Consider the following 98,760-nt stretch of genomic DNA (forward strand, 5'->3'; position numbering starts at 1 on the left):
CCTGAGCCCATTCCCGGATTTCTGCCACCCAAACATCATCGCTCACCCGTCATGATTAACAGGATCCTGGGCCGAAGTCCGATTAAAACGCCGACAGCACTGAAAATAAACGCGACTGTAATACTAGGGGCCGGCAGCCCCGCCGAAGTGGCGCTCATCACCTTCAAATGGAGAAACCCCTTGTCAACGGGGCCGCCATCCCATAGGTTCGATCTAGCTGCGCTGGAGTGGGTGGGCGGTCTCACCAGTCCTCACCAGTATCTAAGCGTCAACGGCCGTAGAGCCACGCCCGGATGCAATGACCAGCCGTTTACGGCCAGGGGCTTTGCGTTACCAGGCGTGGCTCTATTGCGTCCGCCCGCCAGCGGCCTGCGCCTCCTCCGCCAAGCGGGTGGTGGTTTGCCGGTAGATTAGTACCCAGACTAATTGCCCGGCTGTCCTTCCCGGCAGCCATTCCCCCAGAAACGGATACCCGCCCGTGGTCACACGACTGTCCCAGCTTTTCCTGCGCACACTCCGAGAAGATCCCGTCGACGCCGAAGTGGCCAGCCACCGGCTCCTGGTCCGGGCCGGCTACATCCGGCGCGCGGCGCCGGGCATCTACACCTGGCTTCCGCTCGGGCTCAGCGTGCTGCGCAAGGTTGAAGCGGTCATCCGTGAGGAGATGGCCGCGATCGGCGCCCAGGAAGTGCACTTTCCGGCCCTTTTGCCCCGGGAACCCTACGAGGCCACCAACCGCTGGACGGAATACGGCGAAGGCCTGTTCCGGCTCCAGGACCGCAAGGGTGCCGACTACCTGCTGGCGCCCACCCACGAGGAAATGTTCACCCTCCTGGTCAAGGACCTGTACTCCTCCTACAAGGACCTGCCGCTGAGCCTGTACCAGATCCAGAACAAGTACCGCGATGAGGCACGGCCGCGCGCAGGCCTGCTGCGCGGCCGCGAATTCATCATGAAGGACTCCTACTCCTTCGACATTGACGACGCCGGCCTGGACGCCAGCTACGCGGCCCACCGCGCCGCCTACATCCGCATCTTCGAGCGGCTGGGCCTTGAAGTCATCCCCGTGGCGGCCACCGCCGGCGCCATGGGCGGTTCCAAGAGCGAGGAATTCCTGCACCCCACCGAGGTGGGCGAGGACACCTTCGTTCGCTCCGCCGGCGGCTACGCTGCCAACGTTGAGGCCGTCACCACCGTGGTGCCCTCGGACATCGACTACAGCGGCGCCCCCGCCGCCGAGGTCTTGGACACCCCGGACACGCCCACCATCGACACCCTGGTGGCGTCCGCCAACCAGATCGCTCCCCGCTCCGAGGCCGACGGCGGCGCCTGGACCGGCGCCGACACGCTCAAGAACGTGGTCCTCGCCGTCACCCTGCCCACCGGGGAACGCCAGCTGGTCGTCATCGGCCTGCCGGGCGACCGGGGCGTGGACCTCAAGCGCGTGGAAGCCAACATCGGTTCCTTCCTGCCCATCGCCGGCGAGATCGGACTGGAAGCGGCCAACGACGAGGACCTCAAGAAGCAGCCGCTCATCGTCAAGGGCTACCTCGGCCCCGGCCTGACGCTCGACGAACCCCTGCTGGGCACCGAAAGCTCCACCAAGCTCCTGTACCTCGTGGATCCCCGTGTGGTCAGCGGCAGCGCCTGGATCACCGGCGCCAACGAGGCCGGCAAGCACGTATTCGGCCTCGTGGCCGGCCGCGACTTCGGCTGGGACGGCGTGATTGAGTGCACCGACGTCCGCGAAGGCGACCCGGCTCCGGACGGCTCCGGCCCGCTGGAACTGGCCCGCGGCATCGAAATGGGCCACATCTTCCAGCTCGGCCGCAAGTACGCCGAAGCCCTCGAGCTCAAGGTCCTGGACCAGAACGGCAAGCAGGTGGTGGTCACCATGGGCTCCTACGGCGTTGGCGTGACCCGCGCCGTTGCGGCCCTTGCTGAGTCCAACCACGACGACAAGGGCCTGACCTGGCCGCGTGCCGTCGCCCCCGCCGATGTCCATGTGGTGGCGGTGGGCCGCGGCGAGGAAATCTTCGCCGCCGCCGAGAAGCTGGCGCTGGACCTGGAAGCCGCCGGCCTGGACGTCATCTATGACGACCGCCCCAAGGTTTCCCCAGGCGTCAAGTTCGGCGATGCCGAACTGGTGGGTGTCCCCACCATCCTGGCCGTCGGCCGGGGCCTGGTGGACGGCGTCGTCGAAATCAAGGACCGTCGGAGCGGCCAGGCGGAGAACATTGCCGTGGACAAGGCTGTGGACTACGTGGTCACTGCCGTCCGCAGCTGATCCGCAGCTGATTTCGCACGGTGATATCCGGTTTCGAGTCGATCCAGCTCACCACGATCATCCTGATTGTGGTGGCTGGATTTGCTGCCGGCTGGGTGGACGCGGTGGTGGGCGGCGGCGGCCTGCTGCAGCTGCCTGCCCTGCTGCTGGTTCCCGGAATCACCCCGGTCCAGGCCCTCGCCACCAACAAGATGGGGTCGATTTTCGGGACTACCACCAGCGCGGTCACCTACTACCGCCGGGTTAAACCGGACCTTCGGACCGCCATCCCCATGGCGCTGATCGCCCTGGCCGGCAGCTTCGGCGGTGCCGTGCTGGCGGCCACCTTGCCGGCCAGTGTCTTCAAGCCGATCATCGTGGCCGCGCTGGTCGCCGTCGCGCTTTTTACCGCGCTGAAGCCCAGCGTCGGCGACATCACTGTGCTGCGCCATGACGGCCACAAGCATTACCTCGTGGCCTGCCTGATCGGTGCCGTGATCGGTTTCTACGATGGCCTGATCGGTCCGGGCACCGGCTCGTTCCTCATCATCGCGCTGGTATCGGCCATGGGGTATGCCTTCCTGGAAGCCAGCGCGAAAGCCAAGATCGTGAACATGGCCACCAACGCCGGCGCCCTGATCTTCTTCCTGCCCCACGGCTCGCTCCTCTGGGGTGTTGGCCTGGTGCTGGGCCTGTCCAACATGGCAGGCGGCTATTTGGGGGCCAGGACTGCCGTGAAGCAGGGGAGCAGGTTCATCCGGGTGGTGTTCCTCCTGGTGGTGGGCGCCCTGATCATCAAACTCGGTATCGACGTCTGGCAGGAAAACTTCGCCCAAGCGGGGTAGGGGGAATCCTCGCAGGCCGTCCCTGCCCCGGCGTACCATGCAGGTATGTCCGCAGGCGGGGAACCCTATTCGGAAGCATTGTCAGCCGCTGCCCGGCGGGCCGCCGCCTGGCTGGCGAGCCTGCAGGACCGTCACGTCGGGCCCACTCGAAGCGCCCACGACCTCGCGGCGGACTTCAACGGACCTCTCCCTGCCCAGGGCATGCCCGCCGCAGCGGTTGTGGAGTATCTCGCGGACAAGGCCGAGCCCGGGCTGATGGCCATGCCCTCCGGCCGCTTCTTCGGCTGGGTGATCGGCGGCACGCTGCCCGCCGCACTGGCTGCCGACTGGCTGGTGAGCGCCTGGGACCAGAACTCGGGCCTGCGCTACGCCACCCCTGCAATGGCCGCCATCGAAGAGGCAGCCGGTCACTGGCTGCTGGACCTCCTTGGCCTTCCCGCGGAGTCAGACGTGGGTTTCACCACCGGAGCGACCATGGCCAACTTCACCGGCCTGGCCGCTGCCCGGTGGCGGCTGATGGCCGATGCTGGCTGGGATCTCGACGGCGAGGGGCTTGCAGGTGCCCCGCGGATCCGGTGCTTCGTGGGCCAGGAACGTCACGAGACCATTGACCTCGGCCTGCGCTACCTCGGCCTGGGCCGGCCCGCTGCAGTACCGGCAGACGACCAGGGACGGTTGATCCCCGCGGAGCTGGACCGGCTGCTGTCCGAGGGGTCCGGGCCCGCGCTCGTCTGCCTCCAGGCCGGAAATCTCCACTCCGGCGCCTTCGACCCTTTCGAGGCTGCCATCGGGGTTGCCCGTCGGCACGGTGCCTGGGTCCACGTGGACGGCGCGTTTGGGCTGTGGGCCTCGGCGGTCCCCGAGCTCGCGCACCTTACGCAGGGCATGGCGCTGGCCGATTCGTGGGGGACCGATGCCCACAAAACCCTCAACGTTCCGTACGACTGCGGGATCGCCGTGGTCAGGGACAGCACCGCGCTGCGCAACGCCATGGGCCTGCACACCAGCTACCTGGTCCACGATGCCGAAGGCCCCGGCGACCCGTTCCAGAAGGTACCGGAACTGTCCCGCAGGGGCCGGGGCGTGCCTGTCTGGGCGGCACTCCGGTCGCTGGGGCGGGACGGTGTGGCGGGGCAGGTGCGCGGGCTTGCGGAGGCGGCTGCAAGCATCGGCCGCCGCCTTTCAGACGTGGACGGCGTCGAGGTGCTGAACAACGTGGACTATACCCAGGTTTCGCTGGCCTTCGGCGATGACGCCACCACCCGCGCGGTGACGGCCCGGGTGATCGAGGACGGAAAAGTGTGGATGTCGGGGTCACACTGGCAGGGCAGGGACGTGCTGCGCGTCTCGGTCAGTAACTGGAGCACAAACGCGGACGACGTCGGTACTGCCGTCGAGGCGGTCAGCTCGGCTCTTGCGGCGGTCCGGGCCGGTTGAAGTCGCTGGGTAAGGGGTCCCCGGGCGTCCGGCTTTGCGGCGGACCCTTTCGAGGGCGAGCGGCGAGCGGTGCACGGTGCGAGCGCTGCAGGGTGCACTGCGGTCAGGTCCCCGGTTCGGGCAGTTCGTGGGCGCCGGGAAGACCTTCGAGGGTATCTCCTGCGAGGGTACTGGCCACCCACAGCGACCTCGCCAGATCACCCTGATGGTCTGGGCTCGCGGCGTACCAAAGCGCATTGTCCACTTCACGCACCACCGCCCACTGGCGTGCCGCTTCGGCATCAAGGCCCGCCGCGGCAGTGAAATCCCGGCAACGCTTCAGCAGCCCGGCGGCCGGATTCTCCCGCGGCAGGTCGCCCAGGCGGTTCCACAACAGCGGGGCCACCGCGAATTCGGGTTCACCGATCATGGGCTGCGGGTCGATGGCGACGAAGATCCGTCCGCCGGCGCCCAGAATGCCGCCGGCCACAAGGTCACCCATAACCCCGCCGCCCCCAACACCGCCCTCCGCAACAGCGCCACCCGCAACACTGCCATCTGCAAGAGCGCCGTCTGCAACAGCTTCACCTGCAACACCGGTGGTTTCGGGCCGGGCCAGGATGTTCAAGAAATGGAAGTCGGTGTGCACCAGGACGTCCCGGCCCGAGCGCCTGCCCACGGCACCGCGGACCTGGCAGACTTCCAGCGCAGCTTCGAGCAGCCACCGGGGAAAGGGCCGGCCTTGTTGTTCCCAGTCGGCGGGAAGATCATCACTCCACTGTTCTGCCCTGGCCGCAATGTGGTCGAATTCCTGCCAGCCAGGTGTCTCCTCCGGTGCCAGGCTCAACTGCCCCATCAGCCCGCCCCAGACAACCGCGGCTTCCGCCAGGGGGACGCCCTGAAGGGAGCAGCCCGGATCAAGGCGCTCCAGGAGCATGGCGCAAGTGCCGGCGTCGGCCTCGAGCAGTCGGACGGCGCCCGCTCCGCCCCACAGTTCAAGCGCATGCCGCTCCGCACGTGCTTCGTCGTGGGGAAAGGCGATCTTGAGGGCGGCAGGCATCCGGTCCTTCCTGCGGACCGGAACCACCATGCCGCCGTGCCCGTGCCAGGGCAGCGCTCCCGCCGCCAGGTCCACCGACAGCTCCCAATGCTCCAGCCGTCCGTGCACCAGACCCGGGAGAGCGGAGAGCCAGGCCCGTCCGGCGCTGCTGTTTCCGTAGCGCGCGCTGAGGGCCGGCGGGACAGCTACTTCTGTCCGAAGGCTCACACCACGCCGCTAGCCCCGAGCAGGTTGCCGATCAGGAACGTGGCCACGAGGGCCAGCGCGCCGCCCACCACCACACGCACCGCTGCACGCATCTTCGATCCGCCACCGATCCAGGCTCCCAACGCGCCGGTGGCCGCAAGCGCCACCAGCACGGCAACGAAGGTCAGCGGGATTCTGACATCCGCGGGCGGCAGGAGGATCGCCAGCATGGGCAGGATCGCGCCGATCAGGAAGGCGACCGCTGAAGCGAAGGCGGCGTGCCAGGGGCTGACGATGTCCGTTTCATTAATGTTCAGTTCCGCGGACAGGTGGGCGCCCAGGGCGTCGTGGGCTGTGAGTTCGCGGGCCACTGTGCCGGCGGTTTCAGCACTGAGTCCCTTGGCCTGGTAGATCGCGGCAAGTTCGGCCAGCTCCTCCTCCGGCTCTTCGAGGAGTTCCCGGCGCTCCTTTTCAATCAGGGCCTGCTGGCTGTCCTTCTGGCTGCTGACGGAGACGTATTCGCCCAGGGCCATCGAGATCGCGCCGCCAACCACGCCTGCAGCGCCGGCCACCAGGATCGGGCCAGGTTCGTTGGTTACTCCCGCGACGCCAACCACGATGGCTGCCACGGATACGATTCCGTCGTTGGCGCCCAGCACACCGGCACGGAGCCAGTTGAGGCGGTGGGCGATGTCGTTGTGGTGCGGCTCGTTGTCGTGAAGAGCAGCTGCAGGTGCGTTGTCCATGACTTCAGCAAACCATCCGGGGCCGGGGACTGGCCAGTGTGCTGAGGCTACGCTAAGGCGTTCCGGGGGCCGGGGTGCCGCCGGGGGAAGGCCGTCGGTCCGCGGCGGGAAGCTGGGGCAGGGCGGATTCGTCCAGGATCACGCCGGCAACCGGCCCGGGGGATGCACCCCAGAAGGCCGTTCTCCGCGCCGCTGTTTGAAGGGCGGCGAGCGCCCAGCCGCGCCCAGCTCCGGCGCTGAGGGCCACGAGGTCACCGTACGCGGGGAGCGCTCCGGCTTCCAGCACCCCCAGTGCAGCGGCCGGATCTGCCAGGAAAGCCGTATCCAGGGCATAACCGGCGGGCGTTGGAGGCAAGACGGCGCACTGGGCGGCCGCCGCGTCCCGGGCAGCGTGGCGCAGGTCCTCATGCTGCGTGAGGAAGTCCGACGCCGGAGCCAGGGATGCCGGTGGAAGCCGGGTCAGTGCCGCCTGGTAGGCGTAGACGAGTTCCTGCTCCGCGCCTACTACCGACGTCAGGGACGATGCCAGGTCAGCCCCGCCCTGAGTCCGCGTCGTGGTGCAGCTGGCCACCGGTGATCCGGTGCCGGGGCCGGCAGAAGAAGACGCCGCGGGGGAAGGCGGGACGGAGGAGGAGGAGAACCCCGGGAAGGCCCCGGGCAACGTGGTGCCCGGAAGCGTGGCCAGCGGGGTACCCGTCGCCGCCGCAAGCTCCTCGGCCGCCAGGACCTGGGTAATGCCGGTGCCGCCGAGGAGGCGGGCCATGCCGCCGTCGGCCTTTTCAGCGTCAGCGAGCCGCCGGGCGCCACTCTCGTGGAGAGCAGCGGCCAGCTCAGCGGCCGGGGACGGCGCCGGGGGCGGGGCGGACGACGAAGGAACCGCCGAAGAGGAAGCCGTGGCCGGGCTCGCCGAATTTGACGCGCCGGGTGGCGTCGGCGATGCTGCAGGGAGTGCCTCAGCCGGCAGCATCAACGCCCGCGCCTGCATAGTCAGCAAAGTCACAGCGCGCTGCGATGCGGCAGCCGCCGGTCCCTGCCCGGCCCGCCCGGCGGCATCGCCGGCGGCCAGCGCAAGTGCCCTCAGGCGTACGGTGTCCGCGAACGCCGCGGCCCTGGCCTGCTCCGATATCGGCGGCGGGGCGGGGGCCTCCGGCTCCCGGGGGATCAGGACAAAGCCGAGGCTGAGCACCACCGCTGCCGCCAGGGCAAAAACGGCGTACCGGAAATAGCTTCTGCGGGGGCCGGATCCGGTGGTGTCGTCGTTCACAACAGACCATGTTGTCACGGCCAGGGGGCGCCGTGGTGCACCACTGCGGCCGGAAAATCGCTAGTCTAGTAGTCACAACATCATCTATTGGAAGGCGGCCGGCATCGTGAGCAATGCAGAAGCCACGGCTTCATCAGACCCTACCGGATCGGGTACGGCTGAAGCTGCGCCCGCCTACAATCCGGAAGCTGCACGACTCCGTGCCCTGCTCGAACCGGCGGTCCAGGCCAACCGCCTCTACCTCGAAGACGTGTCCATCATTCCCGGCTCCCACCGGGTGGTCCACGTGGTGGTGGACCTGCCGCAGGAGGAAACCGGCGGCGTGAACCTCGATGTCATTGCCGATATTTCCAGGGTCCTTTCGGATGTCCTGGACAATGATCCCGCGGATGACGGCCGGCCCTACGACCTCGAAGTGTCCTCACCCGGCGTCGGGCGTCCGCTGACCGAACCGAGGCACTGGCACAGGGCCAAGGGCCGGATGGTCAAGGTCAACGTCATCCAGGGCGAAAACGTCACCGGCAGGGTCCAGTCCGTGGACGAAACCGGCGTGACGATCATCCCGGAGATCGCCGTCAAGAAGGGCATGAAGCCCAAGCAGGGCGAGCCCCAAACACTTCCTTTCGACAGGATCCGTAACGGAAAAGTCGAGATCGAATTCAGCCACCTTGAAGAAGCTGGTCTGGAACCTGAGCACAATGGACCTTCTGAGGAGGCCTGATGGATATTGACATGAGCGCACTGAGGCTTCTGGAACGTGAGCGCGAAATCCCGCTGGACCTCCTGATCCCCACCATCGAGCAGGCGCTCCTGGTGGCCTACCACAAGTCGCCCGGAGCCTTTGAGAAGGCCCGCGCCGAACTGGACCGCAAGAGCGGACACGTGACCATCTGGGCCGTGGAAATTGACGACGACGGCGCCCCCATCGGCGAGTTCGAGGACACCCCGGCCGGTTTCGGCCGGATCGCGGCAAGCACCGCCCGCCAGATCATCCTGCAGCGCCTGCGCGACGTCGAGGACGACAACATCCTCGGCGAGTTCAAGGGCCGCGAGGGCGAACTGGTGGCCGGCCTGATCCAGCAGGGCAACAACCCGCACATGATCCAGGTCAACCTGGGCACGGTGGAGGCCCTGCTGCCGCCGCCCGAACAGGTGCCGGGGGAGAAGTACACCCACGGCAACCGGCTCCGCGCCCTGGTCATCGATGTGCACCGCGGGACCAAGGGCCCGTCCGTCACGCTGTCCCGGTCACACCCGGGCCTGGTACGGAAGCTGTTCGAGCTGGAGGTCCCGGAAATCGCGGACCGTTCCGTGGAAATCGTCGCCCTCGCCCGGGAAGCCGGTCACCGGACCAAGATCGCCGTCAAGGCCAACGCCGCCGGCATCAACGCCAAAGGTGCCTGCATCGGTGAAATGGGGTCGCGGGTCCGTGCGGTCATGACGGAACTGAACGACGAAAAGATCGACATCGTCGATTTCAGCGAGGACCCCGCCACGTTCATCGCCAGCGCCCTGTCCCCCTCACGGGTGAATTCGGTCACCATCATCGATGAAGCGACACGCTCCGCCCGCGTGGTGGTTCCCGACTACCAGCTCTCCCTGGCCATCGGCAAAGAGGGCCAGAATGCCCGCCTCGCAGCCAAGCTCACCGGGTGGCGGATCGACATCGTCTCGGACGCCGTCGCACCAACCCAAAGCTAGGCCGTCCAAACTCGTCCGCCGGCCCGGGATCAGCCCGGGGCGGCGGACCCGTTTCGGGCAGAACGCCCCGGAGGGGCTAGAATAGACAATGACCGCGCCTAAGGGCCGGTATTCGTGTGCCCTGAGTGTTTCCGCTCCTCCGATTGGTGGAGCGAACCCCGGGGCCGGCAGATATGAACGTCAGGAAGATGCTCACCGTGGCAGAAGTGCTTCACAGCGCGAAACAGCACAGCGAGGATCAACCGCAGCGTACCTGCATCGGATGCCGGAAGAAGGCTCCGCGGTCTGAGTTACTCCGGCTCGTCGCCGAAGGCAGCGGTTCCACCGCGGTGCTGGTAGACGAACGACGCCGGATGGCTGGCAGGGGTGCATGGCTGCACCCCAGCGAATCGTGCCTGGCCCTGGCGGTCAAACGGCGAGCATTCGGAAGGGCCCTTAACGGCGCAACCGGGTCTGCCGCCGTCGAACGCTGGATGATGGCACGTCAGCAAACCGCCGGCCGGCTGCAGGAGTCAGAGCACATGCCTCTGGCAGATGCGGCAACAACCGTCCAACCTGAAAGCGGGTCAGAAAACTGATGGAAACCCGATGAGTTCCCAGCGATGAGTGCGCAACGATGACAACTTTGTTGCGCTCTGCAATGGGCCTTTCAGCTGCAACCGCGGCTGGGGCCCGCAGTAAGAAGTAGACGGTTCGTGCCTGGCTCGGTGCGGACCGAGACAGGAGAAATGTGGCCAAGGTCCGCGTACACGAGCTCGCTAAAGAGCTCGGTATTACTTCCAAAGATGCAGTGACAAAACTGCAGGAACTGGGCGAATTCGTTCGCTCCGCCTCGTCAACGATTGAGGCCCCGGTGGTGCGGAAGCTCCGCAACGCCTACCCCGACGCCGCGGCAAAGGCTGCGGCCCCCGCAGCAGCGCCCAAGGCAGCTGCACCGTCGGCAGAATCACGTCCCGCAGCACCCGCTCCGGGTCCCGCAGCTCCCAAGGCTCCGGCAGCCCCTGCTGCTCCGGCGCCCGCTGCCGCCGCTCCCTCAGCACCGGCCGCCCCTGCTGCCGCAGCTCCCGCGGCGCCCGCAGCACCCGCTGCAGCAGCCCCGGCCGCAAGTGCCCCGTCCACCGGCGCCAAGCCCGGCGCCCGGCCCGCACCCAAGGCCGAAACCCCGGCCGCGCCCGCCCGTCAGGGTGGATCGGGCTCGCAGGGCGGCTCCGCTCCGCGTCCCGGCGGCCCCCGTCCGGGCAACAACCCGTTCGCCACGTCCCAGGGCATGCCCCGCGGCCGCGGCGGCGACGGAGAGCGTGCTCCGCGTCCGGGTAACAACCCCTTCGCTCCCTCGCAGGGCATGCCCCGCGCTGGTGGCCGTCCCGACGGCGACCGTCCCGGTGGTCCGCGTCCCGCAGCCGGTGCAGGTGGCCCCCGTCCGGGTGGCGCTGGTGGTGCGCGTACCGCGCCTGGTGCAGGCGGGCCCCGTCCCGCTGCTGGCGCAGGTGGACCCCGCCCGGGTGCACCGCGTCCCGCGGGTGCCGGTGGAAACCGTCCTACTCCGGGCATGATGCCCAACCGCACTGAGCGTCCCGCACCCGCTGGTGCGGGACGTCCCGGCGGCGGAGCCCGTGGACCCGGACGTCCCGGTGGCGCTCCAGGCACCGGCGGCGCTCCCGGCACCGGTGGCGGCGCTCCCGCCGGCGGTGGCTTCGGCAAGGGCGGCCGCGGTCGCGGCGGCACCCAGGGTGCCTTCGGCAAGGGCGGCGCAGGCCGTGGCAAGCAGCGCAAGTCGAAGCGTGCCAAGCGCCAGGAACTCGAGCAGATGAGTGCTCCGTCGCTGGGTGGCGTGAGCGTACCCCGCGGCGACGGCAACACTGTTGTCCGGCTGCGCCGCGGTTCGTCCATCACGGACTTTGCCGACAAGATCGAGGCAAACCCCGCAGCACTGGTGACCGTGCTCTTCCACCTCGGCGAAATGGCTACGGCCACCCAGTCGCTGGATGAAGAAACGTTCGCACTGCTCGGTGAGGAGCTTGGCTACAAGCTCCAGGTTGTGTCCCCCGAGGACGAGGAGCGCGAGCTGCTCTCCGGGTTCGACATCGACTTCGACGCCGAACTGGAAGCCGAAGGCGACGAAGACCTCGAAGCCCGTCCTCCGGTTGTCACCGTCATGGGCCACGTTGACCACGGTAAAACCCGCCTGCTCGACGCCATCCGCAAGTCCGACGTTGTTGCGGGCGAACACGGCGGCATCACGCAGCACATCGGTGCTTACCAGGTCACCCACACCCACGAAGGCGAAGATCGCAAGATCACCTTCATCGATACTCCGGGCCACGAGGCGTTCACCGCCATGCGTGCCCGTGGTGCCAAGGTCACCGACATCGCCATCCTGGTGGTCGCAGCGGACGACGGCGTTATGCCGCAGACCGTTGAAGCCCTCAACCACGCACAGGCAGCCAATGTGCCGATCGTGGTTGCAGTGAACAAGATCGACAAGGAAGGCGCCAACCCGGACAAGGTCCGCGGCCAGCTGACCGAGTACGGCCTGGTTCCCGAGGAATACGGTGGCGACACCATGTTCGTGGAGGTCTCTGCCCGCCAGAACCTCAACATCGACGCCCTGCTCGAGGCCGTCCTGCTCACCGCAGACGCCGCCCTGGACATGCGCGCCAACCCGAACAAGGACGCCCGCGGTATTGCGATTGAAGCGAACCTGGACAAGGGCCGCGGTGCAGTTGCCACCGTCCTGGTGCAGTCCGGAACCTTGCGTGTCGGCGACACGATCGTGGCAGGCACGGCTCACGGCCGCGTCCGCGCCATGTTCGACGACGACGGCAGTGCACTGACCGAGGCCGGCCCGTCCCGCCCCGTGCAGGTGCTGGGTCTGTCCAACGTGCCGCGCGCCGGTGACACCTTCTTTGTGACCGCTGACGAGCGCACCGCCCGCCAGATCGCCGAGAAGCGTGAAGCAGCCGACCGTAACGCCGCCCTGGCCAAGCGCCGCAAGCGCATCAGCCTCGAAGACTTCGACCAGGCCGTGGCCGATGGCAAGATCGACACCCTCAACCTCATCCTCAAGGGTGACGTTTCCGGTGCCGTGGAAGCCCTCGAAGACGCCCTGCTCAAGATCGACGTTGGCGAAGGCGTGCAGCTGCGCGTCATCCACCGCGGTGTGGGTGCCATCACGCAGAATGACGTCAACCTGGCGACGGTCGACAGTGCCGTCATCATCGGCTTCAACGTCAAGCCTGCCGAGCGGGTTGCCGAACTGGCAGACCGTGAAGGCGTGGACATGCGCTTCTACTCCGTCATCTACGGCGCAATCGATGACATCGAGATGGCCCTCAAGGGCATGCTCAAGCCGGAGTACGAAGAGGTCCAGCTGGGCACCGCCGAGGTCCGCGAAGTGTTCCGTTCCTCCAAGTTCGGCAACATTGCAGGCTCCATCGTTCGCTCGGGCATCATCCGACGCAACACGAAGGCCCGCGTCAGCCGCGACGGCAAGGTCATCGGTGACAACCTCACCGTTGAGACGCTCAAGCGCTTCAAGGACGACGCCACCGAGGTCCGCACGGACTTCGAGTGTGGTATCGGTCTTGGTTCGTACAACGACATCAACGAAGGCGACATCATCGAGACCTTCGAGATGCGCGAAAAGCCGCGCGTCTAGTCGTTCTGGTTCAAAAGGTGCGGGGCTGCTGGATTTTTTCCGGCGGCCCCGCCCCTTCGCTGGGCGGCCTCCGTCTTACGACGTCGGCCGCCCAGCTTCGGCAGGCCCGATGCCACTCCCTGGCCGCCGGAAAAAATCCAACGGGAGTCCATCGTTGACTCGCCGTAGTGCGTGGCAGAAAACTGAAACGTACGACGCAGCCCGTCAGGCGCCGTCGTACATCCCAAATTTTTAGGAGTGGAAATGGCTGATCCCGCACGGGCTGCCAAGTTGGCGCAGCGGATCAAGGTTGTTGTTGCGGAGGCTCTGGGCCGGAAGGTTAAGGACCCCCGGCTGGAGGGCATTACCGTTACTGATGCCCGGGTGACCAATGATCTGCAGCATGCCACGATCTACTACACCGTCTTTGGTGACCAGGCTGTGCAGTCGGACGCTGCCAAGGGGCTGGAGAAAGCCAAGGGTGTCCTCCGGCAGGAAGTGGGCCGGAACGTTACCGTCCGGTTGACGCCCACCCTGGAATTCGTGGCCGACCAGATCCCTGTTGTTGCCTCCAACCTCGAGGAACTCCTGCGGGAAGCCAAGAAGCGTGACGCCGAGGTGGCCGCGTTGGCCGAGAACGCCAAGCACGCCGGCGACGCCGATCCCTACAAGAGCGATACACCTGCCGACGTAGAGATCGACGAGGACGACTTCGACGAAGAGGACCTTGACCTCACCGACGACGAACGCCTCGACGAAGACGGCAACAAGTAGATCCTGACGCATGAGGGCCCGGCCTGCAGCAACTGCAGACCGGGCCCTCCCGCGTATCCAGGCACCTGGGTGCCTAGTCGATGCTGACCTTTAGGACCGTGCCGGCAGGTGCCCCCGGGCCGAAACCGGCCGTGGCGTAGAGGGTGTCTCCGCTCAGTTCCACTGCTGCGGGGCCGTTGACGGCCAGGAACTGCGTCGCCTCGCGGCTCCGCGCATCGATTTTGACGATCTCATTGCCGAATATCGACGCCGCATAAACGTCGCCGTTGTCGGCCACCGCAATCCCCGTGGGGCTTAGGATGTCATCTGCCCACAGGCGGGTGGCGCCGGTCCAGGGATTGACCTTGAAGATCGCACCCCTGGCTCCGAAGGACGGGTCCTCGGGGCCGCCAGGGAGTGTGGAAACGTACAGCCAGCCGTCGGGGCCGATCTCGACGTCCGTTGGCACCGGTTCAAACGCATACTCGTGGCCAACAACGCAAGCAGGAGCCTCAACCGTCCCGCCCGCCATGTCGATCGGGATCCTGGCGCCGGCGGTGATGACGGCCGGCCGCGGCGGCAGCACGGCGAGGGTGGAGATGTCACCGGTCGCCGCATCGACTTCCAGGATGGCGTTGGCACCGGCGTCGGCGATGTAGAGGGTGTCACCCTCAACCGCCGTGGCATAGGGATGCGAGTCAACCACGCCTTCATACCGGGCCGGCGGGAAGGCGGGCCACCCCTTCAGGCAATCGGCGGAAACATCGTCACCGAACCCGTAGTGCTGATCGCCGTCCGGGTTGTTGGCACGTTCAAAGCCGGCGAGGTCGGCAATGGTTCGTACTTTGCCCGCCTGGTCGACGGACTTCACGTAGCCCTTGAGCGCAGCCGGGTTTCCGCCGCCGGCCCCCACGCTCTCCAGGAAGTAGGTGGTTCCGCCCCGGGTTTCGACGCCGGCTACGTCCCACTGCGCCTTGGTGTAAAGGTTGGTGAGCCCGCCGCCGTCCCTGACCCGGTCCAAGCGGCCGGCAAAATTCTGCGTGACGAGGACCGAATCGTTCTTGTCCACCGCAAGGCTCAATGGAGCAAGCAACCCGTGGGCGAGGGTTGCCGGCTCTGATGGCGTTCCAGCCACGGCCGGTGCCAAGGGAATAACTAACGCAGCCGCGATCAGGCACGCGGCGAGGGGAAACTTCTTCTTCACAGCATCCTCCGGATTGAGGCGCGCCACCCTGCAGACGGGGCGGGGCAATGAGACCAAAGTTGATGTGGACTTATATAACCCCCGGGCGCAAGAATAGTCCGCCGGGGCAGCGCCGTCGACTGAATTTCCCCCTCCGGTGCCCCCTCTTTTGCCCCCGGAGAGCCGCGTCATGGCTAGGATCGAGCTATGAGCCAGGCGAGCGAGAACCACGATGCCACCCCGTACCTCCAACAGGCCATTCAGCTGGCCATCCGGAACGTCGAGGACGGGGGCGGTCCTTTCGGCGCACTGGTGGTGACACTGGACGGCAGCATCCATGAAGGCGTTAACCGGGTCACCCGCGACAACGACCCCACCGCCCATGCAGAAGTCGTGGCCATCCGGACCGCTGCCAGCTCCACGGCAACCTTCGATCTCAGCGGCGCGGTCCTTTACACCAGCTGCGAGCCCTGCCCGCTCTGCCTGTCGGCCGCGCTCTGGGCGCGGATTGACCGGGTTTACTTTGCGGCGGACCGCCATGGTGCAGCGGCAGCAGGTTTCGATGATGCGCTCTTCTACGACTATTTTGCGGGCACCCGGCCGGAACTGATGCCTGTGGCACACGAGGCCGTTCCGACGTCGGACGCCCCTTTCGAAGCGTGGCGCGCCAATGCGCAACGGACCGAATACTGAACCCGGAGGCACCCGTGGAACCTGCACTGATCAAATGTCCAAGTTGCGGAAAGACCAACCGGGTCCCGGCGGTTGCGTCCGGCCGCCCGCGTTGCGGAAACTGCAAGCAGGGGCTGCCCTGGATCACCACGGCGGGCGATGATGATTTCGCCGTCGTCGCAGAACAGTCCCCGGTCCCGGTGCTCGTGGACTTCTGGGCCGCCTGGTGCGGGCCCTGCCGGATGGTGAGCCCTGTCCTGGACCAGCTGGCCACGGAACGTGCCGGCGGCATCAAGCTCGTCAAGGTCGACGTTGACCGGGCGCCGCAGCTCTCCAGCCGGTTCGATGTCCAGGCCATCCCCACCCTGATGGTCATGGCCGGGGGCAAAGTGCTGGCGAAACAGGCCGGCGCGGCACCGGCTGCCACCATGCGCTCGTGGCTGGATTCGGCGCTGGCCGGCCAGTCCTGAGCGCAGCGGAGCTCCTCACCGGGAGCGCCGAATCAGTGGACTATCCGCCGGCAGGCAGCCGGGCCAGTCCGTCAACGAGGTCCTGCCGGCTGCCGCACAGCGCAATCCGGACCCAGCCCTCGCCGATGCTGCCAAAGGCGGTGCCGGGTGCCAGTGCCACGCCGGAGTCAGCCAGGAATCGGTGCGTCCAGGCCCTGACGTCCCCGCCACTTGCGTGGGAGACATCAGCCCAAAGGTAAAAAGCGCCCTGCGCGCCCAGGTAGCGGATGCCTTTTGCCGCCAGCACAGCGGAGGCGGCGTCCCGATTGGCGCGGTAGTGCGCGTGGGCTGTGTCCACGTAGTCCTGCGGGCCGGTCAGGGCGGCAAGCGCTGCGTACTGGGAGGGCGAGGCCACGCAGGAGACGATCGCTTCCATCACGTTGTTCATGGTCCGTTCCAAACCGGGCGGACAGATCAGCGCCCCGATCCTCAACCCCGTCAGCCCGTACGTCTTGGACAGGGTCAGGGAAGTGAAGACGCGCGCCTCGCCCGGGACGTCGCTGTCGAACCGTGCGGGGCTGACATGCGGAACGTCATAGGTGAAGGCCTCATAACACTCGTCAGAAATGATCCAGAGGTCATGCCTGCGCGCCAGTTCCACGAGTTGCCGGGTGAGGTCCTCGCCCAGGACCGCTCCCAACGGGTTGGACGGCGAGTTCAGGATCAGCACGCGCGTCCGGTCGGTGATGAGCTCCTCAAGATCCTGGATCCTGGGCTGGAAGTCGTGGTCCGGATACAGCGGGTAGCCCACCGGGACGGCATTCAGCAGCCCGGCAGTCATGGCGAAAGTGGGGTAGCCCGGATTAGGGATGAGCACTTCGTCGCCGGGGGAGAGGAGAAGACTCATGGCAAAGTGCAGGCCCTGTTGGGCGCCGTCCACGACGTAGACCCGCTCGGCTCCGAGGGAACCCTGGTCCAGCCCGGCGCGTTCCCGGAACCTGACCGCGAAGGCTTCGCGCAGAGCCGGGATGCCGGCATTCGGTGTGTAGTTGGTCTCATCCCGGTCCAGGCAGGCCATGCCGGCCTCCAGCACATGCCGGGGGAGCGGAAAACCGGGTTCGCCGATGCTGAGCACCATTGCTCCGGGTGTCCGCCACGCGGCCTCGGTGATTTCGCGGATCTGGTTAACGGGTACGTCTCGGGCGTGCACGGCAAGCTCAGGCATGCCTGCCATCCTAACCGGCGCTTCCCGGCACGCCCGGCGCGCCCCGTATCCTGACCCTCACCCGACCCCGAGGCGGGGTTCGACCCGTGGCCGGGGGCTGATGCCGGCGCCGATATACTGGGGAGCGTGCTTTCTGGACTGGTGATAGTGGACAAACCGCAGGGATGGACCAGCCACGATGTGGTTGGTCGGATGCGGCGCATCGCCGGAACCCGGAAAGTGGGCCACGCCGGGACCCTGGACCCCATGGCAACGGGCGTGCTGGTAGTCGGGATCAACAAGGCCACGCGCCTGCTCACCTACATTGTGGGCACCTCCAAGACCTATACGGCCACCATCCGCCTCGGCGAGTCCACCATCACGGATGACGCCGAAGGCGACGTTGTTGCCACCGTCAGTGCCGCCGTCGTCACCGATGAGGCAATTCACGACGGCGTGGCCGCGCTCACGGGCGAAATCCAGCAGGTGCCCAGCAGCGTCAGCGCCATCAAAGTGAACGGCGAACGCGCCTACGCCAGGGTCCGGTCCGGCGAAGAAGTAAAGCTCGCGGCCCGTCCGGTCACCATCCACCGTTTCGATGTCCATGGCATCCGGCGGGAGCGGGGCGGGGAGGTCCTTGACATCGACGTCACCGTCGAATGCTCCTCCGGCACGTACATTCGGGCGCTTGCCCGTGACCTCGGCAACGGGCTGGGCGTAGGAGGACACCTCACGGCCCTCCGCCGGACCCACGTTGGCCCCTATTCACTGGACCAGGCCCGCACCCTCGAACAGCTGGCCGAAGAACTGACGGTCCTGGAAATGTCCCAGGCCGCCCGGGCCCTGATGCCCAACCGCGAACTGACTGTTGAGGAAACCACCGAGATATCCTTCGGCCGCCGGATCGCCGCCGGGGCGCCCGCAGGAAGTCCAGAGGCGGCGTCGGTAGAGCGTCCCGCGGCTGCTTTTGCACCGGACGGGAGCCTGGTGGCGCTGCTGGCCGATTCGGGTACTTATGCCAAACCGGTGCTCGTGTTCGCGCCAGGCAACGCCGCGTCCGCGGCGGTCACTGGCGGGGACGCCTAGGAATGGACGCATTTTTCTACATCATTCTTGTGGTTGGCCTGCTCTCAAGTGGAACCTGCCTGGTGGCCGGCATCCTCAAGAAGGCACCCAACGACATCACCATTCTGTCGGTCGCGGCCGTGGAACTCGCCCTCGTGGTCTACCTCGTGGGCTCCATCGTAAGGGTGATCGCAGGCGAACCGATCGCCGGGGAAGCCTGGGAATTCTGGGGCTACCTGGCCACCGCCATGCTCCTGCCGCCGGCCGCCGTGTATTGGTCCATCCTTGAACGGACCCGCTGGAGCAATTTTGTCCTGGCCGCCGTCGGCGTCACCGCACTGGTGATGGCCGCCCGAATGAACCAGATCTGGTACTGACATGGAAGAAGCCCGCCACGTGAAAGCTCCTCATCCCGACGCGACGCCGAACCACGAATCGGCCAGGACCGATACCCGCAGTACCCGAAACACCGGGCCGGGCCGGCTTTTGATTGCTGTCTATGCCGTGTTTGCCATCTCAGCCACCGCGCGGGCCGGCTACCAGATCCTGACCAAGTTCTCGGATGCCCCGCTGGCCTACCTGCTGTCCGCTTTCGCCGCGGTGGTGTACCTCGTGGCCACCGTCTCCCTTGCCAAGGCAGGCACCACCTGGTTCAAGGTCTCGCTGGCCGCCGTGCTGGTGGAACTCATCGGAGTTCTTGTGGTGGGCGCCCTGAGTGTCTTCGATCCTGTCGCCTTCCCGCACGAAACGGTCTGGTCGCTCTTCGGCCGTGGCTACGCGTTCATTCCGCTGCTTCTCCCGATCCTTGGGCTTATCTGGCTGTACCGTCGCCGCCCGGGCAGGGGCGAAACGGTCGCGGGGGACTAGCTTCTCCTCCTGGGTGAGATGCCTATCTCTTGCCGAAAAGGCCGCCCAGCCCGCCCAGGACGCTGTCCAACACCGAACCCTGCCCCGCCCCGGCGCTTCCGCCTGCCCCTGCCCCCGCGCCAAGGATTCCGCCCAAAATGCCGCCCAGGTCGATGCCGCCGGCCTGTCCTCCTCCGGCCCCCGTCCCGCCGGTTTGGGCAGCCTGACCGCTGCCGCCCTGCCCGAAGATCTTCTTGGCGAGGTAGGACATCACGATCGGTGCCAGGATCGGCAAGGCCTTCCGGATAAGGTCACCGCCCACACCGCCCAGCCCGGCAGTGCCCGCCAGCTGCGCGGCCACCTGGTCCTGCTGGCCGCCAAACACGTGGCCAACAATCTTTTCGCCGTCGGACGCATCAACCTGGCTGACGTCAACGCCGCCGTCCAGCAGGCCGTCCTGGTGCTGGCCGAGAGCCGATTGAAGCGAGGCGGCGCCGTCGGGAGCCTGCGCATTGTGGTGCATGCCTGCCAGCAGGGTGGGCAGCGCCGCTTCCACGGCGGTCTGTGCGGAGGCCGGATCGGTCCCCAGCACGGACGCCACTTGATTGACGTCAATCTGGTTCAGGAGCTCTTGAATCTCGGTCATGAGGTACCCCTTCAGCGCCGCGACGGTTCGCGGACATGGTTATTTGTGGCACGCGCGGTGTGGAATAGGAGGATTGCCCTTGCATCGTAGTCCCGGCGCCCGGCCTGCCACTAGGGGACGGCCGCGTGAAATAGCGGCTGCCGGCCGGCCCAGGGCCGCGTCAGGAGGGCATGCTGAATGCGGGTAATCTTAGAGAGTTCCGGCGCCGGCGCGTTCGGATAGATGTCAGTGCAGGCAGTAAAAGGCGAGGGTGATGGTCTACATCTGGAACGATCCGTCCGAGGTCCCGGCGGACTTTGGTTCTTCAGTGGTCACTTTCGGCAACTTCGACGGCGTCCACCGGGGCCACCAACAGGTGCTCTCCGAGCTCATCCGGTCCGCGCGCCTCCACGGGACCAAAGCCGTGGCCGTCACCTTTGATCCGCACCCGGCCCTGATCCACCGGCCGGAGACTGCACCCGAGATGATCATGGGCCTGGAGGACAAACTGGTGGCCATGGGCGAGCTGGGCCTGGACGGCATTCTGGTGATGAAGTACTCACTGAACCTGGCGAGCCTGACCCCGGAGGAATTTGTGGGCCAGGTCCTGGTGGACACCCTCCACGCCAGCCACGTGGTCATTGGCCACGACGCGCGGTTTGGCCGGGGAAACTCCGGCGACCTCGACACCATGAAGCAGCTCGGCGAAAAGTTCAACTTCGACGTTCAGGTGATCAGCGAGTTCGGCTCCGAAGGGTACCCGCTGCATAACGACGGCGGCACAGACCGCCGTTGTTCCTCCACGTGGGTGCGGGAGGCCTTGCAGGAGGGCGATGTCGCCACCGCTGCAGAAGTATTGGGACGCCCCCACCGGATGCGTGGGGAAGTGGTGCACGGCGCTGCCCGCGGACGTGCCCTGGGATTCCCGACGGCCAACCTCTCCCACGAGGCAAGCGGGTTTGTGCCGGCGGATGGAATCTACGCAGGCTGGCTGGTGGACCAGGCGGGAAAGCGCTGGCCGGCCGCAATCTCGGTGGGCTCCAACCCCACGTTCGACGGGGTGAGCCGCCAGGTCGAGGCCCATGTGATTGACCGTCCGAATGAAGACGTGGAGGACTTCGATCTGTACGGCCAGACAGTAGTGGTCGAATTTGTGGCGCGGCTGCGGGGCATGGTGGCTTACCGTGGGCCTGAGGCCCTCGTTGACCAAATGCGGCTGGACGTCATCCAGGCCCACGAACTCCTGGCAAAGCGCTGACCCGGGGCCGCCATCACGGATGGCGGCGCAGCAACAGGCAGGCCGTAGCAGGGAGAAAGGCAGCGCAGTGACGATAGAGAAGAACACCCGCAAGCTGGACAAAGGAATTGTCCGCGATTTCAGTTCCCGGATGAGCTACGCCTCTTACCTCCAGCTGCCCACGCTTCTCAGCGCCCAGCAGCCTGTCAGCGAGCCTGAGCACCACGACGAAATGCTGTTTATCATCCAGCACCAGACCACGGAGCTGTGGCTGAAGCTGGTGCTGCACGAGCTCCGCAGTGCCGCTGCCCGGCTCCGCGCCGATGATCTTGGTTCCGCGCTCAAGGGCATCGCCCGGGTGAAACACATCCAGAAGACGCTCACCGAACAGTGGTCAGTACTCGCCACGCTGACGCCCACGGAATACTCCCAGTTCCGAAGCTTCCTGGGGAATTCTTCCGGCTTCCAGTCCAGCCAGTACCGCGCCGTGGAGTTTGTCCTCGGCAACAAGAACCGCAAGATGCTGCCGGTGTTCGAATCGGATCCGGCTGCCCACTCCATGCTGACGGAACTGCTCAACGCACCCAGCATCTACGACGAGTTCCTCTCGTACCTCGACCGGCAGGGCTACAGCGTGCCCCAAACCGTGTTGGCGCGGGATGTCACCAAGGCCCACGAATTCTGCCCCGAACTGGTGCCGCTCTTCAAACACATCTACGAGAACGCCGCAGAGAACTGGGGCGCTTACGAGGCCTGCGAGGAACTTGTCGACCTTGAAGACAACTTCCAGCTGTGGCGTTTCCGGCACCTGCGTACGGTTCAGCGGACCATCGGCATGAAATCCGGAACCGGCGGATCCAGTGGCGCCGCGTTCCTGCAAAAAGCCTTGGAGCTCACCTTTTTCCCGGAACTTTTCGCCGTACGGACGGAGATCGGCCAATGAGCAGCACTACGGATGCGCGGATGGAAAATCACGACGCCGCGGCCCTGCTGGCCCGGGCTGAACACCTTGACGGCATGGACCCGCTGGCCCGCTGCCGCGACCTGTTCATCGGCACGGACACGGACCTGTCCTACCTCGATGGCAACTCCCTTGGCCGCCCCCTGAAAAGGACGGTTAACGACATCGGCACCTTCATCCAGGACGGGTGGGGCGGGCGGCTGATCCGCGGCTGGGACGAGGAATGGCTGGACCTGCCGCAGGCCATCGGCGACCAACTGGGACGGACAGTGCTCGGCGCCGCGCCGGGCCAGACCATTATCGCCGACTCCACCACCGTGGTGCTCTACAAGCTGATCCGTGCCGCCCTGGCTGTCGTGACGGACCCTGCCCGGACCGAGATCGTCCTGGACACCGAGAACTTCCCCACTGACCGCTACCTCGTTGAGGGCATCGCCCGCGAGGAAGGACTGAGCCTCCGGTGGATCGAAGCCGATCCGGCGGCAGGGGTGACCCCGGACCAGGTGCGGGACGCAACCGGAGCGGCCACCGCCGTCGTACTTTTGAGCCATGTGGCGTACCGCTCCGGGTTCCTGGCCGATCTGCCGGCCATCACGGAGATCGCGCACAGCGCGGGGGCCCTTGTGGTCTGGGACCTTTGCCATTCCGCCGGCTCCGTGGAACTGGACCTCGATGGCGCGGGTGTGGATTTTGCTGCCGGGTGCACCTACAAGTACCTCAACGGAGGACCGGGTTCGCCGGCCTTTGCGTATGTCAACGCGCGTCACCTGCCCGGTCTCCGTCAGCCGATCTGGGGCTGGATGGGGCGCAAGGACGCGTTCGAGATGGCTGCAGGCTACGAGCCCGCACCCGGCATCCGGGGTTTCCTCAGCGGCACACCGGCCATTTTCGGAATGCTGGCCATGCGCGGAAGCCTGGATCTCATCGAGGAAACCGGCATGGCGGCCATCAGGCGGAAATCGCTGCAACTGACCGCGTTCGCCGTGGAGCTTTTCGACGCGTGGCTCAAACCGCTGGGGGTGGAACTGGCGACACCGCGGGAACCGGAGCGGCGGGGGAGCCACGTCACCCTGGACCATCCGGCCTTCCGGAACGTGACCGCTGCGCTGTGGGAACGCGATGTCATCCCGGATTTCCGGGCACCCCACGGCATCCGGATTGGACTGTCGCCGCTGAGCACCAGCTTCGCCGAGGTGCACCGGGGAATGGCCGCCGTGCGGGATCTCCTGCAGCCGTAACTGTCCGCCGCGGGGTCCGTACGTTCCGCCGCACTTTCTGCGCCGGAGCGGCGGTTTCGACAAGTCTGTGGCCCTGCCGGTAAACTGAACGTTGGATCTGGCTGCAGTCCGTGGCGGCTGGTTCCTGCCATGCGTGGAAAAATCCTGATTTACAGGGAGTTCCTGCGCGGGCAGACCCGGCAGTGAGTTACTGATTCGGGCCTCACGGCACATCTCTAGGAGTTATTGTGGCACTTGACGTCGCTGTAAAGCAGTCCATCATCAAGGATTTCGCAACGTCTGAGGGCGATACCGGTTCACCGGAGGTCCAGGTTGCAGTCCTGACCCAGCGGATCAAGGATCTGACTGAGCACATGAAGGAGCACAAGCACGATTACCACACCCAGCGCGGTCTGCTGGCCATGGTTGGTCGTCGCAAGCGCATGCTTTCTTACCTCAAGAAGACTGACATCACCCGCTACCGTGCGCTCATCGAGCGCCTCGGCCTGCGTCGCTAGTCAGGTATTAGGGGCGGCCCTTTCCTTACGGATCGGGCCGCCTTCTTCAGAAGAAAACTAAACAGGAGGATCAACCGCATCACGCATTCGCGGTCCTCGGTAGTGATCTCCGGGAACGGCTTCCACGAGGGAAGCCCCGGCCCGTGGGTCTCGATCGATGACCGGGTGCAGTGCAGGCCAGTAGACAGATGCTGGCCTGGGTTGATGCGGCTGGGCTCCGTTAATCAGGAAACGGAGGTGACTCTCTTGGAGGGTCCCGAAATCCAGTTCTCAGAAGCAGTCATTGACAATGGCCGCTTTGGCAAGCGTGTAATCCGCTTTGAAACCGGCCGACTTGCCAAGCAGGCAGCCGGCGCAGCAATGGTGTACATCGACGAAGACACCGCGCTGCTGTCCGCCACCACCGCCGGCAAGCACCCGCGCGAAGGCTTCGACTTCTTCCCGCTCACGGTTGACGTCGAAGAGCGCATGTACGCCGCCGGCCGCATCCCGGGCTCGTTCTTCCGCCGTGAAGGCCGTCCGTCCACCGAAGCCATCCTGGCTTGCCGCCTCATGGACCGCCCGCTGCGTCCGGCCTTCGTCAAGGGCCTGCGCAACGAGGTCCAGATCGTGGTGACCGTCCTGGCCATCAACCCCGACGAGCTCTACGACGTGGTGGCCATCAACGCCTCCTCCATGTCCACCCAGCTCTCCGGCCTTCCGTTCTCCGGCCCCATCGGCGGCGTCCGCGTTGCCCTCGTTGCCGACGAGAACGGCTCGCAGTGGGTTGCCTTCCCCAAGCACTCCCAGCTTGAGAAGTCCGTGTTCAACATGGTTGTAGCCGGCCGTACTGTGTCCGGTCCGGACGGGGACGACGTCGCCATCATGATGGTCGAAGCCGAAGCGACCGACAACTCCTGGAACCTCATCAAGGAACAGGGCGCCACGGCCCCCACCGAAGAGGTTGTCTCCGAGGGCCTCGAGGCTGCCAAGCCGTTCATCAAGGCGCTGTGCGACGCACAGGCTGACCTGGCTGCTCGCGCTGCCAAGCCCACCGTGGAGTTCCCGGTCTTCCTGGACTACCAGGACGACGTCTACTCAGCTGTTGAGGCCGCCGCCGCCGAGAAGCTGGCCGCTGTCTTCCAGATCGCGGACAAGCAGGACCGCGATGTCGCATCGGACGAACTGAAGGACGAGGTCACCTCTTCCCTCGCCGGCCAGTTCGAGGGCCGCGAGAAGGAGCTGTCCGCAGCATTCCGCTCGGTCACCAAGCAGGTTGTGCGCCAGCGCATCCTCAAGGACCAGATCCGCATCGACGGCCGTGGCCTGACGGACATCCGCCAGCTCACTGCCGAGGTTGAGGTTCTGCCCCGCGTGCACGGTTCGGCGATCTTCGAGCGTGGTGAAACCCAGATCCTGGGCGTCACCACGCTGAACATGCTGAAGATGGAACAGCAGATCGACTCGCTGTCACCCGTCACGCGCAAGCGCTACATGCACAACTACAACTTCCCGCCGTACTCCACCGGTGAGACCGGCCGCGTGGGCTCACCCAAGCGCCGCGAAATCGGCCACGGTGCCCTGGCAGAACGCGCCCTCGTGCCCGTGCTGCCGTCCCGCGAGGAGTTCCCGTACGCCATCCGCCAGGTGTCTGAGGCTCTCAGCTCCAACGGTTCGACGTCGATGGGTTCAGTCTGTGCCTCCACGCTATCCATGCTCAACGCTGGTGTGCCGCTGAAGGCAGCTGTTGCAGGTATCGCCATGGGCCTGGTCTCCGACCAGGTTGACGGCCAGACCCGCTACGCAGCCCTCACTGACATCCTGGGCGCCGAAGATGCTTTCGGCGACATGGACTTCAAGGTTGCCGGCACGTCCGAGTTCGTCACGGCCATCCAGCTGGACACCAAGCTGGACGGCATCCCCGCTTCCGTACTGGCAGCAGCACTGAAGCAGGCCCGTGAAGCCCGCCTGCACATCCTGGATGTCATCAACTCCGCGATCGACACCCCGGATGAGCTCTCCGAGTTCGCGCCGCGCGTCATCGCGGTCAAGATCCCGGTTGACAAGATCGGCGAGGTCATTGGGCCCAAGGGCAAGATGATCAACCAGATCCAGGAAGACACCGGCGCTGACATCTCCATCGAGGATGACGGCACGGTCTACATTGGCGCCACCAACGGTCCGTCTGCAGATGCAGCACGCTCCGCGATCAACGCCATTGCCAACCCGCAGATCCCGGAAATCGGCGAGCGTTACCTGGGTACGGTCGTCAAGACCACCACCTTCGGTGCCTTCATCTCCCTGACCCCGGGCAAGGACGGCCTCCTGCACATCTCCGAACTGCGCAAGCTCGCCAACGGCAAGCGCGTGGACAACGTGGATGACGTGGTTTCCGTCGGCCAGAAGATTCAGGTGGAAATCACCAAGATCGACGACCGTGGCAAGCTGTCGCTTTCTCCCGTAGTGGCTGAAGAGGAAGGCGCTGGCGACAGCGTTGACGCTTCCGTTGCCGAGGCTGTCGAAGCGGAGTAGCCCACTGACGCCGAGTAACATGCTCCGGCGTCTCAGCATGAATCGGCGGGGCCGGTGGATGATCCACCGGCCCCGCCGCTGTTACGATGGCAGCCAGATCCGGCTGCCGCTCCTGAAAGGCTTCAATTGACTGTTGTACCCCTGCCGCTTGAGCAGAACCAGCCCGGCGATACCCTGGTCCACGGCTCCGACGGCGGCTCTGTTGTCCGGCGTTCGGTGTTGCCCGGTGGCGTGCGGGTACTCACCGAAGCGATGCCGGGCCAGCGCTCGGCAACCATCGGGTTTTGGGTAGGGGTAGGCTCACGCGACGAGGCGCCGGGCCAGCACGGCTCCACGCACTTCCTGGAGCACCTCCTGTTCAAGGGCACCAAGCGCCGGACCGCCCTGGAAATCGCCTCGGCGTTCGACGAGGTGGGCGGAGAGTCCAATGCCGCCACGGCCAAGGAGAGCACCTGCTACTTCGCCCGGGTGCTGGACACCGACCTGCCGATGGCCATTGACGTGATCGCGGACATGATCACCGGGGCCGTTCTTGACCCGGCCGAGATGGAGCAGGAACGCGACGTCATCCTCGAAGAGATCGCCATGGACAGCGACGACCCCACAGATGTGGCGCACGAAAACTTTGTTGCCGCCGTGCTCGGCACGCACCCCCTGGGCCGGCCCATCGGTGGCACCCCGGACGCGATCCGGGCTGTCGCCCGTGACTCGGTCTGGGATCATTACCGGCGCTACTACCGCCCGGACGAGCTGGTGATCACCGCCGCGGGCGGCCTGGAGCACGACGTCGTCTGCAACCTCGTGGTGGATGCGCTCCACAGCGCAGGGTGGTCCCTTGAGTCCACGGCAGCACCCGTGGAGCGGCGTTCCACCGAGCGTGCCGAGATCGTTGGCACTGCCGGGCTGCACGTGGTCAAGCGTGCCGTGGAGCAGGCCAACATCATCATGGGGTGTCCCACCATCGTGGCCACCGATGATCGCCGTTATGTCATGAGTGTCCTCAACGCTGTCCTGGGCGGCGGGATGTCCTCACGGCTGTTCCAGGAAATCCGCGAGAAGCGCGGGCTTGTCTACTCCACCTACTCGTTCGCCTCGTCCTACGCAGACGCCGGCTACTTCGGGATGTACGCCGGGTGCACCCCGTCCAAGGTCCGCCAGGTGCTGGATCTGCTGGGGCGGGAGCTGGACAAGCTCGCCGAAGGCGGGATCTCCGATGACGAACTCCGCAAAGCCGTCGGCCAGCTCTGCGGCGGCATCGTCCTGGCCCTCGAGGACACCGGTTCCCGCATGTCCCGCCTGGGCCGTGCCGAGCTCGTCTCCGGTGAGTACCAGGACATTGACGAAACCCTCCGGCTCATCAAGTCAGTCACCGTTCAGGAGGTCCAGGACCTGGCCCGGGAACTGGCGGCCGCGCCACGCACTGTCACTGTCGTGGGGCCGTTCGAGGAAACCGAGACTTTCGGCCTCTGACAAGGAGCGCTGCGCGGCTAACGGGAACGGTGGCGGCCCGCCATAATGTAGCCATGACGCATCCTCAGCCCGGCACTGTGCACGCCGTGCTTGAAGACTTTCTGGGGCGCTGGCGGGGCACCACGCGGATTGCAGCTTCCGCGTGGGCTCCTGAACATACGGCGTCGGCTGAGGTGAATTACACCCGCGCCGCCGGCGGCTACGCCGTGGTGCAGAGCTACCGGCATACCGAACCTGACGGCAGCCACTTTGAAGGCCACGGCGTGTTTACTGTCGACCCTGACCATAACGACGTTCTCTGGTACTACGTGGACAGCCTCGGCCAAACGCCCGCGGCGCCCTCGCGGTGCATGTGGCAGGACGGTGTTCTCCGGGTGGAGCGCCGCAGCGACCGGGGAACGGCCCGCCATACTTTTCGTGTGGACGACGGAGTGCTGACCCACACCGCCGAGCTGCGGTTCGGCGATAGTGCCGGCTTCATCCCGTTCATGACCTCAGAGTGCCGCCGCGCCTGAGACGCTGCCGACCCGGCTCGCTTGTTCGGGCAGACTCAGTGTTGCCCTGCCGGTGCCCTCCCACGCTGGCTGCCGCCTCAGCCCACGGTTTCCAGGATCCGGGTCTGCGGGGCCCCGTGCAAAGCAGGAGAAGCGGCGGATGAGTTCCATACCTTGGTTTGAAGATTCGACAGCACTTCCTCGGCCTGGTTGAGGTTAGCGAAGTCAAGCTCCACCACGACGTAGTGGGAGTCGTCCACCGGCCGGGAAATCCTGTGGCGGACCACCCCGGAGGCTGCCCGGTCCAACGGGTCCCGGTCGAAGGCCTGTTTCCACAGGCCGAAGTCCCTGATCCCGTGCTCTATGTGAAGGGTGTACATAACAGACTCTCCTTAGGTGTGCGGCAGCGTTCCCGGGCCCCTGCAGTTACCGGTGTATTCCTCGAGGGGTTTTCTCACCGTAGATGTCCGTCACACAGGGATCCATCCCAGAAATCTGGGGGTCTGGCCGGGAAGCGGCAGCGAGGTTCCACGTCGGCACTGTTCCCGCGGAGAGTGCTGTCCTGGCTGCATACTGAGTGAATGATGACCGGAGCGTCCCGGAAGCGGAGCCTGGAACGGATCAGCCTCCTTGGTGACTTGATTCCGGACCATCACGCGCTGCGTGCCGGTGTGCTGTCCGAGCTGGGCCGCGTCATTCCTTTCAGCGCCTTCGTCTGGCCACTTTCAGACCCTGCCACGGGAACGGGAATTTCCCCCATGGCCCGGATTCCATGCCCGGAGGATCTGCCGCTGCTGATCCGGCTGAAGTATCTGACGACGGTAGGACGCTGGACCACTCTTGCGGGCAGGGGATCGCCGGTGACAACGCTGTTGAGTGAAACTGGCGGCAATCCCTCGCAGAGCCTTGTCTGGGATATTTTGCTGAACCGCTACGGGGTGGTGGACGTTTTGTATGCGGGCTTCGCCGACAAATATGGCTACTGGGGCTGGCTCGATTTGTGGCGGACGGCTGAGCAAGGCGCTTTCACTGCCGACGAGGTTCGATATGTGGCGGCAGCAGTCAGCAGAGTGACTCCGGCACTTCGCCGGTCAGTTTCCAGACAGTTTTTCAGAGCGGGGCCAGTTCCCCCACCCGCAGACGCACCCGACGACAGCCGTCCGCGAGGGAGCGGCCCTTCGGACGTTGGCGGAACCCCGGGTGTTGGCGGAACCCCGGATGTTGGCAGAACCCCGGATGTTGGCGGAACCCGGAAAGTGGACCTGCCCCAACAGGGCGTCCTGACCCTCAGCGAGGACATGGCGGTGCTGGGCGGCACGGTTTCCATTGACGAATGGCTCGGACTGCTCCAGCCTGGGCCCGAGCCCTACCAACATGTTCCGGCCGAGGTTTTGAACGTCGCCGCCCAACTACTGGCTCTGGAGGCGGGAGTGGATCGCCACCCTGCGTGGTCCCGGGTGTATTTGGGGGCGGGTCGATGGGCCATGCTGAGGGCCAGCCGGATGGGCCCCGCCGCTCCAGCAACTTCGCATCGGGAGGCGACGCCTCCGCTGGCGGTCACGATCCAGGCGTGTCCTCCTGAGGAACGGCTGGATATTTTCGCCCGTAGCTTTGGTCTGACACCACGGCAAAGGCAGTTGCTGGAGTTGGCCGCGGGCGGCAGGGACACCGTTGCAATGGCTAAAACCTTGGGAATCAGCACCTACACCGTACAAGATCAGTTCAAACAGATATTTGATGCCTGTGCAGTGCATACCCGGGCGGCCCTACTGGCCATGGCACTGGGCACAGCCCTATGAACAGGGGCGAGGCAAACTGGGGCAACCACAGCTCCTCAGGGCGTCCAGGCAGACGTCTGCCGGGGCCTTTAGCGATCGTCCGGGAAGTCGCGGCCGTCCGGTTGCCCCGGCTGGTGGGCAGGGTCGCCGCAGTCCAGGAGATCGGACTCGACACCATTGGACAGGAGTTCTGGCTGCTTTTCTGGCCAGTGGGGTGGTTCCCAGTCCGGGTGTTCGCTTTGGTAGTGGCGTCCGGCCGGTGAGTTCCAGCCGGGTGGTTCGTTCTGCGTGGGCTGGGTGGGTGTCCAGGCGGAGGTATGCCGGAGCCGGTGATGACGCCGGCAAGGATGACCCAAATTGCTGATCCCGGTGGTGCCGCCGTCGGCCCAGGCCAGGACGTGGTCCGCGTCGTTGTCCAGGGACTGGTTGCTGCAGCCGGGGAACGGGCACTTCGCATCCCGAAGCCGGAGCCATTGGCGAAGGGCCTTGGTGATCCGGTAGCTGGTCCGGCCGATCTCCAGGGGCGCTCCGTCCCGGGGGTCGATCAGGACGCGGTGGAACGACTCAGCACCGTCGGCAATCAGCCGGCGGGCCATGGACGGCGGGATGGGCCCGTACCCGTCGAGGGTGGCGGGCTCCTCGGTGAGGCCCATCAGCGCGAACACGGGCACCGTCACCAGAACCTGGGCCTTCGGTGACGGAACCCGGCCAGCACACCCCGCTCCGGCGCCGGCCAACTCACCTGCCCCATCCGTGGTCCCGTCCGTGTGAAGGTCGGCGGCGAGGAGTAAGCCGGCGAGGACGTCGGCGCGTAGCTGGCTGAGGGTCCGGATCTCGGTAGGGCCCTGGAGGGCGCGGGCGTCCGCGGTGGTTCGCGCCCAGATCCCGGAGGCCTGATCGGCGGGCAGGTAGGCAGAGATCCAGGCCATCCCGTCCCGGTCCGGGCAGTACTCCACCCGCCGGTCCGCAACGCCCTTGGTGTGGCGTTGTTCGATGCTGTCCGGGTGGTGGCGTTCGCGCCAGGTCCGGGCTTTGGCGCGGAACCGGCCGGGGGTCATCTCCCCGGCCGGGCAACCGCGGGCGGGGTTGGGGTCGTCCGGGTCCAGGAAGTGTGCCTCCAGCGCAGCCGCGGCGGCCGGGTCCAGGTTGAGGGTTTCGTCCACCACGACCCGGGCGTGCTGCCACGAAATCGCGCCTAGTTCAAGCGCTGCCAGGGTCAGCGGCAGAACAGAACGCAAGCGGTGTGCTTCGCCCAGGAGCGCGCTGCCGTTGCGTTCGCTCACCGTCAGGGCACAGGACACCTCGGCCACGATACTCATCTCTTGGGCGGTGTGCTCCTCCGGCGACACAGGAGGTCCCAACAAGGCCTCCGCTGCGCCGACGTACCGTCCAGCCAGATGGATTCGCACGGCGGCCACTTGGGCATCAATCCGGCTGACCTGAGCGAGCCCGTCCAGGAAATCATCCGCTGACTGCCGCAGCGGATCCGCCGTACCGGAGCCGGGCGATTCTTCAGCCCGCAATGAGGCAACCAGCGCGGAGGCAGAGGCCGCTAATGCCTCTGCCGCCTTCACCGCCGCTCCGCGCTCCATACCTCAAGCATCACAGACAGGTCCGACAAAAACCGCGGAGCTAAGCGGCTATGTGGATAACCTGAAGAGTCGCTTATCCGCCGGCGAACGGCGGTAACACGTCCACGACGTCGCCCGGGTTCAACACTGTGGAGCGGTCCCTCACGGCCACTTCGTTCAGGAGGAAACTGCTCCGGCCCAGGAGACGTTCCAGGGGCGGGGTGCCAACAGGCGGTTCGGCGCGTTCCACGGCCAGGACAGCCTGCAGCAAGTCAGCGACGGTCGCCCCCGGGGCCAGGTTGAAACCCTCTTCTTCCACACCGGCGGCGGCGCGCGCGGCAGCGAAGTAACGTACGTTCACGAAAGTCAGCCTCCGATGGCGCTCATGCTGCGGTCCGGCTGGACGAAGTCCGCCGCACCGAGACCCGTATGGTCCATTCCGTGCGCCTTGGGCTTGACCCACATGGCGTCCTGCCAGCGTTCGGCCAAGGCTTCATCGCCGGCCCCCTGGCGAAGAAGACCAAGCAAATCGAACTCTTCCCGCGAGAACAGGCAACTCATGATCTTGCCCTCGGCGGTGATCCGGGTACGCCGGCAGTCCGCGCAGAACGGCTCGGTAACTGAGGCGATGATCCCCACGGTACCCAGCACCGGACCCTCAGCGCCAAGCTGCTCCGAACCAGAATCAACCGGACCCGCAACACCAGCCACCCGGCGTCGTACTTCAAACCGCTCGGCGGGGGCGCCGTCCCGGGCGCGCGGGTCCGGGCTCAGGACGTAGTCCACGGACAGCAGCGAACGGATTTCAGCCGCCGTGATCATGTTCCGGCGGGTCCAGCCATGGTCGGCGTCCAGTGGCATCTGTTCGATAAAGCGCAGCTCATAGCCGCGGTCCAGCGCCCAGGCGAGCAGGGCCGGGGATTCCGCATCGTTGATGCCGCGCATCAGGACGGCGTTGAGCTTGACGGGGCCCAGCCCCGCTGCCCACGCGGCGTCCACTCCGGCGAGCACGCGGTCCAGGAACGGGCGGCGGGTGAGTTTGGTGAACGTCTCTTCATGGAGCGAGTCCAGGGACACGTTGATGCGGGTGAGGCCCGCAGCCTTAAGCGCCGCGGCTTTCTTATCCAGCCCCACCCCGTTGGTGGTCATGGAGATCGGCAGGTCCGGATGGTTGCTCCGGAGCGCGGCGATGATATCCACCAGGTCCGCCCTGACCAACGGCTCCCCGCCCGTCAGCCGAAGTTCCCGGACACCTAGCAGCTCCACGCCGATCCGGACAATCCGTACGATCTCGTCGGCGGTCATCACAGCCTGCTTGGCGAGCCACTCAAGACCTTCGGCCGGCATGCAGTAGGTACAGCGCAGATTGCACTTGTCCGTCAGCGATAACCGCATATCGGTGGCGCGGCGGCCAAACCGGTCAGCGAGCCCCGCCGGCGCGTCCGCCGGCCGGGCGGGCGGCAGGCCGGGGCCAGTACCGTCCCGGGGTTCTGGCATGCCTAGCTGAACGCTCATGAATTCAGGCTACGCCACCGGAGGCCCGAGCATCACGTCCGTGTCGCCGGCGCTCGATTGCGGCGTCGGGAACGCGGCCGCCACCCCTGCTCCGATATGCAGCAGACTCCGGTGCCGCACGGCCGCCGCGAACCTATGCTGGAGGAGTGAAGAGGTCACAGCCACCGCAGGAAACGGCCGACGACGGCGTGAACTTCGGAATGCGGCCCGGCAGCCCCCGTTCCGCTCGAGGCAGCCGGCGCCGGGCAGGTGCGGCGGGCCTGGTATCCGCGGTGGCGGCCGTGGTGGCCGGCGAGCTGCTCGCCGGAGCGCTGAGCCCCTCCCTGTCACCGCTGACGGCAGTGGGCGGGGCTTTGATCGACGCCCTTCCGCCGGGGGTGAAGGAGTGGGCCGTCAGTCTGTTTGGCACGTCCGACAAAGCCGTCTTCGTCACGGGCATGCTGATCGTCATCTCGACCGTCGGCGCTGTCGCAGGAGTCCTGGAGCAACGCAAACGATTTGCCGGGGCAGCCGTGATTGCCGTCTTTGGGCTGGTGGGGCTCGCCGCCGTCCTGTCCCGCGCACAGCTGACTCCCGGTGCCGTGCCGGTGCCGCTGGCCGCAGCGGCTGCCGGCGTACTCCTGTTGCGATTCCTTATCCGCAGGCTTCACGAGGACTCTTCAGCTGACAGTCTGGCCCCGGAGGAAGCGCGCGGCACCGGGCGACGCACGTTCCTGCAGGCCCTGGCCGCCACGGCAGCGGTGACATCCGTCGGCGGGCTCGTTGCCGGCGTTTGGCGTGGCGCGGCCGCGGGCATCAGCACCGCCCGGGAGAAGCTGAAACTGCCCGCTCCGGCTTCTGCAGCGCCGGCGATTCCGGCGGGTGCTCAGGTGGGTCTGGGCGGCATGGTTCCACTGGTGACGCCAAGCAGGGATTTCTACCGCATCGACACCGCCCTGATCGTCCCGGTCATTGACCCCTCGACGTGGACCCTGCGCGTCACGGGGATGGTAGACCAGGAGATCGAACTCAACCTGGCCGGCCTGCTGGCCAAACCATTGATTGAACGGCATGTCACCATCGCCTGCGTGTCCAACGAAGTGGGCGGGGACCTGATCGGCAACGCCCGCTGGCTTGGGTGGCCGGTGCGGGAACTGCTCGCCATGGCACGCCCGCAACCCGGTGCGGACATGGTGCTGTCCCGAAGTTCCGACGGCTGGACGGCCGGCACCCCGCTGGAAGTCCTCACCGATGACAGGGACGCCATGCTCGCAGTGGGAATGAACGGCGAGCCACTGCCGCTGGAACACGGTTTCCCGGTGCGGATGATGGTGCCCGGCCTCTACGGCTATGTCTCGGCCACCAAATGGCTTACGGAACTCAAAGTAACCAGGTTCGCCAACGACGAAGGCTATTGGACACCCCGCGGCTGGTCCGAACGCGGCCCGATCAAGACAGCATCCCGGATCGATGTACCGCGCAGCGGCAGGGGAGTGCGGGCGGGCCGGGTGATGTTCGGGGGTGTGGCCTGGGCGCAGCACAGGGGCATCGCCAAAGTGGAGCTGCGTGTCAACCGCGGCCCGTGGCAGCAGGCCGACCTCGCCCCTGGCATCTCCCTGGATACCTGGTACCAGTGGCAGCTGGGCATCGACCTGACTCCCGGCCAGTACGAGGTCCAGGTCCGCGCCACGGATAACAACGGTGACCCGCAGGCTGAGGAACCCCGGCCGGTTGTGCCGGACGGGGCCACCGGCTTCCACACCATTAGAGTTGACGTGAATCCATGACGGCGTCCACCGAAGGCAGGATCATGCACAGCCCCCCGCACCCGCACGGCGGTGCCCCAAACGGCGGCGCCCCGCACCAGGCACGGTCCGTTGCCCGGCACCGCGACGCGGTCACCGAACTGCTTGCGCCGCTGCTGGCCGAGGGCAAGACCGAGTCCTTGCCGCTCCGTGACGCGCTGGGCAGGGGGCTCGCCCAGGACCTGGCCGCGCCCCTGAGCCTCCCGCCGTTCGCGAACTCCCAAATGGACGGCTTCGCCATCAACAGCGCAGACCTGCCCGACGGCGGGGCGGAGCTCAGGGTGGTTGACCCCGTTCCGGCTGGTGCCACACCCGCAGCCCTTGACCGCGGCTGCGCCGCCCCCATCATGACCGGTGCCGTGATCCCTTCCGGGGCCGACGCCGTCGTGCCCGTGGAACGTGCGGCTCCGGACCGGTTCCCGGCTCCCGGGGTGAGGAGCACGGTGTGGTTGCCCGCGACGGCGGAGGGAACCTTCGTGCGCGCCGCAGGCAGCGACATTGCGGCGGGGGAGCGTGCGCTGGCGGCCGGAACGTTCCTGGGGCCGGCGCAGCTGGGACTGCTCGCGGCCCTCGGCATTGGGGAAGTGACGGTACACCGGACACTCACGGTTCTGCTGGCCACCACCGGGGACGAAGTGGTTGAGCCAGGGCGTCCCCTGCCGGCAGGGAAGATCTACGACTCCAACGGCACCCTCCTCGAAAGCGCCATGCGCCAGGCCGGGCTGACCGTGGTGCGTACGGCCATCTCCTCCGACCGGCCGGAAGAACTCCGGGCCCTGCTGCGCAGCCACATCGGAGCCGTGGACCTGATCGTCACCACCGGCGGGGTCAGCAAGGGAGCCTACGAAGTGGTCCGGCAGGCGATGGACGGGCAGCCGGCCGAGTTTGTGCACGTGGCCATGCAGCCCGGCGGTCCGCAGGGCATTGGCCAATTCGAGGGCGTCCCCTTCCTGGGATTCCCCGGAAACCCGGTGAGCTGCCTGGTGTCCTTTGAAATGTTCCTGCGGCCGGTGCTGTCCGACATGTTTGGCTCACCCACCCGCCGGATCTCGCTTCCGGCGCGGCTGGCGCACGGCCTCACGTCACCGGAACACAAACACCAGGTCCGGCGGGGAAGCTTCCGCAGTGACGGCACCGTCCGTCTGGAGGGTGGGGACAGCTCCCACCTCATGCATGCCCTGGCGGGCTCCAATGCGCTCGTTCATGTCCCGGTGGGAGTCTCGGCGCTCGCAGAGGGCGACGAGGTGGAAGTATGGATGTCGTGAATCCAGAACAAAGCCCGTCGGCACTGACCCATCTTCGCCAGGACGGCAGCGCCCAGATGGTGGACGTGTCCAACAAGGCCGAAACCACCCGGGAAGCCACCGCCACGGCCACCGTCCGCACCACCCGTGAAGTGCTGGGCCTGCTCGGCTCCGGCGGCCTGCCCAAGGGTGACGCCCTCGCCGTGGCACGGGTAGCCGGGATCATGGCCGCCAAGAAGACCCCGGAACTCGTTCCGCTCTGCCACCCGCTGCCCCTCTCCAAGGTCACCGTCGACTTCGAGCTCGGCCCGGAATCCGTGGGCATCCTTGCCACGGTCAAGACCCGCGGTGTCACGGGAGTCGAAATGGAGGCGCTGACGGCGGCGTCCGTCGCCGCGCTCAGTGTTTACGACATGATCAAGGCCGTGGACAAGCATGCAGTACTGACAGACATCAAAGTGCTGGCGAAAAGCGGCGGCAAGAGCGGGGACTGGACACTATGAACGCAAGCACCGGTAGCACCGAAAACACCGATGGCACCCTCGTGACGGAGCCGCAGGCACCTGAGCCGCATCCGCACGCGAACCACACTCACGGCGACGTGCAGGGCCGGAGGGCCGGGGTTGTCATCGCCTCCACCCGGGCCGCGGCCGGCCTGTACGAGGATGAGACCGGCCCGGTGATCATTGACTGGCTGACGGAACACGGCTTCGAGGCCTACCCCGCCATGGTGGTGCCGGATGGTGAGCCCGTAGGCGCGGCCATCCGGGCGCTCCTCACCCAGCACCCCGCCGTCGTTATTACCAGCGGCGGCACCGGGCTCAGCCCCGATGACCGGACGCCGGACATGACCCTGCCCCTGCTGGACCGGGAGATCCCGGGCATCATGGAGGCCATCAGGCGGGCGGGGGCGGCCAAAACGCCGCTTGCCGCGCTGAGCCGCGGTTATGCGGGCGCTGCCGGCGGCACGTTCATCGTCAACCTGCCAGGTTCGCCCAAGGGCGTGATGGACGGGCTTTCCGTCCTGGATCCCGTGATCGGGCACCTGTGTGACCAGTTGGAGGGCCGCAATGGGCACTGAATCAGTTTTCGAAGTGGTCCACGCCGTATTGAGTGCGGAGCCGATCTCCGTGGACCAGGCCATCGCCGCCGTCGAGTCGGACACCGCCGGGGCTGTTGTCAGCTTCAGCGGAGTGGTCAGGAATCACGACGGCGGCCGGCCCGTTGAGCGCTTAAGTTACAGCGCGCACCCCACGGCGCACCAGGTGATGGCCGACGTCGTCGCCCGGCTGGTTGCCGAGCACTCCGCAGGCGAACCCGGCACGCAGCCCGTCCGGATCTGGGCCGCGCACCGCATCGGCATGCTGGAAATTGGTGACCCTGCGCTGGTCTGTGCCGTCTCAGCCGCCCACCGCGGCCAGGCGTTTGCCGTGTGCTCCGAACTGGTGGACCGGATCAAGGACCAGGTTCCCATTTGGAAGGAACAGTTCTTCACGGACGGCACCGTCGAGTGGGTGGGCGCGGGCGGCTGACTCTGCCGCTTGCGTAGGGCGGTTGCCTAGGGCCGGCTGCCTCGGGGCGGCATTGATTCTGTCCCGTACCCGGCCCGACGGTAGGGTTAACGGCATGACCGAACAACATTCCGCTCCCGGCCGGGTGGCTGTCCTTGGCGCCAACGGGCGCATGGGCGCCGAAGCCGTCAAGGCCGTCGAAGCCGCCACCGATCTGACCCTCGTAGCCGCCCTGGGGCGTGGCGATTCGCTGGATCAGCTGGCCGCTGCCGGAGCCGAATACGTCGTGGACCTCACCGTTCCTGAAAGCACCGAAGCGAACGTGCGTTACGCCGTCGAGCACGGCATGCACGCGGTGGTGGGAACCACGGGATGGGATGCCGCCCGGCTCGCCGCCCTCGAAGCCCTCCTCGCGGAGCACCCGGAAACCGGCGTACTGATCGCGCCCAACTTTGCCCTCGGGTCAGTACTCGCCTCGGCATTCGCCGCGAAAGCCGCCCGCTACTTTGAATCCGTGGAAATCGTCGAACTGCACCATCCCGAGAAAGTGGATGCACCCTCCGGAACCGCCGTCCGCACCGCACAACTTATTGCCGCGGAACGAACAGCGGCTAACGTGCCCGCCAGCCCGGACGCAACCACCAGCGAACTCGCCGGCGCGCGCGGCTGCGACGTCGACGGAGTGCGCGTCCACAGCGTCAGGCTGCGCGGGCTCGTGGCCCACCAGGAGGTCCTGCTCGGCGGCCCGGGAGAGCAGCTGACCATCCGGCACGACTCCTTTGACCGTGCCTCTTTTATGCCCGGCGTGCTGCTGGGAGTCCGCAACGTCGCGGCACATCCGGGCCTGACGGTGGGCCTGGACGGCTACCTGGACCTGGGACTCTAGGCCGTGGGCGCTTTCCTCGCTGCATTCCGGACGAACCGCACCAAGATCTGGGTGGGGGCCGTTACGCTCCTTTTGGTCTTCTACCTTGTGGTTTCGTTCCAGCGCTCCATCCTGCTGCTTACGGACAACAACCTCGCCGCCAAAGCAATCGGAGCCGCGTATCTGGTGCTGCCAATCGTCGGCGCCTGGGCGCTGATCCGGGAGCTCATGTTCGGGGCCCGCACCGAGAAGATGGCCCGCATCCTGGAAGCCGAGGGCGGGCTGCCCGTGGACGACCTTCCCCGGACTCCCGCGGGCCGTATTATCCGGGCGGCCGCTGACCAGGAATTCGAGAAGTACAAGGCCGAAGCCGAAGCCGCACCCGACGACTGGCGCTCCTGGTTCCGCCTCAGCTGCGCCTACGACGCCGCCGGGGACCGGAAACGCGCCCGCGCCTCCATGCGGGACGCCGGCCGCCTCTTCCGCGGCAACGTTCCGGCCTAGACGGCACCTATCCGTCCGTTGTGGCCAAGCTGGTTGGCCGCGTGGCCCGCGTATTCCAGCGGCCCCCGCCACTTCAGGAGGACAAAAGCCGTTCCCACCATGATGGCCAGCGCGGCGTGCGCAAAGAACATACCGTCCTGGGTCCAGCCGGCCGGCAGCGGCTTCAGGTAAGACGCCGACACCACCCAGATGTGCACCGAGTAGAGCGTCAGGGTCATGGCGCCCGCTCCCCGCAGTGGCAGCAGGAGGTCCAGGTCCAGCCACTCCGCCAGTCTGCCGAGGAGGAGGCACGCGCCCACCACCGCCGCAGCCACCCCTGAGGTGTGTGCCAGGTCCAGGGGTGTGGCGGAATGCGGTGCAGCGGAGGCCAGCCACCACCACGATCCTTCCTGCCGGATTCCCGTGAGGTTGACCTGGAGCACGCTGTCCAGCGGGTAGCCGGGGGAGTTCAGCACCTGCTCCAGCGCGGCCCGGCCGCCCCAGTTCTCCATGGCCGCCGTCCCCAGCCCCTTGGCCAGGGCGGCCACGGCTGTGCCGCCGGTCAGCAACAGGATCTGCACTATGGCCTTGGTCAGTGCCAGCCGGCCAATCACCAGGCCGACCAGCAGATAGGCCAACCATTGGAAGACGGGGTAATAGCCGGTCAGGAACAGCTCACCCAGGAGCGGGAGCGGGGTGGACAGGTCCTCCCAGGACGGGTTGCGGCCCAGGTGAAGGGGCGGTTCAGCCGCCATCAGCCAGGGGCGGAGCAGGTAGGCGAGCACGGGTGAGAGCACCAGCCAGCCCGCCGCCCAGGCACAGAGTGCTTTCAGTTTCAGTCCCAGGAACGGCAGGACGCACAGAAACAGCAGCGCGTAGTGGACCAGGATGATGGCAACGTTGACTTCCAGTCCGCCGAGGGAGAGTCCGACGGCGGCAATCAGCAGCGCGCGCAGGGTTACGCCGCGGCGGGCAGCGTTGAGGGCGGTAGCCTCCGGCGGCACCTGCCTGCCGGTGGAGAGTGCCAGTCCGATGCCCGCGAGTACGGCGAAAAGAGCGGCCGCACGGCCGGAGAACGTCAGGCCGATCCAGGTGGGCGTGAGGTCTGCGTTGGGCTCGAACGTGGGCAACAGATGCGTGGCCATCATGCCGAGGAGCGCAAGGCCCCGGGCAGCGTCGATTCCCCGGAGCCGGCTGGCAGGGGAGGAGGGCCGTCGCGCCCGAGAGGGTCTTGCTGTGGCTCGGGACGTCATCAGGCGATGTTCTCACATCGAACCTTCCGCCCCCAGTCAACAGGCCACCAACGGGCCCGGCCGGGACAAAAACGGCCCGGCAGGCACTTGTATTCGAATATATGTTCGAATAACATGGGCGCTATGCACACTCCATTTGAGCCGCAGCAGTTCCCGGAACCTCCAGCTTGTGGCGGCCACCCGGTACCCGGATCTGACGCGGGCGCGGCTCCGCCGACGGGGCTGATGAAGGCCATGAGCCCGGGGGTGGTGGACTTCCTCTTCCGCCAACTCGTGGCAGGACGTTCTGCGGAAGACATCCAGTGGCAGGAGGAAGGCATTTCCCTGACCGCACAGCCACCGGGAGCCGAGCTGGCACGCCGGTTGGGCGAAACCGACCTTGATGCGCTCACGCCCACGGAGCTGTTTCACTATGTCCGGTCCGCTCAGCGGCTGGCGGCCTGGGCCGAAGGGCTGCGCGAGGCTGCGGTGGAGAGGTATTGCCAGCCTGGCGGGCGCGGGAGGTCAACGCTGCCTGATGCGCGCCTGCAGGGCGGTTGCCTAGGATGAAGGGGTGACCGACGCACTGACCATTTCCGCCATCCAGTACCAGGCCCTGGCTGGCGGCATCGCGCCGAATGTTGAGGAACATGTCCGGCTGATCGAAGATGCCGAATCGCACGGCGCGAGGCTGGTGGTCTTTCCGGAACTGTCCCTCACCGGCTACAACCTGGCGTTGCTGTCCGCCGACGAAGCCTGGCTCCGGCCCGATGATGCCCGGCTGGGTGATCTCCGTGAAATCTGCCGAAGGACAGGGATCACTGCGGTGGCCGGGGCTGCGTACCGCGAACCTGACGGCACGCCCCGGCTGGCGGGCCTTGCCATCCACCCGGGCGGTTCCATCGATTTCGGGTTTAAGACGCACCTGCAGGGGCCGGAAAAGGACCTCTTTACCGAAGGCGACGGTGCCCTCCTCATCGAAGTGGATGGCTGGACGGCTGCGCTGGCCATTGGGGCCGACCTTTCAGTCCCGGCGCACTCCACCGAGGCGGCGCTGGCCGGGGCCGACGTCTATGCGGTCTCTGCCGTCTACACCACGGAGGACGACAAGCGGCTTCCCCTGCACCTGGGCGCCAGGGCCATGGAGCACCGGATGTTCGGCGTTCTGGCGAACCTGGGCGGAGACACTCCGTTAGGGCGTTCCTGCGGGCTGAGCGGGTTCTGGGGGCCCGACGGGCACCGGATGGAACATGCGGTGGGGGTCGGAACAGAGGTAGTCACTGCGGTTCTGCAGCGCGGGGCTTTACGCAGATTGCGCTGATGCCGGCAGCTATTTGACGCGTATCACCCCTGCGTCATTGTCCTAACCGGCGGCTGACAGGGTAACGTTTTTTCCATGCCTCACAAATCCGCCACCATCCCTGCCCTTGGTACGCTCCTCACCGCCATGGTCACGCCCTTCACCAAGGACGGCACCGTGGACTATCGGCAGGCGGCGGAGCTGGCCACCAAGCTTGTGGACGACGGCTGCGACGGCCTCGTCGTCACCGGCACCACCGGGGAAACCTCCACCCTGTCGGATGAGGAAAACCTTGGCATGTTCCGCGCCGTCATGGAGGCCGTAGGGGATCGGGCCGCCATTATTGCCGGTACCGGTACCAACGACACCGCGCACTCGGTGCACCTCTCCCAACAGGCGGCCGCGCTTGGCGTCGACGGTCTGCTGCTCGTCACGCCTTACTACAACAAGCCCAGCCAGGCCGGCGTCCGGGCACACTTTGAAACGGTCGCATCGTCCACGGACGTGCCGGTCATGCTCTATGACATTCCCGGGCGGTCCTCCATCCCCATCGAGCCCGAAACCATGATCCGGCTGGCGCAGCACCCGAACATCGTCGCGGTCAAGGATGCCAAAGCGGATTTCATGGCGGCCAGCCGCGTCATGGCAGAAACGGATCTGGACTTCTACTCGGGAGATGACGGACTCATCCTGCCCTGGATGGCCCTGGGCGCCGTCGGACTGGTGGGTGTGACAACGCATGTTGCCACCCGGCGCTTCCGTGATCTGATCGACGCTGTCAACGCGAACGACATGGAAACCGCCCGCAAGATCAACTTCGAGCTGCTGCCCGTGGTCCGGGCCACGATGACCCGCGTCCAAGGCGCCGTCGCAGCCAAACAAATTCTTAAATGGCAGGGAGTCCTGCCCAACTCGATTGTCCGTTTGCCCCTCGTGGAGCCGGACGAAGCCGAGATCGAAACCATCCGCGAGGACTTGGCGGAAGCGGGGCTGGTCTTTTCCTGAGGGCTAAGACCAGCACCCTTCCGCCTGGAAAGTAGTGCACTATGACCCAAACCGCCCTTCCCGGCCTTGTCACGCCCCCACGCCTGCCGCAAGGCACCCTTCGCATTGTCCCGCTTGGCGGGCTGGGGGAGATCGGCCGGAACATGGCCGTCTTCGAGATCGACGGGAAGCTGCTCATCGTCGACTGCGGTGTCCTCTTCCCTGAGGAGACCCAGCCTGGCGTCGACCTGATCCTGCCCGATTTCTCCTACATCGAGGACCGGCTGGACGATATCGCGGCCGTGATCCTGACCCACGGTCACGAGGACCATATCGGCGCTGTTCCCTACCTCCTGCGGCTCCGTGCCGACATCCCGCTGGTGGGTTCGCAGCTGACGCTTGCCCTGATCGAGGCCAAGCTGCAGGAACACCGGATCCGTCCGTACACCCTGACCGTTGAAGAGGGCCAGGTTGAAAAGTTCGGCCCCTTCGAGTGCGAATTCGTCGCCGTCAACCACTCCATCCCCGACGCCCTGGCAGTCTTCATCCGCACCGCCGCCGGCACTGTCCTGCATACGGGCGACTTCAAGATGGACCAGTTGCCCCTTGACGGCCGGATCACCGACCTCCGCCACTTTGCCAAGCTGGGCGAAGAGGGCGTGGACCTCTTTATGTCGGATTCGACCAACGCTGACGTGCCCGGCTTCACCACTGCCGAAAAGGAGATCGGGCCCACCCTGGAACGGCTCTTCGGCCAGGCCACCAAGCGGATCATCGTCGCTTCCTTCTCCTCGCACGTCCACCGCGTCCAGCAGGTCCTCGACGCCGCCGGCAAGCACAACCGGAAGGTGGCATTCGTTGGCCGCTCCATGGTGCGCAACATGGCCATCGCGGAAAAGCTCGGCTACCTCGACGTGCCCCCCGGCCTCGTCGTGGACATCAAGAACATCGACAACCTTCCGGACAACCGCGTGGTGCTCATGTCCACTGGCTCGCAGGGCGAGCCGATGGCTGCGCTCTCCCGCATGGCCAACGGCGACCATCGCGTGGTGGTCGGCGACGGCGACACCGTGATCCTTGCCTCCAGCCTGATTCCGGGCAACGAGAACGCGGTGTTCCGGATCATCAACGGCCTGCTGAAGCTCGGCGCGGACGTCATCCACAAGGGCAACGCCAAGGTGCACGTCTCCGGCCACGCAGCTGCCGGTGAGCTGCTGTACTGCTACAACATCCTTGAGCCGCTCAATGCCATGCCCGTTCACGGCGAGACCCGCCACCTGATCGCCAACGGCAAGATCGCCATCGAGTCCGGTGTGCCGGAAGCCAGCGTGATCCTTGCGGACAACGGCACCGTCATCGACCTCAGGGATCACCGCGCCGACGTGGTGGGCCAGGTCGAAGTGGGCTTCGTCTACGTGGACGGCTCCAGCGTCGGCGAGGTCACCGAAGCTGACCTCAAGGACCGCCAGACGCTCGGGGACGAGGGATTCATTTCCATCATCACGGTCATCCATCGCGCCACCGGCAAGGTGGTCTCGGGACCGGAAATCCACGCCCGCGGCGTAGCCGAGGACGATTCAGTCTTTGACGAAATCATTCCCAAGATCAACGCCGCGCTGGAGGAAGCCGTGCTCAACCGCACGGACCACACCACGCACCAGCTCCAGCAGGTTGTCCGGCGCGTAGTGGGCACGTGGGTCAACCGCAAGCTGCGCCGCAAGCCGATGATCATCCCGGTGGTCCTCGAGGCGTAGTAGCGCCACGACCCACGGCGGACGCGAAAGGCCCGGTTCTTCGGAACCGGGCCTTTCACGTTTCAAAGTAGGGTGGCGCAGGCGGCGGCAGGCAACATGGAAGCCCCCTGGCAGGCGGAAATCCGCGGAATAACGGACCGGTTCCGGTACCGTGGCACGTATGGCCACACGTACTACTCCCGCGCCCAAAGGCACCGCCCGAGGCGCGAACACCGCCAAATCCGGGAGCTCCGCGGGCCGCGGCGCAGGATCGTCGGGCTCCAAAGCCGGCGCCGGCGGAAGGACGGGATCCTCCACCGGTGCTGCCCGCACGCGCCAGCTTCCCGCCGTCGAACAGCGGCAGCCGTGGCTCCTGCGCGTGGTGGGCGGCGCATGGCTGGCCATCGGACACCTCGTGGGCGGAGGAGTCCGCCGGATCGGTTCCGACGTCAGCGACCTGCCGGCGGAGGACCGCCGCGACGGAGCTGCCCTGTTTAATCTCGCGCTCGGAACCTTCATCGCCACCTTCGCCTGGTGGGGCCTCACGGGCTGGTTCCCCGACGCCGTGTACAGCGTGGTCAACGGAACCTTCGGCTGGGTGTCGCTGGTCTTGCCGCTGATGCTTTTTGCCTGCGCCTTCCGGCTCTTCCGGCAGCCCGATGACGGCCGCGGAAACAACCGGGTGGGCATCGGCTTCCTCATCATGACGTTCGCGGGCTGCGGGCTCGCGCACGTGCTGGGCGGCCAGCCCACGGTCGCCGAAGGCTTCGATGGCCTCCGCCAGGCCGGCGGCATGCTTGGCTTCCTGGCGGCGTCCCCGCTGGCAGCCATCCACCCTGCGGTGCCCGTTGTCCTGTATGGCGTTCTGGCCTTCATCTCCTTGCTGATCATCACGGCCACACCCTTCGGCGCCATTCCCCGCCGGCTCCGGGCAGCCTACGAACACCTCATGGGCCTTGACCTGCAGGAACCCGGCGAGGCAGCCGACCGCCACGACCGCAGCTATCTTGAGCAGACGCGCGCCGCCGTGGCCCCGCGCAAGAAGAAGCGCCGTTTCTTCGGCAGGAATGAAGACTCCGACGCCGGGCTGGAAGGCTATGTGGGTGACGAGGCCTTTGAGCACGCGGTCATCGATGACGAGGACGCCGAGGCCGACAAATCAGGCCGCGGACCCCGTCCTGCGCCCGGTGTGCGGCGCCCCACGCAGGCTGAGATGGCCGTCGAAAAGATCAAGGCGGCCCAGGGCCTGGGGGCAGCAGGAAACAGTCCGGCGGAGAACGCCACCGAGGCCATTCCGCTCGTCACCCCGGGCATGGTGGCCGCCGGCTCGCTCAACCCGGCTGCCGGCGCCATCCCTCAGGTGCCGGCCAAACCCGTCACTCCGGTGCCGCTGCCCACGCCCATCCCGCAACGGACCGAACAGCTCTCCCTGGCGGGCGACGTCACCTATACCCTGCCGTCGTCCGACGTGCTGACTCCGGGCTCCATCCCCAAGGAGCGCACTGAGGCCAATGACGCCGTCGTCGCCGCCCTCACGGACACCCTCCAGCAGTTCAACGTGGATGCCACGGTGACCGGCTTCAGCCGCGGCCCCACCGTGACCCGCTACGAAATTGAACTGGCCTCCGGAACCAAGGTGGAACGGGTCACCGCCCTGTCCAAGAACATTTCCTACGCCGTGGCCTCCAGCGACGTCCGCATCCTGAGCCCGATTCCGGGTAAGTCCGCCATCGGCATTGAAATCCCCAACACTGACCGCGAAACCGTTTCGCTCGGCGACGTCCTCCGCAGCCAGAACGCACGCCGGACCGAACACCCGATGGTGATGGGTGTGGGCAAAGACGTCGAAGGCGGCTACGTCGTGGCGAACCTGGCCAAGATGCCCCACCTGCTGGTGGCGGGAGCCACGGGCGCTGGTAAGTCATCGTTCGTGAACTCCATGATCACCTCCATCCTGATGCGAGCCACCCCGGACGAGGTCCGCATGGTCATGGTGGACCCCAAACGCGTGGAACTGACCGCCTACGAAGGTGTGCCGCACCTCATCACACCCATCATCACCAATCCGAAGAAGGCCGCCGAGGCCCTGCAGTGGGTGGTCCGGGAAATGGACGCCCGGTACGATGACCTGGCCAACTACGGGTTCAAACACATCGACGACTTCAACAAGGCGGTCCGGGCCGGCAAGGTGATCCCGCCCGAGGGTTCCAAGCGGGTCATCCGTCCGTACCCGTACCTGCTGGTGATCGTTGACGAGCTGGCCGACCTCATGATGGTGGCTCCGCGCGACGTGGAGGATTCGATTGTCCGCATCACGCAGCTCGCGCGTGCGGCCGGCATCCACCTGGTCCTGGCAACGCAGCGGCCCTCCGTGGATGTGGTGACCGGTCTGATCAAGGCCAATGTCCCCTCCCGCATGGCGTTTGCCACGTCTTCGGTCACGGACTCACGCGTGGTCCTCGACCAGCCCGGTGCGGAGAAACTCATTGGCCAGGGCGATGCCCTGTTCCTGCCGATGGGCGCCTCCAAAGCCATGCGCGTCCAGGGCGCCTGGGTCACTGAATCCGAAATCCACAAGGTTGTCGAGCACGTCAAGGGCCAGCTGAAGGCCGTGTACCGTGACGACGTCGCCCCTGAGGCGCAGAAGAAGCAGATCGACGACGACATCGGGGACGACCTCGAAGTCCTGCTGCAGGCCACGGAACTGGTGGTCACCACCCAGTTCGGCTCAACCTCCATGCTCCAGCGCAAACTCCGCGTCGGATTCGCCAAGGCCGGACGGCTCATGGACCTCCTGGAGTCGCGGGGAGTGGTAGGCCCGTCAGAAGGTTCCAAAGCACGCGACGTCCTGGTCAAGCCGGACGATCTCGCCGCCGTGCTTGCCGCCATGAAGGGTCAGGACGCGCCCGCGGTTGCCGATTCCCAGACCGCCGCCCTCAGTGAGAACGCCAACGCCAACATCGCCCAGGGCGGCTACGCGGAAGACCTGGTCCAGGCGGACCTGGACCAGCGCAGCCAGAGCGTCGAATACTTCGACGGCGCAGATACGAGCTCCGGTGACGATGATGAAGACGGGTCCGAAGACGCCTGGTCGCTCACCGGACGGTAGCCTAGGAGGGTGACTAGCACCGAAGCAACTGCCGCAGGCTCCAGCAGCCGCGGGATTTGGAATCTCCCCAACATCCTGACCATGCTGCGTATTGCGCTCGTGCCGTTCTTCGTCTGGTTCCTCCTCCTCGATGCCCCCGGGCTGCGCAGCGAGTCCGGCCCGTGGCGCTGGGCGGCGGTACTGGGATTCGCCGTCGCCATCTACACGGACAAGCTCGACGGCGACATCGCCAGGAGCCGCGGGCTCGTCACCAATTTCGGCAAGATCGCCGATCCCATCGCCGATAAGCTCCTGATCGGCTCCGCGCTGGTCATGTTGTGCGTCCTCGGTGAGCTGCCGTGGTGGGTCACCATCGTGATCCTCATTCGGGAGTGGGGCATCACCGCTCTTCGCTTCTTTGTCATCCGCTATGGCGTCATTCCGGCCTCGCGCGGCGGCAAGCTCAAGACCGTGGTGCAGACGGCGGCCATCTTCCTGTACCTTCTGCCGTTGGGCGCGCTGGCACCCTGGCTGGTGTGGGTGGCCTTCGCGGTCATGATGGTGGCGGTACTCATCACCGTGTGGACCGGCGTCGAATACGTGGTGGAAGCCCTTCGCCTCCGGGCACGGGGAAAGCGGTCCCGGAACCCAGAACCAGACCCCCAGGAGCAGCCATGACAAATCTTCACCATCTGGCCGAACAGGCAGTCCGTAATGCCCTGGACGCGGGCCGCACCGTTGCCGCCGCTGAATCCCTGACGGCCGGGATGGTCACCGCTGTCCTGGCAGATACCGCCGGCGCCTCGGGGATGCTTCAGGGCGGCGTGGTGGCTTACCAGAACTCCGTGAAAGTTGACATCCTGGGCGTTTCAGCCGAGCTCCTGGCCGCCGTCGGCTCGGTGGATGGCGACGTCGCCGCCGCGATGGCAAGGGGTGTCCGGTCGGCACTGGGTGCGGACATCGGCGTTGCCACCACCGGTGTTGCCGGACCGGAGGAACACGACGGCAAAGCCGTGGGCACCGTCTTCATTGGAATTGCCACTGCCGAAGGCGCCTCGGCTTTCCCCTACAGCTTCACCGGGAACCGCGCCGATATCCGCGGGCAGGCGTGCGGTGCGGCGCTGGAACGGCTGCTCACGGTCCTGCCTTCCTGAGGGCCTATGCCTTTGAAGCTACCGGGCGTAAAGTTGCCGGGAACAAATCCCCGAACGTATTAGTTATTACATTGTGTCGCTTTGGCAGAGCCGGGGCGCCTAGGATAAATATCAACTTCGGTTTCATATGGACCGGACTTATGAAGGAGCAAGGCGATACAGATGGTAAAGCAGCCCGTATCCGTAAACGGCGTTGTCCGCTGGAAGGATGTGGGCCTCGCCGATCAGGCTAAGAGCGAACAGAAGGAGCGCAAAATGGTAGTACTTCGCCACGAAATCGGTGATGTCCTGCGCGATGTCCGCCAGCGCCAGGGTCGTACGCTCCGCGAAGTTTCGCACAGTGCCCGTGTATCCCTCGGCTACCTCAGCGAAGTGGAACGGGGTCAGAAGGAAGCCTCGTCAGAGCTCCTGTCGTCGATCTGCTCCGCCTTGGACGTGCCGTTGTCCAGCATGCTCCGTGAAGTCAGCGACCGCGTAGCCGTCGCCGAAGGCGTTGCCGTTCCAGACACCGTTCCGCAGGAATTCTCCCAGCGCTACGGCCGCGACCTTGACCGCGAAATCAACAACGAACTTTCCACCGGCCTGCTTTCCGGCGCACGGTAAGCAAGCCTGCACTACTCATAACGAAGCCTCCGGTCATTGGCCGGAGGCTTCGTTGCGCTTGGTCCCCGCTTTGTCTACCTGGAAGCGTTGCCCGCCCGGTGCGTTGCCGCCGCGTCTTTGCCGATGACGTCAAGATCAAAGATGGAGTTGAGCTTGGCCATGTATTCGGCCAGCGTCTGCAGTTCCTCCACCGGCCATTCCCCCAACCGCTCCCGGAAGTCCTGCCGGCGCGCATCCTGGACCTGGTGCATCTTCTCCTCACCCTTTTCGGTGAGACGGATCGACTGCGCCCGCCCGTCGAGCGGATCGGCCTCTTTGGAGACCAAACCGATGCTTTCAAGGAAGGCGATCTGGCGGCTCACCGACGGCTTGCCCACGCCAATGTTCTGCGCAAGGTCCGTCAGGCGGATGGGACCCTCACGCCGAATAACCGCCAACAGGCCGTAGGCCGATGGCTCCATGTCCGGATGGACCTGGCGCGAAAGCTGCTGGGAAATGGAACGCGAACGGCGCCAAAAAAGGCTGATTTGATGTTCCACCGTGTTGAGCGTTTCGTCGAGGCTGTCCCCGCTTGAAACGGAATCCGGCGCGCCTGCGTCAGCACGTGCTCCCCGCTGGCGGCCATCGGCTGGATTGCTCATGCCAACAATTCTAGGGTCCCGGAACATGAGAGACTCTATTGGTGCGGATCAGTGACTATTGGCGGCTTATGGACGACGAATTCGGGGCAGGCTACTCAAGGGTCCTCAGCAGCACCCTGGTCCTGGCAGGCGTTGGGGGACGCACCGCGGACGAAGCACTCAAGGCCGGCGTGAGCCCTCGAAGCGTATGGCTCGCCATGTGTGAGGTGCAGGACGTTCCGCCCGAGCGGCGCCTGGGCCGTGACGTGAAGCCCCGGGACTAACGGGCACGCTCCTTCCTTCCGGCTGACACGCCGTCGAATCTGTTCGAATATCTGTTCGGGTAAAGCTATGATTTTTCCAGTGGGTTATCCACATACGCGATGTCGCCCGGCTTGAATGTCAGAGGGTGCCATTAGCGTCAGAGATGACCAATAACGGCCGCTGAGGCCACTCCAAAGCGAGAAAGCATTAGAGGTGTGAACCATGGCGGCAGCCCCGGATCGTGAAAAAGCGCTGGAAGCAGCGCTGGCCCAGATTGACAAGCAGTTCGGCAAGGGATCGGTCATGCGGCTGGGGGATGAAGTCCGTGCCCCCATCGAAGTCATTCCCACCGGCTCCATCGCCCTGGACGTCGCCCTGGGCATTGGCGGTTTGCCCCGCGGCCGCGTTGTGGAGATCTACGGCCCGGAATCCTCGGGTAAAACCACGGTGGCCCTGCACGCGGTCGCAAACGCTCAGCGTCTGGGCGGCATTGCTGCCTTCATCGACGCCGAGCACGCCCTGGACCCGGAATACGCTGCCAAGCTGGGCGTCGATACCGACGCCCTCCTGGTCTCCCAGCCGGACACCGGCGAGCAGGCACTGGAAATCATGGACATGCTGATCGGGTCCGGTTCCCTGGACGTCATCGTCATCGACTCCGTGGCAGCCCTGGTGCCGCGTGCGGAAATCGAAGGCGACATGGGAGACAGCCACGTTGGCCTGCAGGCCCGCCTGATGAGCCAGGCGCTGCGTAAGATCACCGGCCGCCTGAGCCAGACCAAGACCACTGCCATCTTCATCAACCAGCTCCGTGAAAAGATCGGCGTGTTCTTCGGCTCCCCGGAGACCACCACCGGTGGTAAGGCCCTGAAGTTCTACGCCTCCATCCGCATCGACGTCCGCCGGATCCAGACGTTGAAGGAAGGCGCGGACTCGGTCGGTAACCGCACCAAAGCCAAGATCGTCAAGAACAAAATGGCGCCGCCCTTCAAGATCGCCGAGTTTGACATCATCTACGGCCAGGGCATTTCCCGTGAGGGCGGCATCATCGACATGGGTGTTGAACACGGCCTCATCAAGAAGTCCGGTTCATGGTTCACGTACGACGGCGACCAGCTGGGCCAGGGCATGGAGAACTCCCGCCGTTTCCTGCGCGACAACCCCGAACTGGCCGCCGAGCTGGAGCGCCTCATCAAGGAGAAGCTGGGGGTGGGTGTTAAGCCCGCCGCCGACGAGTCCAAGGATTCGCCCAAGCTGAAGGCCGTTGACGGCTTCTAGGTTGACGGGCCATTGGGCCGCATGTCCTGCCGAGCGTTTGAGGGGCCGGGAAATTATGGGTGAATGGGAGTCCGGGGGAGGACCCGGGCGGCGTAAGGGTGCCGGCAGCCGGCGCAGGTCAGGCTGGGCCGGCAGTGCGGGCCAGGACGGGCCCGACCCTGAGTCGTCCGTCGCCTCGGACCCCGAACCCGACCCCGCCTCGGTTGCCCGCGCCATAGTCCTGCGGCAGCTGACCAGTTCGGCGAAAAGCCGATTGCAGCTGTCCCGCAAGCTCGCGGAACGGAACATCCCCGAGGACGTGGCCGAAGACGTCCTGGACCGGTTCCAGGAAGTCCGCCTGATCGACGACGCCGAGTTTGCCGACATGTGGGTGCGCAGCCGGTCCCAGTCGCGGAAGCTGGCGAAGGGGGCCCTCCGGCGCGAGTTGTCGGACAAGGGCATTGACGCCGATACTGCCGGCGCCGCACTGGAGCAACTCTCCGACGCCGATGAAGAAGCTGCCGCCCGGGTACTGGTGGAACGCAAGCTGCGTTCCGGTGCGGACCTCTCCGACAGGGCCGAACGGGACAAGACCACCCGACGCCTCGCCTCCATGCTCGCCCGGAAGGGCTACCAGCCTGCCCAGGCCTTCAGGGTGGTGGGCGAGGTCATTGATGCCCGGCTGGGCGGCGAGGCAGGCGGCTACGGGCCCGGCCACGACAGCTACGGCCCCGGCCTGTAGGCCGCCGGGGCGGAGCCTCCGCTGAGCCGGTACCCTTAACAGGTGAGTTTGACCATTCCTTCCCCCGCATCCGGCACCGTCCCTTCCGCAGCCTCCGGCGCGCCGCACGAAACAGGCGCAATGCCCGTTGCAGGCGCTCCGCAGCCGCGTACCTATCAGGTGCGCACCTTTGGCTGCCAGATGAACGTCCATGATTCGGAGCGGATGGCCGGCATGCTCGAGGCGGCAGGCTACGTCGCCGCCCAAGGTGAGCAGGCCGACGTCGTCGTCTTCAACACCTGCGCGGTGCGTGAGAACGCGGACAACAAGCTCTACGGCAACCTGGGCATGCTGGCGCCGGTGAAGGCCGCCAACCCGGGAATGCAGATCGCCGTCGGCGGCTGCCTGGCGCAGAAGGACCGCGAAGCCATCCTCAGGAAGGCTCCCTGGGTGGACGCCGTGTTCGGAACCCACAATGTGGGCGCGTTGCCGGCGCTGCTGGACCGGGCCCGGCATAACAACGAAGCCCAGTTGGAGATCCTCGAATCCCTGGACGTTTTCCCCTCCACCCTGCCCACCAAGCGGGACTCGGTCTACTCGGGATGGGTCTCCATCTCTGTGGGCTGCAACAACACCTGCACGTTCTGCATCGTTCCCGCCCTTCGCGGCAAGGAGAAGGACCGCCGCCCCGGCGACATCCTCGCTGAAATCCAGGCGCTCGTGGACGATGGTGCGATCGAAGTCACCCTCCTCGGGCAAAACGTGAACTCCTATGGCGTGGAATTCGGCGACCGGCAGGCTTTCTCCAAACTCCTGCGCGCCTGCGGCGAAATCGAGGGCCTCGAGCGGGTCCGGTTCACCAGTCCGCACCCGGCTGCGTTCACCGACGACGTCATTGATGCCATGGCCGAGACCCCAAACGTTATGCCGCAGCTGCACATGCCGCTGCAGTCCGGATCGGACAAGGTCCTGAAAGACATGAAGCGGTCCTACCGGTCCACCAAGTTCCTTGGCATCCTGGACAAGGTGCGGGAGAAGATTCCGCACGCCGCCATCTCCACCGACATCATTGTGGGCTTCCCGGGGGAGACGGAGGAGGACTTCCAGGCCACCCTGGATGTGGTGGAGAAATCGCGTTTCGCCACTGCTTTCACATTCCAGTACTCCAAGCGGCCGGGCACCCCCGCGGCAGAGCTGCCCGATCAGCTGCCCAAGGCCGTGGTGCAGGAGCGCTTTGAACGACTGACCGCCCTGCAGGACAGGATTGCCGCAGAAGAAAATGCCAAGCAGCTGGGCCGGCGGGTGGAAGTCATGGTTACCGCCCAGTCCGGCCGGAAGTCTGAAGAGACGCACCGGCTCTCGGGCAGGTCCCGGGACCAGCGGCTGGTGCACTTCTCGGTTCCCGCTGGCGCCGAATCACCCCGCCCCGGTGACCTGGTCACCGTCACCATCACCGAGGCCGCCGCCTTCCACCTCGTCGCGGACACGGCACTGGAGGACTACAGCCTGCGGCGGTCCCGAGCCGGCGATGCCTGGGACCGGTCGCAAGCGGACTCCTGCGGCGCTCCCGTCCCGGGCGCCGGAGCCGGCGCGGGCGGTGCCCGGACCGGCGTCCTGCTGGGCATGCCGACCCTGCCGGTCCGGAGCCGCTGACCGGTGGCCCGGCCTCCGGTCATCGCCGTCGTCGGTCCCACCGGCTCAGGCAAGTCCGATCTTGCGGTCAGCCTTGCACTCGAACTGGGTGGCGAGGTGATCAATGCCGACGCCATGCAGTTCTACCGCGGCATGGACATCGGCACGGCCAAGATCACCCTGGCCGAACGGCGCGGCGTGCCCCATCACCTGCTGGACACCCTGGACGTCACCGAGGAAGCCAGCGTTTCCGATTTCCAGCAGCAGGCACGGGAGGTCATCCGCGGCATTCACGCCCGCGGTAAGCGCGCCATCGTGGCGGGCGGGTCCGGCCTCTACGTGCGGGCTGTCCTGGACGTCCTTGAGTTCCCGGGGACCGACCCGGCAGTGCGCCGCACCCTGGAAGCCGAGCTCGAACAATCCGGACCCGAAGCCCTCCTTGCCCGGCTCCGGGACGTGGATCCCGTCTCCGCAGGCAGGGTCAGCGATGCCCGTCGCATCGTCAGGGCACTGGAGGTGCACCAGCTCACCGGCCGGCCCTTCAGCTCCTTTATGCCCCAGCGCGAGTACTTCCAGCCGGCCGTGCAGATCGGGCTGGCCGTGGACCGCGAAGCCCTCCGGGAACGGCTGGGCCTGCGGGTACACAGGATGGTTGACAACGGCCTGCTTGCGGAAGTGCGCCGACTCGATGCGGCCGGACTGCGCAGCGGCAAAACCGCGCCCCGGGCACTGGGCTATGCCCAGTTTTTAAAGGTGCTCGACGGCGCCGCAACCGTCGCCGAGGCAACTGAGGACACCATCGTGGCCACCCGGCAATTCGCCCGGCGCCAGCTCACCTGGTTCCGGGCGGATCCCCGCATCAGCTGGCTGGACTGGCATGCCCCGCACCTTGTGGCCCAGGCCGCCGCCCTGGCCGGCTCACCGCCGCCCTGGCCGGCTCACAGCCGGCCAGCTGACGCCGGCCCAGGACCGGCCACCTGACGCCGGCACGCCTCCCGCCGTCGTCGGACGTTTTAGCCGATCCAGGCCGGGCCGGTAACCTTGGATCATGGACGCAACCCCCGCAGAGACCACCGAGCCCGCCTACCGTCCGCTGGGCGGTCTTCGCTTCTCCAAGGGCCACGGTACGGGAAATGACTTTGTGCTCATCGCCGACCCTGACGGCGTCCACACCATTGACGCCGCGCAGGTTGCCGCGCTGTGCGACCGGCACCGCGGCATCGGCGGGGATGGCCTGATCAGGGCTGTTCCGTCCCGCTACCTGTCCGAGGGCCGCGAGTTGCTGCAAACCAGTCCCGAGGCGGAATGGTTCATGGACTACCGCAACGGAGACGGGTCCCTTTCAGAAATGTGTGGAAACGGCGTCCGCGTTTTTGTCCATTTCCTGCGCGCTGAAGGCCTGGTCAACCTGCCCGACGGCGGGTCGCTGACCGTTGGAACGCGCGGCGGGCCCAAGACCGTAGTCCGCACCGGCGACACGTACGCCGTGGATATGGGGCCGTGGGAGTTCATCTTCCCCGGGGAGGCGACCGCCAAAGCCATGGACTCCCTCGTGACGGCGGACGGGCTCGAAGTTCCCCGCCCGGCCCTGTCCGTCAGCATGGGCAATCCCCACACCGTGGTGGCCCTGGCGGAACTGTCCGAGCTTGAAGCCACCAGGCTCTTCACCGCACCGGTGGTGGATCCGCTGCCGGCCAACGGCACCAACGTCGAATTTGTGGTGCCCGCCGAGCCGCTGGTCCACGACGGGGTTGGCACTGTCACCATGCGTGTCCATGAACGGGGCGTCGGCGAAACGCAGTCCTGCGGCACCGGCGCCTGCGCCGCAGCGGTGGCCACCAGGCACTGGGCAGGGGCCGAGGCGCCGGACTCCTGGCTGGTCAACGTGCCCGGCGGCGTCGTCGGCGTGAAGTTCTTCTCAGGCGCGGCAGGCCACGAGCACGTCGAACTCAGCGGCCCGGCAGTGATCGTGGCTAGCGGGACGCTTTCCTGACCCGCAGGATCCGGAAGGATTTTGCCGTGCTTTCACGCGTGACGGTGAAGGTCTCGTCCAGCTCCGCGGACAGCCAGCGCTGGAGCGAGTCAGAGCCGAGGTTCTTCTGCACCACCAGCCACGCTGAGCCGCCGGGGGCCAGCCGGGGGAGCCACAGCCTGAGCAGGCCGTGCAGTTCATCTTTGCCGATCCGGATGGGCGGGTTGGACCAGATGGTGTCGAAGCGCAGGCCGGGATCCACCGCGTCCGGGGTGCTTGCCACGACATTGTCCAGGCCCAGCAGGGCAGCGTTTTCATTGGTCAGGGTGATGCAGCGCTCGTTGACATCCACGGCGTAAACCCGGGCATGGGGAGCCCGCAGGGCAAGCGTCAGCGCAATGGGTCCCCACCCGCAGCCGATGTCCAGCAGGTTCCCTGTGGGCGACGGCGCAGGAGCTTCAGCCAGGAGGACCGCCGTTCCCTTGTCAATCCCGTCCGGGCTGAAAATTCCTGCCGAGGTCTGCAGCGTGCGCTTTGCCCCGGCCAACTCCACCGTGAGGGGCTTGCGGGTGAACGGCCCGGCGGGCGATGCGCTGAAATAGTGTGCGGACTCCATAACTGGCCAGATTAGTGGGCGATGCTGGACAAAGCGAAACGTACCGGGGAAAATCGCGGCCACCCCTTCTGCTAATCTTGAACCCATGTTCCTGATCTTCGAGTAGCCGGCACGGGTCTGCGCTGTCCATAGCCGCCCGTCCCCAAGCCAGTGCCCCACAGCGACGCAGGTATCAGCCTTCCGTTTGTGCGCCACAGGGCAGGTCTTCCGTACCTGCCCTGCCGCAGGGCCAGACTCGAGTGATCAGCCCCGTGCCGGTCCCTGTTCTGACATTGCCTGCGCCACTTCCCTCACCCGTGCATCAGCAATGATGTGACCACCTCCGCGACGCCGCTTCAACCAGGCCGTGGAGCAGACCAGGAGGCCAGGATGACTGCAAGCCGTCAGCCCAGCGCGAATACTTCACCAGAGACCAACAAACGGCACTATTCTGAAATTGCCGACCCTTCAAAGGAGAACATGACCAGCCAGCCCAACACCGGTTCCGATCCAGCAGCCCAGGATATGAGTCCTGAGGAAATCCAAGCTGTCATCGACCGGATTCTCGCCAAGGATGTCCCGGCCAGGAACGTCAAAGCCACCGACGGCGAGAAGGCCGTGCTTGGCAGGGCCCAGGCCATTTCCCGCCAGGAAGACGAACACACAAGCTACGACGGCGACCAGCAGGATCTCGACGAACGCCGCGCGCTGCGGCGCGTGGCCGGCCTCTCCACCGAACTCGAAGACGTCACCGAAGTCGAATACCGGCAGCTGCGGCTCGAAAGGGTGGTGCTGGCCGGGCTTTGGTCCGAAGGCACCCTGGCGGACGCCGAGAATTCCCTCCGCGAGCTCGCGGCTCTCGCCGAGACTGCAGGTTCGGAAGTCCTTGACGGGTTGGTGCAGCGCCGCGCCAAGCCGGACCCGGGCACGTTCCTGGGTTCCGGCAAGGCACAGGAGCTCAAGGACATCGTTATGGCCACCGGCGCGGACACCGTGGTGGTCGACGCCGAACTGGCGCCGTCCCAGCGGCGTAGCCTGGAGGACATCGTCAAGGTCAAGGTCATTGACCGCACGGCCCTGATCCTGGATATCTTCGCCCAGCACGCCAAGAGCCGTGAAGGCAAGGCCCAGGTTGAGCTGGCACAGCTGGAATACCTCCTGCCGCGCCTGCGTGGCTGGGGTGAATCGATGTCCCGGCAGGCGGGTGGCCAGGTGGGTGGTGCCGGTGCCGGCATGGGCTCGCGCGGACCCGGTGAAACCAAGATTGAGCTGGACCGCCGCCGGATCCGCACGCGCATGGCCAAGCTGCGGCGCGAGATCGCCGCCATGAAGCCGGCACGGGAAACCAAGCGGGCCAACCGCCGTCGTAATTCTGTGCCTTCCGTGGCGATCGCAGGATACACCAACGCCGGAAAGTCATCCCTGCTCAACAGGCTCACGGACGCCGGCGTGCTGGTGGAGAATGCCCTGTTCGCCACCCTGGATCCCACTGTGCGGAAGGCTGAGACCTCCGACGGGCTGGGTTACACGCTGGCGGACACCGTGGGCTTCGTCCGGTCCCTGCCCACCCAGCTGGTGGAGGCGTTCCGCTCCACGCTGGAGGAAGTGGCCGACTCCGATCTGATCCTGCATGTGGTGGATGTGTCGCACCCGGATCCTGAAGGCCAAATAGCTGCCGTCCGCAAGGTATTCAGCGAGGTGGACGCCCGGAAGGTGCCCGAGATCATCGTGCTCAACAAAGCCGATGCCGCGGACCCGTTTGTGGTGGAGCGCCTCAAGCAGCGCGAGCCCCGCCACGTGGTGGTGTCCGCACGGACCGGCCAGGGGATTGCCGAACTCCTCAAGGCCATCAGTGACGGCATTCCCCGGCCAAGCGTCAAACTGGAGCTGCTGATCCCGTACGACCGGGGTGACCTCATCAGCAAGCTGCACGAGACTGATGCCGAGATCCTCAGCCTGGATCACGGCGAACACGGCACACGCGTGCTGGTCATGGTCCGGGAAGGCCTGGCGGCTGAACTGGAACCGTTTATCAACCATGACTGAGCTCGTGGCAGGGGAAATTTCCGGTACGGCCGGCGAGCAGTTCGTCCTCGAACTGCTCGACCGTGCCGTCGCCGGAATGGGTGGCCAGAGCCGGGCCGGTCAGCACGAAATGGCCCGGCAGGTGGCGAAAGCCATCGAAACCGGCGATCACCTCCTGGTTCAGGCCGGCACCGGCACGGGAAAGTCCCTGGCCTATCTGATTCCCCTTATTGCGCATTCCCTCGTCAGCGACAAGCCCACGCTGGTTTCCACTGCAACCCTGGCCCTGCAAACCCAGATCGTGGGCCGGGATCTGCCCCGGCTGCTGAAAACCATTACCCCGGCCCTGGACCGCCCCGTCAAGGTGGCACTGGTCAAGGGCCGCTCCAACTACGTCTGCCGGCACAAACTCGAAGGCGGGTTCCCGTCCGAGGAGCCTGCCGAGGGTCAGCTGTTCTCCCTCGGCGAAGACACCAGTGTGCCGCATTTCGCCGCCGCCCTCGGCGGACCGTCGTCGCAGCTGGGCAAGGAAGTGGTGCGGCTGCGCGAGTGGGCGGAAAAAACCACCACCGGAGACCGGGACGAGCTCCTTCCCGGCGTCACGGACCGGGCCTGGCGGCAGGTCTCGGTAACCTCGATGGAATGCCTGGGCGCGCAGAAGTGCCCCATGGCGGCCGAGTGTTTCAGCGAACTGGCCCGCCACGATGCCGCCGAGGCTGACGTCGTGGTCACCAACCACGCCATGCTGGCCGTCAGCGCGTTCGAGGGCCTGGCCGTGCTGCCCGAATACGACGTTGTGGTGGTGGATGAGGCCCACGAGCTCCAGGACAGGGTGACCGGTGCCGTGTCCGGCCAGCTTTCCGTGGCCATGGTCCACGCCGCGGCGGCCGGCGCCCGGAAGCACACCGCCATCACGGTTGACGCCCTCAATGCTGCCGCCGCCAACCTCGAACTTGCGCTGGCCGGGGTTCCGAACGGGCTCCTTCCCAATGGCCTCAATGACGAACAGCTGGACTGTGTGGATCAGCTGCGGGAGGCCTGCCGGGCAGCCCTGTCAGATTCCAAAGGTGACGGCAGCCAAACGGCCGACGGCGGGCGGCAGCTTGCCCGCTCGCGGCTGATGCTGATCCTTGAACTGTGTGAACGCCTCCTGATTGCCCGCGAGAACCGTGAAGTGGTCTGGTTTTCCCGCGCCAGTTCCTTCGATCCACAGCAGGGTTATTCGCAGCCGGACGAGACGGCGCCGGCATTGATCAACATCGCGCCGCTCAGTGTTGCCGGGAAGTTGCGGGAGGGGCTGTTCGCCGGCCACACCGTGGTGCTCACATCGGCGACCCTGGCCATCGGCTCAGCCTTCGAACCGGCCGCGGGAGGCCTGGGCCTGGTAGGGGAGGGCGCACCGAGCTGGACCGGCATCGACGTCGGCTCGCCCTTCGACTACCCCAAGCAGGGAATCCTCTACGTCGCCGGACATCTGCCCAAGCCCGGCCGCGGCGCGTCACCGGAGTCACTGGACGAGCTGGAGGCCCTGATCCGGGCCTCAGGCGGCGGTGCCCTGTGCCTCTTCTCATCGCGCCGTGCAGCCGAAGAGGCGGCGGAAGCGATGCGCCCGCGGCTCGGCCTGAGCATTCTCTGCCAGGGCGATTCCACCATGACGGCGCTCGTGAAGCAGTTCGCTGATGAGCCCGACACCTGCCTCTTCGGCACCATGTCCCTGTGGCAGGGGGTTGACGTTCCCGGCGGGTCGTGCCGGCTGGTGGTGATCGACCGCATTCCGTTCCCGCGGCCTGACGATCCACTCATGACGGCCCGGTCCCGCGCCGTGGCCCAGGCCGGTGGCAACGGTTTTATGGCGGTCTCAGCCACGCACGCAGCTATCCGCCTCGCCCAGGGCGCAGGCCGGCTGATCCGTTCGACGGGGGACAAGGGCGTCGTGGCCGTACTGGATTCGCGTCTTGCCACGGAACGCTACGCCGGCTTCCTTCGTGCTGCGCTCCCGCCGTTCTGGCCCACGACAGACCGCAAGACAGCTTTTGCAGCCCTTGAGCGGCTGGCGGGCAAAGGCGCCTGAGGCTACAGCGATCGAAGGACCGAGACCACTTTTCCCATGATGGTGGCGTGGTCCCCGAGAATCGGCTCGTACTGCGTGTTCTGGGGCAGGAGCCAGGTGTGGCCATCACGCTGCCGGAAGGTCTTGACGGTGGCTTCATCGTCCAACAGCGCCGCCACAATGTCTCCGTTTGCGGCGTCGGCCTGCCGTCGGACTACCACCCAGTCGCCGTCGCAGATGGCGGCGTCCACCATGGAGTCGCCGGCGACCCGCAGCATGAACAGCTCACCCTGCCCCACCAGCTGACGGGGAAGCGGCATAACGTCCTCCACCACCTGGTCCGCGAGGATCGGTCCACCGGCCGCGATGCGCCCAACCAGCGGCACCATGGCGGTGTCCATGGCGGTGGGAAGTTCGGTGACTGTGCCGCCGGGGCCGTGCAGGGACGCGGGTTTGGCCGAAGCGCCGCTTTTGCCGGTTCCGCCGTCCAGTGTCAGGGGCATCAGAACTTCCATGGCGCGCGGCCGTTTGGGGTCCCGGCGGAGGTAACCCAGCTTTTCGAGTTGCGAAAGCTGGTGGGTGACGCTTGAAAGGCTGGCCAGCCCCACGGTGTCGCCAATTTCCCGCATGGACGGCGGGTAGCCGTTGTCATTCACGGAACGCTGGATGGTTTCGAGGATCTTCTTCTGGCGGGCAGTGAGCCCCTTGGGGGTTCTCTGGGGCTGGCGGCCCTGGGGAGTCGCCTTGCCCTCGGCGGCTGGTGCTGCCATGTTCGCCAATGCCTTTCGGTTGTCCCGGTTCCGGTCCGGCGTTTACGTGCCGGAAGGCCCGGGCTGCTTTGAATGTCAGACCCTGCTGGTCAACTACTGGAGTGGTTGATTCTTGACTCAAACGTAGGCCAGCCACAGGGCTTTTTCAAACATTTGTTCTAGCGAGTCTCGACAATGTTCGTTGATAAGTGCTAAAACTGAAGAAGCAAAGTTCGAATATGTGTTCTACTCGTTGCCAGTGGATTCGAATATCCGCCCCACACTGAGGCTTGGCGTCAGTGCATGGGCAACGTGGAGGCCACGCCGGGCAGCACAGTATGGTCCAGGAGGGCTCATCTCATGTCAGCTATATCCGCATCACAGGATTCCCGTCCCCCGTTCGTTTCCGTCGCGCAGCTGACGTCGGCCCGGCGGAAGGAATCCCTGCCGCCGCTCCGTCTTACCCGCAGGGGCAAGATTGTCCTCATTGGCATCCCGCTGGTGCTCCTGGCGGCGCTCCTTCTTTCCCTGGCCGGGTTTCTCACCTCGCCGGCGAAGGCCTCGGATTCCGTATCCGATCTCTCCGTCACGCCCACCATGACCGTGACGGTCCAGCCGGGGCAGTCCCTCTGGGCTATTGCCGGCACCACTGCACCCCAACGTGATGCCCGCGACGTCATTGCGGACATCGTTCAGCTGAACAACCTCACCGGTGGCGGTGTAGTGCCCGGCCAGCAGCTCTTTGTCCCCACCCGTTAGCAGCCGGCTTGTTCCGGCCCCGCGCGCCGCAACCGGGGGCGGCATACCGGGTTCCAGGCCGCCGGCAGCCGTCACATTTTTCGGCCGCCTGCTTCGGAACTAAACTGTTCAGGTGAATGACCAGCTAGAGCGCCTGAACCGACTTCCCCTCCGGACCAACCTTCGTGGCCTTGCGCCGTACGGTGCGCCGCAGTTGGATGTCCCCATCCTGCTGAACGTTAATGAGAACACTCATGGCGTTCCGGCGGATGTCCAGGCCGCCATCGCCGCAGCGGTAACGGAGGCCGCAGCCGGTCTCAACCGCTATCCGGACCGTGAGTTCACCGAACTCCGGGAGGCGCTGGCCGAATACCTCGGCCACGGACTCGACGCCGCCAACATCTGGGCAGCCAATGGCTCCAACGAGGTTCTCCAGCAGATCCTGCAGGCATTCGGCGGACCCGGCCGGAAGGCTCTCGGCTTCCCGCCCACGTATTCGATGTACCCACTGCTGGCAAGCGGCACCGACACCGAATACATCGTCGGCCAGCGCGCAGAGGGGTACGGCCTGAGCGCCGAATCGGCGGCGGCCCAGGTCAAGGACCTCCAGCCGAACATCGTCTTCCTGTGTTCGCCCAACAACCCCACCGGCACGGGCCTCGGCCTGGATGTGGTGGAGGCCGTCTACGCGGCCGGCGAGGCCAGCCAGACCATCGTGATCGTCGACGAGGCGTACCACGAGTTTGCCCATGACGGAACGCCCAGCGCGCTTACCCTGCTGCCGGGCAGGGAACGCCTGATTGTCTCGCGCACCATGAGCAAGGCATTCGCCCTCGCCGGGGCACGCCTGGGCTACATGGCTGCCGCGCCCGAGGTGACGGACGCCCTGCGCCTGGTCCGGTTGCCGTACCACCTCTCCGCCATTACCCAGGCGACGGCGCTGGCCGCGCTCCAGCACCGGACAGCCTTAATGGCAGACGTCCGGGACATCAAGGAGCAGCGGGACCGCATTGTCACCGAGCTGACCCGGATGGGACTCAAGCCGGCGGCCTCGGATTCCAACTATGTCTTCTTCGGCGGCTTGGAAAGCCCGCACCAGGTCTGGCAGCAATTGCTGGACGAGGGCGTGCTGATCCGGGACGTCGGGATCCCCGGCCACCTGCGGGTCACGGCGGGAACTGAGAGGGAAACCACAGCCTTCCTCACCTCCCTGGAAGCCATCCTGGCCACCCAGGCGAAGCTCCCCGCCTAGACTTGAAGTACCGGCGCCTCAGCGCGCCCCACCACTCCTGCGCTAAAGGACCAGATAATCATGAGTTCCACCGGATCGAACGCTGCCGAAACCCGGACCGCACGCATGGAGCGTGCCACCAGTGAATCGTCAGTGCTCGTGGAGATCAACCTTGACGGCACCGGCGTATCGGACATCGACACGTCAGTTCCGTTCTACGACCACATGCTGACGGCGCTGTGCAAGCACTCGCTCATCGACATGACAGTCAAGGCGACCGGTGACACCCACATTGATGTCCACCACACGGTGGAGGACGTCGCCATCACCTTCGGTGAGGTTTTGCGCACGGCGCTGGGCAACAAAGCCGGCATCCGCAGGTTCGGCGAGGCCACCGTGCCCCTTGACGAAGCCCTCGCGAACGCCGTTGTGGATGTCTCCGGCCGCCCGTATCTGGTTCACGGCGGTGAACCCGCCGGGCAGGAATACCACCTCATCGGCGGCCACTTCACCGGCTCGCTGACCCGTCACGTCTTTGAGGCCATCACGCTGCACGCGGGCATCTGCCTGCACATGAACGTCATCGCCGGCCGCGACCCGCACCACATTGTCGAAGCACAGTTCAAGGCGTTCGCCCGTGCCCTGCGTGCCGCCATCGAACCCGATCCGCGGGTTGAGGGGATTCCGTCCACCAAGGGTGCCCTGTGACCGGCCAGATTCTTCGTGACGGCGCGGTCATCGATCCCGCCACACTGAAGAAGCCAGTATCGGCCGAGGGCAAACCCACCGTCACCGTTCTTGACTATGGTTCAGGCAATGTCCGCTCGGCCGTGCGTGCCCTCGAACGCGCCGGTGCGGAGGTCATCCTGAGCTCCAAGCCCGAGGATGTTCTGAACGCGGACGGCCTGGTGGTACCCGGCGTCGGGGCCTTCGAAACTGTGATGCGCGAGCTCAAAGCCGTGGACGGCATCCGGCTGATCGGCCGTCGCGTTGCCGGCGGACGTCCGGTCCTGGCTATCTGTGTGGGCCTGCAGGTGATGTTCGAAGCCGGTGTTGAGCACGGGACCGAAGCCGAGGGCATGGGGGAATGGCCGGGCAAGGTGGAGCTCCTTCCCGCTGAGGTGGTGCCGCACATGGGCTGGAACACCGTGCAGGTGCCTGAAGGCTCAAAGCTTTTCGCGGGCGTTGAAAACGAACGGTTCTACTTCGTCCACTCCTACGGTGTCCAGGACTGGAACTTTGATGTGATCCAGCCGCGGATGACGGCACCGCTGGTGACCTGGTCCGAGCACGGTGCCCGGTTCATCGCCGCGGTGGAAAACGGGCCGCTTTGCGCCACGCAGTTCCACCCGGAAAAGTCCGGTGACGCCGGCGGGCGGCTGCTCCGCAACTGGGTGGACAGCCTCCGTAAGAACACCCCAACGGATCCCGCCTAGATGTGGTCGATTGTTCTGATGGGCCTGGCCGGCCTCCTGGTGGGTGGTGCCTTGTCCTTCCGGCAGCAGCGCAAACCCCTGTGGACCCAGATCAGTTTCTACGTCCTGGCCGGGATGGCGTTGTTGGCCGCCTACCTGCTGACGCTTCCCGGCACTTAGGCGCCTGCCGCCGCACCGGAATCCGGCACCCGCTGCATTCCGCTCCACCCGCAACGCAATCTGAAGAGGACCCGAGATGACCACCGCAACCGACCTGCCGGTTCTTGAACTGCTGCCCGCCGTCGACGTCGTTAACGGCCAGGCCGTGCGGCTGGTTCAGGGGGAGGCCGGCAGCGAGACCAGCTACGGCACACCCCTGGAAGCGGCCCTCAACTGGCAGCAGCAGGGCGCCGAGTGGGTGCACCTGGTTGACCTTGACGCTGCCTTCGGCCGCGGCTCCAACGCCGAACTGCTTCGCGAAGTCGTCGGGCGGCTGGACATCAAGGTGGAACTGTCCGGCGGCCTCCGGGATGACGAGTCCCTCGAGGCGGCCCTTGATCTCGGCGTGGCCCGGGTCAACCTTGGGACCGCGGCACTGGAGAACCCGGACTGGACGCGCAAGGCCATCGAGCGCTTTGGCGACAAGATCGCCGTCGGCCTCGATGTCCGTGGAACAACGCTCGCGGGCCGGGGCTGGACCAAGGAGGGCGGCGACCTCTGGGAGGTCCTGGGCCGCCTGGAAGACGCAGGCTGCTCGCGGTACGTTGTCACCGACGTGACCAAGGACGGCACCCTGCAGGGCCCGAACGTGGAACTGCTCCGTCAAATGGTGGAGAAAACCGGCAAACCTGTGGTGGCCTCCGGCGGCATCTCCAGCCTCGACGACCTGAAAGTCCTCCGGTCCCTGGTGCCCCTGGGCGTGGAGGGGGCGATTGTGGGTAAGGCGCTGTACGCCGGTGCGTTTACGCTGCCCGAAGCCCTCGACGTCGCCGGCCGCCGCTAACCGGACCTCATGAACAGCGCGCAGAACCCAGGACCGGCCGGCGGGGCGCCCGTTCAGCGCCACCTTCCCGGACACATCGCTGCTGCCCTGGCAGGAGCGGGTGGCCCGGCGGACTCGGCGGGGAGGCCGTGGGAGGGGCGGAGCCTTGCAGGGGACGACGCCAGGATCCACAACTTCGAGGACGACGACGGAACGGCCGACGCCGGATACCTTGCGGCCGTCGAGGCGCTGCGTGGCGGGACCGGTGACGAAGCGGCCGTGGTGAGCTCCCTTGCCACTGCCCGCGTTTTCATCCCGATCATTGCCCGGCTCGGCGCCGAAGCAGAGGGCGTGGACGGCCTGACCGCGGATAAGCAGGCAGACATGGCACTGGTCACCCTGATGGCTGCAGACGGCCGCAAAGCCATGCCTGCCTTCACGTCCGCCGAGCGCCTGGCTGCGTGGCACCCGGACGCCCGGCCAGTAGCTGTCTACGCGGCCCGTGCCGCGCTGTCAGCTGTGGCAGAAGGGGCCCAATTATTGGTGCTTGACCCGGGCTCGGACGTGACCCTCGTCATCCGTCGGCCCGCCGTGTGGGCACTGGCACAGCAGCAGGAATGGGTTCCCTCATACGCCGATGCCGCGCTGGCCGCCGAAATGTCGGCCGCGGCGGGAGGGTTCCCCGCCGTCCGCAGCGTCGAGTTGCTCCCGGGCTCCGGAGTTGCTGCCGTGACCGGTGGTGGACTGCCACTCTCCGGGGGCGGCGCCGGGCCCGAGCTGCAGGTGGTTCTCTACCTTGAGGACGGCCTTGATGCCGCCGCGGTGCAGGAGCTCGTCGGCGGACTTCAAGCAGCCTGGTCGCGGAATGTATTGTTTGGGGAGCGAGTCGATTCGATGGAAATAAAGTTGCGGCGCGCGGTTCAGTAGCTGACGGTCAGCGGGAGACCCCCGGGCTGCCCGTGCCAGACCCAAAGGATTCTCCGTGAATTTCGCTCTCTACCGGGAGTTGCTCGCCGTCGAGCCCATCAGGCGGCTCCTGCTTGTGGGTATGGTGGCCCGCATCCCGCATTCTGCCGCGGGGCTCCTGCTTACCCTGCACATCGTCCTTTCCCTGGAAAAGGGCTACGCCGCCGCCGGTGCAGCTGCGGCGGTGATGACCATCGGGATCGCTGTTGGGGCGCCATGGCGGGGCCGGCGCGTTGACAGGGTCGGCCTGCGCCGGGCCCTCATCCCGTCAGTTGTCTCCGAAGCCGTCATCTGGTCCGTGGTCCCGTATGTCAGCTACGAACTGCTGCTGCCGTTGGTGTTCATCGGTGGCCTGCTGACCCTGCCGATCTTCAGCGTGATCCGCCAGTCCCTGGGCGTTCTCGCGGACGGCACCCAGCGGCGGACTGCTTTTGCCCTGGACTCGATCGCCACCGAGGTGGTGTTCATGATCGGTCCTGCCGCCGGCGCCGTGGTGGCGACCAGCGGCTTCACCGCCCTGGGTCTGAGCGTCGTAGGAGTGTCCTCGTCCCTGGCGGGCCTGTTCCTGATGTGGTTCAACCCGCCCACCCGCAGCGCCACCCGGACTCAGGAGGCGGAAGAGGACCAGCGCCATGCTGCGGAGGTGGCGGTGGTGTCCGCGGCGCCGGTCCACGTGCAGGAGGCTGCGGCAGACCTTGTCCCGGCCGGCGCGGAAACTGCCCGCGGTGGCCGCAGCCTGCGCAGGAAGGTGGCCCACAATTTTGCCTGGTTTACTGCCGCTGTGGCTGCGGTCTTTTCGATAGCGGCGGGAACAGGGATGGTGCTGAGCGGCACCGACGTCGGAATTGTCGCCGCCCTGGAAACCGGCGGCCGCCAAAACGAAATCGGCATTGTCTTTCTCTTTTGGTGCGCCGCCTCCGTCATCGGCGGGCTGGTCTACGGCGCCATGCACCGGCCGGTGTCACCGACCCTGCTGCTCCTCGGCATGGCAGCCCTGACCATCCCCATGGGCTTCGCGCGGGATACCTGGACACTGGCTTTCATCTCGGTTCTTCCGGGACTGCTCTGCGCGCCGGTACTCTCCGCCGCTTCGGAAAAGGTAGCGGACCTGGTGGCCGAGGACCGTCGCGGCGAGGCGATGGGCTGGTACGGCTCCGCGCTGACGGCAGGCGTGGCGCTGGGGGCGCCGCTCGCCGGTATCTTCATCGACGGGGCAGGCCCGTCCGGCGGCTTTGTGGCGGTGGGGGTGGCCGGCGTTGTGCTCTGCGTGGTGGGGCTGTTGCTTCAGGCCCTGCGGCGGCGCAGGGTGGCCGCCTGACCTTTTCGATGAGTGCCAGGGAGAACCAACGACGGCGGCGGGCTGACCAGTATGGTCCGCCCGCCGCCGTCGCTATTTACTCGTGAATGAACTGCCGCGTTGGGTCAGTTGACCGCGCCGGTGTACTTTTCGCCCGGGCCCTTGCCCGGGGCATCGGGAATGGCGGACTCTTCCCTGAAGGCGAGCTGCAGGGACCGGAGGCCATCGCGCAACGGTCCGGCGTGCTGGGAACCGATTTCCGGGGCGGCGGCCGTTACCAGGCCGGCAAGGGCGGTGATGAGTTTGCGGGCCTCATCCAGGTCCTTCAGTTCCTCCGCGTTGTCCTCGGCGGCGAGGCCGAGCTTGACTGCTGCTGCGCTCATGAGGTGAACGGCCGCGGTGGTGATGACCTCGATGGCCGGCACCTCGGAGATGTCGCGGATTTGCTGGCTCACGTTCGCCTCGGCGGGTGCGGCCTCGAAAACGTGTGAATTGCTGTCTGGGGTACTCATACTGGTAAGCTTGTCACAGACCGACTGAATGTCGTTATTTTGCTGTGTTAATGTCCCACCGGCGCCCCGCTGTGTCGTGAGGGATTTTTTCTGTAGAATGGCATGCAGTTTGCAAGCGGAGTTCTCTCCCACCCGCGTCAGCCGTTTTCCCGCTGGAAGTTTCTTCCAGGGAAGCAAGGTTGCCGGGTACCGGTCGGACAGATTCATCGGGCGTTGTGCCCGGGAACCTGCGCACGATTTCCCGTCGGGGGAGCGTGCATCCGATCATCGAGGCCTTCGATTGCTCCGGCAATTGGGGGCCTTCTCTATTTGCCGGTGGGTTTACTACATCAATCACAGGAGCTTTAACATTAGCGAGCCAAGAATCAATGAGCGTATCCGCGTCCCCGAGGTGCGGCTAGTCGGCCCTGCAGGTGAACAGGTAGGAGTCGTCCGTATTGAGGATGCCCTGCGTCTGGCTGCTGAATCCGACCTTGATCTCGTTGAAGTAGCACCTCAGGCCAAGCCTCCGGTGTGCAAGCTGATGGACTTCGGCAAGTACAAGTACGAGGCCGCAGTCAAGGCGCGTGAAGCCCGGAAGAACCAGACCAACACGGTTCTGAAGGAAATCCGCTTCCGCCTGAAGATCGATACTCACGACTACGAAACCAAGCGCGGCCATGCGCTTCGCTTCCTCGGTGCAGGTGACAAGGTCAAGGCCATGATCCAGTTCCGTGGCCGCGAGCAGCAGCGTCCGGAGATGGGCATCCGTCTGCTCCAGCGTTTCGCCGACGACGTCGCCGAGGTGGGCGTTGTTGAGTCCAGCCCGCGTATTGACGGACGCAACATGGTTATGGTCGTGGGGCCGCTGAAGAACAAGGCGGAGGCCAAAGCTGAGGCACGCCGCGCATCGCAGCGTGCGGAAGCCAAGGCGCAGAACGAAGCCAAGGCATCGGGCCGCATCGATGTCACCGGTGACGACCAGGCGCCGCTGACCCAGTCGTTGGCTGATCTTCTGCCGGAAGGGTTCGCCATCACGACGCAGCCCGAGGCGGATGCTCCGGCGGACGCCACTGAGGCGGCAACTCCGGAAACGGCAGTTCCGGCCGAGGCTGACGCGACCGAGCCGGCGGCTCCGGAAGCTGAAGCTCCGGCGAAGGAAGCTCCCGTGAAGGAAGCCCCCGCCAAGGAAGCTCCGGTGAAGGAAGCCGCAGCAAAGGAAGCGCCGAAGCAGGCCGCCCCGAAGGCCGCTGCTCCCAAGCGGGAGTCCGCCAAAGCAGCCCCGGCTCCGGCCAAGGCTCCCGAGGCCAAGCCTGCGGAAACTGCCAAGCCGGCTGAAGCTGCCAAGGCTGCCGCGCCGGCTCCGGCCGCACCGGCTGCCCCGAGGCCGCCGGTCCCCATGCCCAAGCCGGTAGCCCGGCCGGCTGCTCCGAAGCCTGCTGCGCGGCCTGCCCCCAAGGCAGCTCCGAAGCCGGCCGGTAAGAAGACTACCTAGTTCAAAGCTGCAGGAGGCTTCCTCCGGCAGTACGCAACCAGCACGTCGCCTGCAGGGGTGGCTGCTCGAAAGAACTGCAGACAATGTCTGCGGACACGTAAGGAGATCGGTTCCCATGCCGAAGATGAAGACCCACAGTGGTGCTAAGAAGCGCTTCAAGCTGACCGGTAGCGGCAAGCTGCGCCGCCAGCAGGCCAACCGCCGCCACTACCTCGAGCACAAGTCCTCCAGGCTGACCCGTCGCCTCGCCGGCGACAAGATCGTCTTCAAGGGTGACGCAAAGGTCATCCGGAAGATGCTCGGCATCTAAGTTCCAAGTTCTCTGACTGTTGCCACCGGGCAGCAGTCAACTACCAAAAAGGCTTCTCAGGCCAGCCGGTAACTCCGGCAGTAGTTGCTTGGGATCAGATTTTCGAAGGAGTACGCACGTGGCACGTGTGAAGAGGGCGGTCAACGCCCACAAGAAGCGCCGGGTTATCCTTGAACGCGCAAAGGGCTACCGTGGACAGCGTTCACGCCTGTACCGCAAGGCCAAAGAACAGCTGCTGCACTCGTTTGTGTACAGCTACGGCGACCGCAAGAAGAAGAAGGGTGACTTCCGTCGCCTGTGGATCCAGCGCATCAACGCTGCATCCCGCGCCAACGGCCTCACCTACAACCGTCTGATCCAGGGCCTGAAGGCCGCTGAGGTCGAGGTTGACCGCCGTATGCTGGCCGAGCTGGCTGTCTCCGACGCCAACGCTTTCGCTGCACTGGTGAAGATCGCCAAGGACTCCCTGCCGGCTGACACGTCGGCTCCGGCTGCAAAGTAGCACTAAAGGCCGTTCAAGGACTGGTGGCTGAAGCCACTAAGGTTCTTATATGAACGAAACCGGGCGCCCGCAAGATGTACCACTCTCCAATCCCCGAGCTGATCGGGTCAGGAAGGTGGCGCAACTTGCCGGGCGCCCGGCCCGTTTAAAGCGCAGCGAGTTCCTGGCGGAGGGCCCCCAGGCTGTCCGTGAGGCTCTGACCCTGCACCGGAAACGGATCGCTTCGGGGGAGCCCGGCCTCGTGTATGAGGTCTACGCCAGCGAGGCGTGCCTCGACCGGCACCCGGACCTGGAATCGCTTGCCGAGGGCACTGACGCTTACCTCACCACCGACGAAGTGCTTGCCGCCATGGCGGACACGGTCACGCCCCAGGGAATCCTGGCGGTCTGCGGCTTCCTGGACGTGAGCCTCGACCAGGTCCTCGACGCCGGTCCGCGGCTCATCGCCGTGCTGTGTCAGGTCCGCGACCCCGGCAATGCCGGCACCGTGCTCCGGGCAGCCGACGCAGCCGGAGCGGACGCAGTCATCCTCACTGCGTCGAGCGTTGATATCTACAATCCCAAGGCGGTCCGTTCCACGGCCGGTTCCCTGTTCCACTTGCCTGTGGTGCTTGGTGCAGACATTGCCGAGGTGGCAGCCGCCTGCCGTGCCCGCGGGATCGGGATCCTTGCGGCCGACGGCGGCGGAGACATCAACCTGGACACCCTGCAGGACCAAAACGCCGCCCGCCGCATAGCTTCCTCCGGCGTTGAATCGGTCTACGCGTTGGAGGCTCCAACGGCCTGGCTTTTCGGGAACGAAGCACAGGGCCTCTCAGAGGCTGAGTTGGCCTTGGCCGATCACCGCGTAGCCGTCCCCGTCTACGGCGCAGCGGAAAGCCTCAATCTCGGCACCGCCGCCACCGTGTGCCTTTATGCGAGTGCCCGGTCCCAGCACGAACACGGGGCTAGCTAGCAGTTCCGGGGCCTTGAGAACGGGCCCTTAAAAGGCAGGGCCCCGGAAATACCGGGGCCCTTGCTGTATGAACTTGAAACAGATGAGAGGGATCAGGGTGCGCGGGTGGTTCCCCGGCGTCCGGTGATGGCGCCGTAGATGCCGGCAACGACCAAGCCGCCGACAATGGCAAGGATCCAGGTACCCAGATCGAAGAAGGCAAGGTCACCCTTGCCGAACAGGAGGCTGCCAATCCAGCCGCCTACAATCGCGCCGACAACACCAAGCACGAGGCTCGTCACCCAGCCGCCGCCGACCCTGCCGGGCATAACGGCCTTGACGATGGCCCCCACTATGAGGCCGAGAATAATCCAAGCAAGAAAACCCATGTCTCCTCCTTCATATTCGTCGGGATTAATCGTCCCGATTAGTGTTCAAGCTAACATAAGGGCGCTCCATTGTCAGCAGGCTTAGTGCCCGTCGCGCGTACGGATTTTTCGGCCGAAAAGGTACGGTAATCGTGGGCGGCCTGCGTTCCGAAGCCGCAATTTATCCTGCGTGTTCCAACCCCTGAAGAGGTGAAGTCTCCGTGGCTGCAAATGGCGGTACCAAGGCGATCGTTGCGGCTCTCGCCGCGAACCTGACCATCGCCGCCCTCAAGTTCGTGGCATTCATCCTCACGGCCTCCTCGTCGATGCTGGCCGAAGCCATCCACTCCGTTGCAGACTCCGGTAATCAGCTGCTGCTGCTCATTGGCGGGAAACGTGCCAGCAAGGCGGCCAGCCCGGAGCATCCTTTCGGGTATGGCCGTGAACGCTACATTTACGCCTTCATTGTCTCCATAGTGCTCTTCAGCGTCGGCGGACTCTTCGCGTTGTTCGAAGCGTGGCAAAAGCTGCAGGACCCGCACCCCATCGAAGGCAATTTCTGGTGGGTGCCGCTCGCCGTCCTGCTGGGGGCCATCGCCGCGGAGTCGTACTCCTTCCGGACGGCAATTAAGGAATCCAACCAGACCCGGGGCAAGCAGGGCTGGGTGAGCTTTGTGCGCACGGCAAAGCAGCCGGAGCTGCCCGTGATCCTGCTGGAGGATTTCGGGGCGCTCCTTGGCCTGTTCTTCGCCATGATCGGTGTGGGCATGACCCTTATCACCGGGAACGGCGTCTGGGACGCTGCCGGCACCGGCATGATTGGCCTGCTGCTGGTTGCCATCGCGGTGGTGCTGGCGATCGAGACAAAGTCCCTGCTGCTCGGAGAATCCGCGACCCGGGAGGACGTGGTCCGGATCAGCGCAGCCATTGAGGCCGGGGGACACAACCGCATCATCCACCTCAAGACCCTTCACCTGGGCCCTGAGGAGTTGCTGGTCGCCGCCAAGATTTCCGTGGGGGCCGCCGAAACGGGGAGGGACATCGCCGCCTCGATTGACGGGGCCGAGTCCAGAATCCGTGCCGCCGTCCCGATTGCCCGCGTGATCTATCTGGAGCCGGATCTGCAGCGCGGCCCCCTGCCGGGCGCGGGGCACCATCCGGCTGACGTTCGGCCACAGGACCTGCAGGCCTGATCCCCAGGCCTGCACACCCGGCTGTGCTCAGGCGATCTTCTATGCCGGCGATCTTCTATGCCGGCGAGGCTGTTGACGGCCGCCTGCCTCGGATCAGGCGGTCAGGGGTTTCCTGCGTTCCAGCAGGCCGCTGACTATCGCGACTGCCAGGCCCAGGAGGGCCAACACCGCGCCGACGAGCGCGGGCGCCACGAAGCCCCACCCCCAGGCGATGACCACGCCGCCCAGGAAGGCGCCCAGCGCGTTGGCGACGTTGAGCGCGGCGTGGTTCAGGGACGATGCCAGGGAAGGTGCGTCCGGGGAGGCATCCAGAAGGCGGGTTTGCAGGGCGGGCACAAGCAGGGAGCCCGACGCGCCCACCACAAAGACCATGACCAGGGCGGACCACGGCCAGTGCACCGCAACGGCGTAGATCACCAGGGCTGCGGCAATGCCTGGCAGGACCCAATAGAGGGTTCCCATCACTGACTTGTCGGCCAGCCTGCCGCCCACCACGGTTCCCGCGACCATCCCGAGCCCGTAGAGGGCAACAACCAGCGGCAGCAGGGACGCAGGAATGCCGGCCACCAGCGTCATGGTGTGGGCAATGTAGGTGTACGTAGCAAAGAAGCCGCCAAAGCCCACAATGCCGATGAGGATGGCCAGCCAGACCTGCAACCGTTTGAGTGCACCCAGTTCGCGGCGGATGCTGGCGTCCGGGTGGGGCGCTTGGAACGGCACGAATTTCCACAGCAGGACCAGCGTCAGGGCACCGATTGCGCCCACGACGACGAAGAGCAGCCGCCAGCCGAACGTCTGGCCTACCCAGGTGGCGGCGGGAACGCCGATGACGTTGGAAACGGACAGGCCGGCCATCACCATGGAAATGGCCCAGCCGCGTCTGCTGGCCGGAACCAGGGAGGCGGCGATCACGGCCGCGACGCCAAAGAAGGCGCCGTGCGGTAACCCGGCCGCGAAACGTGAAACCAGCATGGTGCCGTAGTCCGGAGCCAGGTAGGACGTCAGGTTGGCCAAGGTGAAGAACAGCATCAGGCCCAGGGCGAGGTGTTTGCGGGGAAGTTTTGCGCCTACGGCTGCGAGGAGCGGGGCACCCACCACGACTCCCAATGCGTAGGCGGAAATGAGGTGTCCGGCTTCCGGGGTGCTGATGTTGAGTCCCTGCTCCACCTCCTTGAGCAGTCCCATCATGGTGAATTCCGTGACGCCGATTCCCACGCCGCCCATGGCCAAAGCGAAGATGGCCGCACCGATATTGGGAGTCTTGACTCTGGACGTCAGGGGCGTTCGGGTGGTGCTGCTCATGTGCCTGCTTTTCGGGGAGGATGCTGGATTCGGGGAGAATGCCGGGGAAGTGCCGGCGAAATGGGCAGCCGGGCCAACCTAGGCAACCCCGATTCCGGTGCAGGTATTCCAAGGCGGCCGCCGACCAAGGCCTGCCGTCCATTGTTCCCTATTAGGGGTGTTCCCTATTTCCGGGTGTTCCCTGATGCGGGCACGCTACCGTCGGGAGCACCTGCCACGCCAAAAGGATTCCGTCAACGAACATGCCCGTCCGGGCCGGTGCGGCTTCACTCACCGGCCCGCGCTCATAGACTTGGGCGGTGAGTGAACAGATACAGGTAGTTGGCGCCGCAATTCTCGACTCGTTGGAGCACCCCGCGCGCCTGTTGGTGGCACGGCGGACGGCTCCCGAACAGTTTGCCGGGCTCTGGGAATTCCCCGGCGGCAAGGTTGAAGCCGGCGAGGAGTGTGAGGCTGCGCTGCACCGTGAACTCGGTGAGGAACTGGGCGTCAGGGTCCGGCTCGGGGCAGAGCTCCACGCGGAGGCCCCCGACGGCTGGCGGCTGAATGAGCGGGCCAGCATGAGGGTATGGCCAGCGGAAATCACCGATGGTGAACCCCATCCGCTGGAGGACCACGATGAACTGCGCTGGATGGACCTGGCTGATGTTCAGGCTGTGCTGGGTCTTCCCTGGATTCCTGCCGACTTTCCCATCGTCCAGGCTCTGCTGGATTCGCTCAGCACCCAGGTGGCCAACGCCCGCACCTCCTGAATTGCCCGCCGTGTGTCAGAAGAGGGTTGGCTGGCCAAGTGCCGGTTCCCCGGTGCGGGACCGCGCAGGCGTGCCGGCCTTCCCGGAAACCGGCAGGATGCCCTCCGGGTACTGTGCTTCTTCGCTGCGGGGATCATCCTCCAGATCACGGTGGCTGAACCCGTGCCCGCTGGTGAAGCCGTGCCGTTGCTTGAAATAGCGCACCTTGGACGCGAGCCAGGTCCGGTACTCCTTGGACGCATACGAACCTGTGCCGTAGAGGCGCCGGTAGCGGCCGGCGAGGTCCGGGTGGTTTTTGGCGATCCACTGCATGAACCATTCCCGGGTGCCGGGTTTCAGGTATAGGGCGCCGGCCGTCACCCCCGTGGCGCCGGCAGCGGCCAGGGATCCGAAGAGGGCATCCAAGGCTTCGTCGCTGTCTGAAAGCCACGGCAGGATGGGCATGGCCATCACGCCGCAGGGGAGTCCGGCGTCGCGTAAGCGGGCGACGAGCTTGAGCCGTGCCCGCGGCCCCGGCGTTCCCGGTTCCACGGCTTCTGACAACGCCTCGTCCGTCATGGCAAGCGAGATGCCCACACCCACCGGAACCTGGGCAGCAGCGCGCTTCAGGAGCGGAATGTCACGTGCCAGCAGGGTCCCCTTGGTGAGGATGGACAGGGGTGTCCCGGAGTCCGCCAGCGCCGCAATAATTCCCGGCATCAACCGGTAGCGGCCCTCGGCCCGCTGGTAGGGGTCCGTATTGGTGCCCAGCGCTACCTGATGGCGGCCCCAGGAAGGCTTGGCCAGTTCCTTCCGCAGTATCTCTGCGGCATTGACTTTGACCACTACCTGGCTGTCGAAATCCAGTCCGGCGTCGAAGTCCAGGTACGTATGGCTTTTGCGTGCGAAGCAGTAGACGCAGGCATGGCTGCAGCCCCGGTAGGGGTTGACCGTCCACTCGAAGGGCATTTTTGAACCGGAAACCACCTTGTTGAGCACCGATTTGGCGGTGACCTCATGGAAGGTGATGCCGGCGAATTCGGGAGTGGTGACTGACCGGACCAGCCCGGCGAGCGGTAACAGCGCGGGGGATGGCGCGCTTCCGGCGTCGTCGGCAGGCCGCTGCATTAGTGCTTGTGCATCCCATCTCATGCCCTCTATTCGAAGATATGTTCGAACTTAAGTCAAGGACCGTCGCTCCGTGTTGCACGGCGGGACGTGGGAGGGCGGGAGGGCCCTTAGTCCAGGAGCTCCCAAACCACCGTAACGCCGGCGTTGAGACTGGCCTGGCCCGGCTCAACGCCGATGGCGTCGGCGGCGACGGCCCGCTCAAGCCGGGCCACCGGGACCGGCCCCGCCGCAAGGGGGTGCTCGGCCACTGACAGCACCCGCCCAAGCGTCGCTGACGCCAGGGCAGCAAACTGCTCCGCCGCTGCAGCGGCATCCCGCCACGCGGCTTCGCGGGCCCTCGCCAGCATCGGGGATTCGTCCGCGAAGTCGAGCTCCAGTCCGTTCAGCCGCGCGTCGTCGCCGCCGGCTTCGACCACGGAGGCAATGACGGCAGAAGCAGCGGCCACCTGCCGGACCCTCACGGTGAGCATGCTGGACGCGACGTATCCTGCGACCTGTTGCCCGTCGCCCTCGCGCCAGATAAGTTCCGGCCGGACGTTAAGCCCGGAGGTCCTGATGTCCGGGGCTGCCACCCCATGCTGCCGGAGCGCAGCGGACACTGCCGCGGACGCTGTTCCGGCGTCGGCGTATGCGGCACCGACGCTGGCGCGCCGGCATTCGACGCCAACGGAAATGGTTAGCAGGTCAGGTGGCGCCTCGGCCGTGCCGGTCCCCGTCACGGTGACCGTTCTCAACGTGGTGCCGTCCGCCATGTCACGCCTCGATTCCGCCGGCTCCGCCAGGTGTCCCGCCGTCAACATAAGGCCCGTCAGCATAACCGCCGTCAGCGTAACCGCCGGCAGCCAGGCCCGCCTGCCGTTCGAAGAAGTTGGCGGCGGCCGGATTCCCGGTCCTCAGCTGTGACCAGCCCGCAGCCAGGAAGTACAGCGGCAGGAAAGGCAGCCCCAAGCACCAGGCGTACTGGCTGCAATGCTTTTCCTCGTGCCCGAGGAGGTCGGGCTGGTTCAAGAGCTGTTCGGCGCGGATCCGGCAGATGACCACGTTGCCCACGGTGAACGCTCCCGCGAAGGGGATCCGCCACGTGTAACCGGACGCGATGACCAGGCCCCGCGGGCCCTGTCTGAGGGCCGTGCCTGCGGCCCGGGCCAGAAGAAGGCCAAGCAGGGTTGTTCCGTTGGCCAGGTTGGCAAGCTTTCGTGCCTGCTGGCCCGCCGTCAGGGGCTGCGGAGTGTGCGTTCCCGCAGCTGATTCCTGCACGCGCGGCATTGGCCAGACCCTTGCCAGCCGCCGACGTTCTGTCATGAGGCCATGGTAGCCGGAGGGTTCAATTAGACTGGTGGATAGTGGCCGCCGGTACTTCTCCAGTCGGTAATCTTCCAACGGGGTGTTTCGCCTGTGGCCCTGCCCTGGTTATCGAGTGCATCCGTCCTGCACGGATGCACGACATAACCTGCCAGTGACGGATGCGCTGCCGGGAGACCGTGCACTGCTGCACCTGCACCGGCAGCCACGACTCGTAGCTAAGAACAGTAGATGACTGAAACTTTGCCGGGCGCCCCCATCCCGAATCCCACGGATGAAGCCGCCATCACTGCCGCTGTAGACCAGGCCATCGCCGCCATTGCCGGCGCCGGCTCCCTTGACGAACTCAAGGCGGTGAGGCTGGCCCACACCGGTGAGAAATCACCGCTGAGCCTGGCCAACCGCGAGATCGGCAAACTCGCCAAGGACCAAAAGGCCGTGGCGGGCAAACTTATGGGCGCGTCCCGCGGCAAGGTCAACAAGGCGCTCGCGGACCGGACTGCCGAGCTGGAATCCGAAAACGACGCCCGGATCCTGCTGGAAGAGACAGTGGACGTTACGGCCGCACCGCGCCGTCGTCGTGCCGGTGCCCGGCACCCGCTCTCCACCCTCCAGGACCGCGTGGCGGACATCTTCGTGGGCATGGGCTGGGAAATTGCCGAAGGCCCCGAGGTTGAATCCGAATGGTTCAACTTCGATGCGCTGAACTTCAAGCCGGACCACCCGGCCCGCGAAATGCAGGACACGTTCTTCGTTGAGCCGCCCGAGGCACACCTGGTGATGCGGACCCACACCTCCCCGGTGCAGGTCCGCTCCATGCTCGAACGCGAGGTGCCGATCTATGTGCTGTGCCCGGGCAAGGTGTTCCGCACGGACGAGTTGGACGCCACCCACACGCCGGTCTTCCACCAGTTCGAGGGCCTGGCCATCGACAAGGACCTGAGCATGGCGGACCTCCTGGGCACGCTGGAGCACTTCACCCGGCAGATGTTCGGTGACGAAGCCCAGGTCCGGCTGCGCCCGAACTACTTCCCGTTCACCGAGCCGTCCGCCGAACTGGACATCTGGCACCCGGGCGCCAAGGGCGGCCCGCGCTGGATCGAATGGGGCGGCTGCGGCATGGTCAACCCCAACGTGCTCCGCGCAGCGGGCATCGACCCGGACATCTATTCAGGTTTTGCCTTCGGCATGGGCATCGAGCGTGCGCTGATGTTCCGCAACGAAGTGGGCGACATGCGCGACATGATCGAAGGCGACGTACGTTTCAGCGAGCACTTCGGGATGGAGATCTAACAGTGCGTATCCCAATTTCCTGGCTGCGTGAATTCGCAGCAGTACCGGCCGGGGCAACGGCCGAAGACGTGATGGCCGAACTGGTCAAGGTGGGCTTTGAAGAAGAGGCCGTCCACCGCCCCACGGACACCCTGCAGGGCCCCATCGTGGTGGGCCAGGTCCTGAGCATCGTCAAGGAACCGCAGACCAACGGCAAAACCATCAACTGGTGCCAGGTCCGCGTGGTCCCCGAAGGCCAGGCGCAGACCCTGACCGGTGAGGGCATCGACCCCTCCGGAGTGCAGGGGATCATCTGCGGCGCCCACAACTTCGTGGAAGGCGACAAGGTGGTGGTCACCCTGCCCGGCGCGGTCCTGCCCGGCGACTTCCGGATCTCCGCGCGGAAGACTTACGGCCACCTCTCGGCGGGCATGATCGCTTCCGTCCGCGAACTCGGCATCGGCGATGACCACGACGGCATCCTGGTCCTGTCCCGGATCGGACTGGACCCGGAAATCGGCACGGATGCCATGGACCTGCTCGGTCTCTACGATCAGGCAGCGGAGATCAACGTGACCCCGGACCGCGGCTACGCGTTCTCCATCCGTGGAGCGGCCCGTGAATACGCCCACGCCACGGGCACCGAGTTCACCGATCCGGCCACCAAGGTCCAGGCCCCCGCGGAGCTCTCAGGCGGCTACGGGGTCAAGCTCAACGACGACGCGCCCATCTACGGCAAGCCCGGCTGCGACCGCTTTGTGGCCCGCACCATCCGCGGCGTGGACGCCACCAGGCCCACCCCGCCATGGATGACCTCGCGGCTGCGGCTGGCGGGCATCCGGTCCATCTCCCTGCCGGTGGACATCTCCAACTACGTCATGCTTGAGCTCGGCCAGCCCACGCACTGCTATGACCAGGACAAGCTGTCCGGCGACATTGTGGTCCGCCGTGCCGTCGCCGGGGAGAAGATCACCACCCTGGACGGCAAGGAACGCGCGCTGGACGTCGAGGACCTCCTCATCACGGACGGTTCCGGTGCGATCGGGATCGCCGGCGTGATGGGCGGCGCCGCCACCGAGGTGAGCGATGCGACGTCGAACGTCCTGGTGGAGGCTGCGCACTTCGATGAGGTTTCGATCGGCCGCTCCCGCCGCCGCCACAAACTGCCCTCGGAAGCGTCCAAGCGCTTCGAGCGCGGCGTCGACTGGCACGTGGCGGACATCGCCGCCCAGCGTGTAGTTGACCTCTTGGTGGAGCTCGCCGGTGGCGTTGCTGACGAAGCCGGGACCGACGTCGGGACCGCGCCTGACGCCGTGACCATCGCGTTGCCGGCCGGCTTCGCCGCCCAGCGCATCGGCATCGACTTCACCGAGGAACAGATCGTCACCTCGCTGGAGGACCTCGGCGCCGTGGTGGAAAAGGCCGACGACGGCTGGACGGTCACCGCCCCCAGCTGGCGCAACGACCTCGAGACCAAAGAGGACCTCACCGAGGAAATCGCCCGCCTGGTGGGCTACGACAAAATCCCCGCCACCCTCCCGGTGGCTCCTCCCGGCCGCGGCCTGACGCGCGTGCAGCAGCAGCGCCGCCGGCTCATCCAGGCCTTGGCGGACGCCGGGCTGACCGAGGTGCTGGCCTACCCGTTCGTTTCGAAGGCCGCCAACGAGACCTTCGGCGTCGCCGAGCCCGGGGCGGCCCGGAACGCGATTAAGCTGGCCAACCCGATCAGCGAGGAACACGGCTACCTGCGGACCTCCATCCTCCCGGGCCTGATCGAGGTGGCCAAGCGGAACCACTCCCGCGGCTTCCGCGACCTGGCGTTGTTCGAATCCGGACTCGTGTTCCTGCCCACCGAGGGCATGGGTACCGATTCCATCCCGCCGCTCGGCGTCAAGCCCGCCGATGAGGTGCTCGATGCACTGTACGACGGCGTCCCGGACCAGCCGCTGCACGTGGCCGCCGTCCTGACCGGCCATGATTCACCCGCCGCCGCGGGCCACACGCCGCGGCTGTGGGACTGGGCGGACGCGTTGGATGTGGCCCGGCTCGCAGGGGACGTCCTGGGCGTGGAGATTGTGGTCAGCCAGGGTGCGCATCAGGCATTCCATCCGGGCCGGGCGGCGAAGCTTTCGCTGCGAACCGGCGAGGTGGTGGGCTACGCGGGTGAGCTGCACCCGAAGCTCCTGGCTGCGCACGACATGCCCGCCCGCTCGGTGGCGCTGGAGTTCAACGCGGATGCCTTGTTCGAGGCGGCGGCGGACGTCATTGTGGCCCGCCACATCTCCACCTTCCCGGTGGCCACCCAGGACGTTGCCCTGGTGGTGCCGCAGGACATCCCTGCGGACCAGGTCCTCGAAGCGCTGCGCGAAGGCGCCGGCGAACTGCTGGAAGACGTGGCGCTCTTCGATGTGTACGCCGGCAAGGGTATCGAGGAAGGCAAGAAGTCGCTGGCCTTCAGTTTGCGGTTCCGGGCAACGGACCGCACCCTGACCGCTGACGAGGCCTCTGCAGCCCGGGAGAGCGCCGTCGCCCTGGCCGCCGAGCGCTTCGGCGCCGTCCAGCGCTAGGCACTGATCTCCGTGGCGGGACCGATGCTTCCGGTCCTGCGTTCCTGCCCTCCCGGTGATCCGGGAGGGCAGTTCGCGTTGAAGGCGGAACCCGACGGGTTCAGGACGGGCCCGACGGCGGCTGGCCGGCTTCCGCTGCTGGACCCCGCGGAGCTGGACCGGGCTGCCGCCCTGGCGCCCGGCCCTCGGGCCGCCTTTGTGGCCGGCCGTTTGGCACTGCGGGCGCTTGCCGCGGAGCTGCTGGACGTCCCGTCGCCGGACCTCACCACCAACTTCAGCTGCCCCCGGTGCGGGACCGGCCCCGGCTTATCCCACGGCAGGCCTGGCTACGCGTTCCGCGGCAAACCGGCGCCGCTGGCACTCAGCCTGTCCCGGAGCTCCGGCTGGATCGTGCTTGCTGCCCTGGTGGAACCACCTCCCGGTGTGACCATCGGCGTGGACCTGGAAGATCCGGCGCGGCTGGACTTCGACGGGTTCGACGGCGTTGCCCTGACCAGGGCCGAGCGTGCCGGCCTCGCCGGGCTGTCCGGGCCGGCGCTGCTGCAGGAACGGGCCCGGCTGTGGGCCCGCAAGGAGGCGTGGCTGAAGATGACCGGCCGCGGGCTCACCACCGCCCCGGACACTGTGGACGTCCTGCACCGCGCGGAACTCCGCGACCTCGCCCCCGGCGAGGCGGGGCTGCCGCCTGACCTGCGTGCCGCCGTCGCGCTTTCAGCTGCGGGACTCTAACGCACCGGTATTAGCGCCCGCGCATCAGCTTCACGGGTCTTAGCGGACAGGAAACGGCGGAAGGGCCGCTTCGTGGAGCCACGGGTGCAGCAGTGCCTCGGTGTCCAGCCCGGTGGCCTGGTCAGCAGCGAGGATGAACGCCGCGGTGGACACGGAGGCGTGACGGTGGGTGCTGGTCCACTCGTGCAGCAAGGCGAAAAAGGCCAGGTCGCCGCACCGGACACGCAGGGCGTGCAGCGCGAGGGCTCCGCGCTTGTAGACGCGGTCATCAAACATCAGCTCCGGGCCCGGATCACCGATGATGATGTCCTGGCTGCCGGACGAAAGCTTCCGCCACGCCGCCGCCGCCCGGTCAGCCACCGGAAGAACACCGGCTTCCTCCGACCAGATCCACTCCGCGTAGCAGGCGAAACCCTCGTGCAGCCAGATGTCCGCCCACGTCGCAGCGGTGAGGGAGTTGCCGAACCACTGGTGGGCGAGCTCGTGGGCGATGAGCCGCTGGGACTCCCAGTCCTGCGTCAGGTGGTTCCGGCCCAGGATGGAGAGCGTTTGCGCCTCAAGGGGTATTTCCAACTCGTCCTCGGTCACCACCACGGTGTACTCGGGGAAAGGGTAGGGGCCAAAGCAGGCCGCGAAGGTCCGCATCATCTCCGGCTGCCTGGCGAGGCCTTTACGGGCCGCGTCCGCCAACAGCGCCGGGACGGCGATCAATTGGGGGACGTGTCCGCTCGTGGTGGCCGGATCCAGCGTGAGGAGGTCGTACCGGCCGATCTGGACCGTGGCAAGGTAGGTGGCCATGGGCTCGGGCTGTTCGTAGACCCACGTCTCGCGGCTTGACCTGCTGCTGTGCGAAACCAGGGCGCCATTGCAGACCGCCCGGTAGTTGGCATCCGTGGTCACGCTGATGCGGTAGCTGGCCTTTTCCCCGGGGTGGTCGTTGCAGGGAAACCAGGATGCGGCGCCGTTGGGCTGGCCCGCCACCAGGACGCCGTCAGTCAGTTCCTCCCAGCCGACCTCTCCCCAGAACCCGCGGCGCGGAGCAGGGTTGCCTTCGTACTTGATGTCCAGGGTGAAGGTCTCGCCGGCCGGAAGGGCGGTTTCGGGCATGATGACCAGCTGCTCCGCCCGCTGGGTGTACTTGCGCACGCGCCGGCCGCTGAGCTGGATCTTGGTGGCCCGCAGCCCGGTCAGGTCCAGCACCAGGGCTGCCGTGGCGTACTGCGTGACCGCGTGCAGGACGGCGCGGCCGCTGAGGCGATTGCTGCTGAGCTTGTAGTCAAGCTCGAGTTCGTAGCGGTTTACCCGGTACGCGTTGGTCCCGTGTCCGGGAACGTAAGGGTCCGGCGCCGTTGCACCTTGCTCCGAGGTGGGTGACGGGCCGGTACTGGCGGCCGTGGGACTCGGTGCGGCGGAACTCATAAGACGGTCTTTCCGATCAAGAGGGGCGGGACAGGCGGGCTGGTGCGGGGCTACCGTGGACCCGTCGCAGGCTTGACCGGGCCGTTCCAGGGACTGACCGGGTTGCCCATCCAGTAGGTGGCGGCCGGAACCGATTCGCCCCGCATGACCAACGACGCCGGTCCCACTGTTCCACCGTTGCCGATGCTTGCCTGGGGCAGGATCACGCCGTGCGGTCCCATGGTTGCTCCGTCTTCGAGCGTAACAGTGTCCAGGCTCATGACCCGGTCATGGAAGAGATGGGTTTGGACCACACATCCACGGTTGACGGTGGAATTCCGGCCGAGGGTGACGAGGTCGGCTTCCGGGAGCCAATAGCTTTCGCACCACGTGCCGCGGCCGATTTTTGCGCCAAGGGACCGGAGCCACCAGACCAGGGCCGGGGTTCCGGTCGCTGCGCGTGCAAACCAAGGGGCGCTGACCATTTCGATGAAGGTGTCCACTACCTCGTTCCGCCAGATGAACGAACTCCACAGCGGGTGCTCACCTTCACGGATCCGTCCCACAAGGATCCATTTTGCGACGACGGCGCTGCCCGCGGCCACCGCGCCGGCCATCAGCATGACCACCCCGCCCACGGCGGCGGCGATCCCGTAGTTGTAGGCGTCAGCCAGCCAGTCGAAGGCGAGCATCACGCCCGCGGCGATGGCCACCGTGGTCACCACGGGGATGAAGCGGCCCAGTTCCCACAGGCAGCGGGCGAACTTGAGCCGCAGCGGGGGCTGGTAGGTACGGGTGTCATCAGAGGCGATGGCGGTTCGCCGGAGCCGCACGGGCGGGCTGCCCAGCCATGAGGTTCCGGACTTTGCCTTGGCCGGTGTGGCGGACAGCACGGCCACCAGCGAGTTCTTGGGCACGTTCCTGCCGGCAGCGGTCATGCCGGAGTTGCCCAGGAAGGAGCGTTTGCCGATCTTCGCAGGGGCAATCCGCAGCCACCCGCCGTCGAGCTCGTAGGAGGCCACCATGGTGTCATCCGCCAGGAAGGCGCCCTCGCCCACCGTGGTCATCTTGGGGATGAGGAGGACGGTGGACGCTTCAACGTTCTTGCCGATCTTGGCCCCAAGGAGGCGAAGCCAGACAGGTGTAAAGAGACTCGCGTAGACCGGGAAGAGCAGGTCGCGGGCCAGGTCCAGGACCCGTTCGGTGGCCCAGACCTGCCAGCCGATCCGGCTGCGGACCCGGTAGTAGCCCTCCTTCAGGCCGATGCCCAGGAGCCGGGTGGCGGCGAGGATCAGCAGGAGGTTGACCATGAACCAGGCAAGGGCCGCCGGGGCAAGGGAGAGCAGGATCTGCGGTACCGCCGCCGACAGTGAGTCGCTGCCCCTGATGAACGCGAAGATCACCAGGGCTGCGGCCGCCGCGGAGATGTAGGGGATGAGGGCCAGGGTGGCCGAGGCGAGCGAAAATCCGACGAACCAGAGCCGGCTGATCAGATGGTGTTCCACAGGCATCTCCGGCACGGTGTGCTTGGCCTTGCCCCGGCGCTCGGCGGGGGACCCTGCTACGTGGTGCCCGGCTTTCACCTTGCCCAGAACGGCCGAGCCCGGCTCCACTTGGGCACCTGCGCCGATCGAGGCGCCGGGCATCAGCGTGCTGCGCGCACCGATGGTGGCACCGGCGCCGATGCGGATGGCACCGATGTGGACTACGTCGCCGTCGATCCACCAGCCGGAAAGATCCACTTCGGGCTCCACATTCGAACCGCTGCCCAGGGACAACAGCCCCGTGACCGGAGGCAGCGAGTGCAGCTGGACGTTATTGCCGATCCTGGCACCCAACGCCCGGGCATAGTACGGAACCCACGGCGCGCTGGCCAGGCTGATCGCTCCCGCCAGGTCCTGGATCTGTTCCGCAAGCCACAGGCGCAGGTGGATCTTGCCTGAGCGTGGGTACGTGCCGGGGACCACCTTGCGGAGCAGGAACCGGGCGGCGGCGATGGACACCAGCATCCGGCCGGCGGGGGAGACGAACACCAGCCAGGACGCGGCCACCCACCACCATGAGACGGTGGGGGCAGCGCTGAAGCCGGCGAACGCGGACAGCAGGTTGTTGGCCGCCATCAGGTACGTCAGCCAGCGCATCCCCACCAGGATGTGGAGGGGAATACCCATCAGCGTCTGGAAGATCTGGGACTTGAGTGCTGTGGGGCGGACTGTCCTGGCCGGAGCCGGTCCGGCAGCCACACCCCCGGGGAGGGACTGCCGGGCGGTATCAATCAGAGCGCCGATCCTGGGCGTCGCATAGATGTCCGCCACCGTGATGGTGGGATAGCGCACCCGGAGGGCCGAGACCAGCTGCGCGGCCGAGAGCGAACCGCCGTAGGCGAAGAAATCAGCGTCGAGGCTTGTTACCGGGCTGCCGAGGACGGCGGCCCACCGTTCGGCCAACCAGGCGGCATCCTCGGGGAGGTTCAAGGGTGCGGCGTCAGCGTCAGCGGCACCGGAGCCTGTCAGTGGCCAGGGCAGCGCATAGCGGTCCACTTTGCCGCTGGTCTTGGTGGGCAGCGAGTCCACCACGGTCAGCAGCGGAATGAGCGGGGCGGGCAAACTGGCGGCCAGGTGTTCGCGGGCGGACACCAGGTCCAGGTCCGCATCCGCGGCGGCGAGATAGCCCACCAGGATCTGGTTGCCCGCCGCCGTTGTCTTGACGGCGGCCGCGGCTCCGGCCACGTGGGGGAGGGCCTGCAGGGCCGCGTCAATTTCCCCCAGCTCGATCCGGCGTCCGCCAAGCTTGACCTGTTCATCAGCGCGGCCCATAAAGATCAGGCCCTCGGCTTCGTACCGCACCAGGTCGCCGGACCGGTAGGCGCGCTCCCAGCCGAACGCCGGCATGGGCGCGTACTTCTCCCGGTCCTTGTCCGGGTCCAGGTAACGGGCCAGCCCGACTCCGCCGATGATCAGCTCGCCAATTTCGCCTTCGCCGACGGGCAGTCCGTCGGTGTCCACCACGGCCAGGTCCCAGCCGTCCAGCGGCAGCCCGATGCGCACGGGGCCGGGTCCGCCCAGGGGGGCCGCGCAAGCCACCACCGTGGCCTCCGTGGGGCCGTAGGTGTTCCAGACTTCACGGCCCGGAACGGCCAGTCGCTCGGCGAGTTCGGGCGGGCAGGCTTCACCGCCGAAGATCAGGAGGCGGACGTTCTCCAGGGATTCAGCCGGCCAGAGGGCGGCCAGGGTGGGGACGGTGGACACCGCGGTGATGCCGTGATTGATGAGCCAGGGACCGAGGTCGGTGCCGGTCCGGACGAGGGCGCGCGGGGCGGGCACCAGGCAGGAGCCGTGGCGCCAGGCCAGCCACATCTCTTCGCAGGAGGCATCAAAGGCAACGGAGAGTCCGGCAAGCACCCGGTCCTGCGGGCCGAGGGGTTCCTCCTGGAGGAAGATCCTGGCTTCGGCGTCAACAAAGGCTGCGGCCGAGCGGTGCTGGACGGCGACGCCTTTGGGCGTGCCGGTGGACCCGGACGTGAAGATGATCCAGGCGTCGTCGCCGGGCTCTGCCGGGCGGCGTGCGGGGCCGTGGCTGCCTTCAGCGCGGTTTGCGGGCTGCGGTGCTTCCGTAAGTGTCACTGCATCCCCGCCGGAGAGGACTGCCGCGACCCCGGCCTCGCCAAAGACCAGCCGGGCACGTTCCTCAGGATCGTCAGCGTCGACCGGCACGTAGGCGGCCCCGATATAAAGGATGGCCAGGATCGAAATGTAGAGCTCGTTCGTCCCGGATGGAATGCGGACGCCGATCCGCTGCCCGGCGCCGAGTCCTTTGGCCTGCAGCCCGTGTCCCTTGGCCCGGACGGCGGCCATCAGGTCGGCGTAGCTCAGGGACTGCCTGCCGTCGTCGAGCGCCGACGCCTCGGGGAAACGGGCAGCCGAGTCCTCCAGGACAGCCATCAGGGTCCGCTCGGGCGGGGCCAGGGGCAAGCCGGGCAGCTGGGGGCGGTACAACTCTTGCGGCCGGGATTCCACGACGTCAGGCAGATGCTCACTCACCGTCGGATTATGCCCGTCCCAGGTGAACGGAAAGTGTCCATAATTGGTTGAAGGTTCACCTTCCGTTCACCGGGTCCGTGGCGCTGGTCAGGGAACCAGAAGGACCTTGCCTGTGGTGCGGCGGCCTTCGAGGTCCTCATGGGCACGCTGCGCTTCGGCCAGCGGGTAGCTCGCACCGATCCTTACCTTCAGGCTGCCGTCCGCCACGGCCGAGAACACTTCGCTGGACCGCCACAGGCGCTCCTGGGGGTTGGCGAGGAAGTCGGCGAGCTTGGGCCGCGTCAGGGATAGCGAGCCGCCGGCATTAAGCCGCTGCGGATCCACCGGCGGCACGGCGCCGGAGGCAGCGCCGAACAGGACCAGGAACCCCCGGCTGCGCAGGCTGGCAAGTGAGCCGTCGAACGTATCTTTCCCGACGCCGTCGTACACCACGTTGACCCCGACGCCGTTGGTGAGCTCACGGACAGCTTCCGCGAAGCCCTCGTAGCGGAGGACCTCATCCGCGCCTGCGGTCCTCGCGAGTTGTTCCTTTTCGTCGGTGGAGACGGTGGTAATGACCCGGGCTCCGCGGCTTTTCAGGAGCTGGGTGAGGAGCAGTCCGACGCCGCCGGCACCGGCGTGGACCAGTACCGTGTGGCCGGGCTCCACCCGGAAGGAGGAATTGATGAGGTAGTGGGCTGTCATGCCCTGCAGGGGGAGCGCAGCGGCCGTGTGGAGGTCCACCCCCTCGGGAACGGGGAGTGCCTTGGCCGCGTCAAGGACGGTGTATTCGGCATAGCATTCCTGGCCTTCGGCGGTTGCCACCCGGCTTCCCACGGCAATGCCTTCAACGCCCTCCCCGACTGCCTCAACGGTTCCCGCGGCTTCGGAGCCGGGCGTGAACGGGTACGTCACCTTGTACATGCCGCCGCGCTGGTAGGTCTCAATGAAGTTGACGCCGGTGGCCGCCACCTTGACCAGCAGCTGACCCGGGCCGGGCGTGGGCTGCTCAATCTCTGCGTACTCGAGGACTTCCGGACCTCCGGACTGGCGGGCAACGATTGCATGCATGGAACGTCTCCTCTCGGGGCGGGGATTTCCCGGGCCGTTTTCTCTGACCATCCTATGGATGCCGTGGTCCGTCAGCGAAGTCCGGTGGGGAGTTTAGTAGCGGCGCGTGACCGTTGCCATGGGGCATTCGAAGTGGCGCCCGGCGGAGAGCCCCACGTTGTTGAGGTAACGGACAATGATGCCGTAAGACTGGATCAGGGTGGTTTCCGTGTAGGGAACCTGGTGCTTTGTGCAGTACTCGCGGACGATCTTGGCGGCCTTGTCCAGCTGGGGGCGCGCCATGTCCGGGAAGAGGTGGTGTTCGGCCTGGCGGTTCAGCCCGCCCAGCAGGATGTCCATGAATCGGCCCCCGGAGATGTTGCGGGAGGTCAGGACCTGGCGGCTGAAGAAATCAACACGGCTGTCAGCGGGCAGGACAGGCATGCCCTTGTGGTTCGGGGCAAACGATGCGCCCATGTAGAAGCCGAACACGGCGAGCTGCACACCGATGAAGGCGAAGGCCATGCCCAGCGGCAGGAAAGTAAAAGCCAGGGCCGGCAGTGCGCCGAGGCGGACCAGCAGGATGGGCAGCTCCACCCACCGGTGCGTGACTTTGGCGCGGCGGAAGACAAACCTGACCGAATCGATCTGCAGGCCAAGGCCCACCAGGAACAGCAGGGGGAAGAAGAACCAGCCCTGCTTGCGCGTCAGGAACGAGAACCGGCCCTGCCGGTCGGCCACCGCTTCGGTGTGGAACGCGATAGGGCCCGGAGCGATGTCCGGATCCTTGGAGATGACGTTGGGGTGGTTATGGTGGGCGCCGTGCTTCTGCTCCCACCAGGAGTAGCTCATGCCGGCCACCGAGGTGGCCAGGAGGCGTGCGGTCCAGTCATTGGCCCTGCGGGAGGCGAAGATCTGGCGGTGGCCGGCCTCGTGGGCCAGGAAGCTCAGCTGCGTGCACAGGACGCCTACGGCGGCGGCGATGAGGAGCTGGAACCAGCTGTCGCCGATCAGGGCGAAGCCGAACCAGGCTGCCGTCATCAGCAGGACCAGGCTGGCGAACACGGTGATATAGAAGCCGACGCGGCGTTCCAGCAGGCCTTCAGCCTTGACGGCCTTGAGCAGCTCGGAGTAACTCAGGACCACGGCATTGGGCTTGCGGACGCGCGATTGAGGACGTTCAGGGGTGTGTAGGGTGGTGGACATGAAGCGGGGCCTCGTCACAGTAACGGGCAACGCTGCAGCCGACATTCGGACTGCACGGTCAGGATCACCCTCAGTCCAGCTTACGGGTACGTGTCCAACTGGCTTGGGCGCGCATGAGGTGCGTGCATAAATATCGGGCATACTGAATAGTTTTGCTGTAAGATTGAGGCCATGACTATTTCTGTTGCCGTCTCCGGGGCCAGCGGCTACGCCGGAGGAGAAGTTCTGCGCCTGCTCGCGGGCCATCCGGACGTAACCATCGGGGCCATTACCGCGCACAGCAATGCGGGCACCCGGCTCGGCGAACTCCAGCCCCACCTGCACGGTCTCGCCAGCCGCATCCTCGAAGACACCACGGTGGAAAACCTTGCCGGTCATGATGTGGTGTTCCTGGCGCTCCCGCACGGCGCGTCCGCCGGGATCGCCGCGGAGCTTCCCGAGGGCACTGTGGTGATCGATGCCGGCGCGGACCACCGCCTGGAAGATCCGGCCGCGTGGGAAAAGTTCTACGGCTCCGCCCACGCAGGCACCTGGCCCTACGGGCTGCCCGAACTCCCGGGCCAGCGGGACGCGCTCAAGGGCGCCACCCGGATCGCCGTCCCCGGCTGCTACCCGACGTCGGCGCTGCTGGCTCTGACGCCCGGCTTCGCCGCCAAACTGCTCCAGCCCGACGACGTTGTGGTCGTTTCCGCGTCCGGCACCTCGGGTGCGGGCAAGGCCGCGAAGGTAAACCTGATCGGCTCTGAAGTCATGGGCTCCATGAGCCCGTACGGCGTGGGCGGCGGACACCGCCACACCCCGGAGATCGAGCAGGGGCTCTCCAACGCCGCGGGGGAGCGGGTCAGCGTTTCCTTTACCCCCACCCTCGCGCCGATGAGCCGCGGCATCCTGACCACCGCCACCGCGAAGGCCAGGCCGGGCACCAATGCGACTGAACTCCGCCAGGCCTGGGCCGACGCCTACGACGACGAGCCGTTTGTACATGTGCTCCCTGAGGGGCAGTGGCCCACCACCAAGTCCGTGGTGGGGTCCAACCACGCCGTTATGCAGCTGGCCTTTGACGAGCACACCGGCCGCGTGATCGTGACCTGCGTCATTGATAACCTCACCAAAGGGACTGCCGGCGGCGCCGTGCAGTCCATGAACATTGCGCTTGGCCTGCCTGAGATGGCCGGCCTCAACCTGCAGGGAGTTGCCCCGTGACCGTTACCGCCCCCCTCGGGTTCCGGGCCGCCGGTGTTACCGCCGGCCTGAAGGCATCCGGCAAGCCGGACCTCGCCCTGGTAGTCAACGATGGCCCGTCCAAGTCCGCCGCCGCGGTTTTCACCAGCAACCGAGTGGCCGCCGCACCTGTGCACTGGTCCCGTCAGGTGGTCTCGGACGGCCGGGTGGACGCCGTGGTGCTCAACTCGGGCGGCGCCAACGCCTGCACGGGTCCGCAGGGCTTCCAGAACACCCACAGCACCGCGGAAAAGGTCGCAAAAGTTCTCGGCATTTCCGCCACGGACGTGTTCGTGTGCTCCACCGGCCTGATCGGTGAGCAGCTTCCCATGGACAAGATCCTGCCCGGCGTGGAGGCTGCCGCCGCCGCGCTGAGTGCAGACGGTGGCCCCGACGCCGGAAATGCCATCATGACCACGGACTCCGTGCCGAAATCTGCGCTGTTCATCGGCACTGATGCGGACGGCCAGGAATTCACCATCGGCGGAATCGCCAAGGGCGCCGGCATGCTGGCACCCGGACTCGCCACCATGCTGGTGGTCCTCACCACGGACGCGTCGGTTGAAGCGGAAATGCTCGACGTCGTCCTCCGCGACGCCACGCGCGTCACCTTTGACCGGGCTGACTCGGACGGCTGCATGTCCACCAACGACACCGTGGTGCTGATGGCCTCCGGGGCGTCCGGCGCCGTCCCGTCCGCCGAAGCATTTGGTGCCGGGCTCACCCAGGTGTGTGCAGAACTGGCACGCAAGCTCATCGGGGATGCCGAGGGCGCCAGCCACGACATTGCCATCCGCACCTTCAACGCCGCCTCCGAGCGCGATGCTGAAACAGTCAGCCGTTCCGTGGCCCGGTCCAACCTGTTCAAGGCGGCCATCTTCGGCAAGGACCCCAACTGGGGCCGTGTGCTGTCCGCGGTAGGCACCACGGACGCCGTGTTCGAGCCCGACCAGCTGAACGTGGCCATCAACGGCATCCAGATCTGCCGCAACGGCAGTATCGGGGACGACCGCAACCTGGTGGACCTGGAACCCCGTGAAGTCCTGGTGGAGATCGACCTGCAGGCCGGCGAGACCGAAGCCACCATCTGGACCAACGACCTCACGCACGATTACGTCGAAGAGAACAGCGCCTACTCAAGCTAGATCCATCAGCAACCCTGGAGATACCTTCAGCATGAACACCCAGACCCGTGAGACCACGTCCATGAGCGATGCCCAAAACAAGGCCGGCACGCTGATCGAGGCACTGCCGTGGATCCAGCGCTTCGCCGGCACCACCATGGTGATCAAGTACGGCGGCAACGCGATGGTCAACGATGAGCTGCGACGGGCGTTCGCCGAGGACGTGGTGTTCCTGCACCACGTGGGCATCCATCCGGTGGTGGTTCACGGCGGCGGCCCCCAGATTAACGCCATGCTGGCGCGGCTGGGCATCGAATCCGAGTTCAAGGGCGGCCTGCGTGTCACCACGCCCGAGGCCATGGACGTGGTCCGGATGGTCCTCACCGGCCAGGTGGGCCGTGAACTGGTTGGCCTGATCAACTCCCATGGACCCTACGCGGTGGGCATGTCCGGCGAGGACGGCGGCCTGCTCCGGGCCGTCCGCACCGGAACCGTCATCGATGGCGAGGAGGTGGACCTGGGCCTGGTGGGCGAAGTGGTGGGTGTGAACCCCGAAGGCATCCGGGACATCCTGGCTGCCGGCCGCATCCCGGTCATCTCCACCGTGGCCCCGGAAATCGAATCAGAGGGCGTGGAGACGGCCGCCGGTGAAGTCCAGACCACGGGCCAGGTCCTCAACGTCAACGCGGACACGGCCGCCGCCGCCGTGGCCGAAGCGCTCGGGGCCTCCAAACTGGTGATCCTCACCGACGTCGAAGGCCTTTACGCCGACTGGCCGGACAGGTCCTCGCTCATTTCCTCCCTGACGGCGTCCGAACTGCGCCGGCTCCTGCCGTCCCTTGAGTCCGGCATGATCCCCAAGATGGAAGCGTGCCTCAAAGCCGTCGAAGGCGGCGTGGAGCGTGCGCACATCGTGGACGGCAGGCTGCCGCACTCGATGCTCCTGGAAACCTTTACGACCGCCGGCATCGGCACGCAGGTCGTCCCTGACGAGGAAGTGAACGCATGAACGAGCTCCAGCAAACCCCCGTAGCCGAGCTGGTGGAAACCTCGGGCCACACCAGCGGTGCTGAGTGGCTTTCGCGCTACTCCTCCTCCCTTATGGGCGTTTTTGGCACGCCGCAGCGTGTCCTGGTCCGGGGCGCCGGCTGCCTCGTGTGGGACGCGGACGGCAAGGAATACCTGGACCTGCTCGGCGGCATTGCCGTCAACGCCCTCGGCCACGCCAACCCGTTCGTGACCTCTGTGATCTCCAGCCAGCTGGCCACTTTGGGGCACGTCTCGAACTTCTTTACCAGCCCGACGCAGATTGCACTTGCCGAGAGGCTGCTGGCCCTGGCGCACGCCCCGGCCGGCTCCAAGGTGTTCTTCGCCAACTCCGGCACGGAAGCCGTCGAAGCCGCCTTCAAGCTGGCACGGCGGAACAACACCGGCCCCGGCGGCGCGCCCCGGACCAAGATCGTGGCCCTGGAAGGTGCCTTCCACGGGCGCACCATGGGTGCCCTGGCCCTGACCGCGAAGGAAGCCTACCGGGCACCCTTCGAACCGCTGCCCGGCGGCGTGGTCCACATTCCGTTCGGGGATGTCGCAGCCCTCGAGGCCGCCGTCGACGAGTCCGTGGCCGCCGTCTTCCTGGAACCCATCCAGGGCGAGGCCGGGGTCCGGCCGCTCCCCGCCGGCTACCTCAAAGCAGCCCGGGATGCGACCGCCAAAGCCGGTGCCCTGCTCATACTGGACGAGGTCCAGACCGGGATCGGCCGCACCGGCAAATGGTTCGCCAGCGAGGACGCCGGCATCGTTCCGGACGCCATCACCCTGGCCAAGGGCCTCGGCGGCGGGTTCCCCATCGGCGCGCTGATCACCTTCGGGGAGCAGCCGTCGTCGCTCCTTGGCGCAGGCCAGCACGGCAGTACCTTCGGCGGGAACCCGGTGGCGACGGCCGCCGCCCTGGCCACGCTGCACGCCCTCGAAAGTCAGCGCGTGCTGGAAAATGTCGCGAAGGTGGGGGAGTACCTGCGCAGCGGGCTCGCCGATGTGGACGGCGTCACCGAAGTCCGCGGCGAAGGCCTGCTGATCGGCTTCGACCTGGACGCCGACGTGGCACCTGCCGTGGTGGCCGCCGGCCTCGACGCCGGCTTCATCGTCAACAGCCCCGGCCCCCACACCATCCGGCTGGCCCCGCCGCTGGTCCTCACCACCGAACAGGCCGGCACCTTCCTCGCCGCCCTCCCGGACCTCCTCCAGACAGCTAAGGACGCTCAGTGACCCCCGTAGTTTCAGCCGCCGCAGCACCCGCCACCACCCGCCACTTCCTGAAGGACACCGACCTCAGCCCGGCCGAACAGGCTGAAGTGCTCAACCTGGCCGTCCGGATGAAGGCGGCGCCCTACAGTGTGCAGCCGTTCGCGGCGGCGGGTAACGGCCGCAAGACCGTGGCCGTCATCTTCGACAAAACGTCCACGCGCACCCGGGTGTCCTTCGCCACCGGCATCGCCGACATGGGCGGCAACGCGCTGATCATTAACCCGGGCGAGGCGCAGATCGGTCACAAGGAATCGGTGGAGGACACCGCCAAGGTCCTGGAACGGATGGTCTCCACCATCGTCTGGCGTACCGGTGCCCATGCAGGCCTGGTGGCGATGGCGGAAAACTCCAAGGTGCCTGTCATCAATGCCCTGTGCGATGACTACCACCCGTGCCAGCTCCTCGCCGACCTCCTGGCGGTCAAAGAGCATAAGGGCGAGCTCAAGGGCCTGACCATGGCCTACCTTGGCGATGCCGCCAACAACATGGCCAATTCCTACCTGCTGGCGGGTGTCACCGCCGGCATGCATGTCCGCATAGCCGGGCCCGAAGGCTACCTTCCGGCGGCGGAAATTATCGCTGCCGCCGAGGAACGCGCCGCGGAGACCGGCGGGTCCGTGCTGGTCACCACCGACGCCGCAGCGGCCCTTGAGGATGCCGACGTCGTCGCTACAGACACCTGGGTCTCCATGGGGCAGGAAGCGGAAAAGGAAGCCCGGCTGCAGCTGTTCCGCGAGTACTCCGTCGATGAGGCGGCGATGGCACACGCGGCGGATGACGCCGTCGTGCTTCACTGCCTGCCTGCATACCGCGGCTACGAAATTTCGGCCGGTGTCATCGACGGGCCGCAGTCCATCGTCTGGGACGAAGCCGAGAACCGGCTGCACGCCCAGAAGGCGCTGATGGCGTGGCTGATGCACCGGTCCGGACTGGCATTCGTTGAGGGCCTCGCTCCGGTTGAGGGCACCGGGGAGAGCACGTTCTAGTGTCCGTTCCGTCCGCCGCGCCGGGCTCCAGTCCGGCCACCAAAACCGCCCGCCAGGCCCGCATCGCGGCCATCCTGACGGGTGAATCGGTGCGCTCCCAGGCGGAGCTGGCCGCGTTGCTGGCGGACGACGGCGTCCAGGTCACCCAGGCAACCCTGTCCCGGGACCTGGTGGAACTCGGCGCTGTCCGCGTCCGCGGCAAGGAGGGCGTGCTGGTCTACGCCGTCCCCGGCGAAGGCGGCGAACGGGCGGCCAAGAGCGGGGTGAGCCAGGAAATCCTGGACGCCCGGCTGGCCCGGCTGTGCAGCGAACTCCTGGTCACCGCGGAGGCATCGGCGAACATCGCGGTGCTCCGGACCCCGCCGGGTGCCGCCAACTTCCTGGCCTTGGCCATCGACCACTCGGTGATGCCGTCCATCCTGGGGACCATCGCCGGTGATGACACCGTGCTGCTCGTGTCCCGGGATCCGCAGGGCGGCCAGGACCTGGCCGCCCGGTTCCTGCAGCTGGCCGAGGACGCGGCGCAATAGTTTTCGCCCCATAAACTTGAAGACAAACCAAGAACCAAACAACTAAGGAGCATTTTCGTGACTGAGCGTATTGTTCTGGCCTACTCCGGTGGCCTGGATACTTCCGTAGCCATCGGCTGGATCGGTGAAGCCACCGGCGCCGAGGTCATCGCCGTGGCGGTCGACGTCGGACAGGGCGGCGAGTCGCTGGAAACCATCCGCCAGCGCGCCCTGGGCTGCGGCGCCGTCGAAGCCTACGTGGCCGACGCCTCCGACGAGTTCGCCAACGAGTACTGCATGCCCACCCTGAAGACCAACGCCCTCTACCAGGGCCACTACCCGCTGGTCTCCGCCATCTCCCGCCCCGTCATCGTCAAGCACCTGGTCAAGGCCGCCCGCGAGTTTGGCGCCACCACCGTGGCCCACGGCTGCACCGGCAAGGGCAACGACCAGGTCCGCTTCGAAGTGGGCATCCAGACGCTCGGGCCGGACCTGAAGTGCATTGCCCCGGTCCGCGACCTCGCCCTCACCCGCGACAAGGCCATCGCCTTCGCCGAGGAAAAGGGACTGCCGATCGAGACCACCAAGAAGAATCCGTACTCGATCGACCAGAACGTCTGGGGCCGCGCCGTCGAAACCGGCTACCTGGAAGACATCTGGAACGCCCCCACCAAGGACATCTACGACTACACCGCCACGCCGGAATTCCCGCCGGCCCCGGATGAAGTCACCATCTCCTTCGAAGCCGGCGTGCCGGTAGCGATCGACGGCGTCCGGGTCACCCCGCTGCAGGCCATCAAGGAACTCAACCGCCGCGCCGGCGCCCAGGGCGTGGGCCGCATCGACGTCGTTGAGGACCGCCTCGTGGGCATCAAGTCCCGCGAGATCTACGAGGCACCCGGTGCCATGGCATTGATCACCGCGCACAAACACCTCGAAGACATCACCGTGGAGCGCGAGCAGGCCCGCTTCAAGGCCACCGTTGGCCAGCGCTGGGCCGAGCTGGTGTACGACGGCCAGTGGTTCTCACCGCTCAAGCGCTCCCTGGACGCCTTCATCGAGGACACCCAGAAGTACGTCACCGGTGACATCCGCATGACCCTGCACGGTGGCCAGGCAGTGGTCAACGGACGCCGCTCCGAGACCTCGCTGTACGACTTCGACCTCGCCACCTACGACACCGGCGACACCTTCGACCAGTCCATGGCGCGCGGTTTCATCGAGCTCTGGGGCATGTCCGCCAAGGTGGCCTCCGGCCGCGACATCCGCGTCGCAGGAAAGTAGCCCCTGTGGCTGAGCACAAATCGGAGGCGACCAATACGGGTGCGCTGTGGGGCGGCCGGTTCGCCGGCGGCCCCGCCGACGCCCTCGCGGCGCTGAGCAAGTCCACGCACTTTGACTGGCGGCTGGCCCGCTACGACATTGCCGGGTCGAAGGCGCACGCCCGCGTGCTGCACAAGGCCGGGCTGCTGGATGACGCCGAGCTCGACGGCATGCTCGACGCGCTGGCCCGGCTGGACGATGACGTTGCCTCCGGCGCGTACTTGCCGGCGGAGTCCGATGAGGACGTGCACGGTTCCTTGGAACGCGGGCTGATCGAGCGCGCCGGCACCCAGCTGGGCGGCAAGCTGCGTGCGGGCCGGTCCCGCAACGACCAGGTGGCCACCCTGGGCCGGATGTTCCTGCGCGACCATGCCCGGATCATTGCCGGCGGCGTGCTGGCAACCATCGAGGCGCTGGTGGATCAGGCCAAGGCGCACCAGGGTGTGGCCATGCCCGGCCGCACCCACCTGCAGCACGCCCAGCCGGTCCTGCTCAGCCACCACCTCCTGGCGCACGCCTGGGCGCTGCTGCGCGATGTGCAGCGGCTTCAGGACTGGGACAAACGCGCCGGTGTTTCGCCGTACGGTTCCGGTGCCCTGGCGGGCTCCTCACTGGGCCTGGACCCGGAAGCAGTGGCCGCGGACCTGGGCTTCTTCTCCGCAACCCACAACTCGATCGACGGCACCGCTTCGCGCGATGTCTTTGCCGAGTTCGCCTGGGTGACGGCCATGATCGGGGTGGACCTGTCCCGCGTTTCGGAGGAAGTTATCCTGTGGGCCACGAAGGAGTTTTCCTTTGTGACCCTGCACGATTCCTACTCCACCGGCTCCTCGATCATGCCGCAGAAGAAGAACCCGGACGTGGCCGAGCTGGCCCGCGGCAAGGCGGGGCGCCTGATCGGCAACCTGACCGGGCTGCTTGCCACGCTCAAGGGCCTGCCGCTCGCGTACAACCGCGACCTGCAGGAGGACAAGGAGCCGGTCTTCGACGCCGCGGACACCCTGGAGTTGCTGCTCCCGGCCGTCTCCGGCATGATCGCGACGCTCAAGTTCAACACGGAGCGGATGGAGTCTCTGGCACCGCAGGGCTTTGCGCTGGCTACGGACATTGCCGAATGGCTGGTCCGGCAGGGCGTGCCGTTCCGGGAGGCGCACGAGCTCTCCGGCGCGGCGGTCAAGCAGGCCGAGAGCCGGGACGTGGAGCTGTGGGACCTGACGGATGAAGAATACGCGGCCATTTCGGCGCACCTGACCCCAGAGGTCCGCACGGTCCTGTCCACCGAAGGTTCGCTCAACAGCCGCAACTCCCAGGGCGGCACCGCGCCGGCCGCCGTCGAACGCCAGCTGGTGGCGCTGGAAGCCGAGCTTGCCGGCGTCAGGGACTACGCGAACTAACCTGCCGACGCTCTCTCACTTAATGCGCCTTTTCCGGCAACGCTCTCTCACTTTCTTCAGGAAAGTGAGAGAGCGTTGCCGGTTTTCCGCAGATTGTCAAGCTGTGTGGAGTCATTGGGTTTGTTGTGTGGGTGTTTTTGTTGCGGGAAGGTTGATTCCGGCGTGGCTGGCGGGGGCTGGTGTGATGGGGCGCTGGTGGAATCGTTCGGGGTTC

At 66.3% G+C, this 98,760-nt stretch carries 92 protein-coding genes and 2 pseudogenes; 69 read left to right on the top strand and 25 right to left on the bottom strand.

Translation table 11 applies throughout. The features are described from left to right. Nucleotides 1–478 precede the first annotated feature (478 nt). The 3 genes from PY310_RS15755 to PY310_RS15765 are packed head-to-tail and all read left to right on the top strand — an operon-like array spanning nucleotide 479 to nucleotide 4,548. Nucleotides 479–2,287, top strand: coding sequence for a proline--tRNA ligase (locus PY310_RS15755; RefSeq protein WP_275215408.1), 1,809 nt, complete (start codon nucleotides 479–481; stop codon nucleotides 2,285–2,287). Nucleotides 2,288–2,307: 20 nt separating this feature from the next. Then, complete coding sequence (locus tag PY310_RS15760) at nucleotides 2,308–3,111, top strand: sulfite exporter TauE/SafE family protein (RefSeq protein ID WP_275215409.1); 804 nt, start codon at nucleotides 2,308–2,310, stop codon at nucleotides 3,109–3,111. 45 nt (nucleotides 3,112–3,156) lie between these two features. Then, complete coding sequence (locus tag PY310_RS15765; protein ID WP_275215410.1) at nucleotides 3,157–4,548, top strand: pyridoxal phosphate-dependent decarboxylase family protein; 1,392 nt, start codon at nucleotides 3,157–3,159, stop codon at nucleotides 4,546–4,548. 103 nt (nucleotides 4,549–4,651) lie between these two features. On the opposite strand, the gene PY310_RS15770 is transcribed toward PY310_RS15765, so the two are convergent. From PY310_RS15770 to PY310_RS15780, 3 genes are read right to left on the bottom strand one after another with little or no spacing between them, the layout of a single operon-like run. After that, nucleotides 4,652–5,794, bottom strand: a complete 1,143-nt coding sequence (locus PY310_RS15770) for an aminoglycoside phosphotransferase family protein (protein ID WP_275215411.1) — start codon at nucleotides 5,792–5,794, stop codon at nucleotides 4,652–4,654. After that, nucleotides 5,791–6,519: a VIT1/CCC1 transporter family protein gene (locus PY310_RS15775; RefSeq protein ID WP_275215412.1), complete on the bottom strand. Its 729-nt coding sequence runs from the start codon at nucleotides 6,517–6,519 to the stop codon at nucleotides 5,791–5,793. Before PY310_RS15775 ends, PY310_RS15770 begins: the two co-directional genes overlap by 4 nt. A 52-nt stretch (nucleotides 6,520–6,571) precedes the next feature. Continuing rightward, complete coding sequence (locus tag PY310_RS15780) at nucleotides 6,572–7,783, bottom strand: DUF4439 domain-containing protein (RefSeq protein WP_275215413.1); 1,212 nt, start codon at nucleotides 7,781–7,783, stop codon at nucleotides 6,572–6,574. A 106-nt stretch (nucleotides 7,784–7,889) separates the two neighbouring features. Between PY310_RS15780 and PY310_RS15785 the strand changes: the two genes are divergently transcribed. The 5 genes from PY310_RS15785 to rbfA all read left to right on the top strand — a co-directional run bounded on the left by PY310_RS15785 (nucleotide 7,890) and on the right by rbfA (nucleotide 13,895). After that, complete coding sequence (locus PY310_RS15785; RefSeq protein ID WP_275215414.1) at nucleotides 7,890–8,504, top strand: ribosome maturation factor RimP; 615 nt, start codon at nucleotides 7,890–7,892, stop codon at nucleotides 8,502–8,504. Then, entirely contained in the window at nucleotides 8,504–9,484 is a 981-nt protein-coding gene (gene nusA / locus PY310_RS15790) for a transcription termination factor NusA (RefSeq protein ID WP_275215415.1), read from the top strand. The genes PY310_RS15785 and nusA overlap by 1 nt, the downstream gene beginning before the upstream one ends. Nucleotides 9,485–9,672: 188 nt before the next feature. Continuing rightward, on the top strand, nucleotides 9,673–10,062 hold the full coding sequence (locus tag PY310_RS15795; protein WP_275215416.1) for a YlxR family protein: 390 nt from the start codon (nucleotides 9,673–9,675) through the stop codon (nucleotides 10,060–10,062). Nucleotides 10,063–10,214: 152 nt separating this feature from the next. Beyond that, nucleotides 10,215–13,142 carry a translation initiation factor IF-2 gene (gene infB, locus PY310_RS15800; RefSeq protein ID WP_275215417.1) on the top strand — a complete coding sequence of 976 codons (2,928 nt, stop codon included), beginning with the start codon at nucleotides 10,215–10,217 and terminating at the stop codon, nucleotides 13,140–13,142. A 243-nt stretch (nucleotides 13,143–13,385) separates the two neighbouring features. After that, nucleotides 13,386–13,895 carry a 30S ribosome-binding factor RbfA gene (gene rbfA / locus PY310_RS15805; RefSeq protein ID WP_275215418.1) on the top strand — a complete coding sequence of 170 codons (510 nt, stop codon included), beginning with the start codon at nucleotides 13,386–13,388 and terminating at the stop codon, nucleotides 13,893–13,895. Nucleotides 13,896–13,968: 73 nt separating this feature from the next. On the opposite strand, the gene PY310_RS15810 is transcribed toward rbfA, so the two are convergent. Continuing rightward, entirely contained in the window at nucleotides 13,969–15,078 is a 1,110-nt protein-coding gene (locus PY310_RS15810; RefSeq protein WP_275215419.1) for a ScyD/ScyE family protein, read from the bottom strand. 186 nt (nucleotides 15,079–15,264) lie between these two features. On the opposite strand from PY310_RS15810, the gene PY310_RS15815 reads away from it, so the two are divergent. Continuing rightward, nucleotides 15,265–15,750 (top strand): nucleoside deaminase, encoded by a 486-nt coding sequence (locus tag PY310_RS15815; RefSeq protein WP_275215420.1) that lies wholly within the window; start codon nucleotides 15,265–15,267, stop codon nucleotides 15,748–15,750. A gap of 14 nt (nucleotides 15,751–15,764) precedes the next feature. Then, nucleotides 15,765–16,199 (top strand): thioredoxin, encoded by a 435-nt coding sequence (gene trxA / locus PY310_RS15820; RefSeq protein ID WP_275215421.1) that lies wholly within the window; start codon nucleotides 15,765–15,767, stop codon nucleotides 16,197–16,199. A gap of 40 nt (nucleotides 16,200–16,239) precedes the next feature. Here trxA and PY310_RS15825 read toward each other — a convergent pair whose 3' ends face one another. Next, nucleotides 16,240–17,403: a pyridoxal phosphate-dependent aminotransferase gene (locus tag PY310_RS15825; protein ID WP_275215422.1), complete on the bottom strand. Its 1,164-nt coding sequence runs from the start codon at nucleotides 17,401–17,403 to the stop codon at nucleotides 16,240–16,242. 126 nt (nucleotides 17,404–17,529) lie between these two features. On the opposite strand from PY310_RS15825, the gene truB reads away from it, so the two are divergent. Genes truB through PY310_RS15840 form a run of 3 tightly spaced genes read left to right on the top strand, consistent with a single transcriptional unit; the run spans nucleotide 17,530 to nucleotide 19,314 of the window. Then, nucleotides 17,530–18,468 (top strand): tRNA pseudouridine(55) synthase TruB, encoded by a 939-nt coding sequence (gene truB, locus PY310_RS15830; protein ID WP_275215423.1) that lies wholly within the window; start codon nucleotides 17,530–17,532, stop codon nucleotides 18,466–18,468. 2 nt (nucleotides 18,469–18,470) lie between these two features. Beyond that, complete coding sequence (locus PY310_RS15835) at nucleotides 18,471–18,824, top strand: hypothetical protein (RefSeq protein WP_275215424.1); 354 nt, start codon at nucleotides 18,471–18,473, stop codon at nucleotides 18,822–18,824. 1 nt (nucleotide 18,825) lies between these two features. Continuing rightward, the gene (locus PY310_RS15840) at nucleotides 18,826–19,314 is read left to right on the top strand and encodes a hypothetical protein (RefSeq protein ID WP_275215425.1); all 489 of its coding nucleotides are present in this window, start codon (nucleotides 18,826–18,828) and stop codon (nucleotides 19,312–19,314) included. Between the two features lie 22 nt (nucleotides 19,315–19,336). Here the strand turns inward: PY310_RS15840 and PY310_RS15845 are convergent, their stop codons facing one another. Next, on the bottom strand, nucleotides 19,337–19,939 hold the full coding sequence (locus tag PY310_RS15845) for a DUF937 domain-containing protein (RefSeq protein WP_275215426.1): 603 nt from the start codon (nucleotides 19,937–19,939) through the stop codon (nucleotides 19,337–19,339). A gap of 253 nt (nucleotides 19,940–20,192) precedes the next feature. Here PY310_RS15845 and PY310_RS15850 point away from each other — a divergent pair, with 253 nt between their 5' ends. The 7 genes from PY310_RS15850 (at nucleotide 20,193) to PY310_RS15880 (ending at nucleotide 28,347) form a co-directional block, all read left to right on the top strand. Beyond that, complete coding sequence (locus tag PY310_RS15850; RefSeq protein ID WP_275215427.1) at nucleotides 20,193–21,176, top strand: bifunctional riboflavin kinase/FAD synthetase; 984 nt, start codon at nucleotides 20,193–20,195, stop codon at nucleotides 21,174–21,176. Between the two features lie 67 nt (nucleotides 21,177–21,243). After that, a complete protein-coding gene (kynA, locus tag PY310_RS15855) occupies nucleotides 21,244–22,098 on the top strand; it encodes a tryptophan 2,3-dioxygenase (RefSeq protein WP_275215428.1) in 855 nt (284 codons plus the stop codon). After that, complete coding sequence (kynU, locus tag PY310_RS15860; protein WP_275215429.1) at nucleotides 22,095–23,354, top strand: kynureninase; 1,260 nt, start codon at nucleotides 22,095–22,097, stop codon at nucleotides 23,352–23,354. Before kynA ends, kynU begins: the two co-directional genes overlap by 4 nt. Before the next feature lie 227 nt (nucleotides 23,355–23,581). Then, the gene (rpsO, locus tag PY310_RS15865; RefSeq protein WP_275215430.1) at nucleotides 23,582–23,851 is read left to right on the top strand and encodes a 30S ribosomal protein S15; all 270 of its coding nucleotides are present in this window, start codon (nucleotides 23,582–23,584) and stop codon (nucleotides 23,849–23,851) included. Nucleotides 23,852–24,097: 246 nt separating this feature from the next. Then, a complete protein-coding gene (locus tag PY310_RS15870; RefSeq protein WP_275215494.1) occupies nucleotides 24,098–26,362 on the top strand; it encodes a polyribonucleotide nucleotidyltransferase in 2,265 nt (754 codons plus the stop codon). Nucleotides 26,363–26,488: 126 nt separating this feature from the next. Continuing rightward, nucleotides 26,489–27,832, top strand: coding sequence for a M16 family metallopeptidase (locus tag PY310_RS15875; RefSeq protein WP_275215431.1), 1,344 nt, complete (start codon nucleotides 26,489–26,491; stop codon nucleotides 27,830–27,832). Nucleotides 27,833–27,885: 53 nt separating this feature from the next. After that, entirely contained in the window at nucleotides 27,886–28,347 is a 462-nt protein-coding gene (locus tag PY310_RS15880) for a DUF1579 family protein (protein ID WP_275215432.1), read from the top strand. Nucleotides 28,348–28,424: 77 nt separating this feature from the next. On the opposite strand, the gene PY310_RS15885 is transcribed toward PY310_RS15880, so the two are convergent. Then, complete coding sequence (locus PY310_RS15885) at nucleotides 28,425–28,706, bottom strand: hypothetical protein (RefSeq protein ID WP_275215433.1); 282 nt, start codon at nucleotides 28,704–28,706, stop codon at nucleotides 28,425–28,427. A gap of 201 nt (nucleotides 28,707–28,907) precedes the next feature. On the opposite strand from PY310_RS15885, the gene PY310_RS15890 reads away from it, so the two are divergent. Further along, entirely contained in the window at nucleotides 28,908–30,125 is a 1,218-nt protein-coding gene (locus PY310_RS15890; protein WP_275215434.1) for a helix-turn-helix transcriptional regulator, read from the top strand. A gap of 68 nt (nucleotides 30,126–30,193) precedes the next feature. Here the strand turns inward: PY310_RS15890 and PY310_RS15895 are convergent, their stop codons facing one another. The 3 genes from PY310_RS15895 to moaA all read right to left on the bottom strand — a co-directional run bounded on the left by PY310_RS15895 (nucleotide 30,194) and on the right by moaA (nucleotide 33,190). Beyond that, complete coding sequence (locus PY310_RS15895) at nucleotides 30,194–31,696, bottom strand: HNH endonuclease signature motif containing protein (protein ID WP_275215435.1); 1,503 nt, start codon at nucleotides 31,694–31,696, stop codon at nucleotides 30,194–30,196. A gap of 73 nt (nucleotides 31,697–31,769) precedes the next feature. Beyond that, nucleotides 31,770–32,036 carry a MoaD/ThiS family protein gene (locus PY310_RS15900; protein ID WP_275215436.1) on the bottom strand — a complete coding sequence of 89 codons (267 nt, stop codon included), beginning with the start codon at nucleotides 32,034–32,036 and terminating at the stop codon, nucleotides 31,770–31,772. A gap of 5 nt (nucleotides 32,037–32,041) precedes the next feature. Beyond that, a complete protein-coding gene (moaA, locus tag PY310_RS15905) occupies nucleotides 32,042–33,190 on the bottom strand; it encodes a GTP 3',8-cyclase MoaA (protein WP_275215437.1) in 1,149 nt (382 codons plus the stop codon). 200 nt (nucleotides 33,191–33,390) lie between these two features. On the opposite strand from moaA, the gene PY310_RS15910 reads away from it, so the two are divergent. The 7 genes from PY310_RS15910 (at nucleotide 33,391) to PY310_RS15940 (ending at nucleotide 39,098) form a co-directional block, all read left to right on the top strand. After that, nucleotides 33,391–34,956: a molybdopterin-dependent oxidoreductase gene (locus tag PY310_RS15910; RefSeq protein ID WP_275215495.1), complete on the top strand. Its 1,566-nt coding sequence runs from the start codon at nucleotides 33,391–33,393 to the stop codon at nucleotides 34,954–34,956. Nucleotides 34,957–34,979: 23 nt separating this feature from the next. Continuing rightward, nucleotides 34,980–36,239, top strand: coding sequence for a molybdopterin molybdotransferase MoeA (locus tag PY310_RS15915; protein ID WP_275215496.1), 1,260 nt, complete (start codon nucleotides 34,980–34,982; stop codon nucleotides 36,237–36,239). Further along, on the top strand, nucleotides 36,227–36,721 hold the full coding sequence (gene moaC, locus PY310_RS15920; RefSeq protein ID WP_275215438.1) for a cyclic pyranopterin monophosphate synthase MoaC: 495 nt from the start codon (nucleotides 36,227–36,229) through the stop codon (nucleotides 36,719–36,721). Before PY310_RS15915 ends, moaC begins: the two co-directional genes overlap by 13 nt. Next, nucleotides 36,718–37,299, top strand: a complete 582-nt coding sequence (locus PY310_RS15925) for a MogA/MoaB family molybdenum cofactor biosynthesis protein (RefSeq protein ID WP_275215439.1) — start codon at nucleotides 36,718–36,720, stop codon at nucleotides 37,297–37,299. Before moaC ends, PY310_RS15925 begins: the two co-directional genes overlap by 4 nt. Then, on the top strand, nucleotides 37,289–37,750 hold the full coding sequence (locus PY310_RS15930) for a molybdenum cofactor biosynthesis protein MoaE (RefSeq protein ID WP_275215440.1): 462 nt from the start codon (nucleotides 37,289–37,291) through the stop codon (nucleotides 37,748–37,750). The genes PY310_RS15925 and PY310_RS15930 overlap by 11 nt, the downstream gene beginning before the upstream one ends. A 94-nt stretch (nucleotides 37,751–37,844) precedes the next feature. Then, nucleotides 37,845–38,615 (top strand): 4-hydroxy-tetrahydrodipicolinate reductase, encoded by a 771-nt coding sequence (gene dapB, locus PY310_RS15935; protein WP_275215441.1) that lies wholly within the window; start codon nucleotides 37,845–37,847, stop codon nucleotides 38,613–38,615. 3 nt (nucleotides 38,616–38,618) lie between these two features. After that, complete coding sequence (locus tag PY310_RS15940) at nucleotides 38,619–39,098, top strand: hypothetical protein (RefSeq protein ID WP_275215443.1); 480 nt, start codon at nucleotides 38,619–38,621, stop codon at nucleotides 39,096–39,098. On the opposite strand, the gene PY310_RS15945 is transcribed toward PY310_RS15940, so the two are convergent. After that, nucleotides 39,095–40,330: a heparan-alpha-glucosaminide N-acetyltransferase domain-containing protein gene (locus tag PY310_RS15945; protein WP_275215444.1), complete on the bottom strand. Its 1,236-nt coding sequence runs from the start codon at nucleotides 40,328–40,330 to the stop codon at nucleotides 39,095–39,097. The two genes, PY310_RS15940 and PY310_RS15945, sit on opposite strands and share 4 nt — an antisense overlap. 234 nt (nucleotides 40,331–40,564) lie before the next feature. Between PY310_RS15945 and PY310_RS15950 the strand changes: the two genes are divergently transcribed. The 8 genes from PY310_RS15950 to PY310_RS15985 all read left to right on the top strand — a co-directional run bounded on the left by PY310_RS15950 (nucleotide 40,565) and on the right by PY310_RS15985 (nucleotide 49,171). Beyond that, the gene (locus tag PY310_RS15950) at nucleotides 40,565–40,879 is read left to right on the top strand and encodes a hypothetical protein (RefSeq protein ID WP_275215497.1); all 315 of its coding nucleotides are present in this window, start codon (nucleotides 40,565–40,567) and stop codon (nucleotides 40,877–40,879) included. A gap of 4 nt (nucleotides 40,880–40,883) precedes the next feature. After that, on the top strand, nucleotides 40,884–41,630 hold the full coding sequence (locus PY310_RS15955) for a carbon-nitrogen hydrolase family protein (RefSeq protein WP_275215445.1): 747 nt from the start codon (nucleotides 40,884–40,886) through the stop codon (nucleotides 41,628–41,630). Between the two features lie 75 nt (nucleotides 41,631–41,705). Next, nucleotides 41,706–42,614: a 4-hydroxy-tetrahydrodipicolinate synthase gene (dapA, locus tag PY310_RS15960; protein ID WP_275215446.1), complete on the top strand. Its 909-nt coding sequence runs from the start codon at nucleotides 41,706–41,708 to the stop codon at nucleotides 42,612–42,614. Between the two features lie 41 nt (nucleotides 42,615–42,655). Then, nucleotides 42,656–44,347 carry a ribonuclease J gene (locus PY310_RS15965; protein WP_275215447.1) on the top strand — a complete coding sequence of 564 codons (1,692 nt, stop codon included), beginning with the start codon at nucleotides 42,656–42,658 and terminating at the stop codon, nucleotides 44,345–44,347. A gap of 160 nt (nucleotides 44,348–44,507) precedes the next feature. Next, nucleotides 44,508–47,435 (top strand): FtsK/SpoIIIE family DNA translocase, encoded by a 2,928-nt coding sequence (locus PY310_RS15970; RefSeq protein WP_275215448.1) that lies wholly within the window; start codon nucleotides 44,508–44,510, stop codon nucleotides 47,433–47,435. Between the two features lie 9 nt (nucleotides 47,436–47,444). Then, complete coding sequence (pgsA, locus tag PY310_RS15975) at nucleotides 47,445–48,092, top strand: CDP-diacylglycerol--glycerol-3-phosphate 3-phosphatidyltransferase (protein ID WP_275215449.1); 648 nt, start codon at nucleotides 47,445–47,447, stop codon at nucleotides 48,090–48,092. After that, nucleotides 48,089–48,568, top strand: a complete 480-nt coding sequence (locus PY310_RS15980) for a CinA family protein (protein WP_275215450.1) — start codon at nucleotides 48,089–48,091, stop codon at nucleotides 48,566–48,568. Before pgsA ends, PY310_RS15980 begins: the two co-directional genes overlap by 4 nt. A gap of 162 nt (nucleotides 48,569–48,730) precedes the next feature. Beyond that, nucleotides 48,731–49,171 carry a helix-turn-helix domain-containing protein gene (locus PY310_RS15985; protein WP_275215451.1) on the top strand — a complete coding sequence of 147 codons (441 nt, stop codon included), beginning with the start codon at nucleotides 48,731–48,733 and terminating at the stop codon, nucleotides 49,169–49,171. A gap of 74 nt (nucleotides 49,172–49,245) precedes the next feature. Here the strand turns inward: PY310_RS15985 and PY310_RS15990 are convergent, their stop codons facing one another. Continuing rightward, on the bottom strand, nucleotides 49,246–49,812 hold the full coding sequence (locus tag PY310_RS15990) for a MarR family winged helix-turn-helix transcriptional regulator (protein ID WP_275215452.1): 567 nt from the start codon (nucleotides 49,810–49,812) through the stop codon (nucleotides 49,246–49,248). A gap of 41 nt (nucleotides 49,813–49,853) precedes the next feature. Between PY310_RS15990 and PY310_RS15995 the strand changes: the two genes are divergently transcribed. From PY310_RS15995 to dapF, 6 genes are all read left to right on the top strand, one after another. Next, a complete protein-coding gene (locus tag PY310_RS15995; protein WP_275215453.1) occupies nucleotides 49,854–50,075 on the top strand; it encodes a DUF3046 domain-containing protein in 222 nt (73 codons plus the stop codon). A 202-nt stretch (nucleotides 50,076–50,277) separates the two neighbouring features. Next, entirely contained in the window at nucleotides 50,278–51,333 is a 1,056-nt protein-coding gene (gene recA / locus PY310_RS16000; RefSeq protein WP_275215454.1) for a recombinase RecA, read from the top strand. Between the two features lie 55 nt (nucleotides 51,334–51,388). Then, complete coding sequence (locus tag PY310_RS16005; RefSeq protein WP_275215455.1) at nucleotides 51,389–52,054, top strand: regulatory protein RecX; 666 nt, start codon at nucleotides 51,389–51,391, stop codon at nucleotides 52,052–52,054. Nucleotides 52,055–52,096: 42 nt separating this feature from the next. Next, a complete protein-coding gene (gene miaB / locus PY310_RS16010) occupies nucleotides 52,097–53,686 on the top strand; it encodes a tRNA (N6-isopentenyl adenosine(37)-C2)-methylthiotransferase MiaB (RefSeq protein ID WP_275215456.1) in 1,590 nt (529 codons plus the stop codon). Nucleotides 53,687–53,689: 3 nt separating this feature from the next. Beyond that, complete coding sequence (gene miaA, locus PY310_RS16015) at nucleotides 53,690–54,646, top strand: tRNA (adenosine(37)-N6)-dimethylallyltransferase MiaA (RefSeq protein ID WP_275215457.1); 957 nt, start codon at nucleotides 53,690–53,692, stop codon at nucleotides 54,644–54,646. 67 nt (nucleotides 54,647–54,713) lie between these two features. Beyond that, nucleotides 54,714–55,658 carry a diaminopimelate epimerase gene (gene dapF, locus PY310_RS16020; protein WP_275215458.1) on the top strand — a complete coding sequence of 315 codons (945 nt, stop codon included), beginning with the start codon at nucleotides 54,714–54,716 and terminating at the stop codon, nucleotides 55,656–55,658. On the opposite strand, the gene PY310_RS16025 is transcribed toward dapF, so the two are convergent. Continuing rightward, complete coding sequence (locus tag PY310_RS16025) at nucleotides 55,639–56,253, bottom strand: class I SAM-dependent methyltransferase (RefSeq protein ID WP_275215459.1); 615 nt, start codon at nucleotides 56,251–56,253, stop codon at nucleotides 55,639–55,641. The two genes, dapF and PY310_RS16025, sit on opposite strands and share 20 nt — an antisense overlap. 459 nt (nucleotides 56,254–56,712) lie before the next feature. Here PY310_RS16025 and hflX point away from each other — a divergent pair, with 459 nt between their 5' ends. Then, nucleotides 56,713–58,278, top strand: coding sequence for a GTPase HflX (hflX, locus tag PY310_RS16030; RefSeq protein WP_275215460.1), 1,566 nt, complete (start codon nucleotides 56,713–56,715; stop codon nucleotides 58,276–58,278). Further along, nucleotides 58,271–60,328: an ATP-dependent DNA helicase gene (locus PY310_RS16035; RefSeq protein WP_275215461.1), complete on the top strand. Its 2,058-nt coding sequence runs from the start codon at nucleotides 58,271–58,273 to the stop codon at nucleotides 60,326–60,328. The genes hflX and PY310_RS16035 overlap by 8 nt, the downstream gene beginning before the upstream one ends. A 2-nt stretch (nucleotides 60,329–60,330) precedes the next feature. Here the strand turns inward: PY310_RS16035 and lexA are convergent, their stop codons facing one another. Further along, nucleotides 60,331–61,077, bottom strand: a complete 747-nt coding sequence (gene lexA, locus PY310_RS16040) for a transcriptional repressor LexA (RefSeq protein WP_275215462.1) — start codon at nucleotides 61,075–61,077, stop codon at nucleotides 60,331–60,333. Nucleotides 61,078–61,416: 339 nt separating this feature from the next. Between lexA and PY310_RS16045 the strand changes: the two genes are divergently transcribed. The 8 genes from PY310_RS16045 to PY310_RS16080 all read left to right on the top strand — a co-directional run bounded on the left by PY310_RS16045 (nucleotide 61,417) and on the right by PY310_RS16080 (nucleotide 67,706). Then, nucleotides 61,417–61,815 carry a LysM peptidoglycan-binding domain-containing protein gene (locus tag PY310_RS16045; RefSeq protein ID WP_275215463.1) on the top strand — a complete coding sequence of 133 codons (399 nt, stop codon included), beginning with the start codon at nucleotides 61,417–61,419 and terminating at the stop codon, nucleotides 61,813–61,815. Nucleotides 61,816–61,927: 112 nt separating this feature from the next. Then, entirely contained in the window at nucleotides 61,928–63,046 is a 1,119-nt protein-coding gene (locus tag PY310_RS16050) for a histidinol-phosphate transaminase (RefSeq protein ID WP_275215464.1), read from the top strand. A gap of 60 nt (nucleotides 63,047–63,106) precedes the next feature. Then, the gene (hisB, locus tag PY310_RS16055) at nucleotides 63,107–63,733 is read left to right on the top strand and encodes an imidazoleglycerol-phosphate dehydratase HisB (protein ID WP_275215465.1); all 627 of its coding nucleotides are present in this window, start codon (nucleotides 63,107–63,109) and stop codon (nucleotides 63,731–63,733) included. Then, entirely contained in the window at nucleotides 63,730–64,461 is a 732-nt protein-coding gene (hisH, locus tag PY310_RS16060; protein ID WP_275215466.1) for an imidazole glycerol phosphate synthase subunit HisH, read from the top strand. Before hisB ends, hisH begins: the two co-directional genes overlap by 4 nt. Further along, nucleotides 64,462–64,620 (top strand): hypothetical protein, encoded by a 159-nt coding sequence (locus PY310_RS16065; protein ID WP_275215467.1) that lies wholly within the window; start codon nucleotides 64,462–64,464, stop codon nucleotides 64,618–64,620. It begins immediately after the preceding gene. 76 nt (nucleotides 64,621–64,696) lie between these two features. Further along, nucleotides 64,697–65,443, top strand: a complete 747-nt coding sequence (priA, locus tag PY310_RS16070) for a bifunctional 1-(5-phosphoribosyl)-5-((5-phosphoribosylamino)methylideneamino)imidazole-4-carboxamide isomerase/phosphoribosylanthranilate isomerase PriA (protein ID WP_275215468.1) — start codon at nucleotides 64,697–64,699, stop codon at nucleotides 65,441–65,443. Between the two features lie 9 nt (nucleotides 65,444–65,452). Further along, on the top strand, nucleotides 65,453–66,349 hold the full coding sequence (locus tag PY310_RS16075) for an SseB family protein (RefSeq protein WP_275215469.1): 897 nt from the start codon (nucleotides 65,453–65,455) through the stop codon (nucleotides 66,347–66,349). 55 nt (nucleotides 66,350–66,404) lie between these two features. Then, nucleotides 66,405–67,706: an MFS transporter gene (locus PY310_RS16080; protein ID WP_275215470.1), complete on the top strand. Its 1,302-nt coding sequence runs from the start codon at nucleotides 66,405–66,407 to the stop codon at nucleotides 67,704–67,706. 104 nt (nucleotides 67,707–67,810) lie between these two features. Here the strand turns inward: PY310_RS16080 and PY310_RS16085 are convergent, their stop codons facing one another. After that, the gene (locus PY310_RS16085; protein WP_275215471.1) at nucleotides 67,811–68,197 is read right to left on the bottom strand and encodes a DUF1844 domain-containing protein; all 387 of its coding nucleotides are present in this window, start codon (nucleotides 68,195–68,197) and stop codon (nucleotides 67,811–67,813) included. A gap of 97 nt (nucleotides 68,198–68,294) precedes the next feature. Here PY310_RS16085 and infC point away from each other — a divergent pair. Further along, nucleotides 68,295–68,990 (top strand): annotated as a pseudogene (gene infC / locus PY310_RS21665) (translation initiation factor IF-3); the annotation flags it as partial. Nucleotides 68,991–69,352: 362 nt separating this feature from the next. On the opposite strand, the pseudogene PY310_RS21670 reads toward infC, so the two are convergent. Next, nucleotides 69,353–69,577, bottom strand: a pseudogene (locus PY310_RS21670) (hypothetical protein); the annotation flags it as partial. 209 nt (nucleotides 69,578–69,786) lie between these two features. Between PY310_RS21670 and rpmI the strand changes: the two are divergent. From rpmI to PY310_RS16105, 3 genes are all read left to right on the top strand, one after another. Beyond that, on the top strand, nucleotides 69,787–69,981 hold the full coding sequence (gene rpmI, locus PY310_RS16095) for a 50S ribosomal protein L35 (RefSeq protein WP_009358635.1): 195 nt from the start codon (nucleotides 69,787–69,789) through the stop codon (nucleotides 69,979–69,981). A gap of 118 nt (nucleotides 69,982–70,099) precedes the next feature. Continuing rightward, nucleotides 70,100–70,483, top strand: coding sequence for a 50S ribosomal protein L20 (gene rplT / locus PY310_RS16100; RefSeq protein WP_164201051.1), 384 nt, complete (start codon nucleotides 70,100–70,102; stop codon nucleotides 70,481–70,483). A gap of 49 nt (nucleotides 70,484–70,532) precedes the next feature. Then, nucleotides 70,533–71,438, top strand: coding sequence for a TrmH family RNA methyltransferase (locus PY310_RS16105; protein ID WP_275215473.1), 906 nt, complete (start codon nucleotides 70,533–70,535; stop codon nucleotides 71,436–71,438). 92 nt (nucleotides 71,439–71,530) lie between these two features. Here PY310_RS16105 and PY310_RS16110 read toward each other — a convergent pair whose 3' ends face one another. Beyond that, nucleotides 71,531–71,806: a GlsB/YeaQ/YmgE family stress response membrane protein gene (locus PY310_RS16110; protein WP_275215474.1), complete on the bottom strand. Its 276-nt coding sequence runs from the start codon at nucleotides 71,804–71,806 to the stop codon at nucleotides 71,531–71,533. A gap of 200 nt (nucleotides 71,807–72,006) precedes the next feature. Here PY310_RS16110 and PY310_RS16115 point away from each other — a divergent pair, with 200 nt between their 5' ends. Continuing rightward, complete coding sequence (locus PY310_RS16115) at nucleotides 72,007–72,978, top strand: cation diffusion facilitator family transporter (protein ID WP_275215475.1); 972 nt, start codon at nucleotides 72,007–72,009, stop codon at nucleotides 72,976–72,978. Nucleotides 72,979–73,071: 93 nt separating this feature from the next. Here the strand turns inward: PY310_RS16115 and PY310_RS16120 are convergent, their stop codons facing one another. After that, nucleotides 73,072–74,280: an MFS transporter gene (locus tag PY310_RS16120; RefSeq protein ID WP_275215476.1), complete on the bottom strand. Its 1,209-nt coding sequence runs from the start codon at nucleotides 74,278–74,280 to the stop codon at nucleotides 73,072–73,074. 299 nt (nucleotides 74,281–74,579) lie between these two features. Here PY310_RS16120 and PY310_RS16125 point away from each other — a divergent pair, with 299 nt between their 5' ends. Continuing rightward, the gene (locus PY310_RS16125; RefSeq protein ID WP_275215477.1) at nucleotides 74,580–75,032 is read left to right on the top strand and encodes a (deoxy)nucleoside triphosphate pyrophosphohydrolase; all 453 of its coding nucleotides are present in this window, start codon (nucleotides 74,580–74,582) and stop codon (nucleotides 75,030–75,032) included. A 15-nt stretch (nucleotides 75,033–75,047) separates the two neighbouring features. Here the strand turns inward: PY310_RS16125 and PY310_RS16130 are convergent, their stop codons facing one another. The 3 genes from PY310_RS16130 to PY310_RS16140 form a co-directional block, all read right to left on the bottom strand. Beyond that, nucleotides 75,048–76,163, bottom strand: a complete 1,116-nt coding sequence (locus PY310_RS16130; protein ID WP_275215478.1) for an Rv2578c family radical SAM protein — start codon at nucleotides 76,161–76,163, stop codon at nucleotides 75,048–75,050. Nucleotides 76,164–76,249: 86 nt separating this feature from the next. Then, nucleotides 76,250–76,894: an SIMPL domain-containing protein gene (locus tag PY310_RS16135; RefSeq protein ID WP_275215479.1), complete on the bottom strand. Its 645-nt coding sequence runs from the start codon at nucleotides 76,892–76,894 to the stop codon at nucleotides 76,250–76,252. 1 nt (nucleotide 76,895) lies between these two features. Next, complete coding sequence (locus PY310_RS16140) at nucleotides 76,896–77,360, bottom strand: hypothetical protein (protein WP_419095507.1); 465 nt, start codon at nucleotides 77,358–77,360, stop codon at nucleotides 76,896–76,898. Between the two features lie 315 nt (nucleotides 77,361–77,675). On the opposite strand from PY310_RS16140, the gene pheS reads away from it, so the two are divergent. The 3 genes from pheS to PY310_RS16155 are packed head-to-tail and all read left to right on the top strand — an operon-like array spanning nucleotide 77,676 to nucleotide 82,012. Further along, nucleotides 77,676–78,737, top strand: coding sequence for a phenylalanine--tRNA ligase subunit alpha (gene pheS / locus PY310_RS16145; protein ID WP_275215480.1), 1,062 nt, complete (start codon nucleotides 77,676–77,678; stop codon nucleotides 78,735–78,737). Between the two features lie 2 nt (nucleotides 78,738–78,739). Continuing rightward, nucleotides 78,740–81,283, top strand: a complete 2,544-nt coding sequence (pheT, locus tag PY310_RS16150; protein WP_275215481.1) for a phenylalanine--tRNA ligase subunit beta — start codon at nucleotides 78,740–78,742, stop codon at nucleotides 81,281–81,283. Between the two features lie 12 nt (nucleotides 81,284–81,295). Beyond that, nucleotides 81,296–82,012 carry a 4'-phosphopantetheinyl transferase family protein gene (locus PY310_RS16155; protein WP_275215482.1) on the top strand — a complete coding sequence of 239 codons (717 nt, stop codon included), beginning with the start codon at nucleotides 81,296–81,298 and terminating at the stop codon, nucleotides 82,010–82,012. A gap of 39 nt (nucleotides 82,013–82,051) precedes the next feature. Here PY310_RS16155 and PY310_RS16160 read toward each other — a convergent pair whose 3' ends face one another. The 4 genes from PY310_RS16160 to PY310_RS16175 all read right to left on the bottom strand — a co-directional run bounded on the left by PY310_RS16160 (nucleotide 82,052) and on the right by PY310_RS16175 (nucleotide 89,685). After that, a complete protein-coding gene (locus tag PY310_RS16160) occupies nucleotides 82,052–83,431 on the bottom strand; it encodes a M1 family metallopeptidase (protein WP_275215483.1) in 1,380 nt (459 codons plus the stop codon). A gap of 50 nt (nucleotides 83,432–83,481) precedes the next feature. Beyond that, a complete protein-coding gene (locus PY310_RS16165; RefSeq protein WP_275215499.1) occupies nucleotides 83,482–87,351 on the bottom strand; it encodes a Pls/PosA family non-ribosomal peptide synthetase in 3,870 nt (1,289 codons plus the stop codon). Between the two features lie 186 nt (nucleotides 87,352–87,537). Then, entirely contained in the window at nucleotides 87,538–88,500 is a 963-nt protein-coding gene (locus tag PY310_RS16170) for a quinone oxidoreductase family protein (RefSeq protein WP_275215484.1), read from the bottom strand. 93 nt (nucleotides 88,501–88,593) lie between these two features. Continuing rightward, nucleotides 88,594–89,685, bottom strand: a complete 1,092-nt coding sequence (locus tag PY310_RS16175; protein ID WP_275215485.1) for a fatty acid desaturase family protein — start codon at nucleotides 89,683–89,685, stop codon at nucleotides 88,594–88,596. A 171-nt stretch (nucleotides 89,686–89,856) separates the two neighbouring features. Here PY310_RS16175 and argC point away from each other — a divergent pair, with 171 nt between their 5' ends. From argC to argH, 8 genes are read left to right on the top strand one after another with little or no spacing between them, the layout of a single operon-like run. After that, entirely contained in the window at nucleotides 89,857–90,888 is a 1,032-nt protein-coding gene (gene argC, locus PY310_RS16180; protein ID WP_275215486.1) for an N-acetyl-gamma-glutamyl-phosphate reductase, read from the top strand. Next, nucleotides 90,885–92,051, top strand: a complete 1,167-nt coding sequence (argJ, locus tag PY310_RS16185) for a bifunctional glutamate N-acetyltransferase/amino-acid acetyltransferase ArgJ (RefSeq protein ID WP_275215487.1) — start codon at nucleotides 90,885–90,887, stop codon at nucleotides 92,049–92,051. Before argC ends, argJ begins: the two co-directional genes overlap by 4 nt. Nucleotides 92,052–92,082: 31 nt before the next feature. Continuing rightward, nucleotides 92,083–93,039 carry an acetylglutamate kinase gene (gene argB / locus PY310_RS16190; RefSeq protein ID WP_275215488.1) on the top strand — a complete coding sequence of 319 codons (957 nt, stop codon included), beginning with the start codon at nucleotides 92,083–92,085 and terminating at the stop codon, nucleotides 93,037–93,039. Then, on the top strand, nucleotides 93,036–94,295 hold the full coding sequence (locus PY310_RS16195; RefSeq protein ID WP_275215489.1) for an acetylornithine transaminase: 1,260 nt from the start codon (nucleotides 93,036–93,038) through the stop codon (nucleotides 94,293–94,295). Before argB ends, PY310_RS16195 begins: the two co-directional genes overlap by 4 nt. Further along, complete coding sequence (gene argF, locus PY310_RS16200; RefSeq protein ID WP_275215490.1) at nucleotides 94,292–95,320, top strand: ornithine carbamoyltransferase; 1,029 nt, start codon at nucleotides 94,292–94,294, stop codon at nucleotides 95,318–95,320. Before PY310_RS16195 ends, argF begins: the two co-directional genes overlap by 4 nt. Then, on the top strand, nucleotides 95,320–95,850 hold the full coding sequence (locus PY310_RS16205) for an arginine repressor (protein WP_275215491.1): 531 nt from the start codon (nucleotides 95,320–95,322) through the stop codon (nucleotides 95,848–95,850). Before argF ends, PY310_RS16205 begins: the two co-directional genes overlap by 1 nt. A gap of 57 nt (nucleotides 95,851–95,907) precedes the next feature. Continuing rightward, the gene (locus tag PY310_RS16210; RefSeq protein ID WP_275215492.1) at nucleotides 95,908–97,113 is read left to right on the top strand and encodes an argininosuccinate synthase; all 1,206 of its coding nucleotides are present in this window, start codon (nucleotides 95,908–95,910) and stop codon (nucleotides 97,111–97,113) included. 5 nt (nucleotides 97,114–97,118) lie between these two features. Continuing rightward, nucleotides 97,119–98,546, top strand: coding sequence for an argininosuccinate lyase (gene argH / locus PY310_RS16215; protein WP_275215493.1), 1,428 nt, complete (start codon nucleotides 97,119–97,121; stop codon nucleotides 98,544–98,546). Nucleotides 98,547–98,760: the final 214 nt, after the last annotated feature.

Source organism: Pseudarthrobacter naphthalenicus, assembly GCF_029076445.1.
Classification (GTDB): domain Bacteria; phylum Actinomycetota; class Actinomycetes; order Actinomycetales; family Micrococcaceae; genus Arthrobacter; species Arthrobacter naphthalenicus.

Coding starts and splice junctions, on each gene's coding strand:
- PY310_RS16025 (WP_275215459.1), bottom strand. CDS start 56,253: ATGGAGTCCGCACACTATTTCAGCGCATCGCCCGCCGGGCCGTTCACC.
- argB (WP_275215488.1), top strand. CDS start 92,083: ATGAACACCCAGACCCGTGAGACCACGTCCATGAGCGATGCCCAAAAC.
- rbfA (WP_275215418.1), top strand. CDS start 13,386: ATGGCTGATCCCGCACGGGCTGCCAAGTTGGCGCAGCGGATCAAGGTT.
- PY310_RS15815 (WP_275215420.1), top strand. CDS start 15,265: ATGAGCCAGGCGAGCGAGAACCACGATGCCACCCCGTACCTCCAACAG.
- argC (WP_275215486.1), top strand. CDS start 89,857: ATGACTATTTCTGTTGCCGTCTCCGGGGCCAGCGGCTACGCCGGAGGA.
- PY310_RS16175 (WP_275215485.1), bottom strand. CDS start 89,685: ATGTCCACCACCCTACACACCCCTGAACGTCCTCAATCGCGCGTCCGC.
- PY310_RS16165 (WP_275215499.1), bottom strand. CDS start 87,351: ATGGCTGTCCTGGAGGACTCGGCTGCCCGTTTCCCCGAGGCGTCGGCG.
- pheS (WP_275215480.1), top strand. CDS start 77,676: ATGACTGAAACTTTGCCGGGCGCCCCCATCCCGAATCCCACGGATGAA.
- PY310_RS16110 (WP_275215474.1), bottom strand. CDS start 71,806: ATGGGTTTTCTTGCTTGGATTATTCTCGGCCTCATAGTGGGGGCCATC.
- priA (WP_275215468.1), top strand. CDS start 64,697: ATGACCACCGCAACCGACCTGCCGGTTCTTGAACTGCTGCCCGCCGTC.
- PY310_RS15930 (WP_275215440.1), top strand. CDS start 37,289: ATGGGCACTGAATCAGTTTTCGAAGTGGTCCACGCCGTATTGAGTGCG.
- PY310_RS15840 (WP_275215425.1), top strand. CDS start 18,826: ATGGAAGAAGCCCGCCACGTGAAAGCTCCTCATCCCGACGCGACGCCG.
- PY310_RS15910 (WP_275215495.1), top strand. CDS start 33,391: ATGCGGCCCGGCAGCCCCCGTTCCGCTCGAGGCAGCCGGCGCCGGGCA.
- PY310_RS16085 (WP_275215471.1), bottom strand. CDS start 68,197: ATGAGTACCCCAGACAGCAATTCACACGTTTTCGAGGCCGCACCCGCC.
- PY310_RS15990 (WP_275215452.1), bottom strand. CDS start 49,812: ATGAGCAATCCAGCCGATGGCCGCCAGCGGGGAGCACGTGCTGACGCA.
- PY310_RS16135 (WP_275215479.1), bottom strand. CDS start 76,894: ATGGCGGACGGCACCACGTTGAGAACGGTCACCGTGACGGGGACCGGC.
- hflX (WP_275215460.1), top strand. CDS start 56,713: ATGACCAGCCAGCCCAACACCGGTTCCGATCCAGCAGCCCAGGATATG.
- PY310_RS15970 (WP_275215448.1), top strand. CDS start 44,508: ATGGCCACACGTACTACTCCCGCGCCCAAAGGCACCGCCCGAGGCGCG.
- moaA (WP_275215437.1), bottom strand. CDS start 33,190: ATGAGCGTTCAGCTAGGCATGCCAGAACCCCGGGACGGTACTGGCCCC.
- PY310_RS16170 (WP_275215484.1), bottom strand. CDS start 88,500: ATGCATGCAATCGTTGCCCGCCAGTCCGGAGGTCCGGAAGTCCTCGAG.
- rpmI (WP_009358635.1), top strand. CDS start 69,787: ATGCCGAAGATGAAGACCCACAGTGGTGCTAAGAAGCGCTTCAAGCTG.
- PY310_RS16075 (WP_275215469.1), top strand. CDS start 65,453: ATGAACAGCGCGCAGAACCCAGGACCGGCCGGCGGGGCGCCCGTTCAG.
- PY310_RS15890 (WP_275215434.1), top strand. CDS start 28,908: ATGATGACCGGAGCGTCCCGGAAGCGGAGCCTGGAACGGATCAGCCTC.
- PY310_RS15985 (WP_275215451.1), top strand. CDS start 48,731: ATGGTAAAGCAGCCCGTATCCGTAAACGGCGTTGTCCGCTGGAAGGAT.
- PY310_RS16065 (WP_275215467.1), top strand. CDS start 64,462: ATGTGGTCGATTGTTCTGATGGGCCTGGCCGGCCTCCTGGTGGGTGGT.
- PY310_RS15915 (WP_275215496.1), top strand. CDS start 34,980: ATGCACAGCCCCCCGCACCCGCACGGCGGTGCCCCAAACGGCGGCGCC.
- PY310_RS15980 (WP_275215450.1), top strand. CDS start 48,089: ATGACAAATCTTCACCATCTGGCCGAACAGGCAGTCCGTAATGCCCTG.
- kynU (WP_275215429.1), top strand. CDS start 22,095: ATGAGCAGCACTACGGATGCGCGGATGGAAAATCACGACGCCGCGGCC.
- PY310_RS15965 (WP_275215447.1), top strand. CDS start 42,656: ATGACCCAAACCGCCCTTCCCGGCCTTGTCACGCCCCCACGCCTGCCG.
- PY310_RS15945 (WP_275215444.1), bottom strand. CDS start 40,330: ATGACGTCCCGAGCCACAGCAAGACCCTCTCGGGCGCGACGGCCCTCC.
- PY310_RS15795 (WP_275215416.1), top strand. CDS start 9,673: ATGCTCACCGTGGCAGAAGTGCTTCACAGCGCGAAACAGCACAGCGAG.
- lexA (WP_275215462.1), bottom strand. CDS start 61,077: ATGGCAGCACCAGCCGCCGAGGGCAAGGCGACTCCCCAGGGCCGCCAG.
- dapF (WP_275215458.1), top strand. CDS start 54,714: ATGGACGCAACCCCCGCAGAGACCACCGAGCCCGCCTACCGTCCGCTG.
- PY310_RS16105 (WP_275215473.1), top strand. CDS start 70,533: ATGAACGAAACCGGGCGCCCGCAAGATGTACCACTCTCCAATCCCCGA.
- dapA (WP_275215446.1), top strand. CDS start 41,706: ATGCCTCACAAATCCGCCACCATCCCTGCCCTTGGTACGCTCCTCACC.
- PY310_RS16005 (WP_275215455.1), top strand. CDS start 51,389: ATGGGTGAATGGGAGTCCGGGGGAGGACCCGGGCGGCGTAAGGGTGCC.
- PY310_RS15950 (WP_275215497.1), top strand. CDS start 40,565: ATGAGCCCGGGGGTGGTGGACTTCCTCTTCCGCCAACTCGTGGCAGGA.
- PY310_RS16130 (WP_275215478.1), bottom strand. CDS start 76,163: ATGAGATGGGATGCACAAGCACTAATGCAGCGGCCTGCCGACGACGCC.
- recA (WP_275215454.1), top strand. CDS start 50,278: ATGGCGGCAGCCCCGGATCGTGAAAAAGCGCTGGAAGCAGCGCTGGCC.
- moaC (WP_275215438.1), top strand. CDS start 36,227: ATGGATGTCGTGAATCCAGAACAAAGCCCGTCGGCACTGACCCATCTT.
- PY310_RS15880 (WP_275215432.1), top strand. CDS start 27,886: ATGACGCATCCTCAGCCCGGCACTGTGCACGCCGTGCTTGAAGACTTT.
- PY310_RS16035 (WP_275215461.1), top strand. CDS start 58,271: ATGACTGAGCTCGTGGCAGGGGAAATTTCCGGTACGGCCGGCGAGCAG.
- PY310_RS15765 (WP_275215410.1), top strand. CDS start 3,157: ATGTCCGCAGGCGGGGAACCCTATTCGGAAGCATTGTCAGCCGCTGCC.
- nusA (WP_275215415.1), top strand. CDS start 8,504: ATGGATATTGACATGAGCGCACTGAGGCTTCTGGAACGTGAGCGCGAA.
- PY310_RS15825 (WP_275215422.1), bottom strand. CDS start 17,403: ATGCCTGAGCTTGCCGTGCACGCCCGAGACGTACCCGTTAACCAGATC.
- PY310_RS15885 (WP_275215433.1), bottom strand. CDS start 28,706: ATGTACACCCTTCACATAGAGCACGGGATCAGGGACTTCGGCCTGTGG.
- PY310_RS15895 (WP_275215435.1), bottom strand. CDS start 31,696: ATGGAGCGCGGAGCGGCGGTGAAGGCGGCAGAGGCATTAGCGGCCTCT.
- dapB (WP_275215441.1), top strand. CDS start 37,845: ATGACCGAACAACATTCCGCTCCCGGCCGGGTGGCTGTCCTTGGCGCC.
- PY310_RS15845 (WP_275215426.1), bottom strand. CDS start 19,939: ATGACCGAGATTCAAGAGCTCCTGAACCAGATTGACGTCAATCAAGTG.
- PY310_RS16120 (WP_275215476.1), bottom strand. CDS start 74,280: ATGAGCAGCACCACCCGAACGCCCCTGACGTCCAGAGTCAAGACTCCC.
- PY310_RS15775 (WP_275215412.1), bottom strand. CDS start 6,519: ATGGACAACGCACCTGCAGCTGCTCTTCACGACAACGAGCCGCACCAC.
- PY310_RS15850 (WP_275215427.1), top strand. CDS start 20,193: ATGGTCTACATCTGGAACGATCCGTCCGAGGTCCCGGCGGACTTTGGT.
- PY310_RS15835 (WP_275215424.1), top strand. CDS start 18,471: ATGGACGCATTTTTCTACATCATTCTTGTGGTTGGCCTGCTCTCAAGT.
- PY310_RS16045 (WP_275215463.1), top strand. CDS start 61,417: ATGTCAGCTATATCCGCATCACAGGATTCCCGTCCCCCGTTCGTTTCC.
- PY310_RS16195 (WP_275215489.1), top strand. CDS start 93,036: ATGAACGAGCTCCAGCAAACCCCCGTAGCCGAGCTGGTGGAAACCTCG.
- hisB (WP_275215465.1), top strand. CDS start 63,107: ATGAGTTCCACCGGATCGAACGCTGCCGAAACCCGGACCGCACGCATG.
- PY310_RS15925 (WP_275215439.1), top strand. CDS start 36,718: ATGAACGCAAGCACCGGTAGCACCGAAAACACCGATGGCACCCTCGTG.
- PY310_RS16160 (WP_275215483.1), bottom strand. CDS start 83,431: ATGAGTTCCGCCGCACCGAGTCCCACGGCCGCCAGTACCGGCCCGTCA.